The following is a 115,343-nucleotide window of genomic DNA, read 5'->3' on the forward strand; positions in this document are numbered from 1 at the left end:
TCAGGGCATCATGACCCGGTCGATCACGTGGATCACCCCATTGGACTGGGCCACATCGACGATCGTGATGTCGGCACTGTGCCCCTGGGCGTCCATCAGCACCAGGTTATTGCCGTTGGGCACCACCGTCAGTCGCTCGCCCTGAACGGTCTCGAAGCTCGCCGCGTCGCCGCGCTCCATGACCGCCTCATGCAGGTCGTCGCGGGTCAGGCGGCCAGGCACCACATGATAGGTGAGCAACGCCGTCAGCTGGTCGCGATTCTGCGGCTCGAGCAACGTCTCGACGCTGCCGGCCGGCAAGCGATCGAAGGCGGCATCGACCGGGGCGAAGACGGTGAAGGGCCCTTCTCCCTTGAGGGTATCGACCAACCCGGCGGCCTGGACGGCCGCCACCAGCGTCTCGTGATCGGCGGAATTCAGCGCGTTCTCGACGATGTTGCGCTCGGGCAGCATCGCGGCCCCGCCGACGTCGGTCGGGCCATGGTCGGCCTGGGCCTGGCCGCTCGCCAAGGCCGCGGTGCATAGGAAGCCAGCGAGGAAGCGATTGAGGGTCTTCATGCGATATCTCCTTGTCCTTATTGGGATGACGCCTGCCAGCAAACAGGCGCAGGGAGAGATACGCGACCCGCGACGATATGGATGCGGTGCCGCTGCGTTGACAGTCCCTGGCTTTACTCCCGGCGCTCGTCCCGTGACCATCGTGGGACCTTCGACCCCCGCCCAAGGAGGCGGCATGAGTGATCCGTCACAACAACTCGTCGATGACCTTGCCGGCTGCGCACGCGGCGAGCATCGCGCCCTGTCGCGCCTCTATCACGCCAGCAGTGCGCGTCTGTATGCCCAGCTGCTGCGTATCGTTAGAGAGGAAGCGGCCGCCCAGGACTGCCTGCAACAGGTCTACCTGCGCGCCTGGCAGTCCGCCGACCGTTATGACCCCGAACGTGCCCGGCCGATGACCTGGCTCTCCACCCTGGCCCGCAACGTCGGCATCGACTGGTTGCGGCGCCGGCGCCCCGAGGGGGATGAGGAGGCCGTGGAAAGCCTCGACGGCGGCCGGCGACCGGAAGAGGCGAGCGACACCCTGGAACGCTCCCAGGCCCTGCACGATTGCCTGGCGATCCTCGGCCAGGACCAGCGCCAGGCCATGGAGATGGCCTACTTCCAGGGGCTGACCCACGGCGAACTGGCCGCACGAGTGGACCAGCCGCTGGGCACGGTGAAAAGCTGGATTCGACGCGGACTCGAGAGGTTGAAATCATGCCTGACCAATGGGATCTGAGCCGCCCCGACGAACGCCACCTGGCGGCCGGGGAATATGCCCTGGGCGTCATGTCCGCGGATGAACGGGCCCGCTTCGAGGCGCTGCTGGCGGTCAGCCACGAGCTACAGCACGACCTCGCCGACTGGCAGGAACGGCTACAGCTGTTCAACGAACAATTGCCGCCCGTGACGCCCCCGGCCTCGGTGTGGCGTGCCATCGCCGAGCGCACCGGCGTCACACGCTGGCGTTCGCTGGCCCTGTGGCGCGGGATGGCCGGCGGCTTCGCCATGCTGACGCTGGCCTTCGCCCTGCTGTGGAGCGTGCCGAACGCCGACTCCCCCGAGGAGGCCGCGGTCTACGTGGTGCTCGACGAATCACGCACCCCGGACTGGATCATCAGCGCCAGCGAAGACGGCACCCTGCGTGCCCGCGCCGTGCAACCGCATCGCGTCGGCGCCGACCAATCCGGCGAACTGTGGCTGGTCAGCGACGGCACCCCGATCTCGCTGGGCCTGTTGCCCGAACGCGGTAGCCGCCTGCTGACCCCGGACGCCGGCCTGCGCGAGGAGCTGCTGACCGCGGATCTCGCGGTCAGCGTCGAACCCGAGGGCGGTGCGCCGGCCGGCAAGCCCACCGGGCCGATCATCGATCATGGCCGGCTGACACCGGTGCGCGGAGCCACGCTACGCTTCTGAACGCGACGCCATGGGCGAGCCACTCCCTTCGGCCGACATGGCGACGCCCCTCAGGAGTGTCTACGATTCTCGCGACTGGCGATGATCGGGTATCATGACCGACCATCACCGGGAACGGCAGTACCATGGACAGCACGCCCCGACAGAACCTCGGCATCAGCGCCTATCACTGGCTCAAGCAGGACATCCTCCGCGGCGTCTTCCCGCCCGGGGAGAAGCTGCTGATGAACCGACTCAAGGAACGCTACGAACTCGGCATCGGCCCGCTGCGCGAGGCCCTGTCACAGCTGGTCGCCGAGCGGCTGGTGGTGGCGATCAGCCAGCGCGGCTATCGGGTCGCGCCGATGTCGGGCGAGGAGTTGGCCGACCTCTATGATGCCCGCGCCCAGCTGGAGGGGCTGGTGCTGGAGCTGGCCATCGAGCGCGGCGACGACGCCTGGGAGGCCGACGTGATCGCCAAGGCTCATACCCTTGGCAAGGTCGCGGAGGTCCACAGCGCCGAGGAAATGCTCGACGTCTGGGACACGCGCCATCAGGCCTTCCATACGGCCATCGCCGCCGGCTGCCACTCGCCGCACCTGATGCAGCTGCGCCGCAATCTGTTCGACCAGGTCGAGCGCTACCGCCATCTGTGGCTGCAGGAAACGGTCTTCTCCGACGCGGCCCTGGCGGGCAAGCGTCAGGAACACGCCGAGCTGGTCGAGGCCATCCTGGCCCGCGACACCGCGCGTGCCCGCACGATGATGCGCGAACACCTGATGACGCCGGTGCCGATCATCCGTGACGTGATGCAGCGCCGCGGCCTGTCATGAGCCGCGCCCTGTCATCCGCCTGTCACGCCATGACGCGAGACTGTCCTCGACGGTCCATCGGAGGAGTCTCGCCATGCCCCTGCCCCGCCTGTTGCGCCTGACCCACGACCAGTCACGGCGCCTCGAACGTCTCGCCAAGCGCTGCGACATGTCCCGCCATGAGCTGATCGAGCGCCTGATGAGCGAAGGCCTCGCCCACCTGGAGCATCAACGCATGCTCGAAGATCCCGGCCGGCCCCGTGCCGAGTCCAGCATCGATCAACGACTGCGCGAGAGCGGCCTCGGCGCCTGAGCCGCATCGCCGCTCGCTATGGTCGGGCCGGCTCGTGCTCATCCGCCCCATGGAGCTCGACGGCCACCGTGGGCGTCGCGAACCATTGCTGTCGGAGCCCACGTTGCTCGTCGAGCAGCAGGCTGAGATAGCCCAGCAGCGGATGCGCCTCGGGCAGTGCCTCGCGGTAGCGCAGCAGGCGGGGCCGACAGGCCAGCTGTTCGGCCGGGACATGGCGCGGCGTGGCGTGCCGCCATAACGCATCGAGCGCCGGCAGCAACAACCGCGTGGCGCCACTGCCGAGTGCGATATCGAGCCCCTTGAGATCGAAGTCGCCGGCATAGAAGTGCGGCCGGCCGGTGCTCGACCAGGCCTCCGCCAGCGCCGGGAAGGCGCCGCCATAGTGGCTATCGCCGCGGTAGACCACCAGCGGCCGGCGATACGCGGCAAGCGCCGGAAGCTCGGGCGTGAAGCCATAGAAGCTATCGAGGTTCTCGACCTGCACCAGGGCGTCGAAGGCGGCCAGCTCGATACTGCGCCAATCGACATCCAGGCATTCCCGGGCCCCACCCTGGAGGCCCGGCCGAGGCGGCTGCCCCACGGGCAGGCTGACCAGCACCCGCGAGTCCCGCGGTCCCTCGCGCACGCCCTTGGCCTCGCGATGGCCGTGCTCGGCCTGCTGAGCGGTCGACAGCCCGCCGAGCGCCACCTCCAGCGGCGGCTCACCCTGCACCTCGAGCTCGCCGGCGATGGCATCCATGAGCGCCCGATCGAACCGCAGCCGATCGCGGGTCAGGCGCCCGCCTGGCTCGATGTCCCACGCCTGGCACCAGGCGACGATCTCGGTCACCGCGGGGCCGCGTGGCTTGTCGACAGCGCGCCCGCGACGCAGCTTGCCCGACGCATCGCGCAGCACCCGACGCGCCGACTCCGAGAGCGCGGTCACGCGCCCTCCCGTGGGGCATCGCATAACTCGAGGCGCACGTCATGGATCAGGCGCAGATCGTTGAAGGTGCCCGCCCGGCTCTCGGCCTGATGCAGCCGGAAGGCGGCCTGCTCACGCCGAGGCAGGCCCTGGAACTCGGCGAGCACCTGGAACAGCCAGATCTCCTCGCCCCAGTCGAGCCCGGCGGCCTCACGGTACTCGAGCGCGCTGGGCGGCTCGCCGCCCTCGACCACCGCCAGGTAGAAGCGCTCGACGTCTTCCCTCAGGGCCTGCTGGCGGGCCGCGATCAGGGTGTCCTCATGGCGCTCGGCGGCCACGGCGACGGCCACATGCTCCGGCGCCGCGGCAGGGGTCGGCAGATGATGCAGCAGCTCGGTCACGTCCCGCACGTCCGGCGGATGATCGAGCGCCACGGCGCCGGCGGCGGTGAGCGGCGCGGCGCGATTGACCAGCTCCGGCACCTCGCCGCGCCGGGCGTAGTTGCCCGGCACGAAACCGGGATGCTCGCGCAGGAAGCCGGCCATGCCCGACACCAGGCGGCTGCGAGATTGCTGCTGACGGAAGCGCGCCATCAGCTCGATCAACCGGCGCTGTACCTCGCGCAGGCTGGTGTAGTGCTGGCTGAGCCGATGCTGGAGCTGGCTGACCAGCAGCTTGCGCAGCGCCCCGTCGGCCCCCACCAGGTCGATCAGCTCATCGAAGTCGATCAACGCCAGGCCGTCGAGCAGGCGCTTGATCTGCTTCTGTGCGCGGGCGTTCTCGCGGATCTTGTCGGCCAGCCGACTGACGAAGCCGAAGTCGCTGTTGAGGCGCCGCCACAGGCTGTCGATGGCGTCGGCGAAGCGCCCGTCGAGATCGTCCACCGCCTGACGCAGCCGCAGCAGCTGCTGCTCCTGGCGCCAGTATTCGGCCGCGTCGCGGGCCTCTCGGTAGCTCTGCACCAGGCCGCGCATCAGCTCCAGCGTCTCGGCCACGTCGGCATTGACGTGGCGGCGGGTCTCGTCGGCCAGCATCTCGGCGATCAGCTCGCGCACCTTGGGGGCGAGCTTCACGCCGGCCTGCTCGTCGGGGCGCCACAGGATGCGTGCGGACAGCAGTCGATTCAGCGCGGTGGTGCTCAGCCCCTCCAGCGGCACCTCGTCGCGCACGTAGCCGGCCATCAGCGCCTCGGCATGCTTGCCGAGCAGCGCCAGGCGCTCGGTGCCGGTGCCGAGCAGCCGGTTGTCCAGGGCGTCGGGATCGCTCGCGCTCACAGCAGGCGCTCCTGGCCCGCGGGGGCCTGGTCATCGATGGGCAGCTGTTCCTCGTCGCGGATGAAGCGCACCAGGTCGATCAGGTAGTCGATCTTGGCGGTGGCGACGAAGTACTGGCGGTCGGCGTGGGGCTGGCGCAGGTAGCCGCGCTCGCGCAGGCGCTTGAAGACCTGCTTGATCTGCGCATCGAGCTGCTCGCTCTGGGAGCCGAAGAACGGATCGGTGGCCAGGCGTTCGAGGCGCTCGCGCAGCCCCTGGTTATCCTCGCAGCGTGAACTGAAGTCGGCCGGCTTGAGCACGTCGCCGGGCGACACCGGGCCGTCGCGGCCGAGCGCCTCCTGCACCAGCTGCAGCCACTCGAGCATCGGCAACAGGCTGCCGACGGTCTCCGCCAGCTGGCGAGACAGCTGGTCCCGGGCCGCGTCATCCAGCTGGCGCCAGGCCAGGAAGTAGACGCTGCCCTCCTCGTTGGTCGCCAGTCGTCGGTTGAGCGGGCGCAGGTAGGCGTCGATGCGCTCGCGGGTCGCCTCGTCCTGCAGGCGGCGAAACGCCGCATCGTCGCTGACCGCGCACAGGAAGTCGCCGGCCAGCAGGCGTTCGAGCAGCGGGCCCAGCTCGACCAGGGAACGCTCCTTCATGGACTCTTCGATCATGCGGATGCCTCCTCCTGACGCTCATCGTGGCGGGCTTGAAGGCGCTGAGCCAGGCGGCTCAACCGCGGCTCGATGCGCTTGAGGCGTCGCTTGTCGAGCACGGCCTCGTCACGTTCGATCAGGTAGCGGTGTTGGAACAGCATCAGCACGTCCGACTCCGGGTTGGGGAAGGCGCCGACGATATGGATGCGGTTGTTGTCGCAAGCCTCGAACAGCTTCTCGACGTTGTGATAGGCCAGGGTGCCGATCTCGTCGATGGGCCAGTGCACGGCGACCTCCGCCGGGCCGCGCAGCAAGCGGGTGAAGGCCAGCAGGAACTTGCACAGGATCAGGTAGGCCATGCCGTGGCTGGAGGACTCCAGCAGCTGGCGGTCGTTCTTGATCACCAGCTCGGCGCCGCCCTCGTTGAGGTGCAGTTCCAGACGCAGCAGGCTCTCGACGCTGTACTGCTGGTCGCTGCGCAGCAGCTCCACCACGTCGCCCAGGGCGTCCAGGTAGTCGTCGTCGGGCAGCGTGCGGCCGGAGTCACGCCACTCGCGGTAGTGCTGAGCGAAGCGCTTGAGCGGCTCCCAGAAACCCAGCTCGTCGATGGTCGACTGGATCTTGACCTCGGCCTTGCCGATGCCCTCCAGCTTGAGGTCATCGGCCACCTCGTCGGAGAGCCGCCGGCTCTGGGCATTGATGCGCCGGTTGAGGTCGCGGAACACGGTGAAGAACTTGTCCAGGTCATCGCCGAGGTTGCGGCCTTCCTGCAGCAGCTGCTGCTGCTGTCCCTCGAGCAGCTGCAGCATGTCGGCGAGCACCGCCAGCAGGCGACGCGGGCCGGGGTCCTCGAGCTTGGCGCGCTCGGCCTCCAGGGTATCCTGGAAATCGGCACTGGCACCCTTGATCAGGTCCGACTCGATCTTCTCGCAGCCGCGGCGCAGCTCATCGAGCGACCGGGCGTGGTCGGCCAGCGCCTGACGGGCGCGCTCGATGCGCTCGTCGACATCCCCCGGGGCCTCGCCGGCGGATTCCCCGGCCGCCTCCAACGCCAGCCCCGCGAGGGTATCGAGCAGCGGCGACAGGGTCTCGACCTGCGCCTGCTCGGCCTCGCGGCGGCGCTTGAGCTCGCCGAGCGCCGACTGATGCTCGGCCCGGTCGGCCTTGAAGCCGTCCTTGAGCGTCTTGCGCTCGCGCTCGGCGGCCTGCTGCTGCTGGCTCAGCTCCGCCTCCCGGGCTACCAGGCGCGGCTTGCGCTCTCCCCAATCGAGGCGCATGAAGCGAGCGTAGGCATCGAGCTCGTCGCGCCGTGCCTCGGTCTCATGGATGCGTTTTCCCAGGTCCTCGATCTGGGCGCGGGTCGCCTTGACCTTGGCCGGGTCGACGCCGCGGTCGGCCAACTCGCGGTCGAAGGCCGCCTCGAGTTCCTCGCGCTGGCGGCGGTTCTCGTCCTTGAGCTCGCCGAGCTGGCGGCGATACTGCTCGACCTGCCGGTCGAAGCCGGCCAGCTGGCCCTGATGGTCGGCGGTGAGCTCCATGCGCTGGGCGCGATGGGTCTCGTCCAGGGTCTCCAGCGCCTGGTCGCGCTCGTCGCGCAGCGCCTGCTGGACCGCCTCCTGCTCCTCGAGGGCCTGGCGACGGCTCGCCTGGCGCTCCTGCTGCGCCTCTCGATGGCGCACCTGACACTGGCTGCGCGCCTGCAGGGCGTAGTCGACCTCCTCGGCGGTGCGGCGCCGCTCGCCACTGGCCCGTTCCAGGCGTGCGTCGAGCGCCTGCACCTTGTCATGGCCGCTGCCGAGCGCCTTCTCGGCGCCCTGCTCGGCCGCGCGGGCCTCCACGAGGGCACCCTCGGCGCCCTCGATCTCGGCCACCAGCCCGGCCTCGTCCTGGGCATGCTCGGGCAAGGCCACGGCGTTCAGGTCGAGCGCCAACCCGAAGAGATCATCGCTGGCCTCGTCATGCAGCTGCGGGGCGAGGTCGCGACGCTCGAGCAACGCCGGCGCCAGCACCTTGCCCAGGCCCTGTTCCCAGCCGGGCCGATGGTGGCGCAAGAAGTGGCGCAGGCTGCCCTGGGCCGGGTCGCGCTGAACCTCCAGTGCGGCGAGATGGCTCTCGGCTCGGGCGCGCTGCTGGCGGGCGGCCTCGAGCTCACGCTCGGCGTCGTCGCGCGAGCGCTTGAGGCCATCGAGCTCGCCGCGCAGGCCCTCCAGGGTGGCGGCGATGGCATCCTGGGCGCTGCGGGCCTCGTCGACGCGCAGCTGTGCCCGTTCGGCCTCGCGGGCCTCCTCCTCGGTCTGGGCCCCATGGGTGAGCTCGGCCTTGAGCTCGGAGAGCCGCGCGGTGAGCTGCTCGAGCCGCCCGCGATAGTCGCCGTCCAGCGCCTGGCGGCGGGACTGGTAGTCGGCATCGAGGCGGCTCTCCGCCTCGCGCTGCACCTCGCGGCGGGCCTCCTTTTCCTCACCGAGGGCATCGATCTGGCCCTGCAGTTCGTCGCGGCGGCGCTCGAGCAGGTCGCCGAGCTCGACCAGCCGCGCCTCCAGGCGGGCCTTGTTGTCCTGCACCGCCTGCTGCATGACATCGAGATGGTCGCGCAACTGTTGCTGCTGCTCACGCCACTGGGGCAGCGCCTTGAGGTCCTGCTCAAGGCCTGGCATGTCGGCCTCCTCGAAGGCCTCGAAGCGCCGCTGGAGGTCGTCGAGCTCGCCGCGGGTGCGCTCGAGCTCGCTGCCCATCTCGCTGAGCCGATCGTTCAGGGTGTCGCGGGCCTCCTGATAGACCTGCTCGCGGGCCTGGAAGTCGCGCTGACGCTCGCCGACCTGTGCCTCGAGGTCGGCTCGCCCACGCTCGGCCCGGGCCCGGTCGGCCTCGAGCTGTGGGCGTAGCTGCCACAGGCGGGTTTCGAGATCGGCGATCTCGCGATCCCGGCGCTGCAGATCCTCCAACGAACGTTGCAGTGGCTCGAGTCGCATCGACTGGCGCATGCGATCGATCCACTCCCGTGCCTTGGTATTGCGGATGCGGGTCACCGGCAGTTCGACGCCGTCCTCCTCGAAGATCGCCGCCAGCATGGTCTTGAGGGTATCCATCTTGCCCTCCTTGGCGTGCACCGCCGAGACCAGCTTCTCCATGTGGCGGATGCGCCGCCCGGGGCGTACCAGGCTGAAGCGGGCGGCGACCTGGCGCAGCTTCAGCCCTTCGCGGCGGCCACCGGCCCCCTGCTGGGTGAAGTCGTTCTGGATCACCGCGCGGTACTCCGAGGTGGCGCCGAGCTTGTGCGACACGCCGATGCCCTGGCGACGCAGCCCCTGGTTCCACTGGGCATAGTCGAGGGCCACCACGCCGCCCTCGGCCTCCACCAGGTAGTCCTCGGAGCGATAAGGCGCGCCGACGAAGCGATACTCCACGCCGCCCTCGCTCTTGCGGGTCAGCACCGCCTGACAGACGTCGCCCTCCTCGCGGCGATACTCATAGACCAGGTAGCTGTTGCGATGCGGAAGGTAGAAGGCATCGAACTTGCGCCGGGTCTTGGGCACCACCCGGTTGGGCAGCTCCCCGTAGAACACCGGCACCAGGCGCTGCAGGGTCGTCTTGCCCGACGCGTTGGTGCCGCAGATGTTGGTGTGGCCATCGACATCCAGTTCGACCACCCCCTCGAGATGACCGTGGATCATCACGATGCGTAATAGCTGAGCCATGCGGCGTCCTCGATCATTGCTCACAGTCGCGAGCGCCTGTCGCGGCTCGAGCACGCGTCCGGGGCAAGGCGTCGCGAGGGTCTTTTGACATGGGTGAGGCGATCTTCGCCGAACGGGTTGGCCAAGGATGGCCAACACCGGCCCTGTAAGCGGCGCAGGATGCGCATTAGCGCCGCAGGTCAAAAGAAGCGCCCAGGGACCGGTTTACCGCGTCCTCGCGAAGGCTTGCCCCGGGCATCGCGAGCCCGGCATGGAGTTCAGGCGCTCCAAGTCTGCCTATCTTGCCAGATCACCGCGACAAGCTCATGGCCGGCATGCCGCAATGCAAGGCCGTAAACCCTTCGGCGTTCTCGGTGGTCCTGCGTCGACAACCCGGCGAGGAGACGCATGCATACCTCCCTGTCGCTCCCGACGCCCTGCCGCGCTCTCGCATCCTGCTCCGCTTGCAGGTCCAGGGCTGGCCATCCTTGGCCAGCCCGTTCGGAGCAGTACTCCTCACCCCTGGCGTAGGAGCTTTTCGTCGGCTTGCCGCCTCGCCCCGATACATCGACACGGCCTCGCCGCTACGACGGCTCCTCCATGGCCGCCAACACGGCGCGCGGGTCGCGGGGATAGAAGCGCTCGGGCTGGCGGGCGACGTGGGCGAAGACCCGGGTGTCCTTGTAGGGCATCTTCATGAAGCCGGAGACGCCGAGCCCCTCGATCAGCCCCACGGCGTCGAGGATGTCATCGAGCCGGCGGCGGAACTCCGCCTCCCGGGAGGGATCGAGCAGCCGATAGTGGCTATGGATCTTCAGATGCTCGGGCAGCGCCTCGAAGATGATCATCCCGGTGTGGTGAATGTCATTGAGCGCCTCGAGCGAGGTGATGATGGCCTCGGGCAAGGTCAGAAACTCCTCCGGGTCCGGGCCGTCCTCGAAGTAGCTGTGCAGCCGCGAGCGATCCTCGAGTTCCGGCACCGCCCCGACCTCGTAGCCGAGCCTCAGCCCCGGGGGAATCACGAAGGGATGATCCGGCCCCTCGCGCTCCAGGTGCAGGGTGTCGCGGGCATTGAACAAACAGCTCTTGAAGATGCCGCGCCGGTGAATGCCCCGGGCCAGGCTGACCATGTTGTTGACCGCGGCGATGAAGGCCGGCTTCAGGCGCGGATCGTGCAGGTTGAGCGAGGAGTCGATGTAGACACCGTCCGCCTCCCAGCGTACCGCCAGCCCCCCCACCACCGGGTAGCGGCCGAGCCGGCTCACCGCGGCCAGGAAGGCCTTCTCGGTCTCGCCCATGCCCTGCATGAAGTTCTTGTAGTAACGGTCGAGCTGGACGTCGTTGACGTCATTGAGCGTCTCGCGGCCGTCCTCCTCGCGCAGGAAGGCCTTGCGCGAGCTGTAGACCACGGTGTCGATCTCGCGGTCCGCGGCCCGGGTCCATACCGGCACCAGCGGCGCCTCCGGCGGACTCGGCAGGTCGAGCATCACCAGCCGCGCCAGGCGCGGCATCTCGCGGAGGAAGTGATCGCCGGCCTTGAGGCGAGTGCGCGGATCGGGATCGAGCATGCCGTCGAGCATGCGCGCGAATTCCCTCGGAAGGCCGAGCGAGGTGGCGGGAATGGCCCGGTGCCCGAAACGGCACGACTGCGCCGAGGCCAGGGCATAGAGGGTTCCGGCGACGCCCTGTTCGTCGAAGCGGGGCGACGACAGGGCGCCGTTGAGCTGCTCGTCGCCGATGAAGTAGACATCCCCCAGGCGGGCGTTGGTCTGCTGCAGGTTGTCCGACATCAGCTCCATGACATTGGCCGACACGAACTGCTGGCCGGCATCGAGCTGGGCGAACACCGAGGACCCCCAATCGATGAGCGCGACGCTCTCGTCGCGCTCATCGAACACCAGGTTGGACGGCTTGATATCGCCGTGCACGATGGGGCGGCCGGCGGGGCCCGACTCGCGACGCAGCGCCCCCAGAATATCGGCCAGCTGGGCGGCGATGCGGACGATGCGCCGCGGCGACAGCCGCCCCTCGCGCAGCGAGACCTCCTCCAGGTTCTCCCCGGGGGCGCGACGCATCACCAGGATCGACTGGCGGCGCACTCGTTGGAAGGCGATCAACCCCGGCACCCGAGGATGCGCGACCTGCTCCAGCATGAAGGCCTCTTCCTCGAGGCGATCCTGCAACGACTGCGGCAGGTTGATCCGGGTGAACTTGAAGACGTACTGCTCGCCGCCGGAGGTGATGCCGGCGAACGCGAAGCCGTAGGCGCCCTTGCCGATCAACTCGATGTGCCGATAGCCCAGCTGCTCGAGCTGGGCCTGGCACAGCGCCACCCATTCCCGCAACTTGCGCGCGTCGTGATGGCTGAGCAAGTAGACCGACTGGTCTTCCGGGATATAGAACTGCTGCAGTGGCTGCGTCATCGGCGTCCCCGTGGGCCGGCAGGCGGAGCGGTGGTCACCCTGGGCCTGCTCAGCCGAGGTCCAGCAACAACGTTTCCGGCGCTTCCAGATAGCCCTTCCAGGCATTGCAGAAGCGGGCGATGGTGCCACCGTCGAGCAGCCGATGATCGCCCGCCCAGGTCACGGTCATGATGGCCCGGCGGGTCACCTCGCCGGCCGCGTCGAAGCGCGGCAACCACTGGGATCTGCCGATGGCCACGATGGCCACCTCCGGGGCGTTGATGATCGGCGCGGCATAGGTGCCACCCAGCGCACCGATGTTCGACAGGCTGATGGTACCGCCCTGCAGGTCCGCCTGGGCCACGCGCCCTTCGCGCGCCTCGCCGGTGAGCCGCTGGATCTCACGGGCGACCTCCAGCAGGCTGCGATTCTCCACGCCCTTGACGTTGGGCACCATCAGCCCCGCCTTGCCGTCCACCGCCATGCCGATGTTGCAGGACGGCAGGTAATGGATCTCGTCGGCGGCGTCGTTGAGCCGGCTGTTGAGGAGCGGGAAGTCCTGGATCGCCAGGGCCATCGACTTCATGAAGAACGGCATCAGCGTGAGCTTGGTGTCACGCGCCTCGGCCCGGGGCTTCAAGCGCTCACGCAACGCCAAGAGCTCGGTGACGTCGATCTCCTCGCCGTACTGAAAATGCGGGATGGTCGAGGCCGCGCTCACCATCTGCCGGGCCATGGCCGCGCGCACGCCGCGCAACGGCTCGATGCGAACCTCGCCCGGCGCCTGGCGTGCCGGCGTCGCCGCGGGTTCGGCGGCCGTCGTCCGACCGCCCTCGACGCGCGCCAGCACATCTTCCTTGAGCACCCGCCCGTCCTTGCCGGATCCGGGCACGTCGTCGAGCCGCAACTCATGCTCGCGCACCAGGCGACGCACCGCGGGGCTGGCCGGAATCCGCCCATGGCGGCCCTGGCCGGCACGGCTCGTCTCATCGTCCGCGACCTGCGGCGCACGGCTCGGCGCCGGCGTGTCCAGCGCCGTGGCGGACGCTGCGGCCTCGCCGTCGTCGGCCGGCGTCGATGGTGCCGCGGACTCATCGGCGTCTTCATCGGACGCCGCCTCCCCCGACATCGCGTAGGCGAACAGTGGCTCATGCACCTTGGCGATCTCGCCCTTGGCCACGTGTAGCCGGGTGACGCGCCCCGTCTCCGGGGCGGTGATCTCGACCAGCGCCTTGTCGGTCATCACCTCGACCACCGGCTGATCCTCCTCGATGGCATCGCCCTCGGCGATCCGCCACTCGACGACTTCGCACTCCACGATACCCTCGCCGATATCGGGCAGCTTGAACTCGGTCATATCCTCTCTCCTGTCCTGATCACGCGCTATCGGCTCAGTAGTTGACGCTGTCGCGGATGGCCTCATAGACCTTGAGGTGGTCCGGCAGATACTCCTTCTCCAGGGTCAGCGGGAAGGGCGTATCCAGCCCGGTCACGCGCAGGACCGGCGCCTCCAGGTACAGGAAGCAGCGTTCCTGAAGGGTCGCGGCGACCTCGCCGGCGAAGCCGCCGGTGAGCGGTGCCTCGTGGGTCACCACCAGCCGGCCGGTCTTGAACAGCGATTCCGCCACGGTCTCGGCGTCCCAGGGCAACAGGGTGCGCAGGTCGATGACCTCGCAGGAAATGCCCTCCTTCTCGGCCATCGCCACCGCCTTGTCGATGACCTCCATCTGCGCGCCCCAGCCCACCAGGGTGATATCGCTGCCCTCCTTGGTGACCTCGGCCTCGCCCAGCGGCAGCTGGTAGTCCTCCTCGGGCACCTCGCCGGTGGCGGCGCGGTAGAGCCGCTTGGGCTCGAAGAAGATCACCGGGTCCGGGTCGCGGATGGCGGCCAGCAGCAGGCCCTTGGCCTCGTAGGGGTTACGCGGCACCACGACCTTCAAGCCCGGCGTATGGGTGAAGTAGGCCTCCGGCGACTGGGAGTGATAGAGCCCGCCGGAGATGCCACCGCCGTAGGGTGCACGGATGGTCAAGCCGCCGACGTTGAACAGGTCGCCGGAGCGATGGCGGAACTTGGCGGTCTCGTTGACGATCTGGTCGAAGGCCGGAAAGATGTAGTCGGCGAACTGGATCTCCGCCACCGGCACCGAGCCCTGGGAGGCCAGGCCGTTGGCGAAGCCGACGATGCCCTGTTCCACCAGCGGCGTGTTGAAGCAGCGCGCCCTGCCATAGCGTTCCTGCAGGTGACTGGTGGCACGGAAGACGCCGCCGAAGCCGCCCACGTCCTCGCCGAAGCACAGCACCTTCTCGTCCTCGGACATGGCGATGTCCAGGGCATTGTTGATCGCCTGCAGCAGATTCATGGTCGGCATCTCAGGACTCTCCCTCGTCGTTGGCATCGACACGGCTCAGTTCGGGATCCAGGAAGCGCGCGCCCTTCGGATAGGCCTCCGGGTAGCGGCGAATATGCGCCTTGAGGGTATCGAGCTGCTGCTGCAGGGCCGGCGTAACCTCGGCGTAGACATCGGTCACCAGGGTGTCGAGGGACGGCGGCGGGCGTTTCTCCGCACGCTTCATGGCCTCCAGAACCTCGCGGCGCAGCTGCTCCTGGAGCGTCTTCTCCTCGTCGTCGCTCCACCAGTCCTGCGCGGTCATCCAGCGCTGCATACGCAGGATCGGATCCTTCTCCTGCCAGGCCTCCTCCTCCTTGCGCGAGCGATAGCCCGAGGGGTCGTCCGACGACGAATGCGCCGCCAAGCGGTAGGTCATGGCCTCGATCAGCACCGGCTTGTTGTGCTCGACGGCGATGCGCCGCGCCTCCTGGGTGGCCCGGTGCACCGCCAGGATGTCGTTGCCATCGACGCGAATCACGTGCATGCGATAGCCCAGCGCCCGTGGCGCCACGCCATCGGCGGCGAACTGCTCGACCGTCGGCGTGGAGATGGCATAGCCATTGTTGCGGCAGAAGAAGATCACCGGCGCCTCGTGCACCGCCGCCATGTTCAGGGCCGCGTGAAAGTCGCCCTCCGAGGCCGCGCCCTCGCCGAAGAAGGTGATGGTACAGCGACCTTCGCCGGCCAGCTTCTGCCCGTAGGCATAGCCGGCGGCCTGGGGAATCTGGGTGGCCAGCGGCGAGGAGATCGTCATGTAATGGAGCTTGCGCGACCCATAGTGGATCGGCATCTGGCGCCCCTTGCCATAGTCCAGCTCGTTGCCGAACAGCTGATTCATGAACTCATCGAAGCCGAAACCGCGATAGACCAGCGAACCCTGCTCGCGGTATTGGGCCATGATCATGTCGGCATCATCGAGCGCCGCGGTGGCACCGATCACGGCGGCCTCCTCGCCGGTGCACTGCATGTAGAAGGACAGCCGCCCCTGCCGCTGGGCGGCCAGCATGCGCTCGTCGAGCACGCGGGTGGCGATCATCGCCCGGTAGATCGCTCGGGCCGCGTCGCGGTCGAGCGAGGGAGGCTCGGCACCCTCGAAGAGCGTGCCTTCCTGGGTCAGCATCCTAAAGGTAGGAATGCCGAACTCGTCACCGGCCAGGAACTCCGGCACGTAGATGTCTCGCGTCGTGGTCATCGTCATGATCCTTACCCCTTTTGGGGGCAGTGTTGTCTCTCTTGTCTCGGACCGCCAGGGGATCACCCCGGCGTCGATCAACGCACAGATTTGACGTTAACGTAAACTGGAAAGACTGGATACCCGACGAATGTCATAGCCCCTCGGCGAGACCCACGCGATCATGTCAGCGTCGGCTGTAGCCGAGCGAACAGGCTGTCCACGGTCAGCGCCAGCAGGCCGATCAGCAGCGCGCCCTGCAGCACGTAGGCGGTATTGCCGTTGACGATGCCCGAGATGATCGGGTCGCCCAGGTTGCTGGCGCCCACGGTGGCGCCGATCGCCGCGGTGGCGATATTGATGGTCACCGAGGTGCGGATGCCGGCCAGGATCACCGGGGCGGCCAACGGCAGTTCCACCTGACGCAGCAACTGGCCGCCGGTCATGCCCATGCCGCGGGCCGCCTCGCGCACGCCAGGATCGATGCCCTCGAGCCCGGCCAGGGTGTTGCGCACGATCGGCAGCAGCCCGTAGAGCAGCAAGGCGACGATGATCGGCAGGGTGCCGAAGCCCAGCACCGGGACCGCCAGCGCCAGCACCGCCACCGGCGGGAAGGTCTGGCCGATCGAGGCCAGCTGGGCGACCAGCGGCAGGAAATCGCGTCCGGCGCGGCGCGTGACCGCCACCGCGGCCCCGACACCCAGCGCCACCGCGGCGAGCGACGCCACGGCGACGACGAACACATGGCGGCCGAGCAGGACCAGGAAGTCGGCTCGGGCATAGACGACGCGGCGGCTGTCCGGCTCGACCAGGCGGAAGAGCCCCTGCAAGGACTCCATGCCCAGGCAGGCGCCGAGCAACAGCGCCGCCCACAACACCGGCGCCAGCCAGCGCCTCCGCGCGCCTCCCCGCAGGATGCCGGTCGCCTCACTCATGGGAGCGGGCCCCCACCAGGCGGCGCAGCGACAGCTCGCCGATGGCCATGCCCTGGTCGTCGATCACGACCAACCGCTCGGCGTGGCGCCACAGCATCATCGACAGCGCCTCGCGTAGGGTCGCATGGCGCGAGATGCGCTCCCCGGGCAGAGGCTTCGCGCCTAACGGCATCATCCGCTCGCCGACGGTCAACAGCGCCGCCTCCTTCAGGCCGCGATCCTCGCCACCGAGCAGCGATGCCACGAAACCGTCGGCGGGCTCGCGCAGCAACGCGAGCGGATGGCCCTGCTGACGAATGCGTCCCTGATCCATGACCACCAGCCGATCGGCCAGTCGCAGCGCCTCGTCCATGTCATGGGTCACGAAGACGATGGTCTTCTGCAGCCGCGCCTGCAGCTCACGCAGCTCGTGTTGGAGGGTCTCGCGGGTGATCGGATCCAGCGCCCCGAAGGGCTCGTCCATCAGCAGGATATCGGGGTCGGCGGCCAGCGCTCGCGCCACCCCGACCCGCTGCGCCTGGCCGCCGGACAGCTGGCGCGGCATCTTGTCGGCGAACTCGTCCATCGGCAGGCCGAGCATGGTCATCAGCGACTCGACCCGCGCATGGATGCGCGACGCCGGCCACTTGAGCAGCCTCGGCACCAGGCCGATGTTGCGCGCCACCGTCCAGTGCGGGAACAGCCCGGTGCTCTGGATCGCATAGCCCATGCGCCGGCGCAGGGTCTCCTCGCGGAAGCCACGGATCTGCTGACCATCGATATGGATCTCGCCGTCGCTGTGCTCGATCAGGCGATTGATCATGCGTAGGGTCGTCGACTTGCCGCACCCCGAGGTGCCGACCAGCACACTCAGCTCCCCGGGCGCCATGCGCAGCGAGATGTCATCCACCGCGGTGGTCTGGCCGAAGCGCTTGGAGACGCCGATGAGTTCGATCATGAAGCCGCTCCTTGGCGCAGCCGGTCGCTCAGGGCACCGAGCAGGGCATCGGCGACCAACGCCATGACCAGGATCGGCAAGGCACCGAGCAGGACCATGTCCATGGCGGCCTGCCCGAGCCCCTGGAAGATGAAGGTACCGAGGCCACCGGCCCCGATCAGCGCGGCCACGGCGGCAAGCCCGATGGCCTGCACCGTGGTGATGCGAATGCCTTCGAGGATCACCGGTGCGGCCAGCGGCAGGCGCACCTGGCGAAATATCTGACCGCGGCTCATGCCCATGCCGCGGGCCGCGTCGATCACCCCGGTGTCCACCTCATCGAGGGCCACGAAGGTATTGCGCACCATCGGCAGCAGGCTGTAGCCGACCAGCGCCAACAGCGCCGGCGCCCAACCGATGCCGCTCACGCCCAGCGCCGCCAGCCACTCGACGTGGGCGGCCAGCCAGGCGAGCGGCGCCAGCAACAGGCCGAACAGCGCCAGGCTGGGGATCGTCTGCAGGGAGTTGAGCAACGCGAAACCGAGGGTCCGGCAGCGAACCCAACGGCGCATGGCCAGGGCGATGGCCACCCCGAGCAACAGGCTGATCGCGACGGCGGCGCCGACCAGCAGCAGGTGCTCGCCGATGGCGGCGATGAAGCCGTCACGGCGCGCGAGCAGTTCCTGGCGCAACGCCAACGGCTCGAGCCCGCTGGCAAGCCAGACGGCGAGGCTCATGAGCGGTGGCAACAACAGTGCCCCGCCCAGCAGGCGTGGCAGTGCCAGCCGCGTGCGCAGCTCGACCATCGCCAACAGCAACAGGAACAGCGCCACCCAGACGCCGGCGCCGATGCCCAGGCGCGCCTGGGGCATCTCGGATTCGATCAGGCGTGCCGCGGCCAGGGCGAGCCAGGCCGGCAAGGCCGCGAGCATCGCCACCACCAGCCCCAGGGCCAGGCGTAGATGCCGCCGGGAAGGCCGCCAGGCCAGGGCCAGCATGGCGAGCATCGGCGCCAGGCTGGCCACCAGGCCCGGCCAGCCGGCGACATCCCAGGCGCCATGCCCCTGCCCGGACACGATACGATTCGGCGCCACGCTGACCGCATCGAACACCACCCAGGCCAGCAGCCCCGCCAGCCCCAGGCTCAACAGCACCACGTTAGGACGAGCCCCGCCAGGGTTCAGCGCGTCGCTCATTCGTCCAGGCTGTCGAGGAAGTCCGATGCCACCTGGGCCGGGGCGCGCCCATTGACGGCCACGTCACCGTTGAGGCGCTGCAGGGTGTCGCGATCCAGCGCCGCGAAGACCGGTGCCAGCAGGGTCTCGATCCGGGGATAGGCCTCGAGCACCTCGCCGCGCACCACCGGCGCCGGCTGGTAGACGGGCTGCACGCCCAGGCTGTCATCCAGCACCATGAGATCCAGGGCCTTGAGCCCGCCGTCGGTGCCGTAGGTCATGGCGGCGTTGACGCCGCTGGTCTGGCGCGCGGCGGCCCGCATGGTGGCGGCGGTGTTGCCGCCGGAGAGCACCAGCAGCTCATCCTCGGAGAGCTCGAAGCCATAGGCCTCCTGGAAGGCCGGCAGCGCCTGGGGCGACTCGACGAACTCGGCGCTCGCCGCCAGCTTGAAATCGCCACCCTCGTTCAGGTAGCCGGCCAGGTCCTCGAGGCTGGTCAGGTCGTGCTCGCGGGCCAGCTCGCCGCGCACGCTGATCGCCCAGGTGTTGTTGGCCTCGGCGGGCGCCAGCCACACCAGGTCGTTGGCCTCGCGGTCCTTCTGCCTGACGGTCTCGAGGGCCTGTGCGGGATCCTTCCAGGCCGCACTGTCGGTCATGTCGAAGAAGAAGGCGCCGTTGCCGGTATATTCCGGATACAGATCGATCTCGCCGGCGGTCAGGGCACCGCGCACGATGCTGGTGACACCCAGCTGCAGGCGGTCCTCCACCGGGATATCACCGGCCGCCAGGCGCTGCAGGATCAGCTGCCCCAGCACCGAGCCCTCGGTATCGATCTTGGAGGCGACCACCACCGGCGCCTGAGCGGCGTCCGAGGCGCTCTCTTGTGCGAGGGCCTGTGTCGTGGTCAGGCTCATCAGGGTCGCCGCCACCGCGGCGGTGAAGCGTGTCAGTGCTGGCTGCATGAATACCACCCAGTTCCCGATTGAATGTATGCTGGAGTATAAGGCCTGTATAGCTTCGCTGTCAGAGCCCCACCTCAAACGCCCGGAACGAGACCGCATGCCGCCCTTCCGTGACGACCTTCGCCCCTGGCGCCATCCGCTGGTACGCGACCTGGCCTGGCTGCTGCAGGCCCCGGACCTGGTGACCCTCGACACGCCCGGCCGACCCGACCGGCGCTGCCTCGGCCTCGAGAGTGACGCGGCCCTGGTCGACTATCTGGCGCCGCTGGATGCCGCCCCCGCTCCCCTGGTGCGCTACGTCGGCAGCTCACTCGAGGGACGCATGGGGCATTATCACGAGCGCCTGTGGCAGTTCCTGCTCGAGACGGCGCCGCAGACCCGGCTGCTCGCCAACAACCTGCCGGTGCTTCGGGAACGCCGTACCCTGGGAGAACTCGACCTGGTCTATGCCGAGGCCCCCGACCCTGCCCCGGTGCATCTCGAGGTCGCCATCAAGTACTACCTGGGGCTCCCCGAGGGCCCGGGACGCGACGATGATCAGGCCCGCTGGGTCGGGCCCGGCGGGCTGGATAGCCTGGCCCTCAAGCGCCATCACCTGGCGCATCACCAGCTGCCCCTGGCCCAGCGCCCGGTGGCCCTGGAGGCGCTGGCCGAACGGCTGGGCGGGCCCATCCCCCGGCTTCGCCAGCGCCTGGCCATGCCCGGCGTGCTGTTCTACCCCTGGCATGCCCGCCTGCCCGCGCCGCGCGGCGCCACCCCCGACCACCTGCATGGCCACTGGCTTCACTGGCGCGACTGGCCGCGCTGGTGCGCCGAACTGCCCGAGACACCGCGTGGCGCCTGGCTCTGCAAGCCCCACTGGCTGGCCCTGCCGCCCGACGAGCAATTGACCTCGCTGTCGAGCCTGACGCACCGCCTGCGGCTGCACTTCGCCCATGGCGGCGCCCCGCTACAGCTCTGCCTGCGGCTGGGCCGGCCGGCGTCTCCCCTCTGGCGACGGGTGATCGTGGTCGACGATGCGTGGCCCCATCGGCTCCCGCTGCCACCGACCGACGACTGAGACGCTGACGACACCCTGACACCGCGCGTAACTAAAATTTACAAACGGCGTTCCTAAACTATGCTGTCGATAAGGACCGAGCGACGGTGGCCTCTGCAGCGCCGACGCTCGCGAACCGACGACAGGCGACGGTGAGTCGCTTCCCAGCCATTCGGAGGGATGCCCTCATGAACATCGACGCGCGGATCGCCCCGCACTGGCAGCATATCCACGCCGACTGGTGGCAGGACCACCGGGGTAACGACATCCATCGTGTCGCCATCGATGATGATGCCGTCTATCACTGCCACCTCGCCGGCTCGTCACTGCCCTGGAACGCGGTCGCCCGCAGCCTCGCCGAGGCCATGGCGCTGGTCGATGCCGCGCCGCCCGAACGGCGGCCCCTGGTGGCCCCGCGCCCCTGAGCCACGCGGGCCAGCCCTCCGACACGACGGCGCCCGGCCTATAGCCGGGCGCCGTCACTCATCATGCTGGCGATCACCTTCCAGGGGCGATGCCCGCAACAACGCCAGGCCGCTATCGCAGGCGGCACGCGCCGCCTGCGTCCCCCGGCGAGATCCATCGCCGGCGCGCCGTCATTCGCCCGGTGCCTCGAACACCCAGCCCGTCCCCTCGCGGCTGTCCTTGAGCACGATGCCGAGCGCGGCCAGCTCGTCGCGGATGGCGTCGGCGGTGGCGAAGTCACGGGCCTTCTTGGCCTCGCCGCGCGCGACGATCCTTGCCTCGATCGCCTCCTCGGACAGCGGAAGCTCACCGCCGGCGCCCTTCAGGAAGGCCGCCGGCGCCTGCTGCAGCAGGCCGAGCACGCCGCCCAGGCGCTTGAGTTCGGCGGCCAGGGCCGGCGCCTGCACGGGTGCCTCCTGCTTGGCACGGTTAAGCTCCCGGGCCAACTCGAACAGCACCGACACCGCCTCGGCGGTGTTGAAGTCATCGTCCATGGCCGCGGTGAAGCGCGCATCGAAGCGAGCGTCGACCTCGCCTGACGGCGCCTCCATGTCGTCGAGCGCCAGCCCTTCCAACGCATTGTAGAAACGCTCCAGCGACTTGCGGGCATCGGCCAGCGAATCCGGCGCGTAATTGATCGGGCTGCGGTAGTGGCTGGACACCAGCAGGTAGCGCACCACCTCGGCATCGTGATGCTCGAGCACATCGCGGATGGTGAAGAAGTTATCCAGCGACTTGGACATCTTCTCGTGGTTGACCCGCACCGCGCCGGCATGCATCCAGGTGTTGACGTAGGGCTTGCCGGTAGCGGCCTCGCTCTGGGCGATCTCGTTCTCGTGGTGCGGGAAGGTCAGGTCCGGCCCGCCGCCATGGATATCGAAGGTCTCGCCCAGGCAGCAGGTGGACATCGCCGAGCACTCGATATGCCAACCAGGACGCCCTTCGCCCCAGGGCGAGGACCAGCTGGCCTCCGAGGGCTTGGCGGCCTTCCACAGCACGAAGTCGAGCGGGTCTTCCTTGTGTTCGTCGACATCGACCCGGGCGCCGGAACGCATGTCGTCCAGGTCGCGGTTGTTGAGCTTGCCGTAACCATCGAACCGGCGGACCCGGTAGTAGACGTCGCCATTGGCCGCCGCGTAGGCGTAGTCCTTGTCGATCAGCGTCTCGATCATCGTCACGATCTCGTCGAGATGCTGGGTGGCGCGCGGCTCGGCGTCCGGACGCTGCACCCCGAGGCGGCCCTCATCCTCGTGCATGGCATCGATCATGCGCTCGGTGAGCGTCGCGATGGTCTCGCCGTTGTCGTCGGCCCGCTTGAGGATCTTATCGTCGATGTCGGTGATGTTGCGCACGTAGTTGACGTCATAGCCGCGGGCCCGCAGGTAGCGAGTAATCACATCGAAGGCCACCATCACCCGGGCATGCCCCAGGTGGCAGTAGTCGTAGACGGTCATCCCGCAGACGTACATGCGGACCTTGCCCGATTCGATGGGCGTGAAGGTTTCCTTGCGGCGCGTCAGGGTGTTGTAGATCTGCATGTCAGCCCTTCTTCTTGGCCTTGGCCCAGCCGTCCTTGAGCCCCACGGTGCGATTGAAGACCCGCTTGCCCGCCTCGCAGGCATGGCGATCGGCACAGAAATAGCCGACCCGCTCGAACTGGAAGCGGCTCTCGGCCGTCGCCTCGGCGAGGCTCGGCTCACCCATGGCGTGAACCACGCTCAGCGACTCGGGATTCAGGTGCTCGAGGAAGTCGGCATCCTTGTCCTTGTCCGGCTGTTCGACCGTGAACAGGTTGTCGTAGAGACGCACTTCCATGGGCACCGCATGGGCGGTGCTGACCCAGTGGAGTACGCCCTTGACCTTGCGACCCTCGGGGTTCTTGCCCAGCGTATCGAAGTCCACCGAACAGCGCAGCTCACTGACCTCGCCAGCCGCATCCTTGATCACCTCGTCGCAGCGAATGACATAGGAGTTGCGCAGCCGCACCTCCTTGCCCGGCGCCAGGCGGAAGAACTTCTTCGGCGGCTCTTCCATGAAGTCGTCGCGGTCGATGTAGACCTCGCGAGTGAACGGGATCTGGCGCACGGCCATGTCCTCACGGGCCGGATGGCCCGCCACCTGATAGGTCTCCTCATGGGACTCCGGCACGTTGGTCAGCACCACCTTGAGCGGCTTGAGCACGCACATGGCACGCGGCGCGTTGTCCTCGAGGTCGGAGCGGATGGCGTGGTAGAGCATGGCGATGTCGACCAGACCGCCGTCGGCACGGGTCACGCCGATCATCTCGCAGAACTTGCGGATCGAGGCCGGGGTATAGCCACGGCGACGCATGCCGGAAATGGTCGGCAGGCGCGGGTCATCCCAGCCGTCGACGATGTCCTCGTCGACCAGCAGCTTGAGCTTGCGCTTGGAGGTCAGGGTGTAATTCAGGTTCAGCCGGGCGAACTCGATCTGGCGCGGCTTGGCCGGCACCGGCAGGTTATCGAGGAACCATTCATAGAGCGGACGATGATCCTCGAACTCCAGGGTGCAGACGGAGTGGCTCACGCCTTCCAGGGCATCGGACTGGCCGTGGGTGAAGTCGTAGGACGGATAGATCTTCCACTTGTCGCCGGTCTGGTGATGCGAGGCATGGCGGATGCGGTAGAGGATCGGGTCGCGCAGGTTGATGTTGGAGGCGGCCATGTCGATCTTGGCGCGCAGCACCTTCTCGCCTTCGGCGAACTCGCCGACCCGCATGCGTTCCAGCAGGTCGAGGTTCTCCTCGACGCCGCGCTCGCGATAGGGGCTCGGCGTGCCGGCCTCGGTGAGCGTGCCGCGATACTCGCGCATCTCCTCCGGCGAGAGGTCGTCGACATAGGCCTTGCCTTCACGGATCAGGTGCTGGGCCCAGGCGTACAGCTGGTCGAAGTAGTCCGAGGCGAAACGCACCTGGCCCGCCCACTCATGGCCCAGCCAGCTGACGTCCTCCTTGATGGCATCGATATAGGCCTGCTCTTCCTTCGCCGGATTGGTGTCGTCGAAGCGCAGATGACAGTCGCCACCGAACTGCTCGGCGAGCCCGAAATTCAGACAGATCGATTTGGCATGGCCGATATGCAGGAAGCCGTTGGGCTCCGGCGGGAAACGGGTGATGATCTTCCCTTGCCGGCCGGCCTCGATCTCTTCGCTGATCTGGTTGCGAATGAAGTTCGGTGCGCTGGTGGTCTCGCTGGTCATGTTGATTGGGCAACCTCTGGTGGAACGCGGGCCTGTCGTCGCAACGCCGCGGGCCTGACCACGGCTTCGCGCATCGACGCAAAACGGCTATTATAGCGTCACCTGCCCATAGGGCGCCAAGGCATCCCGCTTCGAGAAGACAGGACACCATGATGATCATCTTGCAGACCAACTTCGGCGACATTCATATCGCGCTGAATCACGACAAGGCGCCGAAGACCGCCGCCAACTTCGAGCAGTACGTACGCGACGGCTTCTACGATAACACCCTCTTCCATCGGGTCATCGATGGCTTCATGGTCCAGGGCGGCGGCTTCGACCTGGATTTCAACCAGAAGCCGACCCGCGATCCGATCGAGAACGAGGCCGACAACGGCCTGACCAACACCCGCGGCACCCTGGCCATGGCCCGCACCCAGGACCCGCATTCCGCCAGCTCGCAGTTCTTCATCAGCGTCGCCGACAACGACTTCCTCAACCATCGCGGCAAGAACCTGCAGGGCTGGGGCTACTGCGTGTTCGCCGAAGTGGTCCAGGGCATGGACGTGGTCGACCGCATCAAGGATGTGGCCACCACCCGCCGCGGCATGCACGCCGATGTGCCGGCCGAGGACGTGATCATCCAGCGCGCCTATGTCCAGGACGCCGCCGAGGCCTGAGACCGCCCCGAGCCACAGCCGCGCACCCGCCCACCGGCGGGTGCGCGGTCTTTCCTCCGCCGCCCACGAGAGACGCCATGTCGACCCTGCTGATCTCCGATCTTCATCTGCACCCCGGCGCCCCCGACATCACCGAAGGCTTGCTGAACTGGCTTGAGACCCGCGCCCCCGGGGCCGAGGCCCTGTATATCCTCGGCGACTTCTTCGAGGCCTGGATCGGCGACGACCTGCTCGACCTCGGCGCCGCCGACCCGAGCGGCACCGCCGAGCTCGCCTCGCGCATCGCCGCGGCCCTGAAGCGCCGCGCCGACGCCGGCACCGCCATCTACCTGATGCACGGCAACCGCGACTTCCTGCTCGGGGAGCGCTTCGCCGCCGCCGCCGGTGCGACCCTGCTGGCCGACCCCAGCGTGGTCACCCTCGGCGACGAGCGCGTGCTGCTGATGCACGGCGACAGCCTGTGCACCCTGGACGAGGCCTACATGAGCTTTCGCGCCAAGGCCCGGGACCCGCAGTGGCAGGCCCAGATCCTGGCGATGCCGATTCCCGAACGCCTGGCGCTGGCCAAGCAGCTGCGCGACCAGTCCGGTGAGGCCAACTCCAACAAGGCCGAGGACATCATGGACGTGACCCCCGACCAGGTGGTCCAGGCGCTGCGCGACCACGGCGTGACCACCATGATCCACGGCCACACCCATCGCCCCGCCGTCCACGAGCTGGAACTTGATGGCACGCCGGCGCGCCGCTACGTGCTGGGCGACTGGCAGCCGCAACGCGGTTGGGAGATCGAGATCGAGGCCGGCCAGCCGCCGATACTGCGCGACTTCCCGCTGTAGCTACCCTGGCGCCTGAGGGCCCCGCTCGCTCAGCGGCGGCAGGCGGCCAGCCCCGCCTCGAGCCCCTCGGCCTCTGGCATCGCCGCCGAGTCGGCGATCAGCTCCAGGCGCGAATCGCGGCGCCAGGCGCTGGGCGCCAGGGTGGCGCGACCCTGCGCGCGATCGTAGCTTCGCCAGCCGGCATCGGTATGCAGCACCGCCTTGATGCGCAGCGCCCGCGGCAACGCCTCCAGAAACGCGGTCAAGGCATCCAGGCAGAACACCTCCTCGGCATGCCAGCGCCATCCCAGGCTGCGATGCCCCAGAGACTGGCCGACCTCGCGGCAGGGCCTGCCCGGGCTCGGTTCGCGACCGGGCGCCCCCGCCAGCTCCAGCGTCGGCGCGGATAGCCCCTCCGTCGCCGACGGGACCCGATGATCCGCGGAGCGCGACACCGAGTCGACATCCTCACGATGCCCCTGCCCGCTCAGCAGCCGCTCGACGGGCAGGCTGCCATGAGGCGCCTCGACGACCCAGCGCTTGGCCGGCCATAGTGCCGCCAGGTAGTCACGGGCCGCCGCCCGCTGGGTCTCATCGGCCAGATCGGTCATCGTCAGCGCCACACCATCGGCCATGGCCAACTGGTCGCGGAAGGTCTCGTGCTCCCGAGCCCGAGCGTCGTCGAGGCGTCGCGGGTCGAGCAACGCCACGATGTCCTGCACCGCCAGGGCCTCGCCGAGCCCCTCGTCGCGCAGCAGGTCGAGCAGGCCCGCCGGGTGCCCAAGCCCAGAGGGCTCGATCAGCAGCCGGTCGGGGCGGTGGCGATGCAGCAGATTGACCAGTGATGCCTGCAGCACGAAGGCCAGCTGGCAACACAGGCAGCCGCCGGGCAACCCCTTGACCACCACATCATCACGGGACTCGAACAGCGCCTGATCGATCCCGACCCGGCCGAACTCGTTGATCACCACCGCCCAGCGCTCCCCAGGCGGCTTGTCGTCGAGCAGGCGGCGAATCAGGCTGCTCTTGCCGCTGCCGAGGAACCCGGTGATGACATGGACGGGGATCGGCTCCCGAATCGACGACATGGCGCACCTCGCAGGTTGGAGTCGACAAAAATGTTATTTTATAACAGGTTGAACCCATAAAAAAACGCGCACCACCGCTCGGTGATGCGCGCTTCCACGTCGACGCCAGGCCGACGACGGGGAGCCGACTAGAGCCGCGTGACCTCGGCCTGCTCACGCAGATGCTCGAGCAGGCCGTTGACTGCCGCCTGAGAACGCAGCTGACGCGCCATGCGGGCCACGAAGGCCTCGCTCTGTTCATTGGCCTCGCCGGCGGTTACCGCCGACAGTCCGATCAGCACGACCCGCTGGCCATCACTGGCGCGGCCGTAGACGGTCTCGCCCTCGGTCGGATGCGGCAGGCGGAAGGCTTCATCGATCACCGGCTGGGCGAGATCGCCACCCGACTGACGGCTCAGCGACTCGGTACGCTGCCAGTCGAGCCCCGGCGCCTCGCCATCACGCAGCGAGGTCAAAAGCTCATCGGCTCGAGACTCGAGCGCCTCGCGGGTCTTGGCGTCGGTCACCGCGGCGACGACACGCTCACGCACTTCCTCAAGCGGCAGCGTGGTGGCATCGCGATGCTCCATCGCCCGCAGCACCATGCGACGGTCCTCGCCCAGCTCGATCACCTCGCTGTTGAAGCCCTCTTCCAGCACATCATCGGCGAAGGCCTGACGCATCACACCGGGCTCGGCGAGCACGCCGTCGGCGGCGTCGCGGCTGACCCAGCCGCTCTGCTGGCGCTCGAGGCCGAGCGAATCGGCGACACTTGCCAGGTCCTCGGCGGCGAAGCTCTCGTCGATCAGCTCCTGAGCCTTATCGTTGAAGGCATCCTCGACCTGCTCCTGGGCCACCTCTTGGCGCAGATCCTCACGCGCCTGTTCGAACGACGGGCGGTCGAGCCCGGTGACCTTGATCAAGTGCAGGCCGTTGTCGGTCTCGACGATATCCGAGACCTGCCCCTTGCCGAGGGCGAAGGCCGCCTCCTCGAAGGCCTCACCGAAGAATCCGCGGCCGATCACGCCGAGATCGCCCCCCTCGTCACTGGTGGACGTATCATCGGAGAACTCGGCGGCCAGCTCGGCGAAGGATGTTCCCTCGGCCAGGCGTGACTGGACGTCATCGAGGCGCGCCACGGCGTCCTCGCGGGAGCGCTCATCGCCGATACTCACCATGATGTGGGAGACCCGCCGATCGGCGTTGGCCGCCCTGTCCTGCCAGGCCTGACGCAGGTCATCTTCGGAGACTTCCACGCCTTCGGCCATGGCCTTCCGGTCGAGCACCACATAGGCCAGCTTGACCTGCTCGGGACGCTGATAGTCGTCGGCATGCGCCTCGTAGTAGGCCTGAAGATCGTCCTCGCCGACCTCGGGCGCCTGAGTGAGGTCCTCCGGCGTCAACGCATAGTGGCGGAAGGTCCGTGCCTGGCGCTGCAGTTCGGCCAGGCGCTGCTGCTCGCTCGGCAGGCTGAACTCGCTGATCGCCAGCCCCTGCTGGAGCTGGCGACGCTTCATGTCCTCGCGCAGCTGGGCACGGAAGGCGACCGGCGTGAAGCCGGCACTGGCCAGGCGATTCCTGAACAGCTCGCTGTCGAAGCGGCCGTTGGCGTCCTGGAAGTCCGGTAGGGTGACGATCAGCTGGTCGATCTGGGCGTCGGACAGGTGCAACCCGCCTTGCTCGGCATATTGGGTCAGCAGCTGATTGGTGACTAGGTTATCGAGCGTGTCGGCTCGCAGCTGGCGCTCCTGCTCGGGCGGCACCTGGCCACTGCGGATGGCGCGCTGCACCTCGAGTTCGACCTGCTGTCGCATGATCGGCTCGCCGTTGACCTTGGCGACCTCCTCGCCGTCGCTGTTCAGCAGCCCCACCAGGGACTCCACGCCGAACAGGGCCATGGTCACCACCACGGCACCGACCAGGATCTTGGCGCCCCAACTGGTGGAGCGGTCACGAATACTTTGCAGCATGCAGGCCTCTGCGGATCTTGTGGGTCAGGACGCACATCTTACATGCGTACACACTGGCCACGCGACAGGATGAGCGCAGCGCGCCCGCCCCGACGGGGCCCCGAAACAGAACAGGCGCACCGCGACAGCGGTGCGCCTGTAGGGAAACGTCATTCAGGATAACGGCCTAGCCGTATCCTTAGTTGACGGAATCCTTGAGCGCCTTGCCGGCCTTGAAACTCGGCACCTTGGCGGCGCTGATCTCGATCGGATCACCGGTCTGCGGATTACGGCCGGTACGCGCGGCACGCTCCTTGACGGTGAAGGTGCCAAAACCCACCAGAGAGACACTATCGCCCTTCTTCAGGCTATCGGCCACGGTGTCGACCATGGCATCCAGCGCGCGGGAAGCGGCTGCCTTGGGAATATCGGCAGACGCAGCAATGGCTTCGATCAGCTCGGACTTGTTCACACTTCACCCCTTGACTGTTACGTAAATTGGCTCTAATCGGCGATACTTGCGGCTGACTGACGCGATCACAGCATGGCGGTAGTTTATAGCAATGCGATGAAAGACGTGTCAAGCAACCTTCCCTGACAACTCCCACCACTCCGGGGTTTTTACCCCGGAAAGTAGAGAAAAATGTCGTCAGTGTGTGCTGATCATCGAGTGAGAAGAAGCCTTGTCTTCTACTCGAGATTCTTCATCCTGACGCCCAAGCTTTTCGCTCAGGGCCACCTCGAGGACGTCGTCGATCCAACGCACGGGACGGATATCGAGTGCCTGTTTGATATTATCCGGGACCTCTTTCAGGTCTCGCCGGTTCTCCTCCGGAATGAGCACGGTCTTTATACCACCACGCCTGGCCGCCAGCAATTTCTCCTTGAGGCCGCCGATCGGCAGCACCTCGCCACGCAGGTTAACCTCGCCGGTCATGGCCACGTCGCAGCGCACTGCGCGACCCGCATAGGCCGAGATCATCGCCGTCACCATGGCGACCCCGGCGCTGGGGCCATCCTTGGGCGTGGCGCCCTCAGGCACGTGGATGTGCAGGTCTTCCTTCTCGAAGCGCTCGGGATCGATACCGAAGCTCGCGGCACGAGCCCGCACCACGGTCTGGGCCGCACTCACCGATTCCTTCATCACATCGCCAAGCGAGCCGGTCTTGTCGAGACGCCCCTTGCCCGGCGTCACCACCGACTCGATGCTGAGCAGTTCGCCGCCGACCGAGGTCCAGGCAAGGCCGGTGACGCGGCCTACCTGATCTTCCTGGTCGGCCAGGCCGTAACTGTAGCGACGCACGCCGGCGTAGCGCTCGATATCGTCGGCCGCGAGGCTCAACGACGCCTGGGCACCCTCCTTGCCCTCCTCCTCGATGCGCTCGCGCAACACCTTGCGGCAAACCTTGGCGATCTGGCGCTCGAGCTCGCGTACCCCGGCCTCGCGGCTATAGTAGCGGATCAGCTCGAGCAGCGCCTCGTCGTCGAAGCTGAGCTCGTCTTCCTTGAAGCCGTTGGCCTTGAGCTGCTTGGGCGTCAGGTAACGCCTGGCGATACCCAATTTCTCGTCTTCGGTGTAGCCCGGTAGACGGATCACCTCCATACGGTCGAGCAGCGGCTCGGGGATGTTCATCGAGTTGGCGGTGCAGATGAACAGCGTCTCGGACAGATCGTAGTCCAGTTCCAGGTAGTGGTCGCTGAACTTGTCGTTCTGCTCCGGGTCGAGCACCTCGAGCAGCGCCGAGGACGGATCGCCGCGATGATCCATGCCGACCTTGTCGACCTCATCGAGCAGAAACAGCGGGTTCTTGACGCCGGCCTTGCTCATCTGCTGAATCGGCTTGCCGGGCAGCGAGCCGATATAGGTGCGGCGATGGCCGCGGATCTCGGATTCGTCGCGTACCCCGCCGAGGGCCAGGCGCACATACTTGCGATTGGTGGCCCGGGCGATGGACTGCCCCAGCGAGGTCTTGCCCACGCCGGGCGGCCCCACCAGGCACAACACCGGCCCCTTGAGCTTCTTGACCCGCTTGTGCACGGCCAGGTACTCGAGGATGCGCTCCTTGACCTCCTCGAGGCCGTAGTGATCCTCGTCCAGCACCTTCTGGGCGTGGGCCAGGTCATGGCGGACCCGGGTCCGCTTCTTCCAGGGCACCCCGACCAGCCAGTCCAGGTAGGAACGCACCACCGTCGCCTCGGCGGAATTCGGCGACATCATCTTGAGCTTGCCGAGCTCCTGATTGGCCTTCTCCGCGGCCTCCTTGGGCATCCCGGATTCCGTGATGGCCTGCTCGTACTTGTCGGCCTCGTTGGGCACGTTCTCGAGCTCGCCCATCTCCTTCTGGATGGCCTTCATCTGCTCGTTGAGGTAGTACTCGCGCTGGGACTTCTCCATCTGGTCCTTGACGCGAGAACGGATACGCTTCTCGACCTGCAGCAGGTCGATCTCGGACTCGATCAGCGCCATCAGATGCTCGATGCGGTCGCGCACCCGATCCATCTCCAGCAGCTGCTGCTTGTCGTCGATCTTCAGCGACAGGTGGGCGCAGATGGTGTCCACCAGCCGGCTCGGATCCTCGATGCCCGACAGCGAGTTGAGCACCTCGTTGGGCACCTTCTTGGACATCTTGACGTACTGCTCGAACTGGTTGAGCAGCACACGCACCAGGGATTCCTGCTCGCGCTCGGACAGCGGCTCGCTGTCGCGCAGCACCAGCTCGGCACGGCTGTAACCGTCGTCGACGGCCTGGATGTCGCGAATATCGGCACGCGACTCGCCCTCGATCAGCACCTTGACGGTGCCATCGGGCAGCTTCAGAAGCTGCATGATCTCGGCCACGGTGCCGATGGGGAACAGATCCTCGTTATCGGGATCGTCCTTGCTGGCCTCGCGTTGTGCGACCAGCAGCACGCGCTTGTCGACCTCCATGGCGGCTTCCAGCGCCTGGATGGATTTCTCGCGGCCGACGAACAGCGGGATGACCATCTGCGGATAGACGACCACGTCCCGCAGCGGCAAAAGGGGCAGACTCAGGGTCTGTTCGGCGTTCTGCTGCATCGCAGACCTTCCTCAAACGATCAATGGAGATACCCAGGGAATGGGGGCGATGGCGCGGCATTGCAAGGTCATAGCCGATGACGCGGCAAAGAAAAGGGCCGCTGATGCGGCCCTTGGATCGACGACGCCCATTGGCGGGCGTCGCACCGACGCGAGACGGGCGTCTCAGCCGTCGGTACCGTCGACCTTCGATGCTTCCTGCTGGGAGTAGATCAGCAACGGATCGCTGTCGCCGGCGATGACGGAGGCATCGATCACCACCTTGGAGACGCCTTCCTTGGAAGGAATCTCGTACATGGTGTCGAGCAGCACCGACTCGAGGATGGAACGCAGGCCACGCGCGCCGGTGTTGCGGGCCATGGCCTTGCCGGCCACCGCACGCAGGGCGTCTTCGCGGAAATCGAGCTCCACTCCTTCCATCTCGAACAGCCGGCCGTACTGCTTGATCAGCGAGTTCTTCGGCTCGGTGAGGATCTGGATCAGCGCATCCTCGGTGAGCTCGGTGAGCGTCGCGATGACCGGCAGGCGACCGACGAACTCGGGAATCAAGCCGAACTTGACCAGATCCTCGGGCTCCACGTCCAGCAGCAGGTCGCCGACGCCCTTGGTCTCGTCCTTGCTCTTCACCTCGGCATTGAAGCCGATGCCGCCCTTCTCGGCGCGATCACGAATGACCTTGTCGAGGCCGGCGAAGGCACCGCCGACGATGAACAGCATGTTGGTGGTGTCGACCGACACGAACTCCTGCTGCGGATGCTTGCGACCACCCTGCGGCGGCACCTGGGCCGTGGTGCCTTCGATCAGCTTGAGCAGGGCCTGCTGGACGCCCTCACCGGAAACATCCCGAGTGATCGACGGATTGTCCGACTTGCGCGAGATCTTGTCGATCTCGTCGATGTAGACGATGCCGCGCTGGGCCTTGTCGACGTCGTAGTCGCACTTCTGCAGCAGCTTCTGGATGATGTTCTCGACATCCTCGCCGACATAACCCGCCTCGGTCAGCGTGGTCGCATCGGCGATGGTGAACGGCACATTGAGCAGCCGCGCCATCGTCTCGGCCAGCAGCGTCTTGCCGCTACCGGTCGGGCCGATCAGCAGGATGTTGGACTTGCCCAGCTCCACCTCTTCCTTGGGGCTGTTGCGAAGCCGCTTGTAATGGTTGTAGACCGCCACCGACAGCACCATCTTGGCGCGGTCCTGGCCGATCACGTAGTCATCGAGGGTGTGACGAATTTCGCGGGGGGCAGGCAGACGCTCCTCGTCGCTCTCGGCATCGGCATCGAGCACCTCCTCGCGAATGATGTCGTTGCACAGATCGACACACTCATCGCAGATATAGACGGACGGGCCGGCAATCAGCTTGCGCACTTCGTTCTGGTTCTTGCCACAGAACGAGCAGTACAGCAGCTTGCCGCCTTCGTCCGTGCCTTTGCCGTCGGCCATTCGTGTACCTCTCTCGCAGCGGCGGCCCGCAGGCCGCCGGTAATCACGTAATCAGAGCGTGGTAAATATCACGCTATCAGGATGTCGGCCGCTTATCCAGCATGGCATCGATCAGGCCATACTCCGCCGCCTGAGGGCCGCTCATGAAGTTGTCGCGGTCGGTATCCCGGGCGATCGTCTCGAATTCCTGACCGGTGTGATCGGCCAGAATCTGGTTGAGCTTCTCGCGGATACCGAGGATCTCGCGGGTATGGATCTCGATGTCCGAGGCCTGCCCCTGGTAGCCGCCCAGCGGCTGGTGGATCATCATCCGCGAGTTGGGCAGGCAGTAGCGCTTGCCCGCCGCGCCGCCGGCCAGCAGCAGTGCACCCATGCTCGCCGCCTGACCGATACACACGGTGGAGACGTCGGGCTTGATGAACTGCATGGTGTCGTAGATCGACATCCCGGCGGTGACGGAGCCGCCTGGCGAGTTGATGTAAAGATGGATGTCCTTGTCCGGGTTCTCGGACTCCAGGAACAGCATCTGCGCCACCAGCAGGTTGGCCGTGTAGTCCTCGACCGGCCCCACCAGGAAGATCACGCGTTCCTTGAGCAGGCGGGAATAGATGTCGTAGGACCGCTCGCCGCGTGCGCTCTGCTCGACCACCATCGGCACCAGGCCGCCGGCGGATTGGGTATCGAACTCGTTGCTCATGGTGATGTCCTTGCGTCCGATGTGTGGGGGCGATACCAGAAAGCCCGCCGGGCTTGACTGATCTCGCGAAGGTCACGGATGTGTCATACCGCATCGAGACATGGGGGTGAATAGCGCACTATTCAACGCCGTGGCTCGTCGGGCGTGGGACATCGCGGCGCCAGCGCCGATCAGCCCGCCCCCGGCAGGCCCCGACCCTCCGCGCATCGCGAGCGGAAGGCCGGGAGACGCCATCACGCCTGTGCTTCGGCCTCGTCGGCTTCTTCGCCGTCGGCTTCGCCACCCTGCTGCTGGGCCGCGGCCAGCGCATCCTGGTAGCTCATCTCGACGTCCTTGACGGTCGCCTGAGACAGCAGCACGTCGACGCCCTTCTCTTCGAGGACCGCGGACTTGACCTGATCCTTCATCTGGTCGTTGCCCATGTAGTACTCGACGACCTGCTGCGGGTCCTGGTACTGCTGGGCCAGTTCTTCGACCTTGGCCTTGATCTCGTCGTCGGAGGCGTCGAGCTCGTTGACCTTGATCACTTCGGCCAGCAGCAGGCCGATCTGCACGCGGCTCTTGGCTTGCTCGGCGAACAGCTCGTCGGGCAGCTGGCTGACGTCGAAGTCCTCGCCGAGGCCGAACTGCTGAGCGGCCTGACGCTTGAGACCGTCGGTCTCCTGCTGGACCAGGGCCTGCGGCACCGGGATATCGTTGGCCTGCTTCAGCGCCTCGAGCACCTGCTGCTTGACGCGGTTGTCGATGGCCTGGGTGGACTCGCGGGTCATGTTCTTGGTGATCTCGTCACGGAACTTGGACAGATCACCGTCATCGACGCCGAACTTCTCGACGAAGGCCGCATCGATCTCGGGCAGGGCCTGCGCCTTGATGGCGTTGACCTTGACCTTGAAGGTCGCTTCCTGGCCGGCCAGCTGCTCGGCCTGGTAGTCCTCGGGGAAGGTGACCTTGAGCTCCTTGTCCTCACCGGCCTTGGCGCCGATCAGCTGCTCTTCGAAGCCGGGGATGAAGCTGTTGGAACCGATCACCAGGTCGTGACCTTCGGCGCTACCGCCTTCGAACGGCTCGTCGCCCAGGTAACCCTGGAAATCGATGTTGATCTGATCGCCATCCTCGGCGGCCCGCTCGACGGTTTCCCAGTCGGCGTTCTGCTTGCGCAGGGTCTCGATCATCTCGTCGACATCGCTGTCGGCCAGGTCGACCACCGGACGCTCGACCTCGGTGCCCTCGATCGAGGCCAGCTCGACTTGCGGGTAGATCTCCAGGGTCGCGGTGAACTCGAGATCCTTGCCGGCCTCGTTGACCTCGGCTTCGATCTGCGGGTTGCCGGCCGGGTTGAGGCTCTCGTCGGTGATGGCCTTGACGTAACGCTCGCGCATCACCTCGCCGACCACCTCGTCGCGCACGCCGCTACCATAGCGCTGACGGATCACCGACATCGGCACCTTGCCCTGGCGGAAACCATCCAGGCGCACGTTCTTGGAGGCATCCTTGAGGCGAGCGGCAACGGCATCGTCGATTTCGGCGGCCGGCACCTGCACCTTGATGCGGCGTTCAATCTGGGAGGTCGTATCGACGGAAACTTGCATGAATTGTCCTCTACCGACTGGGGCGTTCAGTGTGTGAAAAGCGCTGCGTGAAAAGCGTCTCGATGTTCAAGGGCAAGGATTCTATGAATCCCGCCCAGCAGTGGCAAGCGCCATGCGCGAAGATATGGGGGCGATGACTCGGCGAGACAAGGGTCGGGCGACGATTCTTCATGCCACGCCGGCATCGATGCCAACCTGGCAAACACAACAAAACCGCCACTCACCGTATTAGGTGGCAGCGCCTGAAATCGTCACGACATCGATACTGAAGAAGGGAGGCAATGGGGTGGATGATGGGGATCGAACCCACGACCACCGGAGCCACAATCCGGGGCTCTACCACTGAGCTACATCCACCACTGCCTGAGGTGCTATCGAAATGGGGTGGATGATGGGGATCGAACCCACGACCACCGGAGCCACAATCCGGGGCTCTACCACTGAGCTACACCCACCATTTCGATATGACTCAACCGAGAGACCGCAAGGTGCCAAACCAGCTGGCGCGCCCAGCAGGAATTGAACCTGCAACCTACGGCTTAGAAGGCCGTTGCTCTATCCGGTTGAGCTATGGGCGCATTCTACGTTCCCGAGCATCTTACCGCAAGCCATGAATTGAATATTTTTCCATTCAATCAACAGCTTGTGGTCGGGGTGGAGGGATTCGAACCCCCGACATCCTGCTCCCAAAGCAGGCGCGCTACCAAACTGCGCTACACCCCGCCGGCTCTTGCACGGCCTCGACGCCGCCGCAGGGACCTCGTCGAGCGCTGCGTATTCTACGGAACTCTCCGCTCGCGTCAAGCCACCATCCCTCTTGTTCAGGATGTTAGCCATCGGCTCGCCGCACGATGCCCTTCCCGGCCGCCCCTCCGCCGAGATAGCTTTGCCTGGACGCCGGCGCATGCGAAAATCGCTCCCTCCTTTCCGATCGTCTTCTTTTCACTCAGAGGGAACCTCGATGTCCGCCCAACTGATCGATGGCAAGTCCGTTGCCGCCCGAGTCCGCCAGCAGGTCGCACGCCAGGTGCAGGCACGTCGCGAAGCCGGCGGACGGGCCCCGGGACTGGCCGTCGTACTGGTGGGGGAGGATGCGGCGTCCGCCGTCTATGTGCGCAACAAGCAGCGCGCCTGCGAAGAGGCCGGCATCCAGTCGATCAAGCATGAACTGCCCGCCGAGACGGGCCAAGCGGAACTCGAAGCGCTGGTCGACCGGCTCAACGCCGACGACGACGTCGATGGCATCCTGGTCCAGCTGCCGCTGCCCGACCACCTGGATTCCCGTCCTATCCTCGAGCGCATCCTGCCGCACAAGGACGTCGACGGCTTTCACCCCTACAACCTCGGACGCCTGGCACAGCGCCTGCCACTGCTGCGCCCCTGCACGCCCAAGGGCATCATCACCCTGCTGCAGGATACCGGCGTGGACGTACGCGGCCTGGACGCCACCGTGGTCGGCGCCTCCAACATCGTCGGCCGCCCCATGGCGCTGGAGCTGATGCTCGCCGGCTGCACCACCACCGTCTGCCACCGATTCACCCGCAACCTCGAGGAGCACGTCCGCCGCGCCGAGCTGCTGGTGGTCGCCGTCGGGGCGCCGGGGCTGGTCAAGGGAGAATGGGTGCGTGACGACGCCATCGTGATCGATGTCGGCATCAACCGTCAGGACGATGGCCGGCTGATCGGCGACGTGGAGTTCGAACCCGCCGCCGCCCGCGCCAGCCACATCACGCCGGTACCCGGAGGCGTGGGCCCGATGACCGTCGCCTCATTGCTCGAGAACACCCTGCTGGCCGCCGAGATGCACGACGGCATGGAGTGAGGCGGACCACCCGGCCCCGTGCACCCGGCGTCGCACTCCGGTAGAATACGCCCCTGACTTTCCACCGACTCGCGAGGCCCATCGATGAGCGACAAGATGAACGTCGAAAGCTTCAACCTGGATCACACCAAGGTGAAGGCTCCCTATGTCCGTCTGGCCGACATCAAGACCGGCGAGCACGGCGATCGCATTCACAAGTACGACATGCGTATCTGCCAGCCCAATCAGGGCCACATGGAGATGCCCGGGCTGCACTCCTTGGAACACCTGATGGCCGAGCACTCGCGCAACCACTCCGACAAGGTCGTCGACATCAGTCCCATGGGCTGCCAGACCGGCTTCTACGTGGCGATGATCAACCACGACGACTACGACGGTGTGCTCGAGCTGCTCGAAGGCACCCTCAACGACGTGCTGACCGCCACCGAGGTGCCCGCCTGCAACGAAATGCAGTGCGGCTGGGCCGCCAGCCACAGCCTGGAAGGCGCCCAGTCGATCGCCCGCGGCTTCCTGGCCAAGCGCGACGAGTGGAGCCAGGTGTTCGGCGACGACGCCTGATCGCCTGCTGCACTTGACCTCCTGGTCGCCGCCGGCGCTCGAGATCTGCATCGAGTCGCGCCTGAACGTCGGTTCCGGCACCCCGGCGGCGGCCCGCCTGCCCTGCGTTCGCCACGTCAATCCGCGCCGCCTTCCAGCGCGGGTGCGCGAGCCGGCATCGCATCCCACTATCGCCCTCCCCTGACGCGCTTTTACGCGGAGAACGGACACATGAAACGCATCGGCATCATCGGCGCCATGAGCCAGGAGGTCGCCCGGCTCGCGGCCATGCTCGAGGACCGCGAGACTCGCACCCACGTCGGCTCTACCTTCCATCAGGGCCGGCTGCACGGCGTCGAGGTGGTGATCCTGCAATCCGGTATCGGCAAGGTCAACGCCGCCATCGGCACCACCCTGCTGATGGACACCTACCAGCCGGAGGCGATCATCAACACCGGCTCCGCCGGCGGCTTCGGCGAAGGCCTGGAAATCGGCGATGTGGTGGTGTCCAGCGAAGTCCGCCACCACGACGTCGACGCCGTGGTGTTCGGCTACGAGCATGGCCAGGTGCCACAGATGCCGGCCGCCTACCTGCCCGATGAGCGCCTGGTCACGGTCGCTCGCGAATGCATCGAGGCGATGAACGAGGTCAAGGTCGTCGAGGGGCTGATCGCCACCGGCGATGCCTTCATGGCCTGCCCGGAACGGGTGGCGCAGACACGCTCGCGCTTCCCCACCATGCTCGCCGCCGAGATGGAGGCCGCGGCCATCGCCCAGACCTGCCATCTCTACGGCTGCCCCTTCGTGGTGATCCGCGCGCTGTCGGATATCGCCGGCGGCGGCGACAACCACCTCTCCTTCGACGAGTTCCTGGACCAGGCCGCCGACCATTCAACCCGCATGGTCACCGCCATGCTGGCCAGGCTTGCCGAGCCCGCGGCCGCCAACGCCCCCGTCGAGGGCTGAGAGCATGATCGGGCGCCGCCTCCGCCTGCTGGGGCTGTCCCTATGCCTGCCCCTGCTGGCCGGGGGCTGCGCCAGCCAACGCAGCACCGATGACGCCCCCGCCAGCACATCGAGCGCGGCGAAGGACGTCGTCGAAGTGTCCTTCCAGCGCCTCGCCGAACAGACCTACACCCCGACGGACTGGCCGGAGCCTCTCGGCGCACGGGTCTACCTGCCCGACACGCCGGGGCAGGCCAGGCGCCCGGCGGCGCTGCTGGTTCACGGCGGCGGCTGGCAGCGCCGCAGCCCCGAGGATATGGCGCCGATCGCCAAACGCCTGGCCGCTCGTGGCTTCGTGGTCGCCAACATCGGCTACCGCTTCGCCCCTCGATACCGTTTCCCCGCCCAGCTGCATGACCTGCAGGTGGCCATGACCTGGCTGCATGATCACGCCGACACCTGGCGCATCGATACCGATCGCATCGCCGGGGTGGGCTACTCGAGCGGGGCCCACCTGGTCAGCCTGCTCGGCGTACAGCACACCGGCGCCCCACTGGACACGCCCTATGGCGGCGACCAGACACGGCTAGCCGCGGTCGTCGCCGGCGGCCTGCCGAGCGACCTCACGAAGTTCGACGATGGTCGGCTGGTGGTGGACTTCATCGGCGGCACCCGGGCCGAGAAGCCCGACGCCTATCGACTGGCCTCCCCGGCCCTCCAGGTGACCCCGGCCACGCCACCGCACTTCCTCTTCCATGGCAGCATGGACGGCCTGGTGCCGGTGGATCACGCCACCGACATGTATGCCCGGCTGGCCGACGCCGGCGTGCCCGCCGAGCTCTATCTGCAGCGGCTACGCAGCCATATCACCGCCTTCCTGACCCGCGACGGCGCCCTGGATGCCGCCCTGGCCTTCCTCGACGAACGGCTCGCGACGGGAGAATAAGCAACAAGCTGCAGCGTGAGATCGCCCGATGCAAAAGAACCCCCGAAGGCCTCGGCCTTCGGGGGTTCTTGTCGCTCGGTGCTTGTCGCTAGCCGTCGAGCCTCCAGCCCAGCATCTCCCCGGCCTGGAGCGGGACGATCTGCCGACCCTGCGTATAGGGTAGCGTCTCCGGCAGGCGCCAGGGCTCACGCACCAGAGTCACGCTCTCGGTGTTGCGCGGCAGGCCGTAGAAGTCGGGGCCATGGTGGCTGGCGAAGCCTTCCAGGCGGTCCAGCGCGCCGGCCTGTTCGAAGGCCATGGCATACAGCTCCAGGGCCGCCGGGGCGGTATAGGCACCGGCACAGCCACAGGCACTCTCCTTGTCGCCCTGGGCATGCGGGGCGCTGTCGGTGCCCAGGAAGAACTTGCCGCTGCCGGAGGTGGCGGCCTCGATCAGCGCCTGGCGATGACGCTCGCGCTTGAGGATCGGCAGGCAGTAGTAATGCGGCTTGATGCCGCCCACCAGCATGCGGTTGCGGTTGAACAACAGATGATGCGCCGTGATGGTGGCCGCCACGTTGCCCGGCGCCTCTGCCACGAAGGTCGCCGCATCGGCGGTGGTGATGTGCTCGAAGACCACCTTGAGCGACGGATGACGCTCCAGCAACGGCTTCATCACGCGCTCGATGAACACCGCCTCGCGATCGAAGATATCGATCTCGGCGTCGGTCACCTCGCCGTGAACCAGCAGCGGCATGCCGAGCCGGGCCATGGCGGCGATGGCCGCATCGCAGTTCGCCAGGTCGGTGACCCCGGAGTCGGAGTTGGTGGTCGCGCCGGCCGGATACAGCTTGACCGCCTGCACCCGCCCGGAAGCGTGGGCCCGCTCGATCTCCTCGCTCGTGGTCCGGTCGGTGAGATAGAGCGTCATCAGCGGCTCGAAGTCGAGCCCCTCCGGCACCGCCGCCAGGATGCGCTCGCGATAGGCCAGCGCCTGCTCGGCGGTGGCCACCGGCGGCGTGAGATTCGGCATGATGATGGCGCGGCCCATCTGCCGGGCGCTGGCGGGCACCACGGCGGACAGCACCGCGCCATCGCGCAGGTGCAGATGCCAATCGTCGGGTCGGGTCAGGGTCAAGGAGGTCACGATCTATCCTGTCTCGGCGATTCCGGGAATGGGCCTCGAAGGCCCGGCATAGGCAGCAGTATACCGGAAGCCGGCCCACTGGCGGGAGGCGATTCCCGCCACCGGCCCTCGATCCTTCCGACACACCATCGCCCGAACGACACCACCCCCTATTGCCGCGCGACGGCCGGCGCCTTACGCTTGCCCACCTGCCGATCCATGCGGCGACGAACACGGCTTCGTCAGCCGGCTCCGATGGCGTATCATGGACGCCGATCCTGCCAGGCCTGTCGAGCATTCGCCGCGCCCCGAGGACGCGCGTCACCTGGCTGCCTGCGTCGGTCCAGGCGGCGGGCGGCATCGGCCGCGAGGCCGCGCGTCATAAAGGATCCGCGATACGTCCGACAGATTCCCGGGAGAAAACATGCCGAAGGTACGTCACTACGCCGACCTCGTCGCCATCCTGGCCGGCCTGATGTGGCTGCTGGTCTACTGGTCGGTGAGCTATTCGGTGTACATCGACAACATCGAACCCACCATGGCCGCCTTGCTGATCGCCGGCAGCCTGATCTTGATCAGCCTCGTGCATCGCCCCATCCGGGTGCTTCTCAGCCGCTACCACGTGCGCAAGCGCCGCACCGAGATGTGGATGCACATCCTCGCCCTGCCCCTCGGCCTGGCCTTCCTGCTGGCGATTCTCATCGAGCACCTGATCACGCCCGTCAACGGCATCCAGAAGATGCTGCTGTTCAACGTGCTGGCCACCGCCGGCTGGCTGGTGTTCATCGTGACCCTGGTCCTCAAGCTGCTGATTCACATGCTCAAGGAAAAGTATCAGCGCCAGGACCCGTAGCCGAGTCCCGGCGCGTCACGGGCTCGCTCAGAAGCGCTCGACCCGGAACGGCTGCATGTCGATCGCCGGCGTTTCCCCGACCATCATCTGCGCCAACAGCTCACCGGTGGCCGGCCCCAGGGTGAAGCCCTGGTGGCCATGCCCGAAGGCACACCACAGGCCCTTCTGCCCCTCGACCGGGCCGATCACCGGCTTCATGTCCGGCGTGCAGGGCCGCGCACCCTTCCAAGGCTCGGGGTCGAGCCGCTCGCCGAGCGGGTACAACGCCCGCGCCTTGGCCTCGGCGGCCGCCAGCTGAGCGAGATGCGGCGGCGCCTCCAGGCGCTCGAGCTCGGCGCCGGTGGTCAGGCGAATACCGGCGCGCATCGGCGCCAGCAGATACCCCGTCTCGGCATCCATCACCCAGTGGTTCAGCTGCGCGTCCCCGCGGCTTGCGTAGTGCATGTGATAACCGCGCTTGGGAAACAGCGGCACCGAGACGCCCAGCCGCGACAGCCACTGGCGTGACCAGGGTCCGAGCGCCAGCACCATCGACTCGGCCTGCAGCGTCTGCGAGGCGGTGGTGACACGCCAGCCACCGCTCTCCGCCGACAGCTCCTCGACCTCATCGCGCACGATGCGCCCACCCTCGCGCTCGAAGGCCTCGGCATAGGCCGAGACCAGCGCGCCGGGATCGGCCACCGTCCAGGGGTCCAGCCAATGCACGGCGCCGGCCAACCCCTCGCCCAGGCTAGGCTCTTGCGCGGCTAACGCCGCGGCGTCGAGCGCCCGATAGCGCAGCCCGAAGCGCGCCGCGTCTTCCTCGGCCTCGGCCAAGCACGTCTCGAGCCCGGCCTGGCTGCGATACACCTCGAGCCAACCATCGCGACGTACCAGCGATTCGGCCCCGGCGGCCTCGATCATGGCCCCGTGGGCGTCCAGGCAACGCGCGATCAACGAGGCGTATTCGGGCACGATCTGCCGATAGCGCGACGGCGCGGAATGCTTCCAGTATTGCCACAGCGAGCCGGCCGACTGCAGCATCGCCAAGGGACGATAGCGGATATCGACCTGTCGATTGGGCAACACCCGGCACAGCGTGCCGATATCCCGCGGGAAGGGGTAAGGACGAACGGCTTCGCGCTGGATGATGCCGGCATTACCGAACGAGGTCTCCTGCCCCGGCGCACGGCGATCCACCAGGGTGACATCGTGCCCTCGACGCGCCAGGTGCCAGGCCACCGCGACCCCGACCATGCCTGCCCCCAGTACGACCGTACCTGTTGCCATCCCTTGCTCTCCTTTTTCGTCGCCATGTCACCCCATTCCCGCGAAAGGGTGACGGATAAACAGGCGCGGCGAGCCTCACTCGGCGCCGCGCTCCACCTCGATCCGGGTGCGAATGAAGTCCGCGTGATCGACATACAAGAGCTCGGCCAGACGCCGTATGCGGTGTTCCTCCAACGGGTCCTTGTCACCATCGATCAACGCCAGCGACCACATCTCGCGGACCAGTTCGACGCGTTCGGCAACGTCGCAGCCATCGCGCACCGCGCGCAGGAAACGATGGTGGTCCACCGCCGACTCCGTCTCCTCACAGGCTCGCTGGACCAACGCCTCGGCGTCGGCATCGGACAGCGAGAAACGCTCGGCGAGCATCACCGACAACCGTGTCAGCTCGACCTCTTCCAGGCGATAATCCGCCCGGATCACCTCACACAGTAACACCGCCGTGGCCAGCGCCTGGCTCGGCGGGGCCTGTTCCGACGCGGCTTCCGGCGTCATCATGCCCTGAAAGAGCCGTTGTAGGGATTGCATCATGGGGACTCCCGAACTGCCTGATATGACACCCCTCATCGTCGGCCGATCACGATGATCCGCCGACGCCTACACCGCCGTCGAGGCCGAGGGGCACGAGTACCGCTCTGACAACGGCCGCTCAGGCAGCGTTCCCGATGGCCGCGGCCGTCAGGCCTGGCGAATCGATGCCCCGCGCCCCACGGCGTAGTAGAGCAGCCCCGCGGCCTTGACCGCCTCGGGGTCGAAGAGGTTACGACCATCGACGACCACCGGCAGCGAGAGCTTCGACTTCAGCCAGGCGAAGTCCACGCTACGAAAGCTCTTCCATTCGGTGCAGATCACCAAGGCATCCGCGCCGTCGACCGCCTCGGTGCGATCTCCCACCAGCTCGAGACCGTCATGTTCCCCGTACAGACGACGGCACTCGCCCATGGCCTCTGGATCATAGGCCTTCACCCGGGCCCCGGCCGCCCATAAGGCTTCCATGAGCGTACGGCTCGGAGCGTCACGCATGTCATCGGTATTGGGCTTGAAGGCCAGCCCCCACAGGGCGATGGTCTTGCCATTCAGATCACCATCGAAGGCCCGCGACAGCTTGGTGAACAGGGTCTGCTTCTGGCGTTGGTTGACGGCCTCAACGGCCCCCAGCAGCTCGGCCGTATAGTCGACGTCGCTGGCGGTCCGCGCCAGGGCCTGGACATCCTTGGGGAAGCAAGAGCCGCCGTAGCCGCAACCGGGGTAGATGAAGTGATAGCCGATACGCGGGTCCGAGCCGATGCCACGACGCACCTGCTCCACGTCCGCCCCGAGCCGCTCGGCCAGGTTGGCGATCTCGTTCATGAAGCTGATCTTGGTGGCCAACATGGCATTGGCGGCATACTTGGTCAGCTCCGCCGCCCGCACATCCATGAACATCAGTTTTTCCTGAAGACGGATATACGGCCCGTAGCACTCGTGCATCAGCGCCTTCACCCTGTCGGACTCGGTACCCACGATGATCCGTGCGCCGTGCGTGAAGTCTTCGATCGCCGCGCCTTCCTTGAGGAATTCGGGATTGGAGCAGACCTCGAAGTCGAGCGAGGCACCACGCTCGGCCAGCACCCCGGCCACGGTTTCATGCACGCGATCGGCGGTGCCCACCGGCACGGTGGACTTGTCGACGATGACCTTACTATCGGCCATGTGACGGCCGATGGTCTCGGCCACCGCCAGCACATACTGCAGGTCGGCACTGCCGTCTTCATCCGGCGGCGTGCCCACGGCGATGAACTGCAGGGTGCCGAAGCCCACCGCCGCGACCGGATCGGTGGTGAAGCGCAGCCGACCCTCGGCCACGTTGGCCTGCACCATCCCCTCCAGGCCCGGCTCGTAGATGGGCACCTCGCCGGCCTCCAGGCGGGCGACCTTGTCGGCATCCACATCCATGCACAGCACGTCGTGACCCACATCGGCCAGGCAGGTGCCGGTCACCAGCCCCACATAGCCGGTACCGAATATCGTGATTTTCATGGGCATCCTTCCCTGTTAGCAACGCAGATGAATCGAAGGCGCAAGCCTCGGACGCTCACACTCCGTAATATTCCCGATACCATTCGACGAATCGGCCGACGCCCTCTTCGACCCCGACCCGAGGACGATGGCCCGTCGCCTCGAACAATGACTCGGTATCCGCCCAGGTTCGCGGCACATCGCCGGGCTGCATGGGCTGGAAGTCGCAGCTGGCCTCACAACCGGTCGCGGCTTCCACGGCCCGCACGAAGTCCATCAGCGCCACCGGGCTGCCGTGGCCGATATTATAAAGTGCGTAGGGAGCATCACTGGCGCCCGGCTCGGCCGACGCGGCGGCGCCCTCGGGTCGGCGGCGCGGCACCACCGCCAGGATCCGCGCGACACCCTCGACGATATCGTCGATATAGGTGAAATCGCGGGACATATCGCCGTGGTTGAAGACCTGGATCGGCTCACCGGCCAGTACGGCACGCGTGAACTTGAACATCGCCATGTCGGGCCGCCCCCAAGGGCCATAGACCGTGAAGAAGCGCAACCCGGTGGTCGGCAAGTCATAGAGATGAGAATAGGTGTGCGCCATCAGCTCATTGGCCTTCTTGGTGGCCGCATAGAGGCTGATGGGCTGGTCGACGCTGTCGGTGGTCGCGAAGGGCACTTTGTCATTGGTCCCGTAGACCGAGCTCGAGGAGGCATAGACCAGATGCGCGACGCGCTCCTGGCGACAGCCTTCCAGCACATTGAGGTGGCCCACCAGGTTGGCATCGGCATAAGCATGGGGGTTTTCCAACGAATAGCGCACACCGGCCTGGGCCGCCAGATGGATCACCCGGTCGAAACGCTCACGTTCGAAAAGGGCCGCCACGGCATCGCGGTCGGCAAGCTCTAGCCACTCGAAGCGTACGTCTGCGCACTCGGCCAGGTCGTCCAAACGGGCCTGCTTGAGCGACACATCGTAATAGGCGTTGAGGTTGTCGACGCCGACGATCTCGTGGCCCTGCCCCGAGAGACGCCTGGCGACGGCATGACCGATGAACCCTGCCATGCCCGTGATCAATAACTTCATGCTCTCAGCGTCTCCTGATCGTCTGGTCCGACGTTTCCCCCGGTGGCGTGATTGTACCCCACCAGCGAGCCCGCGCCGAAGCGCCCCGCCGCCTCCGGCCATTGATCATGCTATAATTTCGCCTTTTGCAGAGCCGGCGCGCAGGACGACACCATGACTCTCAAACGCTTCGCCTTCGTCATCGGGGATCTCTACGGCGGCGGCGCCGAGAAATCGCTGCTGTATACCGCCGACCAGTTACGTCAGCGCGGTCATACGGTCAAGGTGTTCACGCTCCGCGAACGCATCGAGCACCGCCTTCCGGAAGGCCTCGAGATCGAGAACCTGGCTATCGTCAGCCGCTTCACCCGGGCGACCAGCACGGTGCTGACCGAAAAATGGCAAGCCCGCCGAGTCAAACGCGTGCTGGCCCCCTGGCAACCCGACGTGGTGATCTCCTGCGCCTGCGACAAGATCACTCGTCACCTCGATTTCCCGAATCTCTATTTCTGGGTCAAGTCTGACGTCTCGGCCAAGTTCAGCGATCCCAAGCAGCGCGAGCGCGCCTTCAAGAAGGTTCGGCGCTTCTACCGAGGCCGCCAGGTCATCGCCGTCTCCCAAGGCGTGAAGGAGAGTCTCGAACGCGTCGTGGGGCTCAGGGCCGAACGCATCGTGCCCATCTACAACCCCTACGAACGCGCCCCCTTCGTGGACATGGCCGAGGAAAGCGCACCGCTCCCCGACGGCGACTACTTCCTGTACGTGGCGGCCATCGAACCCCGGAAACGCCACGACCGACTGCTACGCGCCTACGCCGCCAGCGGCGTGAGCACCCCACTGGCGATCATGGGCAAGGGCAAGCCGGAACACGAGGCCGCCGTTCGTGAGCAAATCAAGGCGCTCGGCCTCGAAGACCGCGTACTGTGGCTGGGCTATCACCGCAACCCCTATCCCTTCATTCAGCACGCCAAGGCCATGGTGATGACCTCCGATGCCGAGGGGCTACCCCGCGTGCTGATCGAAGCGCTACTACTGCATACCCCCGTGATCAGCGTGGACTGCCCGAGCGGCCCGCGCGAGATCCTGACCCAGGAGCTGGCAGACTACCTGGTCGCCCCCGATGATGAAGCAGGCCTGATCCAGGCACTCGCCCGAATGGACCAACACCCGGTGACCATCGAACCCCGCCATTATCAGCAGTTTCTCAAGGAAACCGTGCTGCCCAAGTTCGAGGCACTGTGACGGTGGCGTTGCGCAACATTTCCTTCAACGGCCGTCCTCATCGCTATTGGGTGTTTCATGCCGATGGGCTGCCGGCCCCCCTGCGGCTGGTCAGCACCCACACCACCGCCGCCTTCGAAGCCGTGGGCAGCAGCCGTTTCTTCCTCACCGAAGATGGCCGATTGCTCGCCAAGGTGGTGTCCGACAAGTTCGACAAACGTCGGGCGCCACTGGACTGGTTCGGCCGCGACTACCTGGAAAAACGCTGGCTACTGCAATCCAACGCCCGCAAGGAACTCCTCAGCCTGCGCATCCTGCAGCGCGCCGGCCTCACGACGCCCCACTGCCATGGCTGGGGATTGTCACTCAATCCGTCGAACCCCAGCGCGTCTCTGCTGCTGATGGAGCACAGGCAGGATGCGAGACCCGGCGGCGAGGTGTTCGACGCCCTCGATGAGCAGGGCCGACTCCGCTTCCTCGAACGCTTCTGTGAAGAAGTCGTCACACTGGCCCACGCCGGTTACGTGCATCGCGACCTGCACTACAACAACCTGCTGATCGACGCTAACGGAGGACTGGTCTGGATCGACACTCACGTTCGCCGCTTACCAAGAAAAAGAGCCGACCACTGGCCGGCTCTCGAACGCTCGTTGTCGGTCACGAAGTTACGGGGCGCGAAGTACCGTGCACTGGCAATCGAGCAACTCCGCCGCCTGCTTTGATTCGACCCCGCGCGCCTAGCTCCCCTGCCAGTCTCATCATCTAGCCATCGGCGCACAGCCTGAGATAGCGGGCTGCAATCGTTTCGGGAAGAAAGGCTCGATAGTGGGCCTCTTCGATGACCGGAGGCGACGCGAGTACCTCACGGATCTTCTCGCCCAGAAGCGGGCCATCATCCGGCTCCACCAGGCACCCGGCAAGCTCTCCTTGCAGGATCTCGCAAGGCCCCGAAGGACAATCGGTACTGACGACCGGTGTACCACACACCAAGGCTTCGGCGATGACACGCCCGAATCCCTCATAGTCCGATGACAAGACGAGCAAGCGAGCGCGATGGATGTACGGATAGGGATTGGCTTGCTTACCAAGAAATATCACTCGCTCTTCCACCTCGAGCGAGCGAACCAGGGCCTTCGCCTCATCGACCTCGCCATCGCCCACGATCACCAGTGGCTGACTCACACCACTGGCCTTGTAGGCCCGCAACAGCCGATCGTAACGCTTCTGGCGCATTGCCAGGCGGCCCACATAAACGATGAAATCCTGATGGGGGATGGTATCTGTCATGCGCCGGCGAATCGCCTCGACATCGATGACGTTATAGATCAGCTGAGCATCATGCGGGACTACCCCGTGGTGGGCCAGCGAGTCCAGAATGCCCCGGGAAATGGCAATCACCCGACGCCGGTGATACAGCCACCGCATCTTGCGCAGGCTCCGCCATCGCGCCTTTCCCGAACCCAGCAAGGCTACGGTGGGGTCGGTGCGAATACACAGCCAGGCCCGATCAGCCAGCAGTGAGCGATTCACCACCTGATGGCTGTAATGGAGATTGGCCACCACGAGGTCAAACGACGACGGCTGCGCCGATACCCAGCGATCAAGCAGGCGCGCATGCAAGTGGTAGCGCCGCAGTTTCTGCCAGACACCCTGGTACTGAAAGGGAAGACGGACAACACTGACCCCCGCCGGAATCTCATGCCAGACCTTGTCGGCCAGCACGAGCAGAGTGACGTGGCAACCCCGACGAGCGAGGGCATCGGCCAACCCCAGGATCGACAAGGGGGCGCCACCACCGCCCAGATGATCCGTGATGAACAGCACACGATAGTCACTGCCCTGCCTGTCGCCGGACGATGGTGTACCTTCACTTGTCGATACGCCCTTGGTGGTGTCGTCACGCATCATTGCCCGACCCGCCTGACCGCACCGATGCGATCGCCGGCCCGTGTCTCGCGCACCACCCGCGCGGGCACCCCGGCCAGCACGACATCGTCGCCAAAGGCCTGCGACACGACGGCATTAGCCCCCACCACGACACGGTTTCCGACCCGCCCCTCTCCAACAAACTTGGCCCCGGGATAGATCGTCACGTCATCCCCGACACGGCGCATCAGGCCCTCTTGCACGGACGGTGCGGTGCCGAGGGACACCTGTTGATAGATCCGGCAGCGCGCCCCGATGCTCAGCCCCTTGCCGATAACGATGGAAGTCGGGTGGGGCAAACGAAGTCCTAGCCCGATGCTCGTCTGCTCCCCTAGATACACACCGAAGCGCGTGGCCAGCCGAGATAACTGCCATCGAGCCAGGAAATGCCACCCCTGATGGGCTAGCCACTGAGTCAAGCGCAGACGCAACATCGCCTGGCGGCTAGGATTAGTCGACCATAGCGCCTTAGCAACCCGAAGAAACCCACCAGTGGACTTGCCACCCAGGGCTTCTTCGCGAGCATGGCGCTTGAAACATTGCCAGTTCATGTGGTCTTGGATACCGTCATCGATTGTGTGCCAGTGCCCCGCATTCCTGGGCGGCGCGGGCGTCCGCCCCCGAAGTGGGCTATTCGTAAAATTTGAGGCCAGCCGGCCGACTCACTCTCTGAAGCGGCTCCCATCCTTTGGACCACCTGACAGGTCATCTAAGCTCAGATCGGGTCATCATCGGCATCAGACTGCCTTGGTCAGTGATTGCTTGAAGTACACCTCATCGGGTGTGGCATCGTCCAGCCCTTGATGGGGCCGATCTCTATTGAACCACGTGACGTCACGCTTCAGGTCCTCACGCAGGTGAGCACCATCTTCGAAGGCCTTCAGGTAGACGCACTCATACTTCACGCTGCGCCACAGCCGATCCACGAAGATGTTGTCCTGGACCCGATGAGATACTGACCCGACAAGGAGAAGCCTCCGGCCACCATCCGAAATATTTGTGGCAAAAGCCCATAGTGTTTTTTTCTATGATGTCTTTAACAAGAACATCGCCGGCATTCCCCGTGGAAAAGTATTTATCACCATCCCTGAAAAATGCATCCCGAATTTGTAACTTCCACTCTATCAACACTCGATGGCACCAATAATACGTCCTTATAGACATCTGGAAATATCAATTTTACGGAAAAACTCACCAAAGCTTCGAAGAAAAGCGGGAAGGCCACTCAAACTGATCCGGCCACTCCATCGGATCTAACGCCCCCCGCTGCGATTCGGGAACACAGTCTTGCAAAGCATTCCTCACGGTTTCCAGCGCCCGCTGTCCTTTGGCGTCTCCAACCGTTTTCTGCCACCACTCCCGATGCACCGCCTTTACACTAACCGGCACACTGGGCAAGCCCAGCCTCTGCGCCATGGCCAGCCGGTGCAGACCACGGTTGATCTTGAGCAGCCGTCCTTCACGGTTGACGGCGACACCTAGCTCATCCTTCCCTCGGCTAGCATCGAAGCCACTAGCGGCCATGTGATCGAGGAAACCCAGGTAAACGCGCAGGTACATCAGAATCCGCTCTTTGGAGTCCAATAGCACGCCCTGCTGATGAGACGACCAAGGCCGCCCACTGTGTAGAGACGTCATGTATTGCCCGAAACGCTCGGTACGCGCCAGGTCGTCCCGATGTTGGTCGAGGTCACTGATAAAACGATAGCGGGAACCAAAGCGCAGATCACCTCGTCGCTGGTCCCACTCGCCATCCCAGATGAAGGCGGAGGATGCAGGCCTGAGCCCATGGGAGTAACCACGCCAGTCGGTGCTGCGTATCAGCTGACGCGGATCGACATGCAAAACAAGCGACTCCCCAAGAGACTCTTCCATGGCACGCCTGGGCAATCCCCACCGCTCTAGCGCGGAAACACCGGGCAATTCTCCACACCACCAACGAAGCAGGCCCTGCTCAAGCGGCAGACCGATGCGGTTCTGGAGGGCATCACGAATCGCGACCTGCCACCTCGCCCTGAGCACCGGCCAGCGCATGCGAGCATCATAGAGGGGCGAAAAAGCGAGATCACCAGCCGGGGCGACGGGAACCGTCACTTCTTGATGTGCGCGACGTGTCATGACTCCGCCCCTATCTCCATGCCTGGCTGAGACTCAGCGTATCAAATGGGAAGATTCGTGAGCACGCAAGACGCCATAGAACGTCGCCAACCAGAAGGCGAACATCATCACGCCACTGTTGTGGGCCATGAAGACCTGCGACAGGCCGAAATCGATATAGGCCACCGACAGCAGAACACCCGCCACGGCAATGGAGCGCACTTCCAGGTCGGGTTCCGAGAAACGCCTTGCAAACAGCCTCATGGGAACCAGGTAAAGCGCTAGCAACAGCCCCAGCCCGATCACCCCACGCTTGGCGAAGGCATCGATGAACTCGTTATGGGCATGCCCATAGCGGGTCACATACTCACTGACCACGCCATCATCCGCCAAGGCCTGCATGCCCTGCTCATAGCCATTGTCACCCCATCCGAACAGTGGCTTGTCGACGAGCAGATGGGCCGCCCCCCGCCACATCTCGAAACGTGCCCCCACGGAGCTTCGGGCATCACCATCGATGAAGTAGCCTTGCACGTCTTCCACGGCATGATCGACACGAGACTGCACCCCCGTCTGCGGCAGGCCATAAACCAGCCCACCCCCGAGTAGGATGGCACCCAGGACCGCCACCTTCAGCCGCCCCGAAAGGAATTCGCCATAACCGCGATAGAGCACCAGCAGAATAAAGGGAATCCCCACCCATCCGCCTCGGCTGCCGGAAAACAAGGACCCCAGGATGCCCATCAAGGCGCCCAACAGCAGCAAGGCACTCCAGCGACGGCGCTGGGGTTGCTTCACCGCCCAGCCCAGCCCGGCGAGACACAGCACGCCCAGCAACATGCTGAGATTGCCGAACTGGATCACGAAGGTGAATCCATCGGCTCGCCCGACCCCCTGTATGAGCTTCTGCCAGGCGGCCCAGCCGCCGGCGCTAATGGCACCACAGGCAAGCCCCGACCACATCCAGGCCAGCCCGGGCGGGCGGGCCATGACCCATAACAGCGCCGGCACCGCCAGCAGGAAGCGCGAAGGCTTGTCCCATCCGCCGACGCCCTGCCCATCGGCCAAGGCGCGCAGCATCCAGAACAAGGCAAACATGGCCATGGTCGCCATCAACGCCCTATCACGGCCCGTCAATGAAGGAACCTGGCGGCGGCATAACAGCACGCCCCCAGCCCCCAGCAGCAAAGCGGCGCCAACGGAATAGCCACTCGGCACGATGAGCGATAGAGCACCCAACAGGAAAACGGCAAGGCTGGTATAGCGATGCGTCGCAGGCATCATCTTGGCAGGGCTGGCATTCATCTTCGTTACAACTCGGCAGCAAGACACAGGCGGCACAAAATAAAATGGCCGGCTCAAGGGCCGGCCATTCTAGCATGCCTACTCTGGTGAGGCTCAGCCGCCATATCCCTCCGGATTACCCGACTGCCAACGCCAGGTATCGGCCATCATGTCGTCCAGGCTCTTCCCCGCGACCCAGCCTAATTCCTTCTCGGCCTTGGCGGCATCCGCCCAGAAGGCAGGAAGGTCACCCGCCCGGCGCGCGCCGACCCGATACGGCACCGCCACATCGGTCACCCGGGTGAAGCTGTTAACCATCTGGAGCACCGAGACACCCTGCCCCGTGCCCAGATTATAGACGGACACGCCCCGCTCGCTGACGGCCTTCAATGCCTTGAGATGCCCGACGGCCAGGTCCACCACATGCAGGTAATCGCGCTCGCAGGTACCATCCACCGTCGCGTAGTCGCCGCCGAAGATCGTCAGTTCATCGCGGCGCCCCACGGCCACCTGAGCAATGAACGGCATCAGGTTATTGGGAATGCCCTGCGGATCTTCACCGATCTTCCCCGAAGGGTGCGCACCGATAGGGTTGAAGTACCGCAGCAACGCAACAGACCAACGCTCATCGGCCTCTACCAGATCCTCCAGCACCTTCTCCACCATCGCCTTGGAGGTGCCGTAAGGATTCGACGTGGTGCCACGCGGCGTGGTTTCCACGTAGGGCACAGGCGCCTCGCTGCCATACACCGTCGCCGATGAGCTGAACACGATACGCCGCACGCCTGCGGCTTCCATGGCCTGGCAGAGTACGAGCGTTCCGTTCACGTTGTTCTCGTAGTAGGTCAACGGCTGGCTCACGCTCTGCCCCACCGCCTTCAGGCCGGCGAAGTGAATCACCGCATCAATATCATGGTGAGCCAGCACGGCATCCATCGCCTCGCGGTCACGGATATCCGCGCATACGAAATCCACCGTCTTGCCGGTGATGTCTTCCACCCGGCGCAAGGCAACCTCGGAGCCATTGCACAGGTTATCGACCACCACGACCTCGTGGCCGGCCTCGAGAAGCTCTACTGTCGTATGTGAACCGATGTAGCCGGCACCGCCGGTGATCAATACTTTCATCATGAACCTTTTAAAACGTATTACAGAGCGTGAGGATGAAAGAATCCACGCCACACCGTCAGGAGCAGGATCTTTAGATCCAGCCAGACGGACCAATTATCGATATACCAAAGATCGTGCTCAATACGAGCCTCGAGATCCGTATCGCCTCGCCAACCGTGTACTTGAGCCCAGCCGGTGATACCAGCCCGCATCATATGCTTCTGCATATAACCAGGGATCTGATGCTTGAACTGTTCGACGAATACCGTGCGCTCGGGGCGAGGCCCCACCAACGACATATCCCCTGTGAAGACATTGATAAGTTGTGGCAGCTCATCAAGGCTTGAGCGTCGCAGAAAGCGTCCGACCGGGGTGACTTCCTTGTCGCGCGCCCCACCCCAATGCACGCCACAAGACTCACTGTCGACAGGCATGCTACGGAACTTGAGCATCTGAAAGCTCTCGCCATTCCAGCTCATACGTTCTTGACGATAGAATACCGGCCCACGAGACGTCAGCTTCACTGTCAGTGCAAGCAGCAACATCAGCGGAGATAGCACCAACAGGGCGGCACCAGACAATAACTTGTCCTCCGCGGCCTTGATGAAGCGTGCCATGCCACTCATCGGCGTGCAGCTCATGTCCAACAGGTACAACCCCGCCACGGTCGAAATATCATGATTCAGTAGACGCAACCCGTGCATGTCCGGCATGTAGCGAATATTGCCGATACAATGATCTAGGTCGCGCAGAATCTCCTCGACTTGATCCCCACGCGAAAGCGGCAGACAGACCCAGATTTCATCACTGTTCAGGTTGGCATCGTATTCACCGTCGAAGGCACGACAGTCCCTGACCTCGAAGCGCGAGCAGTCGCTGGCATCCAGCAAGCGAACGGCTTTGATATCAAACCCTGCCGAGGGCTGAGCCGCAATATGCCGTGCAGCATTGAGACAGGATGCGACTTCACCGACAAGAATGACCCCCTTCCGATTACGCCCCTGGCGGCGAAGGCGATTGAGTACAGGGTACGCCAGCGTGCGGGTGCCCACACTGATGACGAAAGCACCTGTCAACCACATTCCTAGCCATAGGCGTGAGAACTCGACGCCAGTTTTGGTAAAATAGAGGTAAGTGAAGACAATGCCACCCAGGATAATGAAGGCATGAGCGATCCTCATCACCAACTCCACACGCACCGCGCCTCGCCAGGATCGATAAATGCCACAGGCTCCGAAGATCATCATGCCCAGCAACATGCCCGAGAGCATCATCCACTGATAGCGTTCGACCATATTCTCGAGGGAACCAAAGCGTAGCCAATACGCCAGGAAACCACCCCCCAGCAGTGACACGGCGTCCGTGAAACGTACCGCTATATGCGAGTAGGCTTCGAAGCCTGAAAGGGTCTTCGCGATCCGCGACATCAGGGGTACCGCCTCACCAGTTCTTCATGAGAACAACTTGGACGCTTACGCAGTGCATCGCGCAAGGCCGACCAGCAGAGATGCAGGTATCGACGCTTTTCCGGGTAGTGCCGCACGGCAAACAACCAACTCAGAAGCTTGACAGGCAACACGAACGGAAACCAGCCGCCCGCCGCGACACGGTACATCACAAGACCATTGCGATAAGCATAAAAGGCTTTCCAGAGAGGTGCTATACGAGCGTTGCCTCGCAAGTCAGCCGAACAATCGTGTATGAAACGAATACTCGGCAAGAAGACATGTCGACTTCCACTCTTGCGAAGACTCAAGGTATAGATGATGTCATCGCCATAGATGAAAAGCTCTCCTCGCGGCAAACCGATGCTTCGCACGGCCTCTGCGCGCACGAAGCACCCAACGAAAGACGACGAATCAATATCGACACGTGCTTCCCGATAGTGCCGATCCGCCAGATGAAACCCTCCTCGAGAGCGCCCTGTCAGCGTGCCGAGCACCGTCTTGCATAGCAGCCTGACATGCCAGAAAGGGTTCCAACTGGGCCGGTTCATCTCACAGATGCTGCCATCGGGGTAGTAGACGGCCGCCGCGGCGCCATCGATGCCTTCGAGATCCTGTTCAAGGAAAGCTGCCAAAGCACCAGGCGCCGGCCGTGCATCGTCATCGAAGCATACCAACCAGTCGGGGTCGAAGGCCTCGAGTGCCTTCTTGAACCCCACCTCGAAACCTCCCGCCCCTCCGAGATTGCGCTCAGGTAGGATAACCCGTAAGCGAGAATCTTCCAGGCTGGCCAACCATTCTCGGCTGCCATCGCTAGAGCCGTTATCGACCACTACCAATCCGGACACAGGCTCATCGAGCACAGCTGACACGCCCTGCTTAAGGTGCTCACAACGATTGAAAGAGACGATAACCGCCACCAGCTTTGTCGCATAGGAGCGAGATGAAGAGAGCATCTGGTCAGGCATTTCGGGGGGTAATCACTATTTAATCACTCCATGGGAGCCGTGGTCATGTTTCGACAAAGAACGCGGGGACAGGCTCGTGATTCTCTACACGCGCTAAAAATCCACGTGCAGTATCCAAAGCTTCGCGAATGGTCACGTCCATATCGAGATAACGATAAGTACCCAGCCGGCCCACGAAGGTTACCTTGTCTAGCTTCCGTGCCTTATCGACATACTGGGCCAGTAGGGCTTTCTCGTTGACCTGGCGAATAGGGTAGTACGGGATATCTTCCGGCTCACAGGCCCGGCTGAACTCGCGATAGCAGACGCTCCCCTCATGCTCCTCCCAGGGTGAGAAATGCTTATGCTCGGTGATGCGAGTATAGGGCACGGACTCCTCGCCGTAGTTCATCACCGCACAGCCTTGGTAATCCCCCTGGTAGGTGAAGCGTTCGAAATCCAGAGTGCGGTATCCAAGCCGACCCAGCTCGTAGTCGAAGAAACCATCCAAAGGCCCCGAATAGAAGACGTGATCATATGCGTCGATCTGCCCGCGCTCGAAACGTGTATTCAGGTACACGCTGATGTTCGGATGGTCGAGAATACCTTCCACCAGCTTTGTGTAGCCCTCTTCCGGCATGCCCTGAAAACGATGGAAAAAGTAGTTGTCATTATAGTTGAAGCGAACCGGCAGTCTCTTCAAGATACTGGCCGGAAGCTCACTGGGGTGACAACCCCACTGTTTCTGAGTATAGCCCTTGAAGAACGCCTCGTAGAGATCACGCCCGACGAAGCGAAGCGCCTGCTCCTCGAAGGTCTGCGGATCTTCAATTGAAGTATCGGCTTGTTCCTCGATAAACTCCCGCGCCTCATCGGGCCGCATGGTCTTGCCGAAGAACTGATTGATGGTATGCAAGTTGATCGGCAGCGAGAAAACCTGGCCCTTGGAAGTCGCCTTTACCCGATTCACATAGGGCTTGAACGTCATGAACCGATTGACGTATTCCCACACTTCCTGATCATCAGTATGGAAAATATGTGGCCCGTAAGCATGCACCATGACTCCAGTATCGCCATCACGTTCGGTATGGCAATTACCGGCAATATGCGAGCGCACATCTACAATCGTAACCTCGTGGCCCACTTCAGCGAGCTCGCGACCAATCACTGCACCGGAAAATCCGGCACCAACCAACATAAACTTCATACTCCCCCCATCAAAGTCAAATAAAAACAGTTATGCTCATTACAACGTTATACAGGCACACCCTGATACGAAGTACAAAAACGTGCATTCAACATAGAGCGAAATGGTCTCTCTATGAAGAGGTAGGTCAGATATGAAACTACCACGGATAACACCAGGCAGGAACTCCAGTATAAAAGCCGATCATCCACCTCCCAGTCAGTATACCGCCTCAGGGCTTGAAGAACAAAAATATGCATCAAATAAAGCGAGTATGAGATTTTACCAAGAAAAATTGAAAACGGGTTCTGAAGAACACACCCGACCTTTTTCAAATTAACCCCCATCGCCACAATTGTACAAATAAGGAGCAGAACCACAGGATTCTTCCAGATGTAGACACTATATCCAAACAGCTCACTAGAGATATCTTGCAAATTTAGAACAACCAAGATCACAGCCAAAACAAATAGAACATCAAACACGACATACCGATTTTTCACAAGCCCAACTACTGGATAAATTGCCATCCCAAGAAGAAACATATGGCCGCGTGGTATAATCCCCACAAAAGCCACATCCACTTCCCCCCAGCCACCTACAAAATAGGCCATATGCTGGATAACAAAGACAGCAATTAAAAGCACATAAAAATGTGCCAATGACTTATCTTTAGCCCACCAAAACACCGGAAACAAGAAGTAGAAAAAGATCTCTATCGAAATAGTCCATAGCACACCATTCCCTTTCAAAAGAGCAAGATGCTGGATCACCTCCCCGAAGTTCTGTATGCCGAATACCGACAAGCTTCTCCCATCTATATATACAAAACTAGTGAGAAAAGCCAACAGAACCACAAAGACATACAACGGCAAAACTCTGGAAATTCGCCTTACCAGGAAATTCCGCCAATGGTCGCGACACTCTTTCCCATTTGTAACATGCATCATCAGAAAGCCAGACAGGGCAAAGAACAGCATAACCCCGATTTGACCAAGTCCATATATTCGAAAAACGTCTAGCAACTCCGTTCGGGTAGATATGTGCGTCACTACCACTAGCAAAGCTGCCATGCCCCTTAACCCATCTAACGCAACATAGTGATGCACCCCGCCTCCCTCCCTCATAGAAACCTCTCATTTAATTATAACAAAACCAAACAACAGACAATCCGCCATGACACTCTGAAAGATAATGTTTATAGATTATCACTCGCCAGCTTCTTTAACACTCTCTCTAGACTTTCCCAGAAGCCTTGATAGACGACATATCACATCCATCAGCACTAAAGACTTCCTGCACACGTCGACTTCAAAATTCTGAATTACTTTATCTACATTAATTACAGCTGGGTATATCTCCAGAGCATCACCTTCTATAAAACTCAACCCCGCCCCCTCTTCAACCATTTGCATTGATTGTGATTATTTGTTGCAACAGCATCAAAAACATACCTCGTCACCCCCCCCCCTTCCCTGGGGCAGGGTTATCTGACTGCGACAAAACTCTCAAAAATTCACGCCCCTCATCAGTAAATACATTATTCTTATGGGGATATCTTTGCAACCTATACTCACGCAATATCTCACGAGCTTCAGCACTTAAAGATGTATTCGGCTTCATGCTTTTATTAGGCGGACGAAATTCTGAACTCAACCCATTCCTCAGGAAAGGCACTCATTTCGTAGGGCGTCACAATAATCTTGTCAAAGGTTCGGACATAACTTTCAATGGACTTATAATCAACTCCCGTTGAAAGGCTTATAGAATGTGAAGATTTTAGTTTTTGCTGCAGACTAGAAACCCAAAAACTCTCTGGATATCTCACGTATGCAACGATACAGAATTCCGCGGAAGGGGAATGGCTATCTAGCTTTACACGAAGAACGCTGACTTTTTTCACGCAACTCAAAAAGACACTCACACGAAAAAATAACAGTGTGAATTCCTTCTTTATAGCACTGCCCGCTCACCTCCTCCAGCCAATCAAAAACAATCCTGTCAAGCTCATCTTGGCGAATCTCTCTCACTTTTTTCTTCAGATCTCTCGGCAAACGTTCTTTACTTTTACAAAGAAGAACAATAGCTTGATTGTTATTTTTTACTGGATCGAGTAGGCAAAGGACATCACTTCCATTTTCATTCGAGCTAAAACCTGACAACCCTCCCTGTATTGATGTTGACCCTGATTTATGGATCCCTACATGCAAAAAAATTTTCAATTTTTCTTGGACATAGCGCAACCACCTATAGACGTTAAAAGGGGTCTCATGAAGAAAATCAATGCATATAACTCATCCAAACCTAAGCAGTATAGCTTAACGACAATCTTATGAGAACTTCCTTAGCATCTTAACGGAGATACCCTCTCCCTTAACAACCACAGAGCTCAAAATGAGCATCACTCGCTTTCGTTAAAGAGCCTTTCAGAAAGCTCATCCAACTTTTTTTCATGCCTATTAATTATACCCATAATGTATGGAAGAGAAAAATCCGCCAACATGTGCGCCTTTTCAATATCAGGAGCACTTTCCTCCATTAAATATTTCACCGCACACATCTCTTCACCACTTAACGAGATATCATCTAACTCTCTAGGAAAAGCATCAAGATTACTAAAAACCTTCTTCGGGATATCGTAATCGTTTTTCTCAAAGCACTCCAAATCCTTAAGCGCTCCTTCACTCACTCGACCATAAGCAGCCCCCGATAGACTAAATTCTTTTGACCTTCCATCACCCCTCATTTCAAAAACCTTATTGATTCTCTTCCTTTTATTTATAAAATCCTCGCCACCGAAATGCATTCTTGCATAACGCATCGCTAATAGAGATTTCTCGCTGAATCTAGAGTTAACTTTTCCACTATCTTTTATAGCCGAAGGCAAAGAAAACCAATCACACATGACATCTACAATATCTTTTCCATCATTATCCTCAGGCTCCATTGACACCAAGGCCACTCTATTGCTAGGCGCAATAGACTTATAAAAGTCCACAAAATTAGAATAGACAAAGAAATCAAACCCATTATTTTTATGGAAAAAATCCATGAAACCTAAAAGGTCGCCATCGCTCTCTTGGAAAAACCGCCCCATATGGACTCTAAACATCCCCCCTTTGACAAACTGGGAAAAAACAGACTCAACAAAGGGAAGATGGTTTCTAACCACCATCATAATGGAGACGTTATCAACACCAAAAAAATGGTTAAGCTCCCTTATCACACAAGCAGTAATATCTTTATCCCACAAGGAGTTGGTAAACTCCTCAGAAGAAAGTAATATTTTATCACAACCTTTTGACTCAGCCTCTTCCTTTATCTTTCTTACTGCGCCCCCTACATCTTCGGAAGAAAGTTTGTGCAGAGGTCGATGGCTAAAGTATCCGCCCTTCTCACGATATGCTTCCGGGTAACAAAAGCCACATGCGATATGCTGTTCGTGGTTGTCGCGAAAAAAACGTTGAAGGGTCGACGATGCGCATTTCGGCATGCCCACATGCAAATAAACTTTCATCAAACTTTCTCCAGTCACAAAAGAACAACACGAAACATATAGAAGAAGTCCACGCATTACCTAGAGTGCTTATGATGCACCATCACTCCATATATCACCTGTCAAACTCTATCCTTGCAAAGAGTCACTACGCCCCACGGCGTAGTAGAGCAGCCCCGCGGCCTTGACCGCCTCGGGATCGAAGAGGTTACGACCATCGACGACCACCGGCAGCGAGAGCTTCGACTTCAGCCAGGCGAAGTCCACGCTACGAAAGCTCTTCCATTCGGTGCAGATCACCAAGGCATCCGCGCCGTCGACCGCCTCGGTGCGATCTCCCACCAGCTCGAGACCGTCATGTTCCCCGTACAGACGACGGCACTCGCCCATGGCCTCTGGATCATAGGCCTTCACCCGGGCCCCGGCCGCCCATAAGGCTTCCATGAGCGTACGGCTCGGAGCGTCACGCATGTCATCGGTATTGGGCTTGAAGGCCAGCCCCCACAGGGCGATGGTCTTGCCATTCAGATCACCATCGAAGGCCCGCGACAGCTTGGTGAACAGGGTCTGCTTCTGGCGTTGGTTGACGGCCTCAACGGCCCCCAGCAGCTCGGCCGTATAGTCGACGTCGCTGGCGGTCCGCGCCAGGGCCTGGACATCCTTGGGGAAGCAAGAGCCGCCGTAGCCGCAACCGGGGTAGATGAAGTGATAGCCGATACGCGGGTCCGAGCCGATGCCACGACGCACCTGCTCCACGTCCGCCCCGAGCCGCTCGGCCAGGTTGGCGATCTCGTTCATGAAGCTGATCTTGGTGGCCAACATGGCATTGGCGGCATACTTGGTCAGCTCCGCCGCCCGCACATCCATGAACATCAGTTTTTCCTGAAGACGGATATACGGCCCGTAGCACTCGTGCATCAGCGCCTTCACCCTGTCGGACTCGGTACCCACGATGATCCGTGCGCCGTGCGTGAAGTCTTCGATCGCCGCGCCTTCCTTGAGGAATTCGGGATTGGAGCAGACCTCGAAGTCGAGCGAGGCACCACGCTCGGCCAGCACCCCGGCCACGGTTTCATGCACGCGATCGGCGGTGCCCACCGGCACGGTGGACTTGTCGACGATGACCTTACTATCGGCCATGTGACGGCCGATGGTCTCGGCCACCGCCAGCACATACTGCAGGTCGGCACTGCCGTCTTCATCCGGCGGCGTGCCCACGGCGATGAACTGCAGGGTGCCGAAGCCCACCGCCGCGACCGGATCGGTGGTGAAGCGCAGCCGACCCTCGGCCACGTTGGCCTGCACCATCCCCTCCAGGCCCGGCTCGTAGATGGGCACCTCGCCGGCCTCCAGGCGGGCGACCTTGTCGGCATCCACATCCATGCACAGCACGTCGTGACCCACATCGGCCAGGCAGGTGCCGGTCACCAGCCCCACATAGCCGGTACCAAAAATCGTGATTTTCATATCCAGAACTCTGTCAAAGATGAACTCAAAGTTTGGGGACGGCAGCCCTATAAGCTATCTTTTATTTTTTTAACATCTTCTCGCAGCTTCTTAACTTCATCTTTCATCTTTTCATTTTCTTCTTCACTCAGAGCATGCATCAACTTTTGAAATTCCAGATGCTCACGAATCTCTTTTAGAGATTTCACAACATTTTCATCAGCATTGTTCGTATCATGACTGCGCCGCAACAAACCCGCCACCTTCCTGACTTTATAAGGAGCTCGCGCATACAAATAACTCCTAATCTTCTTAGCAGTCTCAACCACACCATACCTTTTGTAGTACACTACAGCATCACCCACCAAACCAAGATGCCTGTTATTAACAATCTTGGCTTTGCTGCCTTCACCCTGACTCAAAGAGCCATCTCCCAATGCTCGATCGGCAAGCTTACGCCCCTTATCCCCCATATTTCCAGGAACAAGGGTTGACCCCAGAAATTCTCGATCATAATTATCAAGAGCATGAGAAAGAGATGCTAAAACCTCTCCTTTAAACTCATCCCTTATAGCGTCATAAATCCAGCAAGTATTATTCACCACCCATAAAATTAGCTCTACCTTGTAGAGCTCTAGCAAAGAGCCATCTTTCAACCAATCATGAATTGTTTGATGATGTTCATACATGGCCAGGAGCCTTCTATCCCCGGATGACATGGTTTGCCCAACACGATTCATCCGATGATAGCAAAGATATTCCGGGACTAATGAAAAGCCATCTGCCTTTGCGACACAAAACCAATGGAATGGATTGTCTTCGTAAAAGTAGTCTCCTTCGGGGAAACGAATCGCATTTTTTTCAATAAATGCCCGGTTATAAAGCTTACGCCATGGAACTGGATTGAATTTTAAAAGAGACTTCTTAGCGGCCTCTCCCGAAATAAATTCATCTTCAGGAAGGCCGCTCAACCAATGCCGCTTATCACTTGCATCGTAATAAGACGACGTAAGTTCGTCGTAATTTTTGAAATTACCAACAACCAGATCAACGCCATGCTTTTCCGCGGAAGTAACAAGCTTCTCGAACATGAAAGGTTCGCACCAGTCATCACCATCGACGAACCCGATATACTCTCCTGTAGCTGTAGCCATACCAATATTAGCTGCTACAGCAACACCACCAGGTGTATTCTCAGGAAGCAGAACAGGTACTATTCGAGCGTCCTGACTAGACACCTTATTGATAATCTCTCTCGTGCCATCACTGGAGCCGTCATCAACAACGATGATCTCCAAGTCTCTATAAGTCTGGCCGATAACGCTTCTAAGGCATTGCTCGACATACTCTTCAATGTTATACGTAGTAACAATTACAGAAATCATAAATCACTCACCTCAAGCGAAGCCGATAGCGAAGAGCTTCCACAGAAACACGCGGCATTTTCTCAGATAACGCAACGAAATCTAACTTCTTCATCCTGTGAAAACTATCACAAAAGGCATTATAAAATTCCTCCTTGTGCCCATCATCAATTTTAGCGCTGCCCCACCTGAAGAGCCTTATCTTAAAAGAAATAAAGTAGTGATAAAACAATGGCTTGAGCTCATCATTTTGATCAAAATAGTCTTCGAGCTCAGAAAAGACATTCAGCATTGCGAGCCGCCTTGAGTCCGAAATATTAGTGATCTGCCCCTCATTAAACGAAACCCTATGCCCGCAAAAAGATTCACTTGTCACTGACAGCCGACTACAATTCATAAGAATTTGCCAGTGAGCAAAAACATCATTATGAACAGGAGTTGAGGAAAAGTGCAGCCCGATATCCTTTGCATATTCTGTAGAAACAAGCTTGTTCCATGGGTAATTCACCAAATCTAACAAAAAACCAGACTTCTTTATTGAAAACGGCGACAGCTTGTTTTCATGCTGCACTCGCTCAAAAACCTTTTCATCATGATGATTCATACCTAGCTTTCGGTCATTTTCTGCGTACACCCGATCATAGCCCATAACAACCACTTGGGATGAATCTTGATCCGCAAGCTGAACAACCTTATCTAACATGCCAGGAAAAACAAAGTCATCCGCATCGAAAAACAGAGTATAATCTTCCACCACTCTCTTAAACCCAGAGTTTCTACTGCCTCCTGCACCTTCAGGATGTTTATTGGCGATTATTTCATAGGGTAACTGCTTATCCTGGAAATATTTTTCTATTACCTCTCCTGTACCATCGGTAGAAGCATCGTCCACTATATAAAACTTTACCGAAACATTATTGTGCTCCGAAATGGACTCGACAGCACCAACCAACCTTTCACGCTCATTGTGGACCGGAATAACTATAGCAACTCTTGCTGACATAACTACCTCTTGACAAGAAATCACAAAAATACACTTCGCTCGCAAACTCTTTTAATTTGTTGCTCAGAGTGCGATACAAGAAGGACTGTTTGATCCGAATGCAGCTTCTTCATCATCTCAGTCTCGGCCTTCTTTTTAAACTCTTTGTCACCGACACTCAGCACTTCATCCAGTAACAGCACGTCAGGCGTCATATACATTGCCACGGAAAAGCCAAGACGGGCTTTCATACCTGAAGAGTAGGTCTTGACCGGCTCATACATGAAGTCGCCGAGTTCGGAGAACTCGGCAATATCGTCCAGTCGTGCTTCGACTTGCTTACGGGTATACCCCATCAGCATGCCGCTGAGAATGGCGTTGTCGGTGCCAGGCAGTTCGGCATCGAAGCCTGCCTGCAGCGCTAGCAATGATACTGTCACGCCATGATTGATGACTCCCCCACTATCCGGCTGGATGATGCCCGCTACTACGCGTAGCAGGGTCGACTTGCCGGCGCCATTGCGACCGAGAATGCCCAGAGTCTCACCGCGATGGATGTCGAAGCTGATGCTCTCAAGCGCCTGGAAATATTCAGGCTTGCGGAAGAGCCCGCCGCGACGTTTGTAACGCACGCCCACATCTTGCAGGGAAATAATGACGTCGCTGTGTTTTCCATTTTTGGGCATCATTCGATCACCACCCTGGGAAAAATGGGCTCAAGGCGCCGATACAGAAACACCACCAGCCCCAGGCCAAGGCCACTGCCAAGAGCCACCCAGCCTAGTCCACTCCAGTCCGGCCACTGGTTCTCGACAAACACTTGCCGGTACTGGTAAAGAATATTGGCCATGGGGTTGGTGAAGAACAGCGAACGCCAGTCCTCAGGAATGCGGTCGATGGTATAGAAGATACCGCTGGTGAATAGCAGGAACTGAATACCGGTAGGAATCAGGTTAGTCAGGTCTCGTGCGAAGGGCACCATCATGGCCAGGGTACAACTCACCACTATCATCAACAGGAGTTGCACCAGCACGATGGGAATAAAGGCCAACCAGTGGATCGTCGGTGGCAGCCCATAGAGGATCAAGAAGGCCCCCAGCATGGCGAATACCAGCAGCTGCTTGCCGGTATTCTGCACGATGCCCACCAACGGGAAGAACAAGGGCGAGATGCGCACCTTGTGCATCAACCCCTTGCCCCCGACGATAGAGTTCGAGGTCTGCTGCACCGTCTTGGCGAACCACTGGAAAGGCACCAGCCCGGTCAGCAGGTAGGCGATGAAGCCCGGCCCGCCGCGTTCCATCAATAGGCCGAAGACGATATAGAACACCGTCATGTAGAGCACGGGATCGAGGATCCACCATAGATACCGCAAGTGGTTCTGACTGGCCTCACTCTTGAGATTCAAGCGGGCCTTGGTCCAGACGAGATCCACGAAGGTACGCCAGTCCCGGCGCTGGGGCGGATTGATGGTATGCGGCGTTTCTTCCCCGCCCTGCTCATCGTCCTGTACGCTTTCTAGCCAGGCATTGCCATACTCCTGGGCCAGCCTGAGCTGACGTGCCAGGCTCTCGTCTCCTATGGCCTGGGCGGCATCCGCCGCCCGGGTAAAGCCCTCGGCATGTTTGGGGAATCGTTCGCGCACTTCTCGCCAGCGATCCAGGGCCAGCGGCCACTCCTCGGTTTGCATGGCCAGTTCAGCATGCTGGAGACTGGGCTCGGGCGCCTCCGGAAAACGCTCACGCGCATCTTGGTTGAAGGCCAACGCCGCCGTTGCATCACCGGAGCTCGCCGCCACTCGGGCAGAGCCCAGCATCACCGCCATCTCTTCCGGGAAGCGTTCGCGCGCCTCGGCCGCCAGGGCTTCAGCCTCGCTCATCCGCCCTTGTTCGCAACGCAGCGTTGCTAGTTCTAATAGAGGGCCTGGGACCCCTACAAAACGTTCACATGCACTGCTAAGCAGAGCCTCGGCCTCTTCCAATTGTCCTAGGTGGCGATGCGAAATAGCAGCTTTAACCCAGACAGCGGGCTTCTCGGGATAAACTTGGCGTAGGATGGCCCAACGTTGAACCGCATTTTGCCAGTTGCCATTGTTCATGGCTTGGCGAGGCCACCACAACTCTTTATCTAGTGGTGGTAGCCCAGTCTTGACCACATCATCATTTAGTTGCTCAGTCATCACAGGCAGACTTTCACCAGCTGAGTCACCAACTCCTGCTGGTTGTGGCTCATGGTGTCGAGCACCACTTCCGCCTTAGGCGGCACTTCATAGGGGCTGTTGATGCCGGTGAAATCCTGAATCGTGCCCTCACGCGCTTTCTGATACAGCCCCTTGGGATCACGCTGTTCGCAGATATCCAGCGGCGTGTCCACGTGCACTTCGACGAAGCTGCCGTCGTCGAACAGCTCACGGGCAGCATCTCGGTCGCTACGGAACGGCGAGATGAAGGCGGTGATCACGATCACCCCTGCCTCGGCGAACAGCCGAGCTACTTCGCCCACCCGCCGGATGTTCTCAGTGCGGTCTGCTTCCCCCATGCCAAGATCCTTGCACAGGCCATGGCGAATGTTGTCGCCGTCCAGCAGCATGGTGTGGTAGCCGCGGCGGTTCAGTTCCACTTCCAGGGCGTTGGCCAGGGTCGACTTGCCGGAGCCGGAGTAGCCGGTGAACCACACGCACTTGCCGGCGTGGCCGTTGAGCTGCTCACGCATGGCCTGGGTCACGCTGGTGCGGTTCCACACCACGTTCGCTTTGCTGTCGTTGTCTCGGAACTCGTAGGGCAGCTCGCTCTCCAGCGGCTGGTGGATCATACCAGCACCCACGGTGATATTGGTCAGCCGGTCGATGATGATGAAGCTGCCGGTGCCGGGGCTGCTACGGTAGTCGTCGACCGGTACCGGGGCGGTCAGCTCCAGCGTGCAACGGGCGATGGTGTTGAGATCGAGGTGATCGGCGTGGCGATGTTCGAGGGTATTGACGTCGACCTGGTAGTCAATGGCGCTGACCTTGCCGGCCGCATCACGGGTCGCCAGCTTGATGTCATACAACTTACCCGATTCCAGCGCGGTTTCGTGCATCCACACGATATCGGCTTCGAAGCTGGATGCCAGCGGAACCTGATCGCTTTCGGCCACCAGCCAATCGCCGCGCGAGATATCGATCTCATCTTCCAGGGTCACGGTGATGGCGTCGCCGGGGTAAGCGGATTTCAGGTCACCATCCCAGGTCACCAAGCGCTCGATGGTCGACACCTTGCCCGACGGCAGCGCCCTCACCTTTTGGCCCGGGCTCATCACGCCGGCGGCCAGGGTACCGCAGTAGCCACGGAAGTCGAGATTCGGGCGGTTGACGTACTGCACCGGCAGGCGCAGGTCACGCAGGTTCTGGTCGTGGGTGATCTCGACGGTCTCGAGTAGCTCGAGCAGTGCCGGCCCCTCATACCAGTTCATCGACTCGCTCGGATTGACGACGTTGTCGCCCTTGAGCGCCGAGAGCGGCACGAAGCGGATATCCGGGGCGTTGAGTTTGCCGGCGATCTCCTGGTACTCGGCGACGATTTCCTCATAGCGCTCTTGCGAATAGTCAACGAGGTCCATCTTGTTGATCGCCACCACCAGATGCTGGATGCCCAGCAGGTCGGCGATGAAGCTGTGGCGCCGAGTCTGCGTCTGTACACCGTGACGGGCGTCGACCAGGATCACCGCCAAGCTGGCGGTGGAGGCACCGGTCGCCATGTTACGAGTGTACTGCTCGTGCCCGGGGGTATCGGCGATGATGAACTTACGCCGATCGGTGGAGAAGAAGCGATAGGCTACGTCGATGGTGATGCCCTGCTCGCGCTCTGACTGCAGGCCATCCACCAACAGGGCGAGATCGACTTCATCGCCGGTGGTGCCGCTCGTCTTGGACGCCTGGGTAATCGCCGCTAGCTGATCCTCGTAGATCATCTTGGAATCGTGCAGCAACCGCCCGATCAGCGTCGACTTGCCGTCATCGACGCTGCCACAGGTGATGAAGCGCAGCAGATCCTTGTTCTCGTGCTCCTGGAGGTACTGCTCGATATCGTCGGCAATGAGGTCTGATTGATGTGACATGAGTGCGCTCCCTTAGAAATACCCTTCGCGTTTCTTCTTCTCCATCGACCCGGCCTGATCATGGTCGATGGCGCGTCCGCTGCGCTCGGAGGTTTTCGTCAGCAGCATCTCCTGAATGATCTCGGGCAGCGTGGTGGCCCGGGATTCCACCGCGCCGGTCAGCGGATAGCAGCCGAGTGTACGGAAACGCACCCACTTCTCTTCCGGCACCTCGCCCTCCTCGAGCGGCAAACGGTCGTCGTCGACCATGATATCCATACCATCGCGGTTCACGACCGGGCGCGGGGCGGAGTAATAGAGAGGAACGATGTCGATCGACTCGAGGTAGATGTATTGCCAGATATCCAGCTCGGTCCAGTTGGAGAGCGGAAATACGCGAATCGACTCACCCTGGTTCACCTTGGCATTGTAGGTGTTCCACAGCTCGGGGCGCTGGCTCTTGGGGTCCCAGCGGTGGTGCTTGTCGCGGAAGGAGAACACGCGCTCCTTGGCACGACTGGCTTCCTCGTCGCGGCGGGCACCGCCGAAGGCCGCATCGAAGCGATGCTTGTCGAGCGCCTGCTTCAGCGACTGCGTCTTCATGATATCGGTGTACTTGGAACTGCCGTGGTCGAACGGGTTGATACCAGCGGCGCGGCCTTCCTCGTTGATATGCTCGATCAGTTCCATACCGGCCTTCTCGGCCATGCGGTCGCGGAACTCGATCATCTCCCGAAACTTCCAGGTGGTATTGACGTGCATCAACGGGAACGGCGGCGTACCCGGATAGAAGGCCTTGCGGGCCAGATGCAGCATGACCGAGGAGTCCTTGCCGATGGAGTACAGCATCACCGGGTTGCGGAACTCCGCGGCCACCTCGCGAATGATGTGGATCGACTCGGCTTCAAGCTGCTTGAGGTGGGTCTGGCGTTCGGGGGTAATGTCCATAACGTAATGACCAGTAAGTTCAAATCATGGCGCCACCGGGCGGTAGCGCCCCGCGGCGGCTAAACGGCGTTACGCCAGGCTTGCCTTCAGCGCCTGCTCCCAGCGTGCATCACGCTGACCACAAACGATAAAGAACGGGTTCAATACGCTGTCTTGCTGGTTACAGCACAGCGGCGCAAGCGTCTGGGCGTCGAGCACCTCACCGCCAGCGGCGGTCACCACGGCCTGGGCCGCGGCGGTGTCCCACTCGCTGGTGGGCGCGAGGCGTGGGTAGAGGTCGGCCGCCCCTTCGGCGACCAGGCAGAGTTTCAGCGAGCTGCCCATAGAAACACGTTCGTGAGCCGGCAGCCCGGCACAGAAGGCCTCGAACTCGGCCGAGCCATGAGATCGGCTGCCGACCACTTTCCAGCTATCTTGCTCGGGGTTCGGCAACGCACGTGTGGTAATCGCATGATAGGCGCCATCCGCCTGCTGCTTCCAGGCGCCCTGCTCATGCTGACCGATCCAGGTGGTTCCGCCCGCTTCGCCCACTGCGGGCGCATGCACGATGCCGAACACCGGCACCCCGTTTTCAACCAGCGCGACGTTCAGGGTGAATTCACCGTTCTTCTTGATGAACTCCTTGGTGCCGTCCAGCGGGTCGATCAGCCAGTAGCGGCTCCAGGCCTGACGTGTTTCGTAAGGGATCTCACCCGATTCCTCGGAGAGGATAGGTATGTCCGGTGTTGACGCTTGCAACAGCGCGACCAAGGCATGATGCGATGCCATGTCGGCTTCGGTCAGCGGGCTCTGGTCTTGCTTGGCCTCGACCGCAAAATCGCGCTCGTAGATCGCCATCACGTCGCGACCGGCGGCGTGCACGCCTGCGATCAGGCTGGTGCGTAGGTCGTCCGTTACATGATCCGCCAAGAGAGCTCCTTGTTCCAAGGTTATGAAGTCAACAATAGTAAGCCAATACCCGCCTTTAGGTTCGTCCGAAAACTGGCTGCGCTCGGCCATACGGTGTTAAAAATCGACTCAAAGTCCTCATTCACACCCCGTAAACTCCGCCTTTTCACAGATTTTTTTCCTTGTCTGGCCTTCGCTCGCCGACTTTTCAGACAAAGCCTAGAACGACCAGACGAGAGGTATCAGCATGACGGCCGTGACACCAACGATCAGGCTCAATGGTGCCCCAAGGCGCAGGTAATCGGTGAAACGATAGCCGCCGGGCCCCAGTACCATCAGGTTGGTCTGGTAGCCTAACGGGGTCATGAAACTGGCCGATGCCGCGAACATGATCGCCACCACAAAGGGCATGAAATCGACACCGAGCTGCCCGGCAACCGCCACCGCGATCGGAAACATCAGCACCGCGGCAGCATTATTGGTAATCAGCTCTGTGAATATCACCGTCAGTAGATAGACCAACGCCAAGGCCAACCATGGTGTCAAACCATCGGCCAGCAATAACCACTGAGCAATCTGCTCGGCGGCACCGGTCTTGTTCATCGCAGCCCCCAGAGCAAACGAAGCCGCGATCACAATCAGTACCGAAAGATCCACCGAGCGCCGGGCCTTGCTGGCCGGTACACAGCGAGTCATCAGCATGGCGCCTCCAGCCAGCAGCGCCGCTTCGAGAATGGACAACAACCCGGTGGCACTGCTGATCACCATCGCCGCCAGAATGCCCAAGGCTAGCGGCGCCTTGCGAAAGTCAGGCGGTGTCGAGTCATTCAGGCCGCTCACCAGCAGGAAATCCTTCCGGTACCGGTACTGGTCGACGAAGTCTTGCGCGGTCTCGAGCAACAACGTATCGCCAACCTGCAAGCGAATATCACCGAGCTTACCAGGCAGGCGTTTTCCGTGGCGCGAGATCGACAGGATCACCGCCTGATAGCGGGAGCGAAAGCGTGACTCTCGCACCGTCTGCCCCAGCCCAGCGAAGTCGGGGCCAATGACGGCTTCCACCAGGCAGCGGTGATGATGATCGATATTTAGCTTGTGCACATCGCCACCTGCCGGCCGAAGCCCGCGAATGCGCCGCAACTCACGAGCACACTCGGGGGCACCGATGAAGATCAGAATATCCCCGGACTGTAGCTCGGTGTCGGGAGGCACGGCGGTCAGCAATCGTTCCTGGCGTTCGATATCCGCCAGATAACCGTGGCTCAAGTGACGCAGGCCGGCATCGACGATGCTTCGCCCGACCAGTGGCCCTTTCTCGTCCACGACGACTTCGACGGCATACTCGCGCGCCGTCTCCAGTTGCTCCAATGCCCCTTGTCGGTTGGGCAACAGTCGATCGGCGAACCAATAAAGGAAAACTCCCCCCACCAGCACCAGCGGCACGCCGACCCAGGCCAACGAGAACATGGCCAGATTGACACCCTGCTCGGTCTGCAACAGGCCGTCGACGACCAGATTAGTACTGGTCCCGATCAACGTGCAGGTGCCACCGATGATGGCAGCATAGCTAAGTGGTAACAGCAACTTGGAGGGGGGTAGATTCAGTCGCCCCGCCCATTCCTGGATGGCGGGAATAAACATGGCCACCACGGCGGTGTTGTTCATGAAGGCACTCAGCCCAGCAGCCGGTAATAACACCCGCAGCTGAGCTTGTTGCAAGCGTTCAGGCTGGCCTAGCAGACGATGGGCTAGCCACTGAATCGCACCGGTCTCCTTCAGCCCTCCTGCTACTACATACAGCGTGGCGATCGTCATGACACCCGGGTTGGAAAATCCTACCAAGGCTTCCGATGGCGTAAGAATACCGGAGACCACCAATACAGCTAACGCTCCCATGAGAATCACATCAGGAGAGATCCGCGTCGCCGCCAGCGTAACGAGTGTCAGCAAGATGGTAAGCAGCGTCACGATAGCGGTGGGTTCCATGTCTCTCCCTGAATGGAATTACCAGGCACGCTACCGCCCGGGGATTGTCCCGGGCGCTTTCCCATGCCCTGCTGTTCTGTAGCATCGGTCATGCCATCGCACAACGCCTGGTGACCGGATGCGTTTTCAAGCTTTCGATTCTACGCCAATGCCGAGGGCGCCTCTATCGAGCCTTAGCAGGCACTGCCACTAAGCAAAGTTGACTTGGCCATCTTCGGCGACCCACACACGAAAAACCCTCTGACGACATCCCGCCAGAGGGTTCAGGCCGGCCAGACCAATGTAGCCAATCAGTTTGCCCGGCGGCTAATCTCAGCGACACGCCATCTTTCGCCGAAGCGATGCGCCATGCTGGATTCCTAGCAACCCATGGTGCCGGGGCATTTCCCCAACCCATTGAATATAAAGATTCTAATCATAAACCGCCGCTCACCTCAAGCCGCGGCCGACAAAGCTTACTGTCTCATCAACTGTTAGAGCGCCTCCGCCAAGGCCGCCTGAGCCTCTTCGATCAGGGCCTGAAGATGGGCCTCTCCCCGGAAGCTCTCGGCATAGATCTTGTAAAGCGGCTCGGTGCCGCTGGGGCGTGCGGCGAACCAGCCATTGGCGGTTTCCACCTTTAGGCCACCGATCGGCGCATCATTGCCCGGCGCCTTCACGAGAACCCGCTCGACCGCATCACCCGCCAGCGTGGTGACGCCGAGGCTCGCGGGGTCCAAACGCTTGAAGGCCTGCTGCTGTTCGGGGCTACAGGCGCTATCGACGCGCCGATAATACGGGGCACCGTGACGCTCGGTCAGCTCAAAGTAGGCCTCGCTTGGGCTATTGCCAGTGACCGCCATCAGCTCGGCGGCCAACAGGCACAGCAGAATACCGTCCTTGTCGGTCGACCAGGGCCGGCCGTCGAACGTCAGGAAACTCGCTCCCGCGCTTTCTTCACCGCCGAAGGCCAGCCAGCCCTCATGCAGGCCATCGACGAACCACTTGAAGCCGACCGGCACCTCGTGCAGCACACGATTACGCGCCGCTACCACGCGGTCGATGATCGATGACGAGACCAGCGTCTTGCCTACCTTGCGCTCATCTCCCCAACCAGGGCGATGAGTCAGCAGGTAGTCGATGGCCACCGCCAGGTAATGATTGGGGTTCATCAGCCCTGCGGCATCGACGATACCGTGCCGATCGGCGTCCGGGTCGTTGCCGAAGGCCAGGTCGAAGTCTTCCTTCATGGCCAGCAGGTTGGCCATGGCCGCCGGGCTGGAGCAGTCCATGCGGGTCTTACCGTCATGGTCGGCCGGCATGAAGGCGAAGCTCGCGTCGAGCTCGGTGTTGACCACCGCGAGGTTCAAGCCATGTCGCTCGACGATGGCCTGCCAGATGGGCAAAGCCGTGCCTCCCATAGGGTCGGCGGCCAGCCGCAGCCCGGACGCCGCGATGCTCGGTAGGTCCACCACCGAGGCCAACGCATCCACGTATTCACCCACCATGTCGTGGCGAACGGCTCGCCCCAGCGCCTCGTCCAGCGACACCTTGGCGACGCTATCGAGCCCTTGGGACAACAATTCATTGGCGCGGCGCTCGATCCAACCGGTCGCCTCGCCATCGGCAGGCCCGCCGTGAGGCGGATTATACTTGATGCCGCCATCCTCGGGCGGGTTATGCGAGGGAGTGACGATCAGCCCATCGGCCCGCGGCACGCCCGCTTCATCATTGTGGGCGAGAATGGCGCGACTGATCACCGGCGTGGCGGTGAGCTCGCCGTGACGCTCGATGCGCACCTCAACACCATTGGCGATCAGCACCTGCAGCGCCGTTTCCCAGGCCGGCCGCGAGAGCGCGTGGCTGTCACGCCCCAGGTACAGCGGGCCGATGGTGCCGGCTTCGGTCCGGTAGTCCACGACCGCCTGCGCCACCGCCAGGATATGCCGGCGGTTGAAGGACCCCGCCAGGGAGCGCCCGCGATGCCCGGATGTCCCGAAGCTGACCGCCTGAGCCGAATCAGCCGGGTCGGGCTGAATATCGTGAAATGCCTGAATCACATCCTGCATGCCGTTGTCTCCCTGTCCATCATGCGCCCTGTGCTGCCGATACCGGTGCCAAACGGCCAACCGGCGGCGAAAGGTTTGCCATGGTGCCATGTCGCCGACGGGATATCACGAATGGCCTGATGCCTGCGCGCCAACCGCCCGCCACGCATCAGCGCCCACGCCCTTGCGACCAAGGTCGCACCACCAAGGTCGCGTTGCCGTCTCCGGCTTTCGCCGCCATGATGGCGACCATTGAAGCGCTGCTGACAGACGGCCCAAGAAAGCCCGCGGAAGCGCCCTTTTCAGGCTTGAATTGCTGCCACTCGAGGTGGCCATTCACCCAATAACAAACCAAAGCCACACCAACAACGACAACACGCTTTTAGGTCAAGGCCCTGATAACAACGACAAGCAAGGGCCTTGCTGATTTGCTCTCCCCGACCATCGGTCATACACAGTGAATGCCCTTCGCCCGCCATCCAGCACCAGAATCGGTGTCACAGGCTCAATGCCTTTACCCTTCATCACCCCAGCCTGACCGTGGATCGCCTCGCCTGGTTGATTACATTTGAGCCCCTAAGCTCACATACGGCTCAATAGGCGCCTTCTTCTCTCTGCCACACGGCCCAAAGTTTTTCGGCTATTTAATTCCTCTAATAAAAGAAAAGCGGCCGGCAAAAACCGACCGCCCCTCCAAACCAAGCTATAGCTCTATTTAGCCGAAAACCCTACTGCCACCCAAAAATAAATTATTCCAAATTTATTCACCACCATCATTCAACAGAGTCCCATTCCCGAACTTCCCAGTTCACAGAATTACTTGTTTCAGTCCAGGAGATTACAGCATTCGTATGAAAATTACCTGAATCAGATGCATTATTATCATCCGTATCATTGCTAATCGTTCCGCTACCATCATTATCAGAGCATCCAAAATCCACTCCAACGCAGGCGTCATCTTCCCCTTCGGAAAGATTAACAGCGACTTCTTGCTTAGCCGCACTAAGCTCGGAAATCGCTGCACTGTGATTCGCTCGCTCTGTATAGTCCTGATACTGCGGAATCGCAATCGCGGCCAAGACCCCGATAATCGCTACCACGATCAACAGCTCGATCAGGGTAAAGCCGCCCTGAGTGCGCCGCGTGCCTTGCTTCATGTCCTGTGTCGTCATCTGGTTACCCCTTCCTGCTCGATTTGTACGTGTTGTCATGGTGCCGAACCGGCCGCTACTCGGCGCCCGGCACCCGCCTTCCGGTTACGCTAAGTTACAACCCCGTAGGCTGCAAATTCGCCATACGTCGCAAATATTTACTGTAGCACGAGCTAATGCTTTCGACTGAGCGCCAAAGAAGCCCCAGCCGTGGGAAACCTCCTCCCAGGCACTGGGCGGCGCCTAGGTGAAGGGACTAGAATCATGACTAAGTCCTCTTCACGTCGTCGTCACCGCCATGCCCTCTTCGGGCCAGGCGGGGCGGCCATTCCGGAGCCTCATGAACGACTATCGCCCCCCTGACGCCCAGCGCCCCTCCGCCAACCCGCCATCACCTGGCCGCCACCACGGCATGCGCGGGCTGGCCCGTCGGCTGGTGACGGACGGCCTGCTGGTCGAGGCGGCGGTGCAACGCGCCGAGCAGGAGGCGCGCGAGTCCGACTCCTCCTTGCTCAGGCACGTGATTACCACCGGGCTGGCGCCGGCCCGCCAAGCCACGCTGAGCGCGGCCTGGGAGTACGGCCTGCCGATCGTCGACCTGGACGCCCTGCGCCTGGAAAACCTGCCTGACGCCGCCGACTACCCCGGCAAGTTGCTGAACGTTCTTGGCGTGCTGCCGTTATATCGCCGCGGACACCGGCTGACGGTCGCCGTGCCCTACCCCAGCACCCTGGCCCAGCTCGATGAACTGCAGTTCGCCACCGGGCTGACGCTGGAGGGCGTGCTCGCGCCGGTCGATCAGCTAGGCCCGGTGCTCGAGGCGTACCTGTCTCGAAGTGAATCCGCGATGCTCGATGAGCTGGCCGACGTCGATGATGCCGTAGGCGAACTGCAGTTCGACGAGAACGTGGTCGACGCCAGCGACGAGCAGCAGGCGATCGCCAACGCCGGCAGCGATGCGCCGATCGTCAAGTTCGTCAACAAGATCCTGCTCGATGCCATCCGCCGCGGCGCCTCGGACATCCACTTCGAACCCTACGAGACCAGCTACCGGGTACGCTTTCGCATCGACGGCATGCTGCATGATGTGGCGCATCCACCCTTCGCCATGCGCACCCGCATCGCCGCCCGCCTGAAGGTGATGGCGCGGCTGGATATCTCCGAACGTCGCCTGCCTCAGGATGGTGCCATCAAGCTCAAGGTCTCGTCGGCCCGCTCCATCGACTTTCGTGTCAACTCGCTGCCCACCGTCTACGGCGAGAAGCTGGTGCTGCGTATCCTCGACCCCAGCTCGGCCCAGCTGGGCATCGAGCAGCTGGGCTTCACGCCTCAGCAGCGCGCCATGTATGAGGATGTGCTGGCCCATCCCCAGGGCATGATCCTGGTCACCGGCCCCACCGGCAGCGGCAAGACGGTGACGCTCTACACCGGCATCAACCGCCTCAACGAGACCGAGCGCAACATCTGCACCGCCGAAGACCCGGTCGAGATCCGCGTCGCGGGGGTCAACCAGGTCAATGTGCTGCCGCGCATCGGGCTCGACTTCGCCAGCGCCCTGCGGGCCTTCCTCCGTCAGGACCCTGACGTGGTGATGGTCGGCGAGATCCGCGACCTGGAAACCGCCGAGATCGCCGTCAAGGCCTCCCAGACCGGCCACCTGGTGCTCTCCACCGTGCATACCAACTCCGCGTCGGAGACTCTCACCCGGCTGGCCAACATGGGGGTGCCGGCATTCAATATCGCCAGCTCCGTCAGCCTGATCATCGCGCAACGCCTGGCTCGGCGGCTGTGCCCGCATTGCAAGCAACCCGCCGACATCCCACGCGAGGCACTGCTCGGCCAGGGCTTTAGCGAACAAGACGTCGATGACGCCACCCTCTTCGAACCGGTGGGCTGCCAGCACTGCACACAGGGCTTCAAGGGACGCGTCGGCATCTACGAGGTGGTGCCGATCAGCGCGGCCATGAGCCAACTGATCATGACCCACGGCAATGCCATGGACTTCGATGCCCAGGCGCGCCAGGAAGGCCACCCGAACCTGCGCCGCAGCGGGCTTTTCAAGGTCATGCAGGGATTGACCAGCCTGGCCGAGGTCAACCGGGTGACCAAGGACTGAGCGGCAAACGGCAAGCGGCAAACGGCAAACGGCAAGCGGCAAGCGGCAAGCGGCAAGCGGCAAGCGGCAAGCCAGCTGCGTGAAGCCGCCCGAAGCAACCGCAACCCCGGAGCTACCGGCCTGCGGATTTTGCCTGTCGCTCGGCGCCTGTCGCTGACACCACCGAACACTATGCGGGGAATACATCATGGCAACGGCCACCATGCGCAAGTCGCAGAAGCTCCGGCTCTACCGCTGGCATTGGTCCGGCAAGGGCCCCCAGGGCCGCAAGATCAGCGGCGAGATCATCGCCAAGACCCGCGTCGAGGTGGAGAGGGAACTCAACGGCCAGAACATCATCGTCAAGCAGATCCGCCGCAAGAGTGGCTTGCGCGGTGGCATGGGCAAGGTAAAAGCCCGCGACATCATGCTGTTCGCCCGCCAGATGGCGACCATGATCCGCGCCGGGGTGCCGGTGCTACAGGCCTTTCAGGTGGTGGCCGAAAGCATGCGCAAACCGGCCATGCGGGGCCTGGTGCAAGAACTGATGAACGAGGTCGCCGCCGGCGCCAGCTTCTCGGAGGCGCTGAAGCGCCACCCGCGCCACTTCGACCGGCTGTTCTGCAACCTGGTAGAGGCCGGCGAACAGTCGGGCTCGCTAGACCGCATGCTCGAGCGCGTGGCTACCTACAAGGAGAAGGTCGAGGCGCTCAAGGCCCGGGTGAAGAAGGCGCTGTGGTACCCCGCCGCCGTCATCGCGGTGGGCTTCGGCGTGACGGCGATGCTGCTGATCAAGGTGGTTCCGCAGTTCGAGAGCCTGTTCCAGGGCTTCGGCGCCGAGCTGCCGACGATGACCCGCATGACCATCCAGCTCTCGGAGCTCGCCCAGCAATATTGGCTGGGGGCCTTCAGCCTGATGGTCACCGCGATACTGCTGACCCGCGCCGGCATCAAGCGCTCCGAGCCTTTCGCTTACCGCATGCACGCCCTGGCGCTGCGCCTTCCGGTGCTCGGTAACATCCTCGACAAGTCCTGCGTGGCGCGCTATTCGCGCACCTTGGCCACCACCTTCGGCGCCGGGGTGCCGCTGGTGGAGGCGCTGGAAACCGCCGCCGGCGCCGCCGGCAACCAGGTCTACGAGCGGGCGGTGGAGCAGGTCCGTCATGACGTGGCCAGCGGCCAGCAGCTGCACTTCGCCATGCGTCTCACCGAGCGGTTCCCGGCGCTGGCCGTGCAGATGGTCGGCATCGGCGAGGAGGCCGGCGCCCTGGACGCGATGCTCAACCGGGTAGCGGACTACTACGAAGAGGAAGTCGACAATAAGGTCGATGCCCTCACCTCGCTGCTCGAACCCTTCATCATCGTGGTGCTGGGGCTGCTGGTCGGCGGCCTAGTGATTTCCATGTACTTGCCGATCTTCGAACTCGGCAGCGTGGTCTAGGGCAAGCGGCAGCGTGAAACCGCTCGACGCAAAAGATAACCCCGAGGCTTTCGGCCCCGGGGTTTTCGTTTAGCTCGGCGCTCAGCGCTGGTCCGGCATCGGCGCCTGCATGGCGGCCACCACCACCGGGCGCAGCTTCTGCACCAGCTCCGACACCGAGACCCGCTCGTCGTAGTCGTGCTCGGCGATATCGCGCAGCGCATCCAGCCCCGAGAGCGTGAAGATCACCGAGCCGAGGATGAAGTGCAGCCGCCAGAAGCGTTCGGCATCGGGCAGCTCCGGCGTGGCTCGGCGCACCAGTTCGGTGAAGTGCGAGAAATCCTCCCCATACTGCGACTGGATATAGCCCCTTAGATGCCCTTGCGCCTGGGTGTAGGCGAGCCCCAGCAGGCGCATGAACACCTTCAGGCTGTCGCGCTCTGCCGGCACCTCGAGCACCGTGCGGGCCATGGTCTCGAGCAGCTCCTCCAGCGGAATCTCGCTGCCGTCACGGGCATGGCGCGCCTCGAGCTCGTCCAGCGCACGATGGAAGCGCTCGGTGAAGGGATCGAGATAGCGGGCGAACACCGCCTGGATCAACGACTTCTTGGAGCCGAAGTGGTAGTTGACCGCCGCCAGGTTCACCTTCGCCTTGCCGGTGATGGTGCGTAGTGACGTCTCGGCGAAGCCGCGCTCGGCGAACAGCACCTCGGCGGTGTCGAGAATGCGGGTGACGGTATCGGGCTGGGCCATCGAAGCGTTCCGGTGTCGGGTGTTGTCGGGCGTAGAAAAACGCATGTTTGAAACTGTCTAAGTGTCATGAGAGTGCAGTGAATGGGGCCTTAAGGTCAACCATCATACGTTTGAAACGTTTCGACACAGACATTCGACGCGCCTGTGCGGCGTCGCGCCTCGACATCCGCGCTAGGCTTTTACTGGATGTAATCCCATGCTGTATACTTGATCAATCATCGCATTCCATCCGCTCCGGAGGCCGCATGACTCGCCCTCTCACGTCACGCCAGCAGAACGTCTATGACGTTATCGTCAAGACCATGAACGAACTGGGCTATCCGCCGACCCGAGCGGAGATCTCCCGTTCCCTGGGCTTCAAGTCACCCAACGCCGCCGAAGAACACCTGCGCGCCCTGGAGCGCAAGGGCGTGATCCGCGTGATCCGCGGCACCTCGCGGGGCATTCGTCTTCCGGCCCAGGAAACCGAGGTCGCCGAAGGCGGCGTCGACGGCGAGGAGACAGCCCCCAGCCAGGGCCTGCCGATCATCGGTGAAGTGGCCGCCGGCAGCCCGATACTCGCCGCCGAGCATATCGACCGTTACTGCCCGTTGCCGCCGGAATACTTCACGCCGCGGGCCGACTACCTGCTGCGGGTGCGCGGCCTGTCGATGAAGGACGTGGGCATCATGGAAGGCGACCTGCTCGCCGTGCACCGCACCGAGCGCATCCGCGACGGCCAGATCGTGGTGGCCCGGCTGGAAGACGAGGTGACGGTCAAGCGCTTCCATCGCCAGGGCCACACGGTGCACCTCGAGGCGGAGAACGACGACTTCGCGCCCATCGAGGTCGACCTGCGCCACGATGCCTTCGAGATCGAGGGCATCGGCGTAGGGGTCATCCGCGGCGGCAACGGCCAGGCCCTGGATTGACGCTGGCGGCGCTCGGCCTTACTGCGTTAGAAATCGGCGCGATATGCTCATCTACCTCCTTGTAAACGCCGCTATCTCGCCGATTCTTGCCTTGTCTGGTCGTCGCTCGCCAAGCGTCAAGCATCCTACCTGCTGACATGAGCACCCAGCGCAAGATACTGCACGCCGATTGCGACTGCTTCTATGCGGCCGTCGAGATGCGCGACGACCCTCGCCTGCGCGACATCCCCATCGCCATCGGGCGTTCACGGGAGCATCGCGGCGTCATCACCACCTGCAACTACCCGGCCCGGGCCTTCGGCATCCATTCGGCGATGCCCACGGCCCATGCCCTGCGCCTCTGCCCTCACCTCACGCTGTTACCCGGCGACTTCGACAAGTATCGCGAGGTCTCCCGACAGATCCAGGCGGTCTTCTATGAGCTGACGCCACTGGTCGAGCCACTCTCGCTGGACGAGGCCTACCTGGATGTCACCGATGTGGTGGGCTTTCAGGGCAGCGCCACCTGGATGGCCCAATGGCTCAAGCGGGAATGCCTCGCCCGCACCGGCATCACCGTCTCGGTGGGCGTGGCATCGGCCAAGTTCCTGGCCAAGGTGGCGAGCGACTGGGAAAAGCCCGACGGATTGACGGTGATTCCCCCAGAGCGCGTCGCCGACTTCGTGGCGAACCTGCCGGTCGGCAAGCTGCACGGCGTAGGGCCGGCGACCCGCGCTCGCCTGGAGGCGCTGGACGTGGCCACCTGCTCGGACCTACGCCGCCTGCCCCAGGATCGGCTGCTGGAGGAGTTCGGCAAGTTCGGCCAGCGGCTGTTCGAGCTGGCCCGTGGCATCGACGAACGCCCGGTGCAGGTGGAACGGGAAAGGAAGTCGGTCAGCGTCGAGACCACCTTCGATCGCGACCTCCCCGACCTGCCGAGCGCCCAGGCGGCGCTGACGCCGCTCTGTGACAGGCTCGCCCAGCGGGTGGCCCGCCACGGCGAGCCGGCGATCGCCGGGCTGTTCGTGAAGGTACGCTTCGACGACTTCAGCCTGACCACGCTCGAGAGCCGCGGCCAGGCCATCGACCCGGAGAGCTATCACGGCCTGCTGGAGCAGGCCTGGGCGCGGGCCTCACGGCCGGTACGGCTGCTCGGCGTGGGCGTCCGCCTGCAGCCCGAGGCCGCCCGGCAACAGCTGACGCTGCCGTTGTAGATGATAGGGTGTCGATAGCATCGCCGTGCGGCAGGCAACGAACGGGCACGGCATACGACCGCACCCGCATCGAGCACGAGGCGTGAGGCTAGGCGAACACGACCGTCTTGTTGCCATGCACCAACACCCGGTCCTCGAGGTGCCAGCGCAACCCGCGAGCCAGCACGGACTTCTCGACATCGCGGCCGAAACGCACCAGATCGTTGGGCGTATGACAGTGGCTGACGCGATGGATGTCCTGCTCGATGATCGGACCGGCATCCAGCTCCTGGGTCACATAATGGCAGGTGGCACCGATCAGCTTCACCCCACGCTGATAGGCCTGATGATAGGGCTTGGCCCCGGCGAACGACGGCAGGAAGCTGTGATGGATGTTGATCACCCGCCCCGCATAGCGCTCACAGAGGCTCGGCGGCAGGATCTGCATGTAACGGGCGAGCACCACGCTGTCGGCACGCGCCTCGTCGATCAAGCGCTGCACCTCACCGAAGGCAAGCGACTTGTCCTCGGGGTCGACCGGCACGTGGTGGTAGGGAATGCCATGCCATTCGACCAGCGAGCGCAGGTCGTCATGGTTGGAGATCACCGCGGCGATGTCGCAGTCCAGCTCGTCGGCCGTCCAACGGTACAACAGGTCCACCAGGCAGTGGCTCTCGCGAGAGACCATCAGCACCACGCGCTGGCGATGTTGGGTATCGGTCAGCGACCAGTCCATCGCGAACTCGTCGGCGATCGGGGCGAAGGCATCGCCCAGACTCTCGGCGGACATGGCGATGGAATCGGCCAGGATCACGTAGCGCATGAAGAAGCGCCCGGATTCCAGGTCGGAGTGCTGGCTGGCCTCGGTGATGGAGCCGCCCTGCCCGGCGATGAAGCTGGAAACACGCGAGACGATTCCCAGGCGATCGGGGCAGGAAACCACGAGACGGTAGTAGTATGACATCGCAAGACCGTAGATTGGTGGGATCGAACAGACTCCCATTGTAGCGAAATCCTGTCCGGCGAGTCAGGCATCATCGCGACGATTCTGCCCCGCCCAAGGCTCATTGCCGGCCTCGGCCACCGCGTTGTGACGCCGTGCCACCATCCCGTATAGTGAGCGTCACATTTCCCGTCGCCGCCCCATCGATGCCACAACCCCGCGCCCAGATCCGTCCTCGCCGCCGCCCACCCCTGCATTTCTTGCCGCTGGGTGGCTGTGGCGAGATCGGCATGAACCTCAACCTCTATGGTTATGGCGACAGGGGCCAGGAACGCCGCTGGATCGCCGTGGACTGCGGCATGATGATTCGCCAGGATTTGCCCGACAGCCCCCTTCAGGTTCCCGACCTGGGGCCGATGGGCGAACTCGGCATCGCCCCCGAGGCACTGATCATCACCCATGGCCATGAGGATCACATCGGGGCGGCGGCCTGGCTGTGGCCGCAATGGGGCTGCCCGATCCATGCCACGCCACTGGCCGCGGGCCTGCTACGGGCCAAGTTCGCCGAACGCGGGCTCTCCCCGGCGGCCATCCACGTCATCGAGCCCGGCGAGGCCATGAGCATCGGCCCCTTCGGCTTGCGCTATCTGCCGTTGACTCACTCGATCCCCGAAAGCTGTGCCCTGCTGATCACCGCCGGCACGCACCGCGTCCTGCACACCGGCGACTGGAAACTCGACCCCGAGCCGCTGATCGGCCCGGCCGTGAACGCCGACCTCTACCAGGCCCTGGCCCCGGTCGACCTGGTCGTCGGCGACTCCACCAATGCGCCGCTGCCCGGCCACTCGCGCAGCGAAGGCGAGGTGGCGCAGGCCTTGACCCAGGCCATCGAAGGCTGCCAAGGGCGTGTGGTGGTCAGCTGCTTCGCCAGCAACCTGGCGCGGGTCCTGGCGATCGGGCGCGCCGCCGCGCGTTGTGGACGCCGGGTCGCGCTGATGGGGCGCTCCATGGAACGCATGGTCGGCGTGGCGCGCGGGCTCGGGTATCTGGAGGACATGCCGCCGCTGGTCCCGATCTCCGACATGGGCTACCTGCCGCCCGGTGAGGTACTGGTCATCGCCACCGGCAGCCAGGGCGAACCCCGCGCGGCACTGTCGCGGCTCGCCCAGGGGCGGCATCCGCACGTCGAGCTGGAAAGCGGCGACAGCGTGATCTTCTCGTCCAAGGCGATTCCCGGCAATGAGCGGCTGATCGAGCGCCTCAAACGCGGCCTGAGCCATCTTGGCGTGTCGCTGCTCGACGAGGGCCATCAGGCGGCGCTGCATGCCTCGGGCCACCCCGCCCAGGAAGAGCTCTCTACCTTCTACGGCTGGACACGCCCTCGCCACCTGCTGCCGGTGCATGGCGAGCCGCGCCATCAGCAGGCCCATCAGGCGCTCGCGCAGTCGCTGGGCATCGCGGCGCCGCTGGTACCCCGCAACGGCGACATGATTCGCCTGGACGGCGACGGCCTACACCTCGAGGCTCGCCACGCCCAGCAGCCACGCATCATTCACCAGGATGAGATCGCCCGTCTGCCGGGCCTGGGAGGCGGCGAGGCGCGCCATGGCCAACTGCACCTGGCGCTGACGGTGATGGCCACCGAACAGGGCTGGACACGCATCGGTCGCCTGCTGCTGGATGCCAGCGAGACCAGCCCGCTGGACGAGGACAGTTTCGTCGACTGGCTCGACGACTGCCTGGACGACATTCAGGTGGAATCCCTGGCCGACCTGCGCCTCGCTCTACGGCCACGCCTGATCGCCTGGTTCGGCGATCACCTGCGCCGAATGCCCGAGATCCATCTGCAGATCCTGGCGGCGGAAGCCGAACTCTCGGACTAACAACGGCCAGCCGCAGGGTGTTTTCGCCCGACGCAAAAGCAAACCCCGACGGCTTAGCCCTCAGGGTTTTCTTTTAGCTCGGCGCTTGTCGCTTCACGCCTTGTCGGCGGCCTTCTTCGGCGGCCGGCCACGCTTGCGCTGGGGCTGCTCGGGCACCAGATCCTCGACGGACAGGCCCGCCTCGTTGATCTGTTCGCGAATCTCGGCGAGCTTGCGCGCCTTGAGGACTTCTTCTTCCTGCCGCTGGCGTTCCTCGTCATTCTTCTGCTCGATGACCTCGCCGATCACCTCGGCCAGCTTATGGAGTTGCTCCATGCTGAGTTGACGAGCCGCCGCACGGGCCACGTTCTTGTTGCGCGCGATACGCTCCAGGGTTTGCTCGGACATTGCCCCCTCCAGGACGACGATTGATAAACGATCACCCACGACTGATGCCGTTAAAAGTATATGTCCTACGCCGTCGTTGGCAAGAAAAGGCGCGGCAAAAAAACCCGCATGCCGATCGGGGAAGAAGAGAAAACGCCGCCGCATCGACACGAAAAGGCTTGGGCATTAGCGGGCCGCGCGGCTCGGAGCCCAGCGGCGATCTCCCCACCGCAGCGGTGCCGATGGCCGATGCTAGCCGCCGGTCATGTTCATGAAGCGCACCACCTGAACGTCGCCGTCGGTGGTGAAATGATGGCGTTCCGGCTTGAGTGGCATGGCCGCCACGATGGCCGCCTTGAGGACCTCGATATCACCGGGATGACGACGCATCACGGCCCTCAGGTCCACCGAGTGTTCGTTGCCGAGACACAGCAGCAGCCGGCCTTCCGCGGTGACGCGAACCCGGTTGCAACTGGAGCAGAAGTTGTGGCTATGCGGCGAGATGAAGCCGACCCGAGTCTCGCTGTCGGGCATCCGGAAATAGCGTGACGGGCCAAGCGTCGTCTCGGTGGTCGGCAGCAACGCATGGCGCGTCTCGATCAACGCCTGCACCTCGTCGCTGGAGCAGAAGGTCTCCTCGCGTCCGTGGTCGGAGACGTCACCCAGCGGCATCTCCTCGATGAAGCTGATATCGAGCCCCTCGCGGCGCGCGAAGTCCACCAGGTCGATGACCTCGTCGTCGTTACGCCCCTTGAGGATGACGGCATTGAGCTTAATGCGCTCGAACCCCGCCTCCTTGGCGGCACGAATCCCGTCGATCACCCGTTGCAGATCACCGGTACGCGTGAGCTGACGAAAACGTTCCGGATCGAGGGAATCGATGCTGATATTGAGCCGTTCTAGGCCACCCTCGCGGAGGCGGCTGGCATACTTGGGCAGGCTCGCACCATTGGTGGTCATGGCGAAGTCCTTGAGCCCGGGTAACGACCCGATGTCCTCGACGAGCTGGTCGATCGAGCGTCGCACCAAGGGTTCTCCGCCGGTCAGGCGTACCTTCTCCACGCCCAGTTCGGTGAAGGCCCGGGCCACCAGGGCGAGCTCCTCGAGGGTCAGCACCTGGGCCCGCGGCAGGAAGGTCATCTCCTCGCTCATGCAATACACACAGCGGAAGTCGCAGCGGTCGGTCACCGAGATACGCACGTAACGCACGCGCCTTCCGAAGTCGTCGATCAGCTCGTCGCTCATGATGATACCTCCCAGCGTTTGGCATCGTGATGATCGGCCTCGCGTTCGGCGATCCAGTAGTCGCCGCTCGCGGTGTGCTCTTTCTTCCAGAAAGGGGCACGGGTCTTGAGATGGTCCATGATGAAGTCGCAGGCCTCGAAGGCCGCCCGCCGATGGGCACTGGCGACCACCACCAGGACGATCGGATCGCCCGGTGCAAGACGGCCCACGCGATGAATGATCCGCACCGCCTGCAAGGGCCAGCGAGACTCGGCCTCGTCGGCGATCGCCTCGAGCGCCGCCTCGGTCATGCCCGGATAATGCTCCAGGCTCAACGCCTGCACGTCGGGGCGTTCGTTGACGTCGCGCACCAGGCCGGTAAAGCCGACCACGGCGCCGATATCGGTACGCGCCTCGAGCAATCGGCGCTGCTCCTCGCCGGCGTCGAAGGTTTGTTGTTGTACTCGTACGCGTGACATGGTCAGCCTCCGGTCACCGGGGGAAAGAACGCCACTTCGTCCTCGGCGGTCAACGGCGTGGCGTTACCCGCCATCACCTGGTTGACGGCGCATAGCACCCGCCCCTCCTCGAGGCCCGCGAAACGCTCGTCCATGGCCTTGAGCGCTCGCTTGAGCGCCCCTACATCGGCGCGCTCGAGTGCCTCGAAGGGCACCGACACCTCCCCGACCCCGAGGCGCTCGCGCAGCTCGGCCAAGCACTTGACCAGGATGCACGGCTGCTCGGTATCACAGCGCACCCCCAACGAGACCTCTCCGGCCTCGCCCTCGCCGGTGACGATCGGCACCTCGGTGGCGTCGCCCCGGCGGGAATAGTCGCCGGACTTGCCGCCGGTCTTGCTGTCGAGGCGGATCGCGCCGATCTCCATGCCCTTGTCCACCGCCTTGCACATATCGTAGAGCGTCAGGCAGGCCACCGACACGGCCGTCAGCGCCTCCATCTCGACGCCGGTACGCCCATTCAGCCGGCAGGTGGCGGACACCTGCACGCAGGCATTGGCGTCGTCGAGTTCGAACGCCACCTCCACCTTGGACAAGGCCAGGGAGTGACACAATGGAATCAGCTCATGGGTGCGCTTGGCGGCCTGGATGCCGGCGATGCGCGCCGTGGCCAGCACATCGCCCTTGGGCAGGCCACCGTCGGCGAGCAGCGCCAGCGTCTCGGGGCGCATGCGGATCACGCCGGACGCGCGCGCCTCGCGGCGACTCTCGGCCTTGTCGCCCACATCGACCATGTGGGCCTCGCCGCGGGCATTGAGATGGGTCAGGCTCATGAATAACGCCTCATGACAGTCGGAAAAGGGGTTGGATGACCACCGCCTCACCGGGTTCGACCACGGCGCGGGCCGCATCGATCTCGATCAGGCAGTCGGCGGCCACCATCGAAGACAGGATGCCGGAGCCCTGGGGCCCGGTGGGCCGCACCCAGCGCCGCCCCTGGTCGTCGCTGCGGCACGTGGCGCGCAGGAAGTCGGTGCGGCCGACGCGGCCCTCGAGCGGCCTATCGGAAAGGGCGATCTCGCGTCGTGGCGCGAGATCGTCACGCCCCTGCAGCCGCCGCAGCAGCGGTGCGACGAACTGCAGGAAGGTGACCATCGCCGCCACCGGGTTGCCGGGCAGGCCGATGAAGGGCACCGCTCGCTCGCCGAGCGTGCCGCAGGCCAACGGCCGACCGGGACGCATGGCGACGCGCCAGAAGGCCAACCGACCGAGCGCCTCCAGGGCCTGGCGGGTGCAGTCGGCCTGCCCCGCCGAGACGCCGCCGCTGGTCAACACCAGGTCGGCCCGACGGGCGGCGCCATCGAGGGCCTCGACCAGCGCGGCGCGATCATCGACCAGGATACCCAGATCGATCACCTCGGCGCCGTTTTCCGCCAGCAGGCCGGCCAGCGAGAAACGGTTGGCGTCATACACGCCGGCCGCTGGCAGGGCCTCGCCCGGGGCGATGACCTCGTCGCCGGTCGAGAAGATCGCCACCCGTGGCCGACGGTGCACGCTGGCCTCGCTCAACCCGATCGAGGCCAGAAGCCCGAGCTCGGCGGCCCCGAGCCGCGTGCCGGCCGCCAGGGCCCGCTCGCCACGGGCGAGGTCTTCGCCGGCCTGGCGCACGTTCTGGCCGCGACACACCGCCCCCGGCCGCTCGATCTCGACGCGTGGCTCGCTGCCCGCCGCGCCCCGCAGCTGTTCGCGCATGATCACGGTATCGGCCCCCGGTGGCAACGGCGCACCGGTGGTGATCGTCACGCATTCACCGGCGACGAGGGGCGTCTGCCGCCGCTGCCCCGCCAGTACCTCGCCGACCCGATGCCAGTGCGACGGCACGTCGGCATCGGGCCAGGCCAGGGCGATGCCATCCATGGCGGCGTTGGTATTCTGAGGCACATCGATGGGTGAATTCAGCGTCTCGGCGAGCACCCGCCCCGATAGGGCCGCCAGCGCCACCCGCTCGGCGGGCAACGGGTCGGCCACCAGCCCGATCAGCGCCTCGCGGGCCTCGTCAGGCGACAGCATGGGTGCGCCGTGCTCGAAGCAGGAAAGCGTCATGGTGAAAGTACCTCGCCTCGCGGCCGACGCCGTCGGGGCCAGCGGGCAGGCCAGGCGACGACCCAGTCGGCGAGGGCCTCGAGATCGTTGATATCCAGCGCGGCGACGCCGGCCGGCAGCGCTGGTGCGCCGTCGCTTGCCACCGCCACGACCCAGGCGTCCTCGAACGCCAGGAGCGACTGACCCAGCGCCTCGCGATAGAGCTCGAGCTTGGGCAACGGCCAGGCCTTGAAGCCTTCCACCAACACCAGGTCGGGGCGCTGCGGGCGAACCATCTCGACCAGCTCGGCGAGGTCGGCCTGTTCACGCTCGGGGGTCTCCATCATCAGCGCGATCCGCGCCCGGGAGGCGACCAGGATCGGTTCGGCGCCGGCCTGGCGCAGCCGATGGCTGTCCTTGCCGGGTTGATCGACGTCGAAGGCATGGTGGGCATGCTTGATCACCGCCACCCGCAGCCCACGTTCGCGCAGGGCCGGCAGCAGACGCTCCAGCAGGGTCGTCTTGCCGGTGCCGCTCCAGGCGGCGATGCCCAGCAGGGGTAATGCCTCGTCCAGCGGCAGGGCACCGCCCAGGGTGTCATTCATGACCGCAGTGCCTCCCGGCGGCACGCTTCCAGGCGCCGCTTGTCGTCAAGGGTGTTGAGATTGGCGAAGGCCTCGGCACGCGCCGACATGTCTACGGCCTGCCAGGCATGGCGCCCGAACCAGCCCTCGACCCGCCGCTCGCCGGCGGCGAACGCACAGCCCAGGTCATCGACCAGCGAGCGCCGCATCAACGCCACCACCGGGTGCAGGCGCCGGCCGTCATGCGCCACGGCGATATCGGCATCGCCGCGGCCGGCGATCAGGCGTGCGACGAGGTCGTCGGGCAGCAGCGGGCTATCGCAGGGCACCACGACCACCCAGTCGCCGGTCGCCGCCCGCAGGCCGCTGTAGAGCCCCATCAGCGGCCCCATGTAGCCCGTTTCGAGGTCAGCGATGACCCGGTCGGCCCAGGCGGCATAGGCCTCGGGATGACGATTGGCGCTGATCAAGCACTCCGCCACCCGACCGTTCAGGGGCGCCAGCGCATGACACACCAGGGGCCGCCCGGCGAAGGGCTCGAGGCCCTTGTCGCGACCCTCCATGCGCCGCCCCTGCCCCCCGGCCAGCACGAGGCCGGTGAGGGTCTCTCGATGAATCACGAACCGCCCCCGCAAGATGGATGAGCATGACGATCATCATGCCTCAGCCTCGCGATGGGTGCCATGACCCCAGGGTCGGCGAATGTCTCAAAACCGACCTCGGCGGCCACGCCTTACCGCCGAGGCGATGACACGGTATCATCCGTTCAACTTTTTCCACGGCAGATGCCCTGCCGACACGCACAGGATCACGGCCCCACCGCACATGACCACGATGGATGAAGGCTTCAACGTCGGCGCACGGCTGCGCCAGCTACGCAAGGAAAAGGGGCTCTCCCAGCGAGAACTCGCCAAGCGCGCCAGGGTCACCAACAGCAGCATCTCGTTGATCGAGCAGAATAGCGTCAGCCCTTCGGTGAGCTCGCTGAAGAAAATTCTCGACGCCCTGCCGATGTCGATCAGCACCTTCTTCGCCGGCGAGAAAACCAGCCATCCCCGCCCCTTCTACAAGGCCGAGGAACTCACCGAGATCGGCGATGGCCTGTTGTCCTGGCGGCTGGTAGCCGCACGACGCCCGGATCGACACATGTCGATCCTCCACGAACGCTATCCGCCCGGCGCCGACAGCGGCGAGGAGATGCTCGAGCACGATGGCGAGGAAGGCGGCGTGGTGATCGCCGGCCGGATCGAGATCACCGTCGACGGCGAGGTGGAAGTGCTGTCGGCAGGCGACGGCTACTACTTCGACTCACGCCTGCCGCACCGCTTTCGTAATGTCGACGACACGGAGTGCGTGATCGTCAGTGCCAATACGCCGCCGTCGTTCTCGGACGGCGGCGACGAAGTGCATCACGGATAAGCCGCGAGCTGCAGCGTGAAACCGCCCGACGTAAAAGCAAACCCCGAAGGTGTCGTCTTCGGGGTTTGCTTGTCGCTCGGCGCTTGTCGTCGCACTCAGTGCATCCGGCGCGGCATCATTCCCCCGCCCGATAGAGCCACTGGATGCTGGAGAAATCCAACTGGCCGCTGCCCTGGGCGCTGTGCAGCGCGAACAGGTTGCGCGCCTGGGAGCCCATCGGCACGCTGGCCCGGGCCTTGAGCGCCAGTTCCCAAGCCAACCCCAGGTCCTTGGCCATCAGGTCGGTGAGAAACCCTCCCTGGTAGTCCCGGGAGGCCGCCGAGCCCTCCATCACCCCCGGCCAGGGGTTGTAGACGTCGAGCGCCCAGTTGCCGCCGCTGCTCTGCCGCATGATGCCGGACAACACCGCCGGGTCGAGCCCGTTCTTCACTCCCAGCGCCAGCGCCTCGGCGGTACCGCTCATCAAGATGCCGAGCAGCATGTTATTGCAGATCTTGGCGACCTGCCCCGCTCCGACCTCTCCGGCGTGGAAGATGTTCTTGCCCATGGCCTCGAGCACCGGCTTGCCCCGCGCGAACCCTTCTTCGCTGCCACCGACGATGAAGGTCAGCGTGCCGGCCTTGGCACCGCCGATGCCCCCGGAGACCGGCGCGTCCAGATAGCTCAGCCCCCGGGCGGCCGCGGCCTCCCCGACCCGCTGCGTGTCCTCGGGGGCGATGGTCGAGGCGTCGATCAACAGCGGCTCATGCGCCAGGCCATCCAGCAAGCCCGGGGTCGCGTCATCGACGCCGAGGTAGAGCCCTCGCACATGCGCGCCGGCGGGCAGCATGGAGATGATCACGTCGGCGTCACGGCAGGCGGCCTCGGCGCTCTCGCCGCGCCGGGCTCCCTGCCCTTCGAGTGCCGTCATGGAATCCTCGACCAGGTCGAAGACGCAGACGTCGTGGCCCGCCTCCAGCAGGTTGGCGGCCATCGGCGAGCCCATGTTGCCGAGTCCGATAAAGGCGATATTCATGGCGTGCTCCTTGTGTTTCTTGTGATGTTGTAGCGGGATATCACATGGCAAGCGCTGAGCGATGTCGTGGGCAAAGAGAGCCCGGCCGGCGGCTCAATGAAGAGGCGGAGCCCCGCCGCCGGCCAGGATATCGAGCGCAGCCTTCACCCCGCGTTGCCCCCGACACGCCGCCCCACGCCCAGGTCTCTCAGTGGATGCGTCTCGCTCGACCAGGGGGCGACCAGCATCGCCTGGACATCCGACTCGGGCACGCTCGCCACGGCGTCATGCGACCAGCGGGGCTGCTTGTCCTTGTCGATCAACAGCGCCCGCACGCCCTCGGCAAGATCGCCGCGCCGGCAGCACTGCACCGAGAGCGCGAGCTCGTCGCGGAAGGCATCGGCCAAGCCACTGTGTCGATGACGCTCGAGCATCCGCCAGACCAGGTGGGCCGACATCGGGCTGCCGGCGGCGAGCCGCGCACGATTGGCCGCCAGCCAGGCATCGTCACGGTCATCGGCGAGGATGCGTGCCACGGCATCGGCGGCGCCGGCCTCGCCGACCAGCGACTGGAGATGATCGCGCCACGGCCAGAGCTGACCGGCGGGCGCCTGTTCGCGGGCCTCGAAACGTTGTAGCACGCCCTGCACGACGCGCCGACAGGCGTCCGGTTCATGGCCGGCATAGTCGGCCTCGGCCAGCGCGCCGAGCAGGTCATCGCGACGCTCGCGCGGCACGAAGCGATCCGCCAGCCCCAGGTCCAGGGCATCGCGGGCGTTGAGCTGGGCCCCGGTCAGCCCCAGGTAGGCACCGAGCCCCGGCGGCATGCGGCCGAGGAACCAGCTCGCGCCGATGTCCGGGTACAGGCCGATGGTGATCTCGGGCATGGCGATGCGGGTGGTCTCGGTCACCAGACGCTGGAAGCCGCCGGCCATCAGCCCCAGGCCGCCCCCCATGACGATGCCATCGCCCCACACCAGCAGCGGCTTGGGATAGGTATGGATGCGATGATCCAGGCGATACTCCGCGGTGAAGTAGCGTTCGGCGAACGCGTCGTCGCGGGCCTCACCATCGGCCAGCGAGCGATACAGCGCCACCACGTCGCCACCCGCACAGAAGGCCTTGTCACCGGCCCCCTCCAGCCACACCGCGACCACGCGGTTATCCAACGCCCAGGCCTCGAGACGCTCTTCGAGTTGCTGGATCATCTCGAGCGACAGGGCGTTGAGCGACTTCGGGGCGTCGAGGGTCGCCACGCCCACCCGGCCACCGCCGCGGGTGGGTAATTCATCGAAACTGACCGCGAGGTCCGACATCACTGTCTCTCCTGGTAGGCGTGTTATTGAAGCGCTTCGATGACGCCGTCGGCCAACAACCGACGCGCGGCAATCAAGCGCATGATCTCGTTGGTCCCCTCGAGGATCTGATGGACCCGCGTGTCACGCACCAGCCGCTCCAGGGGGTATTCGCGGATATAACCATACCCGCCGTGCAGCTGCAGGGCCTCGTTGCAGACGCCGAAGCCCACGTCGGTGGCGAAACGCTTGGCCATGGCGCAGTGCGCGGTGGCTTCCGGGTCTCCCTGGTCGAGCCGCCAGGCGGCGTGGCGTACCATCAAGCGCGCCGCGGTGAGCTCAGAGGCCATATCGGCGAGCTTGAACTGCAGCGCCTGGAAGCTCGCCAGCTCGCGACCGAACTGCTTGCGCTCGCTCAGGTAATCGCGGGACAGCGTCAGCGCCTGCTGGGCCGCGCCCAGCGAGCAACTGGCGATATTGAGCCGCCCGCCGTCGAGCCCCTTCATGGCGAAGCGAAAGCCCTCGCCCTCCTCGCCCAGGCGGTTCTCTGCCGGCACACGCACGCCATCGAAGCTGATCAGACAGGTCGGCTGGCTCTTCCAGCCCATCTTCTCTTCCTTCTTGCCCACCTCGATGCCGGCGGCATCGGCCGGCACCAGAAACGCCGAGATACCATTCGCGCCGCTGTCCGACGCGCCGGTGCGCGCCATCACCACCAGCACCTGGGTAGCGCCGGCCCCGGAGATGAACATCTTGCTGCCGGAGATCACATAGTCGTCGCCGTCGCGCACCGCCCGAGTGGTGAGGTTCGCCGCATCCGAGCCGGCGCCCGGCTCGGTCAGGCAGTAGGAGCCCAGCGCATCACCCGCTATCATGGCCGGCAGGTAGTGCTCGCGCAGGGTCTCACTGCCCCAGCTGGCGACCATCCAGGTCACCATGTTGTGAATGGTGAGATAGGCGGTCGTGGCGACACACCCTTGGGCGAGCTGCTCGAAGATCAGCGCGGCATCGAGCCGCGACAGCCCCAAGCCACCGTCGGCCTCCGGCGTGTAAAGGCCGAGGAAGCCGGCTTCTCCGGCACGCCGGATCACGTCGACGGGAAAGTGGCTGTTCGCATCCCAGTCGCCGGCATGTTCGGCCAGCTCGGCCCGGGCGAAGTCGGCGGCCGCATCGGCCAACGCCCGCTGGTCTTCGGTCGGCGCAAAATCCATGGTGAAACCTCCGTCGAGAGAGTCGGGAACGACGCGCAGTCAGGCCGGCAACGCGCGCCGACGATATCGGCATGGCGACTGACGCCAACCTAGCAACTGCTCGGGTTATCCCATATCCCGCCATGGTCTAACAAGCACTTTACGTTAACGTAAACCTCGTCTAGGGTTTCCCGACGAGGTGGAACACCGCCGGTGGACCCTCCGGCTACAGGAACGATCGACATGACGCGAATGCCCCAGGCAACGGAAAGCAACGCCGACGCCCTGCCTCGGCAGCAGCGGACCTACAGCATCGGTGAGCTGGCCCAGATCTTCGAGGTCACGCCTCGCACCATCCGTTTCTACGAGCAGGAAGGCCTGCTGGCTCCGTCGCGTCAGGGCCAGAAGCGCATCTACCGCGAGAAGGACCGGGTGCGCCTCAAGCTGACCCTACGCGGCAAGCGACTGGGCTTCTCGCTGGCCGAGATCCGCGAGGTGGTGATGATGTACGACGCCATGCCCGATGGAAACGCGCGCCAGCTCAAGCGGCTGCTGGAGCTGCTCGAGGACAAGCGCGCCAACCTTGCGCGCCAGCTCGAGGATATCCGCCTGATGCGCCTGGAAATCGACGACGTGGATCAACGCGCGCGGGAGGTGCTGCGCCAGCTGGAAGACACGCCGTAGCCGGGCCGCCTTGCGCTGAAATGGTTGCCCGGACATCCCGAGACGACACAACAATGAGAGCCGCCATGCCACGCCAGCCCCGACACGACAGCTACCTGAACGGCGCCAGCGACACGCCCCTGAAGGGCCAGACCATCGGCGACTGCTTCGATGAAACGGTCGCCCGCTTCCCCGACCGAGACGCCCTGATCAGCCGCCATCAAGGCCTGCGCTACCGCTGGCGCGAACTACAGGCCGAGGTGGACCGGGCGGCCCGGGCGTTGATGGCGCTGGGGGTCGCCAAGGGCGACCGCGTCGCCATCTGGTCACCCAACGGCGCCGAGTGGGCCATCACGCAGTTCGCCACCGCCAAGCTCGGCGCCATCCTGGTCAACATCAATCCCAGCTATCGCACCCACGAGCTCGAATACGCCCTCAGGCAATCGGGCACCTCGACGCTGATCCTGCAGGGTCGCTTCAAGGGCAGCGATTATGTGGCCATGCTGGCCGAGCTGGTGCCAGAGCTCGACGAGGCCACGCCCGATACCCTGCAAAGCCGCACCCTGCCCGGGCTCGAGCGGGTGATCTGCCTGGACGCCACCCAGGCGCTCGCCGGCATGTACAGCTGGGCGTCCATGCTGGCCCATGCCGACGAGGTCGATGCCACACGGCTGGCCGAGCGCCAGGCGGGGCTCGAGTTCGACGAGCCGATCAATATCCAGTACACCTCCGGTACCACCGGCGCCCCCAAGGGCGCCACGCTGTCCCACCACAACATCCTCAACAACGGCTTCTTCGTCGCCCGCACCCTCGACCTCACCGAGGCCGACCGCATGGTGATCCCGGTGCCGCTCTATCACTGCTTCGGCATGGTGATGGGCAACCTCGGCTGCATGACCCACGGCGCGGCCATGATCTATCCCGGCGACGGCTTCGACCCCCAGGCTACCCTGACGGCAGTCGCCGAGGAGCGCGCCACCGCCCTCTACGGCGTACCCACCATGTTCATCGCCGAGCTGGAGCATCCCGAGTTCGAGGCCTTCGACCTCTCGAGCCTGCGCACCGGCATCATGGCCGGCTCCATCTGCCCCATCGAGGTGATGCGCAAGGTGATCGAGCGCATGCACATGCAGGGCGTGACCATCTGCTACGGCATGACCGAGACCAGCCCGGTCAGCCTGCAGACGCGCACCGATGCCCCGCTGGATAAGCGCGTGACCACCGTGGGTAGCATTCACCCGCACCTGGAGATCAAGCTGGTCAGCCCCGAAGACGGCTCCGTGGTCGAACGCGGTGAAACCGGTGAGCTATGTACCCGCGGCTATAGCGTGATGCTCGGCTACTGGAACAACGAGGAAGCTACCGCCAAGGCCATCGACGCGGCCGGCTGGATGCATACCGGCGACCTGGCGACTCTGGACGACGACGGCTATGTGGCCATCGTCGGACGCATCAAGGACATGATCATTCGCGGCGGCGAAAACATCTATCCCCGTGAGATCGAAGACTTCCTCTACACTCATCCGGCCATCTCGGACGTCCAGGTGATCGGCGTGCCCGACGCTCGGTACGGCGAGGAGATCATGGCCTGGGTCAAACTCGCCGATGAGGCGATGCTTGATGAGGAGGAACTCAAGACCTTCTGCCAGGATAAGATCGCCCACTTCAAGATCCCCCGCTACGTGAAGTTTATCGACGAATTCCCGATGACCGTCACCGGCAAGATCCAGAAGTTCAAGATGCGCGAGGAAGCCACCCACGAGCTGGGCCTGGAATAACAGGTTCGAGGCTGCCCACGGCTACGCCTTATGAGGCGTATGAACATCGATAAGGATTGCATCGCTCGTAAGGAACGCGGTATGAATGAGCGACGCAGGCTCGTGGAATCCGTAATGCGCGACCGAGGCTCGACAATATTGCAACGCCAACCGTGGCAGCGCCTTCTGGCGCTGCTGCTCATCATGGCATTCGCCGTCGCTCCCCTCTCCGGCCACGCATCCACCGATGCCTGCCAAGCCGAGTGCGCCCGCTTCCAACTCGCCATGCCGGATTCCGGCGATGCCTGCGGTGCAGTCTGCGCCGCGCCCGCCACCCCCCGGTCTCCAGCGGTCATGGCACCTCGCGCCCTGACCGCTGTCGTGGCCACTCTCGTCAGTGACCACGTGCCTCAGCCTCCGAAACGCCCTCCAAGAGCCTGACGAACCCCAGGGCTCAGGCCCGCGATCCTGCTTGCCTCGCATCCAGCTGCCGTCGACGACGGCACGAGGTGCTGGCTGATGCCGTCTGCCGTCCTGCTGCTGACTCGACATCACCGGCCCCACCGAATACCTGTTCACTGCTCACAAGAGACATCATTCATGAAACCGACTCTGCCCCATCTGTTGCTGACCGCCGGCCTGTTGCTCGGCACCGGTACCGCTCAGGCTGCCCTGCCGGACACCGCCACCCTGCACAAGAACCCCCAGTGCGGCTGTTGCGACGCCTATGCCCGCCATCTCGAGCGTCTCGGCATCGACGTCACCATCTCCGACGACCGAGAGCTAGGCGCGGTCAAGCAGTCCGCCGGCGTACCCTACGGCCAGGGCTCCTGCCATACCGTCGAGATCGGGGACTACGTGATCGAGGGTCATGTTCCCATGGCCGCGGTGACAGCGTTGTTCGAGCAATTACCCGATACCGATGGCATCGGCCTGGCCGGCATGCCAAGCGGCACGCCCGGCATGCCCGGGCCACAGAACGCGCCCTATGAGGTCTATCAGTTCCGCAACCATGAAGCCTCCCCCTTCATGACGCTGTAAGCGACCCGCTCCATGCCCGCCGGACAAGTGCCGGCGGGCATCAGCGGGTCGTAGTATGCGCATGGTGGCCATGGGCCGATTCAGTGGATGGAAGATGCAGGGCCATGCGACGTCTAGAGTCGTCCCGCCCCGATTCATGGTGATCCGCTCCGACGTTCAGCGCCGATTCAGCTTTCTGGCTTAGAACTAGGATTCGCCCATTCATCCGCTAGAGAGGTATCAAGATGCGCAAGACCCTCCTCACCGTGATTGCCGGCCTGGCATCCACCGCCGCCCTGGCCGGCGCCGGACACAGCAACGACGACTCTCAGGCCAGCGATCATCCGCCGATTGATCGCACACTCGCCTTCGAGGCGGGTGACATGTGGTTCACTCCCGACAAGCTGGCGCTTACTCCCGGCGAGACAGTACGCTTCAACATCACCAACTCGGGCCAGCTCGAGCATGAATTCGTGATCGGCGACAGCGAAGCACAGATGGAGCATCGCGAGATGATGCGCGAGATGGCCAACGGCAACGGACACGACATGAGTGCAGGCCACCATGGCGAGGGAGAGGCCGATGCGGACAACATGCCCGCGGTGACCATTCCTCCCGGCGAGACCGCGACGCTGGTTTGGACCGCACCGAACAACGCCGAGGAAGTGGAGTTCGCCTGCAATATTCCCGGACACTACGAGGCGGGCATGAACGGTGCCATCCAGATCGAAGGCTCATGAAGGCTAAGCTATGAAGCTGTTGCTCCTCGAGGACGATGACTTGCTCAGCGAGAGCCTCGCTGAGACGTTGAGTGACGAAGGCTATCGCGTCGATACGGCCACACACCTGCGTGTGGCCGATGCACTGATGCAGACCGAGGAATATGCCCTCGTCATCCTGGATATCGGGCTCCCCGACGGATCGGGCCTCGACTGGCTGGAACGCTGGCGTGAAAGCGGCTATCAGGAACCCATCCTGGCCCTCACGGCCCGCGACACCTGGGAGGACAAGGTCGTCGGCCTGCGCCGCGGGGCCGATGACTACCTGACCAAGCCGTTCTACGAGGAAGAACTACTGGCCAGGCTGCATGCCCTGCTGAGGCGTCAGCATGGCAATACCGGCAACGTGCTGACGGTCAATGGCGTTCATCTCGATGAGCACCTCCAGAGAGTGAGCACCGACGGCACCGTCTGGCAGTCCCTGACCGCTACCGAATTTCGACTGTTGCGTTATCTGATGCACCACCCCGACCGCGTTCACTCCAAGCTTCGCTTGCTCGACCAGCTCTACGCCCTGGAACAGGATGCGCCGGCTCCCAACCTGGTGGAGGTCTATATCGGACGCCTGCGCCGACGGCTCGGCAAGGATGTCATTCAGACGCGCCGCGGCCAGGGATACATTCTTGCGTCTGTTTGATCGACGCAGCCTGAGATCGCGACTGCTCGTCTGGCTGGGCGGGGCGGCGTTTGTGGTGATGGCGGTGACCTGGCTGCTCCACGGCATTCTCCTGCGCGAACTGGCCCGAGATTTCCTCGGCGACCGTCTGCGCCAGGAGGCCGCGTATACGATTGAGCGGCTGCGACAGGAGCCGGCTAATCGGCCACCACTCACCGCCCCGACGAGCCTCGCGGCGCGAGTCTTTCACCATCTCTACGTGCTGCGCCTGAACGGCGATATCTCCACCTCGCATCCGGCCTGGCTGGACCCCCTCTACCCTCTCCTGGATAGCGCCGATGACTCACTGCTCGATGTACACCACCAGGAGAGTCACCTGCTCGTCTATCGACGGTCCTTCTCTTTCGACGGCCGCGAAGGGGTATTGCTCGTTGGCGAAAGCTTCGATCGAGTCGAAGCGGGGCTGAGTCGCCTTCATTGGTGGATTGGTCTCATTGCCGGCCTTGTACTCCTCCTCCTCATCGGCTTGAACCTGCTCGCTGTGAGAGCCGGGCTCGGGCCGATCAGGCAGCTGCAGCGCCAGCTCGACGAACTCCGCCAGGGGACGCGAGCCCGTCTTCAGCTGACGGTTCCCACCGAGCTCGAGGCCCTGGTCGCGCAACTGAACCGCTTCATGGATGCCCAGGAAAGCCGCCTGCAACGCTCCCGGCATGCCGTGTCCGACCTCTCCCATGCCTTGAAGACGCCGCTGGCCGCGATCATGCAAGTCATGCGCGGGCAACGCCCCATCGACCCACAGCGGCGAACCAAGATACTCGCCCGCCTGGAAGACATGCAGGCACAACTGAATGCCGAGTTGCGCCGCTCGCGAATCGCCGGGGCCGATTCCGGCCAGCACACTTGCCCCCAGCGAGAGTTATCTACCCTGCTGGACATGTTCCGCACGCTTTACCCTGATAAGACATTCTTGTCTGCCGGCATGCCCGAGGCCACGGAAAGGCTGGCCATGGAGCGACAGGACTTCATGGAAATGGCGGGTATCGTGCTGGACAACGCGGGCAAATGGGCACATCACACCATCCGCATCAGCGCCACTCTCACCGATGGCTTGTGCGTGGTGGTGGAAGACGATGGTCCCGGCGTCCCCGAAGAGCAACTCACGCGACTGGGCCAACGCGGCCAACGCCTCGACGAGGGCCGCCCCGGGCACGGCCTGGGCCTATCGATCCTGATTCAATTGCTCGATCACTACCATGGGTCCGTTGAGTTACAAGCGCCTCCCGGCTCTGGCCTGAGAGTCACGATCCGTATCCCCGACGCCTGACCCGGCATTCAGCCTGGGTTCAGCTTTTCCCGGCATCATCGGCTCCATCCCATCGCCTCGGAAAGGAGTCATGCATGACGAAGACCAAACAGACGGCGTCCCCGCTGACCCGACGCCAGGTCCTCAAGGGCGGCAGCGCCCTGGGACTCGGCGCCATGGCACTCGGGCTCCCCCCGGCCTGGGCCAACCCCTGGGGGCAAACGGCGGCCTATCCCCGCGGCATCGAGTCCGGGCCCGATATATCGCTGGCCATTCGCCGTGAGACCCTCGACGTGGCGGGGAAGACGGCTCGCCCCATCAGCATCAATGACACCAGCCCCGGCCCGCTCATTCGTCTCAAGGAAGGTCAGGATGCCGTACTGCGGGTCACCAACTTGCTGGAAGAGTCCACTTCTATTCACTGGCACGGCCTGATCCTGCCACCGGAGATGGACGGTGTGCCCGGTGTCAGCTTCGCAGGCATCGCCCCCGGCGAGACCTTTACCTACCGCTTCCCGGTTCGCCAAAACGGCACCTACTGGTATCACAGCCACTCCGGTCTCCAGGAACAGCTCGGCCATGCCGGCCCCCTGGTCATCGATGCCGCCGAGCCGGAGCCTTTCCGGTATGACCGTGAACATGTGCTGCTTTTGACCGACTGGAGCTTCGAGGATCCCGCGACCATTTTCCATAACCTGAAGACCGGTGAAGGCTACTACAACTTCCAGGAAAGGACGGTCGCCGATTTCTTTGCCGACGTGCAGCGACACGGCTTCACCGATACTGCCGCCCAGCGTGCCATGTGGGCCGAAATGCGCATGAGTTCCCGCGACATCGCCGATGTCACCGGCAGTACCTATACCTATCTGATGAACGGGCAGTCCCCCACACAGAATTGGACGGCACTGTTCAAGCCCGGGGAAACGCAGCGGCTTCGCGTCATCAACGGCTCAGCCATGAGCTATTTCGACGTGCGGATTCCGGGCCTGACGATGACGGTCGTGGCCGCCGATGGCCAGCCGATTCAACCCGTGCCCGTCGAGGAGTTTCGCATTGGCGTCGCGGAAACCTATGACGTCTTGGTCACTCCCGAGGCGAACACCGCCTATACGCTGTTCGCCGAATCCATGGATCGTAGCGGCTACGCCAGCGGCACCCTCGCCCCCCGACTCGGTATGACCGCCCCCATCCCGGTACGCCGTCAGATTGCGGACCGGGGCATGGAGGCCATGGGCTCACACGAAGGGATGGGCATGTCGGGAATGTCCGATATGCCCGACATGGATCATGGCAGCCGTTCGCCTTCCTCTTCGACCGGCATGGATCACACCGAAATGTCGGGCATGGATCACTCGAACATGCAGGGCATGGGGCACTCTCCGAAGGAGGGCATGTCCGGCATGGCACCCGACCGAGCCGATGGGATGCTCCCCGTGGGCGTGGCCCAGCCCGGCTCCCGCCTCGACCGCCCAGGCATCGGTATCGATCCGGACGAGCGGCGCGTCCTCGTTTATCGCGACCTGAAAGCACTACGCCCCTGGCCGGATCGCCGTCCACCGGGCCGCGAGCTCGAGCTTCACCTGACCGGCAACATGGAACGCTACATGTGGTCCTTCGATGGTAAGAAATTCAGCGAGGTCACAGGCCCCATCCACTTCGAAAAGGATGAGCGTCTGCGGTTGATCCTGGTTAACGACACCATGATGGAACATCCCATTCATCTGCATGGCATGTGGATGGAGCTTGAGAACGGCGCCGGTGAGCTGATTCCTCGCAAGCACACTCTGAACGTCAAACCCGGTGAGCGAATCTCCGCCTTGATCACCGCCGATGCCGAGGGGAGCTGGGCCTTCCATTGCCACCTCCTTTACCACATGGATGCCGGTATGTTCCGAGTCGTTAAGGTCGCCTAAGGAGTTTCCATGAATGTCAGAATGATTGTCACGAGTCTTGGTACCAGCGCCGCCATGCTCGCCGCTACCGTCGCGCAAGCCGAGGACGGTTATGACGCTCCCGCAGAATGGCCTTCACCGGTCGTCGAACATCTACGTGGCTCGCTGCTCGTCGATCGCCTCGAATACGCCAGGCCCGATGAGGGAGACGACGCGCTGGTGTGGGATTTTCAGGCCTGGTACGGCGGCGACGTCAATCGCCTTTACCTGAAGGGAGAAGGAGAAAATGTGCAGGGCGATGGTGAGGACGCCGAGTTCGAGAGCCTCGACCTGTTGTATAGCCGTCTGATCGCCCCCTTCTGGGAGCTTCAAGGGGGGATCGGCTACCAGGGAGGCATCGCCACGGATGATCATCTAAAGCGTTACTTTGGTGTCATCAATCTTCTGGGGGTGGTGCCTTACCGCTTAGAAACCGATGCCGGACTGAGAGTCAGCGATGACGGTGATATCTCGGCGAGCCTGGAGAGCGAATACGACCTTCGCATCACCCAGCGGCTATACCTTCAACCCCGTATCGAGATGAGCGCTTCTGCCGACGAGGTACCCGAGTTTGGCGTAGGAAAGGGGCTAAACTCCATACGTACCGGCCTACGCCTGCGCTATGAGTTTCACCGCAAGTTCGCTCCCTACATCGGAGGATACTGGCAGAAGGCTTATGGTGATACGGCCGACATGGCACGCGCCGAAGGAGAGTCCGTCGAGGATACCGGGATAGTCGCCGGCATACGCATGTGGTATTGAGCCAACGATCTTCCTTCCCAGCATGATCTTTCTGGATATCGTCCATTTTTCAGCGTCGTTTCAGCCAAGACTCCCATACTCGACCATGTCAACCAGACAAAGGAGACATGCCATGAAGCGCCTCACCACCCTGATCGGTGCCACCATGCTGGGGCTATCCTCGACAGCGACCTTCGCCGTCACCGGCAACCAAGCATCGGAGCCGATGGCATTGAATGAAGGCGTCACCGACAGCCGACTCATCTCTCAAGAGCCACAGCGTTATAGCCTTAACGTTCAAGAGGCGAGAACTCTTCAGCTAAGCAGTGAACACCTGGCCAGTGAATCCAGTGAAAATGTTCGCATCCAGGGCAGCCTGTATGACGACGCGGGGAACCTGGTCTCTCAAGACTCCGATCTACGCGGGCACTTCCTGATCACGGAGCAGGTAACGCCTGGCACCTATATCCTAGAGGTCACGGGAGATGCCATGGGAAGCCCCGACGAGGTCAGCAGCCGGTACAATCTGCACATCAACCTGAAGTAATCCACTGAGTGGATTAACTGCTACAAAAAACGAGGCCAGCTTCTGCTGGCCTCGTTTCAATGACATCACCGCTTGTCAACAAACCTGATATAAAAACCAACCACACAGCCCCGAACAACCTCTTCAACTGCAGCCATTTTCCAAATTTATAGCACTGACCATCCACTAGGCAAAGCCGGCATGAGATTTCGAGACACTATAGAAAGATATGGAAATATAAGCAAATCACTCCACTGGATCACGGCCTTCCTTTTACTCTTCCAAATCACGTCGCCTTTAGCTAACGAGCTGTGGCCAGCGAACGCCTTCAGCCGTTCCATTCAGCCATGGCACGCCACAATAGGAGTGACCATACTAGGGCTGACAGCGCTCCGACTCCTCTGGCTTTTACTACAGATAACATCACGACCCAAAAGCGACAACAAAATGAAGACCATAGGACATGGGGCCATTTATCTCCTTCTCTTGGCAGTCCCGTCCATCGGATTCATGATGCTCCTAGAGAAGGGCTATGGGGTGAAAATATTCGGGATGAGGATCCTTTCGGACCTACAAGACGTTCCATGGCCAACCAGATTGAACGAACTCCACGCTCCTTTCGCCTGGATGATTGCTATATTAGTGGTTGGACATATAGCAATGGCATTCCATCATCACTTCATACATCGCGATGAGACGCTACGCCGCATGATATGACGGCGGCCTCAATGACCGATGACACGTCAGGCACGGTGTGGCCACCTTTCTTCTGCAGTCCGGTCCGCCATCATGATGATGCCCGCCATATAGTCGATATAGCGTGCTTGACTGCCGCGTTGAGGAAACTTCTCCACCTCGCCTATGGTGTGCTCAAGGCGCCAGCCGAAGTCCGGCGACAAACCACCCGATGGTAGGTGTGTCGCCGGCTAGGAGAGAGGGTCTCTAGTGTGGCGTTTTAACGACATGCCTATCACAGTTGGGCAATATCGATGAAAGAGCAGGAGCGAGCCAAGGGGCTCGCCCCACCTTTCTCCTTCTACAACCCCTTGGGCGCGAAGATGCCCGGAGCGTTGCGCCAGTAGCCCTTATAGTCCATGCCGAAGCCGAACACGTAACGATCCTCGACCTCGAGGCCGCAGTAATCGGCCTGAAGGTCCGGCATCGACTTGCGGTCGTGGCGCTTGTCGACCAGCACCGCGGTCGAGATGCTCGCCGCACCGGCCTCACGGCAGTAGTCGAGGATGGCGGCCAGGGTCGCGCCTTCGTCGAGGATATCGTCGACGATGACCACGTGACGACCGGCCATCGGCACCTCGGGAGAGACACGCCAGAACAACTCGCCGCCACGCATGCCTCCGCGATAACGGGTCGCGTGCAGGTAGTCGACTTCGAGTGGGAAGCCCAAACGGGTGAGCAGATGCCCTGTGGTGATCAGGCCGCCGTTCATGACGCAGTAGAAGACCGGCAGCTTGTCGCCCAGATCATGGGCGATCTTGTCGGCCATGCGATCCAGGGCACGCTCGACCTCCTCCTGGCTGATCAGGCAATCGGCGGAGTCCATGACTTCACGCATGTCCGCCAGGGACGGGTGGGCGTTGGCATCGAGTTTGGGCATCGGAAGCTCGTCGTGATTCGGAATTCAGGGAGTCGTCAGTCGGCGGCCATGGCCGCGAGGTGGGCATGCACTCGGCGCCAGCGTGACAGCGCACCGAGGGCATCGAGGTCGGGACGCGCCCGGGCGTAACGCAGCTTGGCGGCACGCTTGGAGGTACGCCCCTCACAGGCGTCGACGACGGCGAGCGCGGCGGCGCGATCGTTGCACACCAGTAGCATGTCGCAACCGGCTTCCAGCGCCAGGCGGGCCCGTTCGGCAGGTTCGCCGACCCGGCTCGCCCCGGCCATGCTCAGGTCGTCCGAGAAGATAGTGCCCTTGAAGCCCAGCGACTCACGCAACATGCCAAGCCATGCCGGCGAGAAGCCGGCGGGCCGATGATCGAAGCCCGAGTACACGACATGGGCCGGCATCACGCCGCCGAGGCGCGATGCCAAGGCCGTGAAGGGCACCAGGTCACGCTCGCGCAACGCGTCGAACGAACGCTCATCCACCGGCAACTCATGATGGGAGTCGGCGGCCACGCCACCGTGCCCGGGGAAGTGCTTGCCTACCGAGGCCATGCCGGCCTCGTGCAGCCCCTCGACGAAGGCCCCGGCCAGCCGCGTCACGACCTCGGGGTCGGCGCCGAAGCTGCGCTCACCGATCACCGTGGAGCAGCCATCGTCGACATCGAGCACCGGCGCGAAGCTGAGATCCAGCCCACAGGCCGCCATCTCCATGCCGAGCAGCCAGCCGGTATCCTGGCACAGGCGGCTCGCGACCTCGGGGGCCGCTTCGTACTCGCGGCCGAGCCGTCCCATGGCCGGCAAGCGGGTCACGCCTTCGCGCAAGCGCTGCACGCGACCGCCCTCCTGGTCGATGGCCAGCAACAGCTCCGGGCGCACCTCTCGAATCGACCGGCACAATTCACGGACCTGAACGGCGTTTTCGACGTTGCGCGCGAAGAGGATCACACCGCCGACCGCCGGGCGAGCCAGCAGCTCACGCTCTTCGTCGCGCAGCTGCGTCCCTTCCAGGTCCAGCATCACCGGTCCAAGCGTCTGGGTCATGTTCGCCTTCCTGACGGATGAAGGGAGGCGATTCTAGACCAAAGTCGGCGCCGACGACAGCCCGACCCGATATGGCTCCGCGGCCAGCGTCGATCACCGCCACAGGGGAATACGATGCCCCGACGCGGCCGCGGGCGCGCCTTTCATGGTCATCCGTCCAAGCTCCCGACACGGAAGTCACAAGACCCCGGACAAGCCGGCGCTGGCTCCGTAGAATACCCCTATCAATCTCGCGGATAAGGAGCCCCCCTTGCCTGTCGGCCTTTCCCCTCTGCTACTGTGGCCGCTGGTCGTGATCGTCGGCCTGTGCCTCGGCAGCTTTCTCAACGTGGTGATCACCCGCCTGCCGGTCATGCTGATGCGCGAATGGCGCGCCGAGGCTCGCGAGGTGCTGGAGTTCGACGCCGAATCCGCGCCGACCTTCAACCTGGCCACCCCGCGCTCGATGTGCCCACGCTGCGAGGCGCCGATCGCCTGGCACGACAACCTGCCGCTGGTCGGCTGGCTGAAACGTCGCGGACGATGCGCCCACTGCGACACGCGCATCAGCCCCCAGTATCCGCTGATCGAACTGGCCGGCGCGCTGCTCACCCTGGCGGTAACGCTGCTGTTTGGCCCCACCCTCGAGGGGCTGTTCATCCTCGGCGCCTGCCTGAGCCTGCTGGCGATGGCGGCGATCGACCTGCGCACCCAGCTGCTACCTGACGCGCTGACCCTGCCGTTGTTGTGGGCCGGCCTGCTCTATCAGTTGTTATTCCAGCCGCTGCAGTTGCCTGGCGCGGTGATCGGCGCCATGGCCGGCTATCTTTCGCTATGGGGCTTCTATTGGCTGTTCAAGCTGGTGACCGGCAAGGAAGGCATGGGCTACGGTGACTTCAAGCTGTTCGCCGCCCTCGGCGCCTGGCTGGGCTGGGCCTATCTACCGATGATCCTGGTGTTGGCCGCCGGCGCCGGCGCCATCGTCGGCGTGCTCATCCAGCTGGCCGTGCCACGGCTGCGCGGCGCGCCGATGCCATTCGGCCCCTGGCTCGCGGCGGCGGGCTGGATCGCGCTGCTGGTCGGCGAGCCACTACTGGCCACCTACCTGACCCTGGTGATGTGACATGGCCGAGACTCCCCCGATCATCGGCGTGACCGGTGGCATCGCCTCCGGCAAGTCGACCGTAGCCCGGGCCTTCGCCGCACACGGCATTCCCTGGGTGGATGCCGACGACATGGCGCGAGCCGTGGTCGAGCCCGGCGAACCCGCACTGGCGGCCATCGCCGAGCGCTTCGGCGAGCGTGTGCTGCAGCAGGATGGCCACCTGAATCGCCGCGCCCTGCGCGAGATCGTCTTCTCCGACGATGATCAGCGACGCTGGCTGGAATCGCTGACCCATCCACGCATTCGCGAACGCCTGCTCGAGCGGCTGGCCGAGTTCCGTGCGGACCCGGCCCCCTATGCGCTACTAGTCTCGCCACTGTTGTTCGAGTCGGGCCAGCATGCGCTGGTCGACCGGGTGTTGGTCATCGATGTACCGGAAACGCTGCAGATCGAGCGCACCGCCGCCCGCGATGGCGTCGATGAGGCCCAGGCGCGCGCCATCGTCGCCACCCAGATGCCACGCGAGACACGCCTGACCCGCGCCGATGACGTGCTCGACAACGCCACCGACGAGACGGGCCTGGCCGCCCGGGTTCTCGAACTGGACCGGCGCTATCGAGCGCTGGCCGGTTTGCCCCCGGCACGCTGATTCGTCATCCTTTCCCCGTACTCCCTGCCGTCGAGAGAATCCCCATGAACCATGCCGAGCCCGAGCGCCCCCTCGAAGTCGCCTGCCCCCAATGTCGCCAGAAGGTCCGCTGGAGTGAGGACAATCCCTACCGCCCCTTCTGCAGCAAGCGCTGTCGCCTGATCGACCTGGGAGCCTGGGCCGACGAGTCGCATCGCATCGCCGGCGAACCCGCCATGGATGAAACCGATATCGATGCCCTGCTCGCCCGTGCCGACCGTGACGGCGGCGTCTGACGCGATGACCGCGACTCCCGAGTATCAGTTACTGGCCCGCCTGGAGGCCGCCTTCGATGTCGTGGTCGAGGAAAGCCAGGCCCTGATCGCCGCCTGCCGACGCTCGCAGGCCCAGGCCTGGGCCTTCGGGCGCGAACACGCCGATGCCGACTGGCTGCAGCAAGCGCTGCTGGATTTCTGGTATCAGGATGGCCAGGACGGTCGCAGCACGCGTAGCCATGTGGGGCTGATCGCGGCGACGCCCGAGGTGATGGCGCAGGCCCAGCAGGTCAACGCCACGAAACACCGGCTCGCCGGGTTGCTGAGTCAGATCCGTGAACAGGCCCCTGCCCTGATCCCCGAGGCCAAGGCCGTACTCCCCTTTCGCCACCCCGAGTTGCACACCCACCTGCGTGGCAGCGGCCTGGCCAGGCTCCACCTCAAGCAGTGCTGGCGGGCAATACCCGTGGCACCGGCCCCGGTCGCCCGCGTCCGGCTGGCCTGGTACTCGAGTGGGCGCTCCATCAAGCGGTTGAGCGTTCGCGAGGCCGAGCAGAAGCTGTTGGCCTTGGACACCGAGGCCCCGCACGTGCGCATCCAACTGCGCCAGCTGGCCGGCCTGCCAGACGGCGAGCCCCTGGCCCAGGTACAGCCACAGGCGCCGCTGATGCGCGCCAACCTGTTCTTCCGCGAGCCGCTGGAAGACGGCCAGCGCCGCCGAGCCATGAACGTCGCGCTACCGCTCTTCGTGCCGGCCGACGATGGCCGGCTACCGGACCATAACCTGCCGCCGTTGCGACCACCGCAATCGCGCACGCGCGCGCGGCGCCGCGATGAACGACTCGAGCAAGAGCCATTGCTCCCGAGTCTCAGGGTGTACCGTTATCGCCGCTGATGCCCTCATGCACATCAGGCGATGCGGCCGAGCGCCTGCAGTGTCTGGAGCAGCTCGCTGACGCTCGCTTCCGGCAGGGCGTAATCCTGCATCAGCTCTTTCAGCCGACGTTCGAATGCCTGCTGGCGAGCGTCCGCCTCCTGCTCATCGAGAGAACGCACGGGCGGACCGGTGGGGATATCCAGCGCCGCATCGGGTCTGTCGAGTCCACGCAATGCCTCGGCGAAGGCATCATCGAGTTCACGGAACTTGCGCAATTTATCGCGCTCTTCCATGGGCTTGGGGGATTTGTGCTGTTTCATTCGCAACCAGTCGGTTCAAGACCATGGCCGAGGGAGGAAATAAACGCAGGCCATGGCCGGGCGATATACCCGCAAGGAGTATACCCTCCCGCTCTTCGACAAGCATCCATCTCGACTCTCCCCGGCTCATTATGTGCAGAAACGCTCAATGTTCGAAGGCAAACTTGCCTTCACTACCGTTAGGCCTCATAAAGCACTCAATGCGACTCCACAACAACAACCGCCACGCAGACAACTTTCCGGCACCAGGATCACCGATCATATCGGCATCCAGCAGGGCACGGAAAACAATGTAGGACAGGGAAGCCGGCCATGTACCAGGAAATGATGCGCGCGGAGATATGGCTGCAGGATACGATGAGCAGTCAGACGGACATCGAAGCACTCGCACGGACAATGGGCTATTCCGCCGCACAGATGAGACGCCGCTTCCGCCACCACTTCGGCATGTCGCCCGGCGCCTATCGCGATAGGCTGCGCCTGGAGAAAGCCGCCAGACTGCTGACTCATACCTCCCGCCATATCAGCCAGATCGCCGGCATCTGCGGCTACCGGAATCACTCCGCCTTCTCTCGCGCCTTTCAACGCCATTACGAACAGACTCCGCGTCGCTTTCGACAGACACTACGCGTCTCGCTCCAGCGTCAACACCACACCGTGGGCGTCTTCCCCTATGACATTCGGGAGCTGCCGCCCCGCAAGACCGTACTGACCCGCCTGTATCACCCCGAGCGAGTCCGCGACGACCTCCGCGACTGGCTACGCCATAGCCCAGGAGCCGAGTTGCTCCCCGCTCGGATCGACCAGGGCACACCGCTGGCCATCTTTCACGACCGCCCCCTGGCAGGCGCCCTGCCACGCCTCGACCTGGGCGTACAACTGAAAAATGACGGCGACAGCCTGGCACTGCCCCCGGCCTTCCGCACCCTCCACCTGCCCGCACAGCGCCATGCCTGCCTGCGCCTGCACGATACCAGCCAGCTGGATGCGGCGATGCTCTACATGGCGTGCCGCGGCGTTTCGGGGGACGGCATTCCTATCAGCGGCGACCCACCACTGTTGCTGCAACACACAGAGGCGCTGGAACTGCATATCCCGCTTCGTTAGGTCGGCGTGCGAAGCGGCGACTCGCCGCCGGTCTACGCGCTCAGGCATTCCCCGGAAACAAGAGTGCCGCCCCAAGGGGCGGCACAGCTGCCGTTAGCGGCCTTTCAGCTCGCCGACCGCGCTTCAGTCTTCGGTGCGCACCAGCCAGGACTCGACGGTCTCGGAACCGAACTCGTCTTTCCAGGCCTTCAACGTCTTCTGATTACCACCGCGAGTCTCGACGACTTCTCCGGTCTGCGGGTTCTTGTAAATCTTCAGCTTGCGCTTGCGACGAACACCATCGCCGGGGGCAGCCGCCTTGGGCGCCGCGCTGGATTTCGGGTTGAGCAGCTCGATGACGTCATTCGCACTCTTGTCGAACTCTTTCATCAGTGACTCGAGCTTGGTCTTGAAGTCCAGCTCGGCCTTGAGGCGGTCGTCATTCTCCAGACGGTCGAGTTCGTCCTGGAGTTTCTTGAGCTGCTGTTCCTTCTGCATGTAATTACTGAGCAGTGATGACATCTGACCTTTCCTTATCTGGGATAAACTATCGGGATGCCGCAGCATTATTGCGCTTATAGACATATGACGCAACTCATTACATATAGTCGCCGCTAAAGAAGAGGACAACTTCCTCCCCGAAGGAACTCGCCTATTATGGCGACACTCATCATACCCGGGCAGCTTTTCCATCCGTGACGCCCACGACCAGGACGGCGATCTCGATATTCCGCCCCTGGCATGGAGGCTCCCATATCGCACACACAAAAAGAGGCGCCACCCTCTCGGGTGGCGCCTCCGGTCTTACCAAGATTCGCTAGGGGACCTTGCCCCGAACCTTAGTCCTGACCCATCTGCTGCTTGATCAGGTCGCCGATGGTCGTCGGGGTCTCCTGATCGGAGTCCTGCTGCTCGCGCAGCTTGGACATGTTGCGACGCGTGTCGTCCTGATCCTTGGCCTTGACGGACAGGCTGATCTGACGGTTCTTGCGATCGACACCGACGATGCGGGCCTCGACGCTGTCGCCTTCGTTCAGCACGTTGCGCGCGTCTTCGACGCGGTCGGCGCTGATCTCGGAAGCCTTGAGCACGGCCACGACATCGGTCGCCAGCTCGACCTGAGCTTCCTTGGCATCGATCTCGACCACACGACCGGTCACGATGCTGCCCTTGTCGTTGACGGCCAGGTACTCGGCGACCGGATCGGAATCCAGCTGCTTGATACCCAGCGAGATGCGCTCGCGCTCCGGATCGATGGACAGGATGACGGCTTCGGCTTCGTCGCCCTTCTTGAAGGAGCGCACGGCTTCTTCGCCGGTCTCGGTCCAGGAGATGTCGGACAGGTGAACCAGGCCGTCGATGCCGCCTTCCAGACCGATGAAGATACCGAAGTCGGTGATCGACTTGATGGTACCGGCAACGCGGTCGCCCTTGTTGTACTGGGCGTTGAAGGTTTCCCACGGGTTAGCAGCACACTGCTTGATACCCAGGGAGATACGACGACGCTCTTCGTCGATATCCAGCACCATGACGTCCACGTCGTCACCGACCTGAACGACCTTGGACGGGTGGATGTTCTTGTTGGTCCAGTCCATCTCGGAGACGTGGACCAGACCCTCGACACCCTCTTCCAGCTCGGCGAAGCAGCCGTAGTCGGTGAGGTTGGTGACGGTGGCGTGCACCTTGGTGCCTTCCGGATAGCGACCCTTGATGTTGACCCACGGATCCTCGCCCAGCTGCTTCAGGCCCAGGGACACGCGGTTGCGCTCGCGATCGAACTTGAGCACCTTGACGGAGACTTCGTCGCCGACGGAGACGATCTCGCTCGGATGCTTGATGCGCTTCCAGGCCATGTCGGTGATGTGCAGGAGGCCATCGACGCCGCCCAGGTCGACGAAGGCGCCGTAGTCGGTCAGGTTCTTGACCACACCAATGATCTGCTGGCCTTCCTGCAGCGTGGCCAGCAGGGCCTCGCGCTCGGCACTGTTCTCGGCCTCGAGCACGGCACGACGAGAAACGACAACGTTGTTGCGCTTCGGGTCGAGCTTGATGACCTTGAAGTCCAGTTCCTTGTTCTCGAGGTGCGTGGTGTCGCGCACCGGACGCACGTCGACCAGGGAACCCGGCAGGAAGGCGCGGATGGAATCCACGTCGACGGTGAAACCGCCCTTGACCTTGCCGTTGATCACGCCCTTGACGATCTCTTCCTTCTCGAAGGCGGCTTCCAGGACCTTCCAGGCCTCGGCGCGCTTGGCCTTCTCGCGAGACAGACGGGTCTCGCCGAAACCGTCTTCCACGGCTTCCAGGGCGACGTGGACTTCGTCGCCGACGGCGATGGTCAGCTCACCGTTTTCATCGCGGAACTGGGCCGCGGGAATCTGACCTTCGGACTTCAGGCCGGCATTGACGGTGACCCAATCACCTTCGATGTCGACGACAGTAGCCACGACGATCGCGCCGGGCTCCATGTTGATGTCCTGAAGAGACTGTTCAAACAGTTCAGCAAAGCTTTCGCTCATGATGTTCCTACGTGATCAACGTTGTGCGGCAGGGCCGCTTCTCCGCACCACCAGCGAGTGCGGGCCATTTCAGACGGCCCTCGGGGATGTTGGCGCTGGTTCGACCTGGCCGGGCTCACGGGTACTAGGTGCCCGACCACGTCATCACATCGTTCCGAGGGCGCCGCAAGGGAGTTCAGGTGTCGGAGGCGAGGCCACGTTGGGCCAGCAGTTCCGTCAGCCGATCCACCACTTCCGGTATCGTCAGGCTCGTGGTATCCAGCTCGACGGCATCATCGGCCGGTACGAGTGGCGCCACGCTGCGCTGCATATCGCGTGCATCGCGTGCCTGAATCTCCTTGAGAAGACTCGATAGACTAGCATCCACCCCGGCCTCTCGCAACTGGAGCTGCCGGCGCTGCGCCCGCTCGTCGGCCGAGGCCGTGAGGAATATCTTCAGCGGCGCGTCGACGAACACCACGGTGCCCATGTCGCGGCCGTCGGCCACCAACCCCGGCGCCTGACAGAAGTCACGCTGTCGACGGAGCAGCGCCTCGCGCACCGCCGGCAACGAGGCGACTCGAGAGGCGGCATCGCCGACCTGCTCGGTGCGAATCGTGCGGGTCGCCTCCTCGCCCTCGAGCAGGATCCGCGCCTCGCCACTCTCAGCGAGGAACACCACATCCAGCGCCTCGGCCACGCGGGCCAGGGCCGCCTCGTCATCCAATGCCACATCGTGCTTGTCGGCGGCCAGGGCGGTCAGGCGGTAGAGCGCCCCGCTATCCAGCAGACGCCAGCCCAGCCGCTCGGCGACCAGCCGGCTGATGGTGCCCTTGCCGGCGCCACCGGGGCCATCGATGGTGAGTACCGGTGCCCGTTCGCTCATGATGACTCCTGTTCTTCGGCGAGAGACAGCCCGACGCGGCGCGCCAGGGACACGAAACCGGGGAACGACGTCGCCACGTTGGCGCAGTCGTCGATGACGATCTCGCCCTCGGCACGCAGGGCCGCCACGCTGAAGGCCATGGCGATGCGGTGATCGCCCAGGCTATCGACGCGACCGCCCGCATAGCTCGGCCCTTCGCTGCCTTGCCCTGCGAGGCGGCCGACGATATCGATGCCATCCTCATGCAGGCGATTCTCGACACCCAGCGCCGCCAGCCCGTCGGCCATCACCTTGAGGCGATCGGATTCCTTGACGCGCAGCTCGGCGGCCTCGCGCAGGCGGGTGGTGCCCTCGGCATTGGCGGCGGCCACGAACAGCGCGGGGAACTCGTCGATGGCCAGCGGCACCTGATCGACCGGGATGTCGATGCCCTTGAGCGGCGCGTAGCGGATATGCAGGTCCGCCACCGGCTCGCCACCCACCTCATGGCGGTTCTCGAGACGCAGGTCGGCGCCCATCTGCTGGAGGATATTGATCACGCCGATGCGAGTCGGGTTGATGCCCACATGCTCGAGCACCAGGTCGGCCCCAGGGGTGATCGCCGCGGCCACCAGGAAGAAGGTCGCCGACGAGATGTCGGACGGCACGTCGATCGGGGCGGCGGCGAGGCTCCCGCCTCCCTCGAGCCAGCAGGTATCGCCCTTGCGCTCGACCGCATAACCGAAGCCATTGAGCATGCGCTCGGTATGGTCGCGGGTCGGCGCCGGCTCGCGCACCCGGGTCTCGCCCTCGGCGTAGAGCCCGGCCAGCAGCAGGCAGGACTTCACCTGGGCGCTGGCCATCGGCATGTCGTAGTCGATGCCCTTGAGTGGCTGGCCGCCGCGGATCTTCAGCGGCGGGCGACCGCCCTCGGCGGTATCGATCACCGCCCCCATCTCGCGCAGCGGATCGGCGACCCGATCCATGGGCCGCTTGGTCAAGGAGGTGTCACCGGTCAGTTCGGTATCGAAGGCCTGGCCGGCCAGCAGGCCGGCGAACAGGCGCATGGCGGTGCCGGCGTTGCCCACATAGAGCGGCCCGGCCGGCGCCTCGAGGCCATGCAGGCCCACGCCGTGCACGGTCACCCGCCCCTGATGCGGCCCCTCGATGGCCACTCCCATCTCACGGAACGCCTGCAGGGTCGCCAGGCTGTCCTCGCCTTCCAGGAAGCCGGAAACCTCGGTCACCCCCTCGGCCAGGGCGCCGAGCATGATCGAGCGATGAGAGATCGACTTGTCGCCGGGCAC

General features: G+C 63.5%; 104 protein-coding genes and 4 tRNA genes (1 of these 108 cut by a window edge). 36 read left to right on the forward strand and 72 right to left on the reverse strand.

Annotation, left to right across the window (positions count from 1 at the left end; translation table 11 throughout):
* Nucleotides 1–558, reverse strand: coding sequence for a fasciclin domain-containing protein (locus ETC07_RS01570; protein WP_136246752.1), 558 nt, complete (start codon nt 556–558; stop codon nt 1–3).
* Between the two features lie 175 nt (nt 559–733).
* On the opposite strand from ETC07_RS01570, the gene ETC07_RS01575 reads away from it, so the two are divergent.
* From ETC07_RS01575 to ETC07_RS01590, 4 genes are all read left to right on the forward strand, one after another.
* On the forward strand, nt 734–1,279 hold the full coding sequence (locus ETC07_RS01575) for a sigma-70 family RNA polymerase sigma factor (RefSeq protein ID WP_168709143.1): 546 nt from the start codon (nt 734–736) through the stop codon (nt 1,277–1,279).
* Entirely contained in the window at nt 1,258–1,956 is a 699-nt protein-coding gene (locus ETC07_RS01580) for an anti-sigma factor (RefSeq protein ID WP_136246754.1), read from the forward strand. Before ETC07_RS01575 ends, ETC07_RS01580 begins: the two co-directional genes overlap by 22 nt.
* A 125-nt stretch (nt 1,957–2,081) precedes the next feature.
* Nucleotides 2,082–2,768: a DNA-binding transcriptional regulator CsiR gene (gene csiR, locus ETC07_RS01585; RefSeq protein ID WP_136246755.1), complete on the forward strand. Its 687-nt coding sequence runs from the start codon at nt 2,082–2,084 to the stop codon at nt 2,766–2,768.
* A 73-nt stretch (nt 2,769–2,841) separates the two neighbouring features.
* Nucleotides 2,842–3,060 carry a ribbon-helix-helix protein, CopG family gene (locus ETC07_RS01590; RefSeq protein ID WP_136246756.1) on the forward strand — a complete coding sequence of 73 codons (219 nt, stop codon included), beginning with the start codon at nt 2,842–2,844 and terminating at the stop codon, nt 3,058–3,060.
* Between the two features lie 16 nt (nt 3,061–3,076).
* Here ETC07_RS01590 and ETC07_RS01595 read toward each other — a convergent pair whose 3' ends face one another.
* The 12 genes from ETC07_RS01595 to osmF all read right to left on the reverse strand — a co-directional run bounded on the left by ETC07_RS01595 (nt 3,077) and on the right by osmF (nt 19,498).
* A complete protein-coding gene (locus tag ETC07_RS01595) occupies nt 3,077–3,985 on the reverse strand; it encodes a DUF7281 domain-containing protein (RefSeq protein ID WP_205742486.1) in 909 nt (302 codons plus the stop codon).
* Nucleotides 3,982–5,238, reverse strand: a complete 1,257-nt coding sequence (locus ETC07_RS01600; RefSeq protein WP_136246757.1) for a hypothetical protein — start codon at nt 5,236–5,238, stop codon at nt 3,982–3,984. The genes ETC07_RS01595 and ETC07_RS01600 overlap by 4 nt, the downstream gene beginning before the upstream one ends.
* Complete coding sequence (locus ETC07_RS01605; protein WP_136247010.1) at nt 5,235–5,861, reverse strand: condensin complex protein MksE; 627 nt, start codon at nt 5,859–5,861, stop codon at nt 5,235–5,237. The genes ETC07_RS01600 and ETC07_RS01605 overlap by 4 nt, the downstream gene beginning before the upstream one ends.
* Nucleotides 5,862–5,887: 26 nt before the next feature.
* Complete coding sequence (locus tag ETC07_RS01610; protein WP_136246758.1) at nt 5,888–9,568, reverse strand: ATP-binding protein; 3,681 nt, start codon at nt 9,566–9,568, stop codon at nt 5,888–5,890.
* Between the two features lie 563 nt (nt 9,569–10,131).
* Nucleotides 10,132–11,970, reverse strand: a complete 1,839-nt coding sequence (locus tag ETC07_RS01615; RefSeq protein ID WP_136246759.1) for a protein kinase domain-containing protein — start codon at nt 11,968–11,970, stop codon at nt 10,132–10,134.
* Between the two features lie 49 nt (nt 11,971–12,019).
* Nucleotides 12,020–13,306: a 2-oxo acid dehydrogenase subunit E2 gene (locus ETC07_RS01620; RefSeq protein ID WP_136246760.1), complete on the reverse strand. Its 1,287-nt coding sequence runs from the start codon at nt 13,304–13,306 to the stop codon at nt 12,020–12,022.
* Between the two features lie 34 nt (nt 13,307–13,340).
* Complete coding sequence (locus ETC07_RS01625; RefSeq protein ID WP_136246761.1) at nt 13,341–14,318, reverse strand: alpha-ketoacid dehydrogenase subunit beta; 978 nt, start codon at nt 14,316–14,318, stop codon at nt 13,341–13,343.
* A gap of 1 nt (nt 14,319) precedes the next feature.
* Nucleotides 14,320–15,537, reverse strand: coding sequence for a thiamine pyrophosphate-dependent dehydrogenase E1 component subunit alpha (locus tag ETC07_RS01630; RefSeq protein WP_136246762.1), 1,218 nt, complete (start codon nt 15,535–15,537; stop codon nt 14,320–14,322).
* Nucleotides 15,538–15,692: 155 nt separating this feature from the next.
* The gene (locus ETC07_RS01635; protein ID WP_240724531.1) at nt 15,693–16,445 is read right to left on the reverse strand and encodes an ABC transporter permease; all 753 of its coding nucleotides are present in this window, start codon (nt 16,443–16,445) and stop codon (nt 15,693–15,695) included.
* Nucleotides 16,438–17,382, reverse strand: coding sequence for an ABC transporter ATP-binding protein (locus ETC07_RS01640; RefSeq protein ID WP_136246763.1), 945 nt, complete (start codon nt 17,380–17,382; stop codon nt 16,438–16,440). Before ETC07_RS01640 ends, ETC07_RS01635 begins: the two co-directional genes overlap by 8 nt.
* Nucleotides 17,379–18,557 (reverse strand): ABC transporter permease, encoded by a 1,179-nt coding sequence (locus ETC07_RS01645; RefSeq protein WP_136246764.1) that lies wholly within the window; start codon nt 18,555–18,557, stop codon nt 17,379–17,381. Before ETC07_RS01645 ends, ETC07_RS01640 begins: the two co-directional genes overlap by 4 nt.
* Nucleotides 18,554–19,498, reverse strand: coding sequence for a glycine betaine ABC transporter substrate-binding protein OsmF (gene osmF / locus ETC07_RS01650; RefSeq protein ID WP_136246765.1), 945 nt, complete (start codon nt 19,496–19,498; stop codon nt 18,554–18,556). The genes ETC07_RS01645 and osmF overlap by 4 nt, the downstream gene beginning before the upstream one ends.
* A 97-nt stretch (nt 19,499–19,595) precedes the next feature.
* Here osmF and ETC07_RS01655 point away from each other — a divergent pair, with 97 nt between their 5' ends.
* Both ETC07_RS01655 and ETC07_RS01660 read left to right on the forward strand, forming a co-directional pair.
* Nucleotides 19,596–20,558, forward strand: coding sequence for a DUF1853 family protein (locus tag ETC07_RS01655; protein WP_136246766.1), 963 nt, complete (start codon nt 19,596–19,598; stop codon nt 20,556–20,558).
* Nucleotides 20,559–20,725: 167 nt separating this feature from the next.
* A complete protein-coding gene (locus ETC07_RS01660) occupies nt 20,726–20,962 on the forward strand; it encodes a hypothetical protein (protein ID WP_136246767.1) in 237 nt (78 codons plus the stop codon).
* A 171-nt stretch (nt 20,963–21,133) separates the two neighbouring features.
* On the opposite strand, the gene cysS is transcribed toward ETC07_RS01660, so the two are convergent.
* Nucleotides 21,134–22,540, reverse strand: coding sequence for a cysteine--tRNA ligase (gene cysS / locus ETC07_RS01665; protein WP_136246768.1), 1,407 nt, complete (start codon nt 22,538–22,540; stop codon nt 21,134–21,136).
* A 1-nt stretch (nt 22,541) separates the two neighbouring features.
* Nucleotides 22,542–24,221, reverse strand: a complete 1,680-nt coding sequence (locus tag ETC07_RS01670; protein ID WP_136246769.1) for a glutamine--tRNA ligase/YqeY domain fusion protein — start codon at nt 24,219–24,221, stop codon at nt 22,542–22,544.
* A gap of 152 nt (nt 24,222–24,373) precedes the next feature.
* On the opposite strand from ETC07_RS01670, the gene ETC07_RS01675 reads away from it, so the two are divergent.
* The gene (locus tag ETC07_RS01675; protein WP_136247012.1) at nt 24,374–24,880 is read left to right on the forward strand and encodes a peptidylprolyl isomerase; all 507 of its coding nucleotides are present in this window, start codon (nt 24,374–24,376) and stop codon (nt 24,878–24,880) included.
* A gap of 77 nt (nt 24,881–24,957) precedes the next feature.
* Complete coding sequence (locus ETC07_RS01680) at nt 24,958–25,716, forward strand: UDP-2,3-diacylglucosamine diphosphatase (RefSeq protein ID WP_136246770.1); 759 nt, start codon at nt 24,958–24,960, stop codon at nt 25,714–25,716.
* A 29-nt stretch (nt 25,717–25,745) separates the two neighbouring features.
* Here the strand turns inward: ETC07_RS01680 and ETC07_RS01685 are convergent, their stop codons facing one another.
* The 11 genes from ETC07_RS01685 to ETC07_RS01735 form a co-directional block, all read right to left on the reverse strand.
* Nucleotides 25,746–26,783, reverse strand: a complete 1,038-nt coding sequence (locus tag ETC07_RS01685; RefSeq protein ID WP_136246771.1) for a CobW family GTP-binding protein — start codon at nt 26,781–26,783, stop codon at nt 25,746–25,748.
* 128 nt (nt 26,784–26,911) lie between these two features.
* Nucleotides 26,912–28,732 carry a SurA N-terminal domain-containing protein gene (locus tag ETC07_RS01690; RefSeq protein ID WP_136246772.1) on the reverse strand — a complete coding sequence of 607 codons (1,821 nt, stop codon included), beginning with the start codon at nt 28,730–28,732 and terminating at the stop codon, nt 26,912–26,914.
* Nucleotides 28,733–28,910: 178 nt separating this feature from the next.
* Nucleotides 28,911–29,183, reverse strand: a complete 273-nt coding sequence (locus ETC07_RS01695) for an HU family DNA-binding protein (RefSeq protein ID WP_136246773.1) — start codon at nt 29,181–29,183, stop codon at nt 28,911–28,913.
* Between the two features lie 177 nt (nt 29,184–29,360).
* Nucleotides 29,361–31,769, reverse strand: a complete 2,409-nt coding sequence (gene lon / locus ETC07_RS01700; RefSeq protein ID WP_136246774.1) for an endopeptidase La — start codon at nt 31,767–31,769, stop codon at nt 29,361–29,363.
* A 165-nt stretch (nt 31,770–31,934) separates the two neighbouring features.
* Nucleotides 31,935–33,212, reverse strand: coding sequence for an ATP-dependent Clp protease ATP-binding subunit ClpX (gene clpX / locus ETC07_RS01705; RefSeq protein ID WP_136246775.1), 1,278 nt, complete (start codon nt 33,210–33,212; stop codon nt 31,935–31,937).
* 76 nt (nt 33,213–33,288) lie between these two features.
* Nucleotides 33,289–33,909, reverse strand: coding sequence for an ATP-dependent Clp endopeptidase proteolytic subunit ClpP (clpP, locus tag ETC07_RS01710; protein WP_136246776.1), 621 nt, complete (start codon nt 33,907–33,909; stop codon nt 33,289–33,291).
* A gap of 233 nt (nt 33,910–34,142) precedes the next feature.
* Nucleotides 34,143–35,498, reverse strand: coding sequence for a trigger factor (tig, locus tag ETC07_RS01715; RefSeq protein ID WP_136246777.1), 1,356 nt, complete (start codon nt 35,496–35,498; stop codon nt 34,143–34,145).
* Nucleotides 35,499–35,780: 282 nt separating this feature from the next.
* Nucleotides 35,781–35,855 (reverse strand) — tRNA-His (locus ETC07_RS01720).
* Between the two features lie 23 nt (nt 35,856–35,878).
* Nucleotides 35,879–35,953 (reverse strand) — tRNA-His (locus ETC07_RS01725).
* Nucleotides 35,954–35,999: 46 nt separating this feature from the next.
* Nucleotides 36,000–36,076, reverse strand: a tRNA-Arg gene (locus tag ETC07_RS01730).
* 68 nt (nt 36,077–36,144) lie between these two features.
* Nucleotides 36,145–36,221 (reverse strand) — tRNA-Pro (locus ETC07_RS01735).
* Nucleotides 36,222–36,459: 238 nt separating this feature from the next.
* Here ETC07_RS01735 and folD point away from each other — a divergent pair.
* The 4 genes from folD to ETC07_RS01755 all read left to right on the forward strand — a co-directional run bounded on the left by folD (nt 36,460) and on the right by ETC07_RS01755 (nt 39,748).
* A complete protein-coding gene (gene folD / locus ETC07_RS01740; protein WP_168709144.1) occupies nt 36,460–37,320 on the forward strand; it encodes a bifunctional methylenetetrahydrofolate dehydrogenase/methenyltetrahydrofolate cyclohydrolase FolD in 861 nt (286 codons plus the stop codon).
* A gap of 84 nt (nt 37,321–37,404) precedes the next feature.
* Complete coding sequence (locus ETC07_RS01745) at nt 37,405–37,878, forward strand: S-ribosylhomocysteine lyase (protein WP_136246779.1); 474 nt, start codon at nt 37,405–37,407, stop codon at nt 37,876–37,878.
* 210 nt (nt 37,879–38,088) lie between these two features.
* Nucleotides 38,089–38,823, forward strand: coding sequence for a 5'-methylthioadenosine/S-adenosylhomocysteine nucleosidase (gene mtnN, locus ETC07_RS01750; protein WP_136246780.1), 735 nt, complete (start codon nt 38,089–38,091; stop codon nt 38,821–38,823).
* A 4-nt stretch (nt 38,824–38,827) separates the two neighbouring features.
* On the forward strand, nt 38,828–39,748 hold the full coding sequence (locus tag ETC07_RS01755) for an alpha/beta hydrolase (protein ID WP_136246781.1): 921 nt from the start codon (nt 38,828–38,830) through the stop codon (nt 39,746–39,748).
* A gap of 88 nt (nt 39,749–39,836) precedes the next feature.
* Here the strand turns inward: ETC07_RS01755 and pyrC are convergent, their stop codons facing one another.
* Nucleotides 39,837–40,874, reverse strand: a complete 1,038-nt coding sequence (pyrC, locus tag ETC07_RS01760) for a dihydroorotase (RefSeq protein ID WP_136246782.1) — start codon at nt 40,872–40,874, stop codon at nt 39,837–39,839.
* A gap of 403 nt (nt 40,875–41,277) precedes the next feature.
* Here pyrC and ETC07_RS01765 point away from each other — a divergent pair, with 403 nt between their 5' ends.
* Nucleotides 41,278–41,706, forward strand: coding sequence for a hypothetical protein (locus ETC07_RS01765; RefSeq protein ID WP_136246783.1), 429 nt, complete (start codon nt 41,278–41,280; stop codon nt 41,704–41,706).
* Nucleotides 41,707–41,733: 27 nt separating this feature from the next.
* Here ETC07_RS01765 and ETC07_RS01770 read toward each other — a convergent pair whose 3' ends face one another.
* The 4 genes from ETC07_RS01770 to ETC07_RS01785 all read right to left on the reverse strand — a co-directional run bounded on the left by ETC07_RS01770 (nt 41,734) and on the right by ETC07_RS01785 (nt 46,057).
* Complete coding sequence (locus ETC07_RS01770; protein WP_136246784.1) at nt 41,734–42,975, reverse strand: NAD(P)/FAD-dependent oxidoreductase; 1,242 nt, start codon at nt 42,973–42,975, stop codon at nt 41,734–41,736.
* Between the two features lie 75 nt (nt 42,976–43,050).
* The gene (locus ETC07_RS01775) at nt 43,051–43,506 is read right to left on the reverse strand and encodes a tellurite resistance TerB family protein (protein WP_136246785.1); all 456 of its coding nucleotides are present in this window, start codon (nt 43,504–43,506) and stop codon (nt 43,051–43,053) included.
* 147 nt (nt 43,507–43,653) lie between these two features.
* Nucleotides 43,654–44,994: a UDP-glucose dehydrogenase family protein gene (locus ETC07_RS01780; RefSeq protein WP_136246786.1), complete on the reverse strand. Its 1,341-nt coding sequence runs from the start codon at nt 44,992–44,994 to the stop codon at nt 43,654–43,656.
* Nucleotides 44,995–45,049: 55 nt separating this feature from the next.
* A complete protein-coding gene (locus ETC07_RS01785; RefSeq protein WP_136246787.1) occupies nt 45,050–46,057 on the reverse strand; it encodes an NAD-dependent epimerase in 1,008 nt (335 codons plus the stop codon).
* Nucleotides 46,058–46,210: 153 nt separating this feature from the next.
* Between ETC07_RS01785 and ETC07_RS01790 the strand changes: the two genes are divergently transcribed.
* Together ETC07_RS01790 and ETC07_RS01795 are read left to right on the forward strand one after the other, a co-directional pair.
* Nucleotides 46,211–47,278, forward strand: a complete 1,068-nt coding sequence (locus ETC07_RS01790; protein WP_136246788.1) for a glycosyltransferase — start codon at nt 46,211–46,213, stop codon at nt 47,276–47,278.
* On the forward strand, nt 47,275–47,979 hold the full coding sequence (locus ETC07_RS01795; protein WP_136246789.1) for a protein kinase family protein: 705 nt from the start codon (nt 47,275–47,277) through the stop codon (nt 47,977–47,979). Before ETC07_RS01790 ends, ETC07_RS01795 begins: the two co-directional genes overlap by 4 nt.
* A gap of 40 nt (nt 47,980–48,019) precedes the next feature.
* On the opposite strand, the gene ETC07_RS01800 is transcribed toward ETC07_RS01795, so the two are convergent.
* The 22 genes from ETC07_RS01800 to ETC07_RS15960 all read right to left on the reverse strand — a co-directional run bounded on the left by ETC07_RS01800 (nt 48,020) and on the right by ETC07_RS15960 (nt 75,620).
* Nucleotides 48,020–49,165, reverse strand: coding sequence for a glycosyltransferase (locus ETC07_RS01800; RefSeq protein WP_136246790.1), 1,146 nt, complete (start codon nt 49,163–49,165; stop codon nt 48,020–48,022).
* Nucleotides 49,162–49,482, reverse strand: coding sequence for an LbetaH domain-containing protein (locus ETC07_RS15610; RefSeq protein WP_168709145.1), 321 nt, complete (start codon nt 49,480–49,482; stop codon nt 49,162–49,164). Before ETC07_RS15610 ends, ETC07_RS01800 begins: the two co-directional genes overlap by 4 nt.
* Nucleotides 49,483–49,920: 438 nt before the next feature.
* Nucleotides 49,921–50,178 (reverse strand): integrase core domain-containing protein, encoded by a 258-nt coding sequence (locus ETC07_RS01810; RefSeq protein WP_136246792.1) that lies wholly within the window; start codon nt 50,176–50,178, stop codon nt 49,921–49,923.
* A 196-nt stretch (nt 50,179–50,374) separates the two neighbouring features.
* Complete coding sequence (locus ETC07_RS01815) at nt 50,375–51,301, reverse strand: hypothetical protein (protein ID WP_205742487.1); 927 nt, start codon at nt 51,299–51,301, stop codon at nt 50,375–50,377.
* Between the two features lie 33 nt (nt 51,302–51,334).
* Nucleotides 51,335–52,585 carry an O-antigen ligase family protein gene (locus ETC07_RS01820; protein WP_205742488.1) on the reverse strand — a complete coding sequence of 417 codons (1,251 nt, stop codon included), beginning with the start codon at nt 52,583–52,585 and terminating at the stop codon, nt 51,335–51,337.
* A 93-nt stretch (nt 52,586–52,678) separates the two neighbouring features.
* Entirely contained in the window at nt 52,679–53,692 is a 1,014-nt protein-coding gene (gene galE, locus ETC07_RS01825; RefSeq protein WP_136246793.1) for a UDP-glucose 4-epimerase GalE, read from the reverse strand.
* A gap of 20 nt (nt 53,693–53,712) precedes the next feature.
* The gene (locus tag ETC07_RS01830; protein WP_136246794.1) at nt 53,713–55,101 is read right to left on the reverse strand and encodes an undecaprenyl-phosphate glucose phosphotransferase; all 1,389 of its coding nucleotides are present in this window, start codon (nt 55,099–55,101) and stop codon (nt 53,713–53,715) included.
* Complete coding sequence (locus ETC07_RS01835; protein WP_136246795.1) at nt 55,101–56,087, reverse strand: glycosyltransferase; 987 nt, start codon at nt 56,085–56,087, stop codon at nt 55,101–55,103. Before ETC07_RS01835 ends, ETC07_RS01830 begins: the two co-directional genes overlap by 1 nt.
* A 43-nt stretch (nt 56,088–56,130) precedes the next feature.
* On the reverse strand, nt 56,131–57,273 hold the full coding sequence (glf, locus tag ETC07_RS01840) for a UDP-galactopyranose mutase (RefSeq protein ID WP_136246796.1): 1,143 nt from the start codon (nt 57,271–57,273) through the stop codon (nt 56,131–56,133).
* Nucleotides 57,274–57,320: 47 nt separating this feature from the next.
* Nucleotides 57,321–58,361 carry an acyltransferase family protein gene (locus ETC07_RS01845; protein ID WP_168709147.1) on the reverse strand — a complete coding sequence of 347 codons (1,041 nt, stop codon included), beginning with the start codon at nt 58,359–58,361 and terminating at the stop codon, nt 57,321–57,323.
* A 1,292-nt stretch (nt 58,362–59,653) separates the two neighbouring features.
* Nucleotides 59,654–60,769, reverse strand: a complete 1,116-nt coding sequence (locus ETC07_RS01850; protein WP_136246798.1) for a hypothetical protein — start codon at nt 60,767–60,769, stop codon at nt 59,654–59,656.
* A 108-nt stretch (nt 60,770–60,877) separates the two neighbouring features.
* The gene (locus ETC07_RS01855; protein WP_136246799.1) at nt 60,878–62,215 is read right to left on the reverse strand and encodes a UDP-glucose dehydrogenase family protein; all 1,338 of its coding nucleotides are present in this window, start codon (nt 62,213–62,215) and stop codon (nt 60,878–60,880) included.
* Nucleotides 62,216–62,262: 47 nt separating this feature from the next.
* Nucleotides 62,263–63,579 carry a glycosyltransferase family 2 protein gene (locus ETC07_RS01860; RefSeq protein WP_136246800.1) on the reverse strand — a complete coding sequence of 439 codons (1,317 nt, stop codon included), beginning with the start codon at nt 63,577–63,579 and terminating at the stop codon, nt 62,263–62,265.
* Nucleotides 63,580–63,586: 7 nt separating this feature from the next.
* Complete coding sequence (locus ETC07_RS01865; protein WP_136246801.1) at nt 63,587–64,561, reverse strand: glycosyltransferase family 2 protein; 975 nt, start codon at nt 64,559–64,561, stop codon at nt 63,587–63,589.
* A 20-nt stretch (nt 64,562–64,581) separates the two neighbouring features.
* Nucleotides 64,582–65,229 (reverse strand): ABC transporter ATP-binding protein, encoded by a 648-nt coding sequence (locus ETC07_RS01870; protein WP_136246802.1) that lies wholly within the window; start codon nt 65,227–65,229, stop codon nt 64,582–64,584.
* A complete protein-coding gene (locus ETC07_RS01875) occupies nt 65,226–66,719 on the reverse strand; it encodes a tetratricopeptide repeat protein (RefSeq protein ID WP_306462082.1) in 1,494 nt (497 codons plus the stop codon). The genes ETC07_RS01870 and ETC07_RS01875 overlap by 4 nt, the downstream gene beginning before the upstream one ends.
* On the reverse strand, nt 66,719–68,635 hold the full coding sequence (gene cysN, locus ETC07_RS01880) for a sulfate adenylyltransferase subunit CysN (RefSeq protein WP_136246803.1): 1,917 nt from the start codon (nt 68,633–68,635) through the stop codon (nt 66,719–66,721). Before cysN ends, ETC07_RS01875 begins: the two co-directional genes overlap by 1 nt.
* 12 nt (nt 68,636–68,647) lie before the next feature.
* Entirely contained in the window at nt 68,648–69,562 is a 915-nt protein-coding gene (gene cysD, locus ETC07_RS01885; protein WP_136246804.1) for a sulfate adenylyltransferase subunit CysD, read from the reverse strand.
* 69 nt (nt 69,563–69,631) lie between these two features.
* The gene (gene cysQ / locus ETC07_RS01890) at nt 69,632–70,561 is read right to left on the reverse strand and encodes a 3'(2'),5'-bisphosphate nucleotidase CysQ (protein WP_136246805.1); all 930 of its coding nucleotides are present in this window, start codon (nt 70,559–70,561) and stop codon (nt 69,632–69,634) included.
* A gap of 108 nt (nt 70,562–70,669) precedes the next feature.
* Complete coding sequence (locus tag ETC07_RS01895) at nt 70,670–72,436, reverse strand: SLC13 family permease (protein WP_136246806.1); 1,767 nt, start codon at nt 72,434–72,436, stop codon at nt 70,670–70,672.
* Nucleotides 72,437–72,909: 473 nt separating this feature from the next.
* Nucleotides 72,910–74,484, reverse strand: coding sequence for a phosphohexomutase domain-containing protein (locus ETC07_RS01900; RefSeq protein ID WP_136246807.1), 1,575 nt, complete (start codon nt 74,482–74,484; stop codon nt 72,910–72,912).
* 752 nt (nt 74,485–75,236) lie between these two features.
* The gene (locus ETC07_RS15960; protein ID WP_276605469.1) at nt 75,237–75,620 is read right to left on the reverse strand and encodes a pilin; all 384 of its coding nucleotides are present in this window, start codon (nt 75,618–75,620) and stop codon (nt 75,237–75,239) included.
* 334 nt (nt 75,621–75,954) lie between these two features.
* Between ETC07_RS15960 and pilB the strand changes: the two genes are divergently transcribed.
* Nucleotides 75,955–77,730 carry a type IV-A pilus assembly ATPase PilB gene (gene pilB / locus ETC07_RS01910; protein ID WP_136246808.1) on the forward strand — a complete coding sequence of 592 codons (1,776 nt, stop codon included), beginning with the start codon at nt 75,955–75,957 and terminating at the stop codon, nt 77,728–77,730.
* 187 nt (nt 77,731–77,917) lie between these two features.
* Entirely contained in the window at nt 77,918–79,150 is a 1,233-nt protein-coding gene (locus ETC07_RS01920) for a type II secretion system F family protein (RefSeq protein ID WP_136246809.1), read from the forward strand.
* Between the two features lie 81 nt (nt 79,151–79,231).
* Here ETC07_RS01920 and ETC07_RS01925 read toward each other — a convergent pair whose 3' ends face one another.
* Entirely contained in the window at nt 79,232–79,882 is a 651-nt protein-coding gene (locus tag ETC07_RS01925; protein WP_136246810.1) for a TetR/AcrR family transcriptional regulator, read from the reverse strand.
* A gap of 245 nt (nt 79,883–80,127) precedes the next feature.
* On the opposite strand from ETC07_RS01925, the gene lexA reads away from it, so the two are divergent.
* Both lexA and dinB read left to right on the forward strand, forming a co-directional pair.
* Entirely contained in the window at nt 80,128–80,793 is a 666-nt protein-coding gene (lexA, locus tag ETC07_RS01930) for a transcriptional repressor LexA (protein ID WP_136246811.1), read from the forward strand.
* 137 nt (nt 80,794–80,930) lie between these two features.
* Nucleotides 80,931–81,986, forward strand: a complete 1,056-nt coding sequence (gene dinB, locus ETC07_RS01935) for a DNA polymerase IV (protein ID WP_136246812.1) — start codon at nt 80,931–80,933, stop codon at nt 81,984–81,986.
* Nucleotides 81,987–82,074: 88 nt separating this feature from the next.
* Here the strand turns inward: dinB and purU are convergent, their stop codons facing one another.
* Nucleotides 82,075–82,929, reverse strand: a complete 855-nt coding sequence (purU, locus tag ETC07_RS01940) for a formyltetrahydrofolate deformylase (RefSeq protein ID WP_136246813.1) — start codon at nt 82,927–82,929, stop codon at nt 82,075–82,077.
* Nucleotides 82,930–83,198: 269 nt separating this feature from the next.
* On the opposite strand from purU, the gene ETC07_RS01945 reads away from it, so the two are divergent.
* Nucleotides 83,199–84,791 carry a ribonuclease J gene (locus ETC07_RS01945; RefSeq protein WP_136247015.1) on the forward strand — a complete coding sequence of 531 codons (1,593 nt, stop codon included), beginning with the start codon at nt 83,199–83,201 and terminating at the stop codon, nt 84,789–84,791.
* Between the two features lie 93 nt (nt 84,792–84,884).
* Here the strand turns inward: ETC07_RS01945 and ETC07_RS01950 are convergent, their stop codons facing one another.
* The 7 genes from ETC07_RS01950 to mobA all read right to left on the reverse strand — a co-directional run bounded on the left by ETC07_RS01950 (nt 84,885) and on the right by mobA (nt 90,125).
* Nucleotides 84,885–85,178 (reverse strand): H-NS family histone-like protein, encoded by a 294-nt coding sequence (locus tag ETC07_RS01950; protein ID WP_136246814.1) that lies wholly within the window; start codon nt 85,176–85,178, stop codon nt 84,885–84,887.
* Nucleotides 85,179–85,409: 231 nt separating this feature from the next.
* Entirely contained in the window at nt 85,410–86,402 is a 993-nt protein-coding gene (gene moaA / locus ETC07_RS01955) for a GTP 3',8-cyclase MoaA (protein ID WP_136246815.1), read from the reverse strand.
* Nucleotides 86,399–86,860 carry a molybdopterin synthase catalytic subunit MoaE gene (gene moaE, locus ETC07_RS01960; protein WP_136246816.1) on the reverse strand — a complete coding sequence of 154 codons (462 nt, stop codon included), beginning with the start codon at nt 86,858–86,860 and terminating at the stop codon, nt 86,399–86,401. Before moaE ends, moaA begins: the two co-directional genes overlap by 4 nt.
* Nucleotides 86,861–86,862: 2 nt before the next feature.
* Entirely contained in the window at nt 86,863–87,672 is an 810-nt protein-coding gene (gene moaC, locus ETC07_RS01965) for a cyclic pyranopterin monophosphate synthase MoaC (RefSeq protein WP_136246817.1), read from the reverse strand.
* A gap of 10 nt (nt 87,673–87,682) precedes the next feature.
* Nucleotides 87,683–88,942 carry a molybdopterin molybdotransferase MoeA gene (moeA, locus tag ETC07_RS01970; protein ID WP_136246818.1) on the reverse strand — a complete coding sequence of 420 codons (1,260 nt, stop codon included), beginning with the start codon at nt 88,940–88,942 and terminating at the stop codon, nt 87,683–87,685.
* On the reverse strand, nt 88,939–89,526 hold the full coding sequence (gene mobB / locus ETC07_RS01975) for a molybdopterin-guanine dinucleotide biosynthesis protein B (RefSeq protein ID WP_136246819.1): 588 nt from the start codon (nt 89,524–89,526) through the stop codon (nt 88,939–88,941). Before mobB ends, moeA begins: the two co-directional genes overlap by 4 nt.
* Nucleotides 89,523–90,125, reverse strand: a complete 603-nt coding sequence (mobA, locus tag ETC07_RS01980) for a molybdenum cofactor guanylyltransferase MobA (protein ID WP_136246820.1) — start codon at nt 90,123–90,125, stop codon at nt 89,523–89,525. Before mobA ends, mobB begins: the two co-directional genes overlap by 4 nt.
* A 214-nt stretch (nt 90,126–90,339) precedes the next feature.
* On the opposite strand from mobA, the gene ETC07_RS01985 reads away from it, so the two are divergent.
* Entirely contained in the window at nt 90,340–90,924 is a 585-nt protein-coding gene (locus ETC07_RS01985; protein ID WP_136247016.1) for a cupin domain-containing protein, read from the forward strand.
* Between the two features lie 115 nt (nt 90,925–91,039).
* Here ETC07_RS01985 and mmsB read toward each other — a convergent pair whose 3' ends face one another.
* From mmsB to ETC07_RS02000, 3 genes are all read right to left on the reverse strand, one after another.
* A complete protein-coding gene (mmsB, locus tag ETC07_RS01990; protein ID WP_136246821.1) occupies nt 91,040–91,939 on the reverse strand; it encodes a 3-hydroxyisobutyrate dehydrogenase in 900 nt (299 codons plus the stop codon).
* Nucleotides 91,940–92,082: 143 nt separating this feature from the next.
* Entirely contained in the window at nt 92,083–93,234 is a 1,152-nt protein-coding gene (locus tag ETC07_RS01995) for an enoyl-CoA hydratase/isomerase family protein (protein ID WP_136246822.1), read from the reverse strand.
* Between the two features lie 23 nt (nt 93,235–93,257).
* Nucleotides 93,258–94,424 carry an acyl-CoA dehydrogenase family protein gene (locus ETC07_RS02000; protein ID WP_136246823.1) on the reverse strand — a complete coding sequence of 389 codons (1,167 nt, stop codon included), beginning with the start codon at nt 94,422–94,424 and terminating at the stop codon, nt 93,258–93,260.
* A 222-nt stretch (nt 94,425–94,646) separates the two neighbouring features.
* Here ETC07_RS02000 and ETC07_RS02005 point away from each other — a divergent pair, with 222 nt between their 5' ends.
* The 10 genes from ETC07_RS02005 (at nt 94,647) to ETC07_RS02050 (ending at nt 104,456) form a co-directional block, all read left to right on the forward strand.
* Nucleotides 94,647–95,087 (forward strand): MerR family transcriptional regulator, encoded by a 441-nt coding sequence (locus tag ETC07_RS02005; RefSeq protein ID WP_136246824.1) that lies wholly within the window; start codon nt 94,647–94,649, stop codon nt 95,085–95,087.
* A gap of 65 nt (nt 95,088–95,152) precedes the next feature.
* Nucleotides 95,153–96,844 (forward strand): AMP-binding protein, encoded by a 1,692-nt coding sequence (locus ETC07_RS02010; protein ID WP_136246825.1) that lies wholly within the window; start codon nt 95,153–95,155, stop codon nt 96,842–96,844.
* A gap of 579 nt (nt 96,845–97,423) precedes the next feature.
* Complete coding sequence (locus ETC07_RS02015; RefSeq protein ID WP_136246826.1) at nt 97,424–97,864, forward strand: DUF411 domain-containing protein; 441 nt, start codon at nt 97,424–97,426, stop codon at nt 97,862–97,864.
* 224 nt (nt 97,865–98,088) lie between these two features.
* Entirely contained in the window at nt 98,089–98,583 is a 495-nt protein-coding gene (locus ETC07_RS02020) for a cupredoxin domain-containing protein (RefSeq protein ID WP_136246827.1), read from the forward strand.
* A 10-nt stretch (nt 98,584–98,593) separates the two neighbouring features.
* The gene (locus ETC07_RS02025) at nt 98,594–99,259 is read left to right on the forward strand and encodes a response regulator (RefSeq protein ID WP_136246828.1); all 666 of its coding nucleotides are present in this window, start codon (nt 98,594–98,596) and stop codon (nt 99,257–99,259) included.
* Entirely contained in the window at nt 99,246–100,562 is a 1,317-nt protein-coding gene (locus ETC07_RS02030; RefSeq protein ID WP_240724532.1) for an ATP-binding protein, read from the forward strand. Before ETC07_RS02025 ends, ETC07_RS02030 begins: the two co-directional genes overlap by 14 nt.
* A 74-nt stretch (nt 100,563–100,636) precedes the next feature.
* A complete protein-coding gene (locus tag ETC07_RS02035) occupies nt 100,637–102,454 on the forward strand; it encodes a copper resistance system multicopper oxidase (RefSeq protein ID WP_136246829.1) in 1,818 nt (605 codons plus the stop codon).
* Between the two features lie 9 nt (nt 102,455–102,463).
* Entirely contained in the window at nt 102,464–103,234 is a 771-nt protein-coding gene (locus ETC07_RS02040; protein ID WP_136246830.1) for a copper resistance protein B, read from the forward strand.
* Between the two features lie 112 nt (nt 103,235–103,346).
* Entirely contained in the window at nt 103,347–103,760 is a 414-nt protein-coding gene (locus ETC07_RS02045; protein WP_136246831.1) for a hypothetical protein, read from the forward strand.
* 180 nt (nt 103,761–103,940) lie between these two features.
* Complete coding sequence (locus tag ETC07_RS02050) at nt 103,941–104,456, forward strand: cytochrome b (RefSeq protein ID WP_136246832.1); 516 nt, start codon at nt 103,941–103,943, stop codon at nt 104,454–104,456.
* A 319-nt stretch (nt 104,457–104,775) separates the two neighbouring features.
* Here the strand turns inward: ETC07_RS02050 and ETC07_RS02055 are convergent, their stop codons facing one another.
* Nucleotides 104,776–105,354 carry a hypoxanthine-guanine phosphoribosyltransferase gene (locus tag ETC07_RS02055; protein ID WP_136246833.1) on the reverse strand — a complete coding sequence of 193 codons (579 nt, stop codon included), beginning with the start codon at nt 105,352–105,354 and terminating at the stop codon, nt 104,776–104,778.
* A 35-nt stretch (nt 105,355–105,389) separates the two neighbouring features.
* Complete coding sequence (gene nagZ, locus ETC07_RS02060) at nt 105,390–106,403, reverse strand: beta-N-acetylhexosaminidase (RefSeq protein ID WP_136246834.1); 1,014 nt, start codon at nt 106,401–106,403, stop codon at nt 105,390–105,392.
* A 250-nt stretch (nt 106,404–106,653) separates the two neighbouring features.
* Between nagZ and ETC07_RS02065 the strand changes: the two genes are divergently transcribed.
* From ETC07_RS02065 to ETC07_RS02080, 4 genes are read left to right on the forward strand one after another with little or no spacing between them, the layout of a single operon-like run.
* Nucleotides 106,654–107,505, forward strand: coding sequence for a prepilin peptidase (locus ETC07_RS02065; protein WP_168709148.1), 852 nt, complete (start codon nt 106,654–106,656; stop codon nt 107,503–107,505).
* 1 nt (nt 107,506) lies between these two features.
* A complete protein-coding gene (coaE, locus tag ETC07_RS02070; protein WP_136246835.1) occupies nt 107,507–108,136 on the forward strand; it encodes a dephospho-CoA kinase in 630 nt (209 codons plus the stop codon).
* Between the two features lie 44 nt (nt 108,137–108,180).
* Nucleotides 108,181–108,411: a DNA gyrase inhibitor YacG gene (gene yacG, locus ETC07_RS02075; RefSeq protein WP_136246836.1), complete on the forward strand. Its 231-nt coding sequence runs from the start codon at nt 108,181–108,183 to the stop codon at nt 108,409–108,411.
* A 4-nt stretch (nt 108,412–108,415) separates the two neighbouring features.
* Entirely contained in the window at nt 108,416–109,285 is an 870-nt protein-coding gene (locus ETC07_RS02080; RefSeq protein ID WP_136246837.1) for a DNA replication terminus site-binding protein, read from the forward strand.
* Nucleotides 109,286–109,299: 14 nt separating this feature from the next.
* Here the strand turns inward: ETC07_RS02080 and ETC07_RS02085 are convergent, their stop codons facing one another.
* Complete coding sequence (locus tag ETC07_RS02085; protein WP_168709149.1) at nt 109,300–109,587, reverse strand: hypothetical protein; 288 nt, start codon at nt 109,585–109,587, stop codon at nt 109,300–109,302.
* Nucleotides 109,588–109,944: 357 nt separating this feature from the next.
* On the opposite strand from ETC07_RS02085, the gene ETC07_RS02090 reads away from it, so the two are divergent.
* Complete coding sequence (locus ETC07_RS02090) at nt 109,945–110,694, forward strand: helix-turn-helix transcriptional regulator (protein WP_168709150.1); 750 nt, start codon at nt 109,945–109,947, stop codon at nt 110,692–110,694.
* Between the two features lie 123 nt (nt 110,695–110,817).
* Here ETC07_RS02090 and ETC07_RS02095 read toward each other — a convergent pair whose 3' ends face one another.
* From ETC07_RS02095 to ETC07_RS02110, 4 genes are all read right to left on the reverse strand, one after another.
* A complete protein-coding gene (locus ETC07_RS02095) occupies nt 110,818–111,195 on the reverse strand; it encodes a histone-like nucleoid-structuring protein, MvaT/MvaU family (protein ID WP_136246839.1) in 378 nt (125 codons plus the stop codon).
* A gap of 317 nt (nt 111,196–111,512) precedes the next feature.
* Nucleotides 111,513–113,192 (reverse strand): 30S ribosomal protein S1, encoded by a 1,680-nt coding sequence (gene rpsA, locus ETC07_RS02100; RefSeq protein ID WP_136246840.1) that lies wholly within the window; start codon nt 113,190–113,192, stop codon nt 111,513–111,515.
* A gap of 175 nt (nt 113,193–113,367) precedes the next feature.
* Nucleotides 113,368–114,057, reverse strand: coding sequence for a (d)CMP kinase (gene cmk, locus ETC07_RS02105; RefSeq protein ID WP_136246841.1), 690 nt, complete (start codon nt 114,055–114,057; stop codon nt 113,368–113,370).
* Nucleotides 114,054–115,343, reverse strand: the 3' portion of a protein-coding gene (locus ETC07_RS02110) for a bifunctional prephenate dehydrogenase/3-phosphoshikimate 1-carboxyvinyltransferase (protein ID WP_136246842.1). It continues 1,062 nt past the right edge of the window; 1,290 of the gene's 2,352 nt are visible here — the last part of the coding sequence; its start codon lies beyond the right edge, outside the window; it ends in the stop codon at nt 114,054–114,056. Before ETC07_RS02110 ends, cmk begins: the two co-directional genes overlap by 4 nt.

This window comes from Halomonas borealis (assembly GCF_004798905.1).
In the GTDB taxonomy this organism is placed as follows: domain Bacteria; phylum Pseudomonadota; class Gammaproteobacteria; order Pseudomonadales; family Halomonadaceae; genus Halomonas; species Halomonas borealis.

Bases quoted from the DNA above. Each gene is read 5' to 3' on its own strand.
- ETC07_RS01570 (WP_136246752.1), bottom strand. From the start codon at position 558: ATGAAGACCCTCAATCGCTTCCTCGCTGGCTTCCTATGCACCGCGGCC.
- ETC07_RS01575 (WP_168709143.1), top strand. From the start codon at position 734: ATGAGTGATCCGTCACAACAACTCGTCGATGACCTTGCCGGCTGCGCA.
- ETC07_RS01580 (WP_136246754.1), top strand. From the start codon at position 1,258: ATGCCTGACCAATGGGATCTGAGCCGCCCCGACGAACGCCACCTGGCG.
- csiR (WP_136246755.1), top strand. From the start codon at position 2,082: ATGGACAGCACGCCCCGACAGAACCTCGGCATCAGCGCCTATCACTGG.
- ETC07_RS01590 (WP_136246756.1), top strand. From the start codon at position 2,842: ATGCCCCTGCCCCGCCTGTTGCGCCTGACCCACGACCAGTCACGGCGC.
- ETC07_RS01610 (WP_136246758.1), bottom strand. From the start codon at position 9,568: ATGGCTCAGCTATTACGCATCGTGATGATCCACGGTCATCTCGAGGGG.
- ETC07_RS01615 (WP_136246759.1), bottom strand. From the start codon at position 11,970: ATGACGCAGCCACTGCAGCAGTTCTATATCCCGGAAGACCAGTCGGTC.
- ETC07_RS01620 (WP_136246760.1), bottom strand. From the start codon at position 13,306: ATGACCGAGTTCAAGCTGCCCGATATCGGCGAGGGTATCGTGGAGTGC.
- ETC07_RS01625 (WP_136246761.1), bottom strand. From the start codon at position 14,318: ATGCCGACCATGAATCTGCTGCAGGCGATCAACAATGCCCTGGACATC.
- ETC07_RS01630 (WP_136246762.1), bottom strand. From the start codon at position 15,537: ATGACGATGACCACGACGCGAGACATCTACGTGCCGGAGTTCCTGGCC.
- ETC07_RS01635 (WP_240724531.1), bottom strand. From the start codon at position 16,445: ATGAGTGAGGCGACCGGCATCCTGCGGGGAGGCGCGCGGAGGCGCTGG.
- ETC07_RS01640 (WP_136246763.1), bottom strand. From the start codon at position 17,382: ATGATCGAACTCATCGGCGTCTCCAAGCGCTTCGGCCAGACCACCGCG.
- ETC07_RS01645 (WP_136246764.1), bottom strand. From the start codon at position 18,557: ATGAGCGACGCGCTGAACCCTGGCGGGGCTCGTCCTAACGTGGTGCTG.
- osmF (WP_136246765.1), bottom strand. From the start codon at position 19,498: ATGCAGCCAGCACTGACACGCTTCACCGCCGCGGTGGCGGCGACCCTG.
- ETC07_RS01655 (WP_136246766.1), top strand. From the start codon at position 19,596: ATGCCGCCCTTCCGTGACGACCTTCGCCCCTGGCGCCATCCGCTGGTA.
- ETC07_RS01660 (WP_136246767.1), top strand. From the start codon at position 20,726: ATGAACATCGACGCGCGGATCGCCCCGCACTGGCAGCATATCCACGCC.
- cysS (WP_136246768.1), bottom strand. From the start codon at position 22,540: ATGCAGATCTACAACACCCTGACGCGCCGCAAGGAAACCTTCACGCCC.
- ETC07_RS01670 (WP_136246769.1), bottom strand. From the start codon at position 24,221: ATGACCAGCGAGACCACCAGCGCACCGAACTTCATTCGCAACCAGATC.
- ETC07_RS01675 (WP_136247012.1), top strand. From the start codon at position 24,374: ATGATCATCTTGCAGACCAACTTCGGCGACATTCATATCGCGCTGAAT.
- ETC07_RS01680 (WP_136246770.1), top strand. From the start codon at position 24,958: ATGTCGACCCTGCTGATCTCCGATCTTCATCTGCACCCCGGCGCCCCC.
- ETC07_RS01685 (WP_136246771.1), bottom strand. From the start codon at position 26,783: ATGTCGTCGATTCGGGAGCCGATCCCCGTCCATGTCATCACCGGGTTC.
- ETC07_RS01690 (WP_136246772.1), bottom strand. From the start codon at position 28,732: ATGCTGCAAAGTATTCGTGACCGCTCCACCAGTTGGGGCGCCAAGATC.
- lon (WP_136246774.1), bottom strand. From the start codon at position 31,769: ATGCAGCAGAACGCCGAACAGACCCTGAGTCTGCCCCTTTTGCCGCTG.
- clpX (WP_136246775.1), bottom strand. From the start codon at position 33,212: ATGGCCGACGGCAAAGGCACGGACGAAGGCGGCAAGCTGCTGTACTGC.
- clpP (WP_136246776.1), bottom strand. From the start codon at position 33,909: ATGAGCAACGAGTTCGATACCCAATCCGCCGGCGGCCTGGTGCCGATG.
- tig (WP_136246777.1), bottom strand. From the start codon at position 35,498: ATGCAAGTTTCCGTCGATACGACCTCCCAGATTGAACGCCGCATCAAG.
- folD (WP_168709144.1), top strand. From the start codon at position 36,460: ATGTCCGCCCAACTGATCGATGGCAAGTCCGTTGCCGCCCGAGTCCGC.
- ETC07_RS01745 (WP_136246779.1), top strand. From the start codon at position 37,405: ATGAGCGACAAGATGAACGTCGAAAGCTTCAACCTGGATCACACCAAG.
- mtnN (WP_136246780.1), top strand. From the start codon at position 38,089: ATGAAACGCATCGGCATCATCGGCGCCATGAGCCAGGAGGTCGCCCGG.
- ETC07_RS01755 (WP_136246781.1), top strand. From the start codon at position 38,828: ATGATCGGGCGCCGCCTCCGCCTGCTGGGGCTGTCCCTATGCCTGCCC.
- ETC07_RS01765 (WP_136246783.1), top strand. From the start codon at position 41,278: ATGCCGAAGGTACGTCACTACGCCGACCTCGTCGCCATCCTGGCCGGC.
- ETC07_RS01770 (WP_136246784.1), bottom strand. From the start codon at position 42,975: ATGGCAACAGGTACGGTCGTACTGGGGGCAGGCATGGTCGGGGTCGCG.
- ETC07_RS01775 (WP_136246785.1), bottom strand. From the start codon at position 43,506: ATGATGCAATCCCTACAACGGCTCTTTCAGGGCATGATGACGCCGGAA.
- ETC07_RS01780 (WP_136246786.1), bottom strand. From the start codon at position 44,994: ATGAAAATCACGATATTCGGTACCGGCTATGTGGGGCTGGTGACCGGC.
- ETC07_RS01785 (WP_136246787.1), bottom strand. From the start codon at position 46,057: ATGAAGTTATTGATCACGGGCATGGCAGGGTTCATCGGTCATGCCGTC.
- ETC07_RS01790 (WP_136246788.1), top strand. From the start codon at position 46,211: ATGACTCTCAAACGCTTCGCCTTCGTCATCGGGGATCTCTACGGCGGC.
- ETC07_RS01800 (WP_136246790.1), bottom strand. From the start codon at position 49,165: ATGATGCGTGACGACACCACCAAGGGCGTATCGACAAGTGAAGGTACA.
- ETC07_RS01815 (WP_205742487.1), bottom strand. From the start codon at position 51,301: ATGACACGTCGCGCACATCAAGAAGTGACGGTTCCCGTCGCCCCGGCT.
- ETC07_RS01820 (WP_205742488.1), bottom strand. From the start codon at position 52,585: ATGAATGCCAGCCCTGCCAAGATGATGCCTGCGACGCATCGCTATACC.
- galE (WP_136246793.1), bottom strand. From the start codon at position 53,692: ATGAAAGTATTGATCACCGGCGGTGCCGGCTACATCGGTTCACATACG.
- ETC07_RS01830 (WP_136246794.1), bottom strand. From the start codon at position 55,101: ATGTCGCGGATCGCGAAGACCCTTTCAGGCTTCGAAGCCTACTCGCAT.
- ETC07_RS01835 (WP_136246795.1), bottom strand. From the start codon at position 56,087: ATGCCTGACCAGATGCTCTCTTCATCTCGCTCCTATGCGACAAAGCTG.
- glf (WP_136246796.1), bottom strand. From the start codon at position 57,273: ATGAAGTTTATGTTGGTTGGTGCCGGATTTTCCGGTGCAGTGATTGGT.
- ETC07_RS01850 (WP_136246798.1), bottom strand. From the start codon at position 60,769: ATGAAAGTTTATTTGCATGTGGGCATGCCGAAATGCGCATCGTCGACC.
- ETC07_RS01855 (WP_136246799.1), bottom strand. From the start codon at position 62,215: ATGAAAATCACGATTTTTGGTACCGGCTATGTGGGGCTGGTGACCGGC.
- ETC07_RS01860 (WP_136246800.1), bottom strand. From the start codon at position 63,579: ATGATTTCTGTAATTGTTACTACGTATAACATTGAAGAGTATGTCGAG.
- ETC07_RS01865 (WP_136246801.1), bottom strand. From the start codon at position 64,561: ATGTCAGCAAGAGTTGCTATAGTTATTCCGGTCCACAATGAGCGTGAA.
- ETC07_RS01870 (WP_136246802.1), bottom strand. From the start codon at position 65,229: ATGATGCCCAAAAATGGAAAACACAGCGACGTCATTATTTCCCTGCAA.
- ETC07_RS01875 (WP_306462082.1), bottom strand. From the start codon at position 66,719: ATGACTGAGCAACTAAATGATGATGTGGTCAAGACTGGGCTACCACCA.
- cysN (WP_136246803.1), bottom strand. From the start codon at position 68,635: ATGTCACATCAATCAGACCTCATTGCCGACGATATCGAGCAGTACCTC.
- cysD (WP_136246804.1), bottom strand. From the start codon at position 69,562: ATGGACATTACCCCCGAACGCCAGACCCACCTCAAGCAGCTTGAAGCC.
- cysQ (WP_136246805.1), bottom strand. From the start codon at position 70,561: ATGGCCGAGCGCAGCCAGTTTTCGGACGAACCTAAAGGCGGGTATTGG.
- ETC07_RS01895 (WP_136246806.1), bottom strand. From the start codon at position 72,436: ATGGAACCCACCGCTATCGTGACGCTGCTTACCATCTTGCTGACACTC.
- ETC07_RS01900 (WP_136246807.1), bottom strand. From the start codon at position 74,484: ATGCAGGATGTGATTCAGGCATTTCACGATATTCAGCCCGACCCGGCT.
- ETC07_RS15960 (WP_276605469.1), bottom strand. From the start codon at position 75,620: ATGAAGCAAGGCACGCGGCGCACTCAGGGCGGCTTTACCCTGATCGAG.
- pilB (WP_136246808.1), top strand. From the start codon at position 75,955: ATGAACGACTATCGCCCCCCTGACGCCCAGCGCCCCTCCGCCAACCCG.
- ETC07_RS01920 (WP_136246809.1), top strand. From the start codon at position 77,918: ATGGCAACGGCCACCATGCGCAAGTCGCAGAAGCTCCGGCTCTACCGC.
- ETC07_RS01925 (WP_136246810.1), bottom strand. From the start codon at position 79,882: ATGGCCCAGCCCGATACCGTCACCCGCATTCTCGACACCGCCGAGGTG.
- lexA (WP_136246811.1), top strand. From the start codon at position 80,128: ATGACTCGCCCTCTCACGTCACGCCAGCAGAACGTCTATGACGTTATC.
- dinB (WP_136246812.1), top strand. From the start codon at position 80,931: ATGAGCACCCAGCGCAAGATACTGCACGCCGATTGCGACTGCTTCTAT.
- purU (WP_136246813.1), bottom strand. From the start codon at position 82,929: ATGTCATACTACTACCGTCTCGTGGTTTCCTGCCCCGATCGCCTGGGA.
- ETC07_RS01945 (WP_136247015.1), top strand. From the start codon at position 83,199: ATGAACCTCAACCTCTATGGTTATGGCGACAGGGGCCAGGAACGCCGC.
- ETC07_RS01950 (WP_136246814.1), bottom strand. From the start codon at position 85,178: ATGTCCGAGCAAACCCTGGAGCGTATCGCGCGCAACAAGAACGTGGCC.
- moaA (WP_136246815.1), bottom strand. From the start codon at position 86,402: ATGAGCGACGAGCTGATCGACGACTTCGGAAGGCGCGTGCGTTACGTG.
- moaE (WP_136246816.1), bottom strand. From the start codon at position 86,860: ATGTCACGCGTACGAGTACAACAACAAACCTTCGACGCCGGCGAGGAG.
- moaC (WP_136246817.1), bottom strand. From the start codon at position 87,672: ATGAGCCTGACCCATCTCAATGCCCGCGGCGAGGCCCACATGGTCGAT.
- moeA (WP_136246818.1), bottom strand. From the start codon at position 88,942: ATGACGCTTTCCTGCTTCGAGCACGGCGCACCCATGCTGTCGCCTGAC.
- mobB (WP_136246819.1), bottom strand. From the start codon at position 89,526: ATGAATGACACCCTGGGCGGTGCCCTGCCGCTGGACGAGGCATTACCC.
- ETC07_RS01985 (WP_136247016.1), top strand. From the start codon at position 90,340: ATGGATGAAGGCTTCAACGTCGGCGCACGGCTGCGCCAGCTACGCAAG.
- mmsB (WP_136246821.1), bottom strand. From the start codon at position 91,939: ATGAATATCGCCTTTATCGGACTCGGCAACATGGGCTCGCCGATGGCC.
- ETC07_RS01995 (WP_136246822.1), bottom strand. From the start codon at position 93,234: ATGTCGGACCTCGCGGTCAGTTTCGATGAATTACCCACCCGCGGCGGT.
- ETC07_RS02000 (WP_136246823.1), bottom strand. From the start codon at position 94,424: ATGGATTTTGCGCCGACCGAAGACCAGCGGGCGTTGGCCGATGCGGCC.
- ETC07_RS02005 (WP_136246824.1), top strand. From the start codon at position 94,647: ATGACGCGAATGCCCCAGGCAACGGAAAGCAACGCCGACGCCCTGCCT.
- ETC07_RS02010 (WP_136246825.1), top strand. From the start codon at position 95,153: ATGCCACGCCAGCCCCGACACGACAGCTACCTGAACGGCGCCAGCGAC.
- ETC07_RS02015 (WP_136246826.1), top strand. From the start codon at position 97,424: ATGAAACCGACTCTGCCCCATCTGTTGCTGACCGCCGGCCTGTTGCTC.
- ETC07_RS02020 (WP_136246827.1), top strand. From the start codon at position 98,089: ATGCGCAAGACCCTCCTCACCGTGATTGCCGGCCTGGCATCCACCGCC.
- ETC07_RS02025 (WP_136246828.1), top strand. From the start codon at position 98,594: ATGAAGCTGTTGCTCCTCGAGGACGATGACTTGCTCAGCGAGAGCCTC.
- ETC07_RS02035 (WP_136246829.1), top strand. From the start codon at position 100,637: ATGACGAAGACCAAACAGACGGCGTCCCCGCTGACCCGACGCCAGGTC.
- ETC07_RS02040 (WP_136246830.1), top strand. From the start codon at position 102,464: ATGAATGTCAGAATGATTGTCACGAGTCTTGGTACCAGCGCCGCCATG.
- ETC07_RS02045 (WP_136246831.1), top strand. From the start codon at position 103,347: ATGAAGCGCCTCACCACCCTGATCGGTGCCACCATGCTGGGGCTATCC.
- ETC07_RS02050 (WP_136246832.1), top strand. From the start codon at position 103,941: ATGAGATTTCGAGACACTATAGAAAGATATGGAAATATAAGCAAATCA.
- ETC07_RS02055 (WP_136246833.1), bottom strand. From the start codon at position 105,354: ATGCCCAAACTCGATGCCAACGCCCACCCGTCCCTGGCGGACATGCGT.
- nagZ (WP_136246834.1), bottom strand. From the start codon at position 106,403: ATGACCCAGACGCTTGGACCGGTGATGCTGGACCTGGAAGGGACGCAG.
- coaE (WP_136246835.1), top strand. From the start codon at position 107,507: ATGGCCGAGACTCCCCCGATCATCGGCGTGACCGGTGGCATCGCCTCC.
- yacG (WP_136246836.1), top strand. From the start codon at position 108,181: ATGAACCATGCCGAGCCCGAGCGCCCCCTCGAAGTCGCCTGCCCCCAA.
- ETC07_RS02080 (WP_136246837.1), top strand. From the start codon at position 108,416: ATGACCGCGACTCCCGAGTATCAGTTACTGGCCCGCCTGGAGGCCGCC.
- ETC07_RS02085 (WP_168709149.1), bottom strand. From the start codon at position 109,587: ATGAAACAGCACAAATCCCCCAAGCCCATGGAAGAGCGCGATAAATTG.
- ETC07_RS02090 (WP_168709150.1), top strand. From the start codon at position 109,945: ATGAGCAGTCAGACGGACATCGAAGCACTCGCACGGACAATGGGCTAT.
- ETC07_RS02095 (WP_136246839.1), bottom strand. From the start codon at position 111,195: ATGTCATCACTGCTCAGTAATTACATGCAGAAGGAACAGCAGCTCAAG.
- rpsA (WP_136246840.1), bottom strand. From the start codon at position 113,192: ATGAGCGAAAGCTTTGCTGAACTGTTTGAACAGTCTCTTCAGGACATC.
- cmk (WP_136246841.1), bottom strand. From the start codon at position 114,057: ATGAGCGAACGGGCACCGGTACTCACCATCGATGGCCCCGGTGGCGCC.